This is a genomic window from Streptomyces sp. SS1-1 (genome assembly GCF_008973465.1).
Classification (GTDB): domain Bacteria; phylum Actinomycetota; class Actinomycetes; order Streptomycetales; family Streptomycetaceae; genus Streptomyces.
Genome location: NZ_WBXN01000004.1, coordinates 3962055 through 4075546, shown reverse-complemented (window position 1 = coordinate 4075546; position 113492 = coordinate 3962055). Strand labels below are relative to the sequence as shown.

103 protein-coding genes and 1 tRNA gene are annotated in these 113492 nt (G+C 72.5%); 36 read left to right on the top strand and 68 right to left on the bottom strand.

Annotation, left to right across the window (positions count from 1 at the left end; genetic code table 11):
* The first annotated feature begins 472 nt into the window (after positions 1-472).
* Complete coding sequence (gene trpS / locus F8R89_RS20065) at positions 473-1513, top strand: tryptophan--tRNA ligase (RefSeq protein WP_151785258.1); 1041 nt, start codon at positions 473-475, stop codon at positions 1511-1513.
* A gap of 32 nt (positions 1514-1545) precedes the next feature.
* On the opposite strand, the gene proC is transcribed toward trpS, so the two are convergent.
* The 6 genes from proC to F8R89_RS20035 form a co-directional block, all read right to left on the bottom strand.
* Positions 1546-2355 (bottom strand): pyrroline-5-carboxylate reductase, encoded by an 810-nt coding sequence (proC, locus tag F8R89_RS20060; protein WP_151785257.1) that lies wholly within the window; start codon positions 2353-2355, stop codon positions 1546-1548.
* A 107-nt stretch (positions 2356-2462) separates the two neighbouring features.
* Positions 2463-3230 (bottom strand): ABC transporter permease, encoded by a 768-nt coding sequence (locus tag F8R89_RS20055; protein WP_151785256.1) that lies wholly within the window; start codon positions 3228-3230, stop codon positions 2463-2465.
* Entirely contained in the window at positions 3227-4045 is an 819-nt protein-coding gene (locus F8R89_RS20050) for an ABC transporter ATP-binding protein (protein WP_151785255.1), read from the bottom strand. Before F8R89_RS20050 ends, F8R89_RS20055 begins: the two co-directional genes overlap by 4 nt.
* Positions 4046-4078: 33 nt before the next feature.
* Positions 4079-4882 carry a class I SAM-dependent methyltransferase gene (locus tag F8R89_RS20045; RefSeq protein ID WP_151785254.1) on the bottom strand — a complete coding sequence of 268 codons (804 nt, stop codon included), beginning with the start codon at positions 4880-4882 and terminating at the stop codon, positions 4079-4081.
* A 922-nt stretch (positions 4883-5804) separates the two neighbouring features.
* Positions 5805-6308, bottom strand: coding sequence for an EamA/RhaT family transporter (locus F8R89_RS20040; RefSeq protein WP_151785253.1), 504 nt, complete (start codon positions 6306-6308; stop codon positions 5805-5807).
* 216 nt (positions 6309-6524) lie between these two features.
* Positions 6525-6848 carry an SH3 domain-containing protein gene (locus F8R89_RS20035; protein ID WP_151785252.1) on the bottom strand — a complete coding sequence of 108 codons (324 nt, stop codon included), beginning with the start codon at positions 6846-6848 and terminating at the stop codon, positions 6525-6527.
* Between the two features lie 181 nt (positions 6849-7029).
* On the opposite strand from F8R89_RS20035, the gene F8R89_RS20030 reads away from it, so the two are divergent.
* Entirely contained in the window at positions 7030-9147 is a 2118-nt protein-coding gene (locus F8R89_RS20030) for a serine/threonine-protein kinase (protein ID WP_151785251.1), read from the top strand.
* Between the two features lie 135 nt (positions 9148-9282).
* On the opposite strand, the gene ilvD is transcribed toward F8R89_RS20030, so the two are convergent.
* From ilvD to F8R89_RS20010, 4 genes are all read right to left on the bottom strand, one after another.
* Positions 9283-11136, bottom strand: coding sequence for a dihydroxy-acid dehydratase (gene ilvD / locus F8R89_RS20025; RefSeq protein WP_151785250.1), 1854 nt, complete (start codon positions 11134-11136; stop codon positions 9283-9285).
* A 163-nt stretch (positions 11137-11299) separates the two neighbouring features.
* The gene (locus F8R89_RS20020; protein ID WP_151785249.1) at positions 11300-11926 is read right to left on the bottom strand and encodes a TetR/AcrR family transcriptional regulator; all 627 of its coding nucleotides are present in this window, start codon (positions 11924-11926) and stop codon (positions 11300-11302) included.
* Positions 11923-12747: a sugar phosphate isomerase/epimerase family protein gene (locus F8R89_RS20015; protein ID WP_151785248.1), complete on the bottom strand. Its 825-nt coding sequence runs from the start codon at positions 12745-12747 to the stop codon at positions 11923-11925. The genes F8R89_RS20020 and F8R89_RS20015 overlap by 4 nt, the downstream gene beginning before the upstream one ends.
* Positions 12748-13122: 375 nt before the next feature.
* The gene (locus tag F8R89_RS20010) at positions 13123-14052 is read right to left on the bottom strand and encodes a Ppx/GppA phosphatase family protein (RefSeq protein ID WP_151785247.1); all 930 of its coding nucleotides are present in this window, start codon (positions 14050-14052) and stop codon (positions 13123-13125) included.
* A 74-nt stretch (positions 14053-14126) separates the two neighbouring features.
* Between F8R89_RS20010 and F8R89_RS20005 the strand changes: the two genes are divergently transcribed.
* The gene (locus tag F8R89_RS20005; protein ID WP_151785246.1) at positions 14127-14984 is read left to right on the top strand and encodes a hypothetical protein; all 858 of its coding nucleotides are present in this window, start codon (positions 14127-14129) and stop codon (positions 14982-14984) included.
* 16 nt (positions 14985-15000) lie between these two features.
* Here the strand turns inward: F8R89_RS20005 and F8R89_RS20000 are convergent, their stop codons facing one another.
* Entirely contained in the window at positions 15001-16734 is a 1734-nt protein-coding gene (locus F8R89_RS20000) for a BACON domain-containing protein (RefSeq protein WP_151785245.1), read from the bottom strand.
* 238 nt (positions 16735-16972) lie between these two features.
* Here F8R89_RS20000 and radA point away from each other — a divergent pair, with 238 nt between their 5' ends.
* On the top strand, positions 16973-18382 hold the full coding sequence (gene radA / locus F8R89_RS19995; protein WP_151785244.1) for a DNA repair protein RadA: 1410 nt from the start codon (positions 16973-16975) through the stop codon (positions 18380-18382).
* Between the two features lie 81 nt (positions 18383-18463).
* Positions 18464-19588 (top strand): DNA integrity scanning diadenylate cyclase DisA, encoded by a 1125-nt coding sequence (disA, locus tag F8R89_RS19990; protein ID WP_062673508.1) that lies wholly within the window; start codon positions 18464-18466, stop codon positions 19586-19588.
* A gap of 102 nt (positions 19589-19690) precedes the next feature.
* Here the strand turns inward: disA and F8R89_RS19985 are convergent, their stop codons facing one another.
* On the bottom strand, positions 19691-20515 hold the full coding sequence (locus tag F8R89_RS19985; protein ID WP_151785243.1) for a hypothetical protein: 825 nt from the start codon (positions 20513-20515) through the stop codon (positions 19691-19693).
* A gap of 254 nt (positions 20516-20769) precedes the next feature.
* Between F8R89_RS19985 and F8R89_RS19980 the strand changes: the two genes are divergently transcribed.
* From F8R89_RS19980 to cseC, 5 genes are all read left to right on the top strand, one after another.
* Complete coding sequence (locus F8R89_RS19980; protein ID WP_151785242.1) at positions 20770-21705, top strand: A/G-specific adenine glycosylase; 936 nt, start codon at positions 20770-20772, stop codon at positions 21703-21705.
* 316 nt (positions 21706-22021) lie between these two features.
* Positions 22022-22561 (top strand): SigE family RNA polymerase sigma factor, encoded by a 540-nt coding sequence (locus tag F8R89_RS19975; RefSeq protein WP_151785241.1) that lies wholly within the window; start codon positions 22022-22024, stop codon positions 22559-22561.
* Positions 22549-23274 (top strand): hypothetical protein, encoded by a 726-nt coding sequence (locus F8R89_RS19970; RefSeq protein WP_151785240.1) that lies wholly within the window; start codon positions 22549-22551, stop codon positions 23272-23274. The genes F8R89_RS19975 and F8R89_RS19970 overlap by 13 nt, the downstream gene beginning before the upstream one ends.
* 103 nt (positions 23275-23377) lie before the next feature.
* On the top strand, positions 23378-24082 hold the full coding sequence (cseB, locus tag F8R89_RS19965; protein ID WP_151785239.1) for a two-component system response regulator CseB: 705 nt from the start codon (positions 23378-23380) through the stop codon (positions 24080-24082).
* A gap of 136 nt (positions 24083-24218) precedes the next feature.
* Complete coding sequence (gene cseC / locus F8R89_RS19960) at positions 24219-25562, top strand: two-component system sensor histidine kinase CseC (RefSeq protein WP_151785238.1); 1344 nt, start codon at positions 24219-24221, stop codon at positions 25560-25562.
* Between the two features lie 90 nt (positions 25563-25652).
* Here cseC and F8R89_RS19955 read toward each other — a convergent pair whose 3' ends face one another.
* Positions 25653-27224: an MDR family MFS transporter gene (locus F8R89_RS19955; RefSeq protein WP_151785237.1), complete on the bottom strand. Its 1572-nt coding sequence runs from the start codon at positions 27222-27224 to the stop codon at positions 25653-25655.
* A gap of 122 nt (positions 27225-27346) precedes the next feature.
* Between F8R89_RS19955 and F8R89_RS19950 the strand changes: the two genes are divergently transcribed.
* Positions 27347-27946: a TetR/AcrR family transcriptional regulator gene (locus F8R89_RS19950; RefSeq protein ID WP_151785236.1), complete on the top strand. Its 600-nt coding sequence runs from the start codon at positions 27347-27349 to the stop codon at positions 27944-27946.
* A 1-nt stretch (position 27947) separates the two neighbouring features.
* Here the strand turns inward: F8R89_RS19950 and F8R89_RS19945 are convergent, their stop codons facing one another.
* On the bottom strand, positions 27948-28562 hold the full coding sequence (locus F8R89_RS19945; protein ID WP_151785235.1) for a M23 family metallopeptidase: 615 nt from the start codon (positions 28560-28562) through the stop codon (positions 27948-27950).
* 505 nt (positions 28563-29067) lie between these two features.
* On the opposite strand from F8R89_RS19945, the gene F8R89_RS19940 reads away from it, so the two are divergent.
* Positions 29068-29703 carry an HAD family acid phosphatase gene (locus F8R89_RS19940; RefSeq protein WP_151785234.1) on the top strand — a complete coding sequence of 212 codons (636 nt, stop codon included), beginning with the start codon at positions 29068-29070 and terminating at the stop codon, positions 29701-29703.
* 68 nt (positions 29704-29771) lie between these two features.
* Here the strand turns inward: F8R89_RS19940 and F8R89_RS19935 are convergent, their stop codons facing one another.
* A complete protein-coding gene (locus F8R89_RS19935) occupies positions 29772-32297 on the bottom strand; it encodes an ATP-dependent Clp protease ATP-binding subunit (protein ID WP_062673522.1) in 2526 nt (841 codons plus the stop codon).
* A 429-nt stretch (positions 32298-32726) separates the two neighbouring features.
* Here F8R89_RS19935 and F8R89_RS19925 point away from each other — a divergent pair, with 429 nt between their 5' ends.
* A complete protein-coding gene (locus tag F8R89_RS19925) occupies positions 32727-33323 on the top strand; it encodes an SCO3374 family protein (protein ID WP_151785233.1) in 597 nt (198 codons plus the stop codon).
* Between the two features lies 1 nt (position 33324).
* Here the strand turns inward: F8R89_RS19925 and F8R89_RS19920 are convergent, their stop codons facing one another.
* The 10 genes from F8R89_RS19920 to F8R89_RS19875 all read right to left on the bottom strand — a co-directional run bounded on the left by F8R89_RS19920 (position 33325) and on the right by F8R89_RS19875 (position 41609).
* A complete protein-coding gene (locus tag F8R89_RS19920; RefSeq protein WP_055624684.1) occupies positions 33325-33663 on the bottom strand; it encodes a histone-like nucleoid-structuring protein Lsr2 in 339 nt (112 codons plus the stop codon).
* Positions 33664-33895: 232 nt separating this feature from the next.
* The gene (locus F8R89_RS19915) at positions 33896-34459 is read right to left on the bottom strand and encodes an amino-acid N-acetyltransferase (protein WP_151785232.1); all 564 of its coding nucleotides are present in this window, start codon (positions 34457-34459) and stop codon (positions 33896-33898) included.
* Between the two features lie 9 nt (positions 34460-34468).
* Positions 34469-34948, bottom strand: a complete 480-nt coding sequence (locus F8R89_RS19910; protein WP_413251295.1) for a BlaI/MecI/CopY family transcriptional regulator — start codon at positions 34946-34948, stop codon at positions 34469-34471.
* A gap of 182 nt (positions 34949-35130) precedes the next feature.
* A complete protein-coding gene (locus F8R89_RS19905) occupies positions 35131-35310 on the bottom strand; it encodes a hypothetical protein (protein ID WP_151785230.1) in 180 nt (59 codons plus the stop codon).
* A 48-nt stretch (positions 35311-35358) separates the two neighbouring features.
* Positions 35359-36033: a hypothetical protein gene (locus F8R89_RS19900; protein WP_151788214.1), complete on the bottom strand. Its 675-nt coding sequence runs from the start codon at positions 36031-36033 to the stop codon at positions 35359-35361.
* Positions 36034-36204: 171 nt separating this feature from the next.
* Positions 36205-37002 carry a type III pantothenate kinase gene (locus tag F8R89_RS19895; protein ID WP_055624689.1) on the bottom strand — a complete coding sequence of 266 codons (798 nt, stop codon included), beginning with the start codon at positions 37000-37002 and terminating at the stop codon, positions 36205-36207.
* Positions 37003-37010: 8 nt separating this feature from the next.
* Positions 37011-37982 carry a carboxylating nicotinate-nucleotide diphosphorylase gene (nadC, locus tag F8R89_RS19890; RefSeq protein WP_151788213.1) on the bottom strand — a complete coding sequence of 324 codons (972 nt, stop codon included), beginning with the start codon at positions 37980-37982 and terminating at the stop codon, positions 37011-37013.
* A 5-nt stretch (positions 37983-37987) separates the two neighbouring features.
* Complete coding sequence (locus F8R89_RS19885; protein ID WP_151785229.1) at positions 37988-39694, bottom strand: L-aspartate oxidase; 1707 nt, start codon at positions 39692-39694, stop codon at positions 37988-37990.
* Complete coding sequence (gene panC / locus F8R89_RS19880; RefSeq protein WP_151785228.1) at positions 39691-40683, bottom strand: pantoate--beta-alanine ligase; 993 nt, start codon at positions 40681-40683, stop codon at positions 39691-39693. Before panC ends, F8R89_RS19885 begins: the two co-directional genes overlap by 4 nt.
* A complete protein-coding gene (locus tag F8R89_RS19875; RefSeq protein WP_151785227.1) occupies positions 40680-41609 on the bottom strand; it encodes a Rossmann-like and DUF2520 domain-containing protein in 930 nt (309 codons plus the stop codon). Before F8R89_RS19875 ends, panC begins: the two co-directional genes overlap by 4 nt.
* 194 nt (positions 41610-41803) lie before the next feature.
* Here F8R89_RS19875 and F8R89_RS19870 point away from each other — a divergent pair, with 194 nt between their 5' ends.
* Positions 41804-43012 (top strand): threonine aldolase family protein, encoded by a 1209-nt coding sequence (locus F8R89_RS19870; protein ID WP_151785226.1) that lies wholly within the window; start codon positions 41804-41806, stop codon positions 43010-43012.
* A 15-nt stretch (positions 43013-43027) separates the two neighbouring features.
* Here F8R89_RS19870 and F8R89_RS19865 read toward each other — a convergent pair whose 3' ends face one another.
* Entirely contained in the window at positions 43028-43225 is a 198-nt protein-coding gene (locus tag F8R89_RS19865) for a hypothetical protein (RefSeq protein ID WP_151785225.1), read from the bottom strand.
* A 154-nt stretch (positions 43226-43379) separates the two neighbouring features.
* Between F8R89_RS19865 and F8R89_RS19855 the strand changes: the two genes are divergently transcribed.
* The gene (locus F8R89_RS19855) at positions 43380-44483 is read left to right on the top strand and encodes a DUF5937 family protein (RefSeq protein ID WP_151785224.1); all 1104 of its coding nucleotides are present in this window, start codon (positions 43380-43382) and stop codon (positions 44481-44483) included.
* Between the two features lie 26 nt (positions 44484-44509).
* Here the strand turns inward: F8R89_RS19855 and F8R89_RS19850 are convergent, their stop codons facing one another.
* The 3 genes from F8R89_RS19850 to F8R89_RS19840 all read right to left on the bottom strand — a co-directional run bounded on the left by F8R89_RS19850 (position 44510) and on the right by F8R89_RS19840 (position 47122).
* Complete coding sequence (locus F8R89_RS19850; protein ID WP_151785223.1) at positions 44510-45142, bottom strand: AAA family ATPase; 633 nt, start codon at positions 45140-45142, stop codon at positions 44510-44512.
* A gap of 24 nt (positions 45143-45166) precedes the next feature.
* Positions 45167-45838 (bottom strand): response regulator transcription factor, encoded by a 672-nt coding sequence (locus F8R89_RS19845; RefSeq protein WP_062673189.1) that lies wholly within the window; start codon positions 45836-45838, stop codon positions 45167-45169.
* Between the two features lie 66 nt (positions 45839-45904).
* Complete coding sequence (locus F8R89_RS19840) at positions 45905-47122, bottom strand: sensor histidine kinase (RefSeq protein ID WP_151785222.1); 1218 nt, start codon at positions 47120-47122, stop codon at positions 45905-45907.
* A gap of 187 nt (positions 47123-47309) precedes the next feature.
* On the opposite strand from F8R89_RS19840, the gene F8R89_RS19835 reads away from it, so the two are divergent.
* Complete coding sequence (locus F8R89_RS19835; RefSeq protein WP_151785221.1) at positions 47310-48308, top strand: SAM-dependent methyltransferase; 999 nt, start codon at positions 47310-47312, stop codon at positions 48306-48308.
* A 12-nt stretch (positions 48309-48320) separates the two neighbouring features.
* Here the strand turns inward: F8R89_RS19835 and F8R89_RS19830 are convergent, their stop codons facing one another.
* Positions 48321-49472, bottom strand: a complete 1152-nt coding sequence (locus F8R89_RS19830; protein ID WP_151785220.1) for an NADH-quinone oxidoreductase subunit D — start codon at positions 49470-49472, stop codon at positions 48321-48323.
* Positions 49473-49503: 31 nt separating this feature from the next.
* Here F8R89_RS19830 and F8R89_RS19825 point away from each other — a divergent pair, with 31 nt between their 5' ends.
* Both F8R89_RS19825 and F8R89_RS19820 read left to right on the top strand, forming a co-directional pair.
* Complete coding sequence (locus F8R89_RS19825) at positions 49504-50022, top strand: PH domain-containing protein (protein ID WP_151785219.1); 519 nt, start codon at positions 49504-49506, stop codon at positions 50020-50022.
* Positions 50019-51353 (top strand): PH domain-containing protein, encoded by a 1335-nt coding sequence (locus F8R89_RS19820; RefSeq protein WP_151785218.1) that lies wholly within the window; start codon positions 50019-50021, stop codon positions 51351-51353. Before F8R89_RS19825 ends, F8R89_RS19820 begins: the two co-directional genes overlap by 4 nt.
* Before the next feature lie 66 nt (positions 51354-51419).
* Here F8R89_RS19820 and F8R89_RS19815 read toward each other — a convergent pair whose 3' ends face one another.
* Positions 51420-52922, bottom strand: a complete 1503-nt coding sequence (locus tag F8R89_RS19815; RefSeq protein WP_151785217.1) for a hypothetical protein — start codon at positions 52920-52922, stop codon at positions 51420-51422.
* Positions 52923-53038: 116 nt separating this feature from the next.
* A complete protein-coding gene (locus F8R89_RS19810; RefSeq protein ID WP_151785216.1) occupies positions 53039-54184 on the bottom strand; it encodes an alpha/beta hydrolase in 1146 nt (381 codons plus the stop codon).
* A 180-nt stretch (positions 54185-54364) separates the two neighbouring features.
* On the opposite strand from F8R89_RS19810, the gene F8R89_RS19805 reads away from it, so the two are divergent.
* The 6 genes from F8R89_RS19805 to F8R89_RS19780 all read left to right on the top strand — a co-directional run bounded on the left by F8R89_RS19805 (position 54365) and on the right by F8R89_RS19780 (position 59421).
* Positions 54365-56191 (top strand): phosphatidylglycerol lysyltransferase domain-containing protein, encoded by a 1827-nt coding sequence (locus F8R89_RS19805; RefSeq protein WP_151785215.1) that lies wholly within the window; start codon positions 54365-54367, stop codon positions 56189-56191.
* A 67-nt stretch (positions 56192-56258) separates the two neighbouring features.
* Positions 56259-57149 (top strand): dihydropteroate synthase, encoded by an 891-nt coding sequence (gene folP / locus F8R89_RS19800; protein WP_151785214.1) that lies wholly within the window; start codon positions 56259-56261, stop codon positions 57147-57149.
* Positions 57146-57652 carry a nuclear transport factor 2 family protein gene (locus tag F8R89_RS19795; protein WP_151785213.1) on the top strand — a complete coding sequence of 169 codons (507 nt, stop codon included), beginning with the start codon at positions 57146-57148 and terminating at the stop codon, positions 57650-57652. Before folP ends, F8R89_RS19795 begins: the two co-directional genes overlap by 4 nt.
* Before the next feature lie 248 nt (positions 57653-57900).
* Positions 57901-58260, top strand: coding sequence for a dihydroneopterin aldolase (gene folB, locus F8R89_RS19790; protein ID WP_055624708.1), 360 nt, complete (start codon positions 57901-57903; stop codon positions 58258-58260).
* Positions 58257-58868: a 2-amino-4-hydroxy-6-hydroxymethyldihydropteridine diphosphokinase gene (gene folK, locus F8R89_RS19785; RefSeq protein WP_151785212.1), complete on the top strand. Its 612-nt coding sequence runs from the start codon at positions 58257-58259 to the stop codon at positions 58866-58868. Before folB ends, folK begins: the two co-directional genes overlap by 4 nt.
* Before the next feature lie 61 nt (positions 58869-58929).
* Entirely contained in the window at positions 58930-59421 is a 492-nt protein-coding gene (locus F8R89_RS19780; protein WP_151785211.1) for a DUF3180 domain-containing protein, read from the top strand.
* Positions 59422-59445: 24 nt separating this feature from the next.
* Here F8R89_RS19780 and folE read toward each other — a convergent pair whose 3' ends face one another.
* From folE to dacB, 6 genes are all read right to left on the bottom strand, one after another.
* On the bottom strand, positions 59446-60051 hold the full coding sequence (folE, locus tag F8R89_RS19775; RefSeq protein ID WP_151785210.1) for a GTP cyclohydrolase I FolE: 606 nt from the start codon (positions 60049-60051) through the stop codon (positions 59446-59448).
* Positions 60052-60190: 139 nt separating this feature from the next.
* A complete protein-coding gene (gene ftsH, locus F8R89_RS19770; protein ID WP_151788212.1) occupies positions 60191-62230 on the bottom strand; it encodes an ATP-dependent zinc metalloprotease FtsH in 2040 nt (679 codons plus the stop codon).
* Between the two features lie 174 nt (positions 62231-62404).
* The gene (gene hpt / locus F8R89_RS19765; protein WP_151788211.1) at positions 62405-62965 is read right to left on the bottom strand and encodes a hypoxanthine phosphoribosyltransferase; all 561 of its coding nucleotides are present in this window, start codon (positions 62963-62965) and stop codon (positions 62405-62407) included.
* Between the two features lie 113 nt (positions 62966-63078).
* Positions 63079-64242 carry a tRNA lysidine(34) synthetase TilS gene (gene tilS / locus F8R89_RS19760; protein ID WP_151785209.1) on the bottom strand — a complete coding sequence of 388 codons (1164 nt, stop codon included), beginning with the start codon at positions 64240-64242 and terminating at the stop codon, positions 63079-63081.
* A 223-nt stretch (positions 64243-64465) separates the two neighbouring features.
* Positions 64466-65599 carry a zinc-dependent metalloprotease gene (locus F8R89_RS19755; RefSeq protein WP_151785208.1) on the bottom strand — a complete coding sequence of 378 codons (1134 nt, stop codon included), beginning with the start codon at positions 65597-65599 and terminating at the stop codon, positions 64466-64468.
* 78 nt (positions 65600-65677) lie between these two features.
* Complete coding sequence (gene dacB, locus F8R89_RS19750) at positions 65678-67240, bottom strand: D-alanyl-D-alanine carboxypeptidase/D-alanyl-D-alanine-endopeptidase (protein ID WP_151785207.1); 1563 nt, start codon at positions 67238-67240, stop codon at positions 65678-65680.
* Between the two features lie 79 nt (positions 67241-67319).
* On the opposite strand from dacB, the gene F8R89_RS19745 reads away from it, so the two are divergent.
* Both F8R89_RS19745 and F8R89_RS19740 read left to right on the top strand, forming a co-directional pair.
* The gene (locus F8R89_RS19745; protein ID WP_031487466.1) at positions 67320-67811 is read left to right on the top strand and encodes an inorganic diphosphatase; all 492 of its coding nucleotides are present in this window, start codon (positions 67320-67322) and stop codon (positions 67809-67811) included.
* Positions 67812-67923: 112 nt separating this feature from the next.
* Entirely contained in the window at positions 67924-69555 is a 1632-nt protein-coding gene (locus F8R89_RS19740; protein ID WP_151785206.1) for a threonine/serine ThrE exporter family protein, read from the top strand.
* 58 nt (positions 69556-69613) lie between these two features.
* On the opposite strand, the gene F8R89_RS19735 is transcribed toward F8R89_RS19740, so the two are convergent.
* A complete protein-coding gene (locus tag F8R89_RS19735) occupies positions 69614-70555 on the bottom strand; it encodes a DedA family protein (RefSeq protein ID WP_151785205.1) in 942 nt (313 codons plus the stop codon).
* A gap of 138 nt (positions 70556-70693) precedes the next feature.
* Here F8R89_RS19735 and F8R89_RS19730 point away from each other — a divergent pair, with 138 nt between their 5' ends.
* The gene (locus tag F8R89_RS19730) at positions 70694-71062 is read left to right on the top strand and encodes a YbjQ family protein (protein WP_151785204.1); all 369 of its coding nucleotides are present in this window, start codon (positions 70694-70696) and stop codon (positions 71060-71062) included.
* 19 nt (positions 71063-71081) lie between these two features.
* Here F8R89_RS19730 and F8R89_RS19725 read toward each other — a convergent pair whose 3' ends face one another.
* Positions 71082-71843, bottom strand: coding sequence for a MerR family transcriptional regulator (locus F8R89_RS19725; RefSeq protein ID WP_151785203.1), 762 nt, complete (start codon positions 71841-71843; stop codon positions 71082-71084).
* A gap of 87 nt (positions 71844-71930) precedes the next feature.
* On the opposite strand from F8R89_RS19725, the gene F8R89_RS19720 reads away from it, so the two are divergent.
* Positions 71931-73358 (top strand): glutamate decarboxylase, encoded by a 1428-nt coding sequence (locus F8R89_RS19720; protein WP_151785202.1) that lies wholly within the window; start codon positions 71931-71933, stop codon positions 73356-73358.
* A gap of 129 nt (positions 73359-73487) precedes the next feature.
* On the opposite strand, the gene F8R89_RS19715 is transcribed toward F8R89_RS19720, so the two are convergent.
* The 4 genes from F8R89_RS19715 to F8R89_RS19700 all read right to left on the bottom strand — a co-directional run bounded on the left by F8R89_RS19715 (position 73488) and on the right by F8R89_RS19700 (position 77948).
* Entirely contained in the window at positions 73488-74723 is a 1236-nt protein-coding gene (locus tag F8R89_RS19715) for an IS701 family transposase (RefSeq protein WP_151785201.1), read from the bottom strand.
* A 232-nt stretch (positions 74724-74955) separates the two neighbouring features.
* The gene (locus tag F8R89_RS19710) at positions 74956-75561 is read right to left on the bottom strand and encodes a PadR family transcriptional regulator (protein ID WP_151785200.1); all 606 of its coding nucleotides are present in this window, start codon (positions 75559-75561) and stop codon (positions 74956-74958) included.
* A gap of 10 nt (positions 75562-75571) precedes the next feature.
* Positions 75572-77032 (bottom strand): aldehyde dehydrogenase family protein, encoded by a 1461-nt coding sequence (locus F8R89_RS19705; protein WP_151785199.1) that lies wholly within the window; start codon positions 77030-77032, stop codon positions 75572-75574.
* Between the two features lie 91 nt (positions 77033-77123).
* Positions 77124-77948 (bottom strand): helix-turn-helix domain-containing protein, encoded by an 825-nt coding sequence (locus F8R89_RS19700; protein ID WP_062673215.1) that lies wholly within the window; start codon positions 77946-77948, stop codon positions 77124-77126.
* A gap of 333 nt (positions 77949-78281) precedes the next feature.
* Here F8R89_RS19700 and F8R89_RS19695 point away from each other — a divergent pair, with 333 nt between their 5' ends.
* Positions 78282-78797: an ATP-binding protein gene (locus tag F8R89_RS19695; RefSeq protein WP_151785198.1), complete on the top strand. Its 516-nt coding sequence runs from the start codon at positions 78282-78284 to the stop codon at positions 78795-78797.
* Between the two features lie 89 nt (positions 78798-78886).
* Here F8R89_RS19695 and F8R89_RS19690 read toward each other — a convergent pair whose 3' ends face one another.
* The 4 genes from F8R89_RS19690 to F8R89_RS19675 all read right to left on the bottom strand — a co-directional run bounded on the left by F8R89_RS19690 (position 78887) and on the right by F8R89_RS19675 (position 80546).
* Positions 78887-79165, bottom strand: coding sequence for a DUF397 domain-containing protein (locus F8R89_RS19690; protein ID WP_055624727.1), 279 nt, complete (start codon positions 79163-79165; stop codon positions 78887-78889).
* 124 nt (positions 79166-79289) lie between these two features.
* A complete protein-coding gene (locus tag F8R89_RS19685) occupies positions 79290-79808 on the bottom strand; it encodes an SRPBCC family protein (RefSeq protein ID WP_151785197.1) in 519 nt (172 codons plus the stop codon).
* A complete protein-coding gene (locus F8R89_RS19680; RefSeq protein ID WP_151785196.1) occupies positions 79805-80158 on the bottom strand; it encodes an ArsR/SmtB family transcription factor in 354 nt (117 codons plus the stop codon). The genes F8R89_RS19685 and F8R89_RS19680 overlap by 4 nt, the downstream gene beginning before the upstream one ends.
* 16 nt (positions 80159-80174) lie before the next feature.
* A complete protein-coding gene (locus F8R89_RS19675; protein WP_151785195.1) occupies positions 80175-80546 on the bottom strand; it encodes a VOC family protein in 372 nt (123 codons plus the stop codon).
* A gap of 278 nt (positions 80547-80824) precedes the next feature.
* Here F8R89_RS19675 and F8R89_RS19670 point away from each other — a divergent pair, with 278 nt between their 5' ends.
* Together F8R89_RS19670 and F8R89_RS19665 are read left to right on the top strand one after the other, a co-directional pair.
* Positions 80825-81307, top strand: coding sequence for a hypothetical protein (locus F8R89_RS19670; protein ID WP_413251262.1), 483 nt, complete (start codon positions 80825-80827; stop codon positions 81305-81307).
* Positions 81308-81352: 45 nt separating this feature from the next.
* Positions 81353-81883: a DUF4232 domain-containing protein gene (locus tag F8R89_RS19665; protein WP_151785193.1), complete on the top strand. Its 531-nt coding sequence runs from the start codon at positions 81353-81355 to the stop codon at positions 81881-81883.
* Between the two features lie 333 nt (positions 81884-82216).
* Here F8R89_RS19665 and F8R89_RS19660 read toward each other — a convergent pair whose 3' ends face one another.
* Positions 82217-83335, bottom strand: a complete 1119-nt coding sequence (locus F8R89_RS19660; RefSeq protein ID WP_151785192.1) for a DUF2786 domain-containing protein — start codon at positions 83333-83335, stop codon at positions 82217-82219.
* An 81-nt stretch (positions 83336-83416) separates the two neighbouring features.
* On the opposite strand from F8R89_RS19660, the gene F8R89_RS19655 reads away from it, so the two are divergent.
* Together F8R89_RS19655 and F8R89_RS19650 are read left to right on the top strand one after the other, a co-directional pair.
* On the top strand, positions 83417-84187 hold the full coding sequence (locus F8R89_RS19655) for a Clp protease N-terminal domain-containing protein (RefSeq protein WP_151785191.1): 771 nt from the start codon (positions 83417-83419) through the stop codon (positions 84185-84187).
* Between the two features lie 34 nt (positions 84188-84221).
* A complete protein-coding gene (locus tag F8R89_RS19650) occupies positions 84222-85934 on the top strand; it encodes a bifunctional 3'-5' exonuclease/DNA polymerase (protein WP_151785190.1) in 1713 nt (570 codons plus the stop codon).
* Between the two features lie 28 nt (positions 85935-85962).
* Here F8R89_RS19650 and F8R89_RS19645 read toward each other — a convergent pair whose 3' ends face one another.
* The 3 genes from F8R89_RS19645 to F8R89_RS19635 form a co-directional block, all read right to left on the bottom strand.
* Positions 85963-86856, bottom strand: coding sequence for a glycosyltransferase family 2 protein (locus tag F8R89_RS19645; protein ID WP_151785189.1), 894 nt, complete (start codon positions 86854-86856; stop codon positions 85963-85965).
* Between the two features lie 110 nt (positions 86857-86966).
* On the bottom strand, positions 86967-88373 hold the full coding sequence (locus F8R89_RS19640) for a Tat pathway signal sequence domain protein (RefSeq protein ID WP_151785188.1): 1407 nt from the start codon (positions 88371-88373) through the stop codon (positions 86967-86969).
* A 135-nt stretch (positions 88374-88508) separates the two neighbouring features.
* The gene (locus F8R89_RS19635; protein ID WP_151785187.1) at positions 88509-88703 is read right to left on the bottom strand and encodes a hypothetical protein; all 195 of its coding nucleotides are present in this window, start codon (positions 88701-88703) and stop codon (positions 88509-88511) included.
* A gap of 190 nt (positions 88704-88893) precedes the next feature.
* Here F8R89_RS19635 and F8R89_RS19630 point away from each other — a divergent pair, with 190 nt between their 5' ends.
* A complete protein-coding gene (locus F8R89_RS19630) occupies positions 88894-89445 on the top strand; it encodes a hypothetical protein (RefSeq protein WP_151785186.1) in 552 nt (183 codons plus the stop codon).
* Positions 89446-89668: 223 nt separating this feature from the next.
* Here the strand turns inward: F8R89_RS19630 and F8R89_RS19625 are convergent, their stop codons facing one another.
* From F8R89_RS19625 to F8R89_RS19610, 4 genes are all read right to left on the bottom strand, one after another.
* Entirely contained in the window at positions 89669-90412 is a 744-nt protein-coding gene (locus F8R89_RS19625; RefSeq protein WP_151785185.1) for a hypothetical protein, read from the bottom strand.
* Positions 90409-91368: an ABC transporter ATP-binding protein gene (locus F8R89_RS19620; RefSeq protein ID WP_151785184.1), complete on the bottom strand. Its 960-nt coding sequence runs from the start codon at positions 91366-91368 to the stop codon at positions 90409-90411. Before F8R89_RS19620 ends, F8R89_RS19625 begins: the two co-directional genes overlap by 4 nt.
* Positions 91369-91384: 16 nt before the next feature.
* On the bottom strand, positions 91385-91684 hold the full coding sequence (locus F8R89_RS19615; protein ID WP_151785183.1) for a hypothetical protein: 300 nt from the start codon (positions 91682-91684) through the stop codon (positions 91385-91387).
* Positions 91685-91803: 119 nt separating this feature from the next.
* Positions 91804-92247: a hypothetical protein gene (locus F8R89_RS19610; protein WP_151785182.1), complete on the bottom strand. Its 444-nt coding sequence runs from the start codon at positions 92245-92247 to the stop codon at positions 91804-91806.
* Between the two features lie 434 nt (positions 92248-92681).
* Between F8R89_RS19610 and F8R89_RS19605 the strand changes: the two genes are divergently transcribed.
* Positions 92682-93359, top strand: a complete 678-nt coding sequence (locus F8R89_RS19605) for an AfsR/SARP family transcriptional regulator (protein WP_192806175.1) — start codon at positions 92682-92684, stop codon at positions 93357-93359.
* Positions 93360-93411: 52 nt separating this feature from the next.
* On the opposite strand, the gene F8R89_RS19600 is transcribed toward F8R89_RS19605, so the two are convergent.
* The 12 genes from F8R89_RS19600 to bldG form a co-directional block, all read right to left on the bottom strand.
* Positions 93412-94269 (bottom strand): serine hydrolase domain-containing protein, encoded by an 858-nt coding sequence (locus F8R89_RS19600; RefSeq protein ID WP_225994443.1) that lies wholly within the window; start codon positions 94267-94269, stop codon positions 93412-93414.
* Positions 94270-94525: 256 nt separating this feature from the next.
* Positions 94526-94602: transfer RNA gene (locus F8R89_RS19595), tRNA-Thr, on the bottom strand.
* 138 nt (positions 94603-94740) lie between these two features.
* Positions 94741-96369 (bottom strand): alpha/beta hydrolase, encoded by a 1629-nt coding sequence (locus F8R89_RS19590; protein WP_151785180.1) that lies wholly within the window; start codon positions 96367-96369, stop codon positions 94741-94743.
* A gap of 105 nt (positions 96370-96474) precedes the next feature.
* A complete protein-coding gene (locus F8R89_RS19585; RefSeq protein WP_151785179.1) occupies positions 96475-97680 on the bottom strand; it encodes a DNA polymerase III subunit delta' in 1206 nt (401 codons plus the stop codon).
* Between the two features lie 90 nt (positions 97681-97770).
* Positions 97771-101004, bottom strand: coding sequence for a dTMP kinase (gene tmk, locus F8R89_RS19580; protein ID WP_151785178.1), 3234 nt, complete (start codon positions 101002-101004; stop codon positions 97771-97773).
* 196 nt (positions 101005-101200) lie between these two features.
* Complete coding sequence (gene topA, locus F8R89_RS19575; protein ID WP_151785177.1) at positions 101201-104065, bottom strand: type I DNA topoisomerase; 2865 nt, start codon at positions 104063-104065, stop codon at positions 101201-101203.
* Between the two features lie 250 nt (positions 104066-104315).
* On the bottom strand, positions 104316-104513 hold the full coding sequence (locus F8R89_RS19570) for a hypothetical protein (protein ID WP_151785176.1): 198 nt from the start codon (positions 104511-104513) through the stop codon (positions 104316-104318).
* Positions 104514-104734: 221 nt separating this feature from the next.
* The gene (locus F8R89_RS19565) at positions 104735-106288 is read right to left on the bottom strand and encodes a methyltransferase (RefSeq protein WP_413251261.1); all 1554 of its coding nucleotides are present in this window, start codon (positions 106286-106288) and stop codon (positions 104735-104737) included.
* A gap of 35 nt (positions 106289-106323) precedes the next feature.
* Positions 106324-106905 (bottom strand): small secreted protein, encoded by a 582-nt coding sequence (locus F8R89_RS19560; protein ID WP_192806174.1) that lies wholly within the window; start codon positions 106903-106905, stop codon positions 106324-106326.
* A 215-nt stretch (positions 106906-107120) separates the two neighbouring features.
* Positions 107121-109526, bottom strand: coding sequence for a sodium-translocating pyrophosphatase (locus F8R89_RS19555; protein ID WP_151785174.1), 2406 nt, complete (start codon positions 109524-109526; stop codon positions 107121-107123).
* A gap of 316 nt (positions 109527-109842) precedes the next feature.
* Entirely contained in the window at positions 109843-110268 is a 426-nt protein-coding gene (locus tag F8R89_RS19550) for an ATP-binding protein (RefSeq protein ID WP_151785173.1), read from the bottom strand.
* A gap of 122 nt (positions 110269-110390) precedes the next feature.
* Positions 110391-110732, bottom strand: a complete 342-nt coding sequence (gene bldG, locus F8R89_RS19545; RefSeq protein ID WP_003975386.1) for an anti-sigma factor antagonist BldG — start codon at positions 110730-110732, stop codon at positions 110391-110393.
* An 83-nt stretch (positions 110733-110815) separates the two neighbouring features.
* On the opposite strand from bldG, the gene F8R89_RS19540 reads away from it, so the two are divergent.
* On the top strand, positions 110816-113449 hold the full coding sequence (locus F8R89_RS19540; RefSeq protein ID WP_225994442.1) for a DEAD/DEAH box helicase: 2634 nt from the start codon (positions 110816-110818) through the stop codon (positions 113447-113449).
* Positions 113450-113492 lie beyond the last annotated feature (43 nt).

Sequence of the window (113492 nt, the reverse complement as noted above, 5' to 3'; positions counted from 1 at the left end):
TCAGCGGGGGCTGTCTTCCCGGCTGTTGGGCCGTTCCGACGAGTGAGACTTTAGCGGATTCCTGGCTCCCGATCTAATCGGGGGCCGGCGTCCTTTCGAACGCGGATTCCTCATTCCGTAAATACGCGCGCCAATGACACGACGGCAGCCGAACGACTGTCGTCGGAGAGTGGTTGGTACTTGCGGAGTGGCTGTCCGGGGACCGACCGGGGTCGGCGCTCACGTCGGACAACTCGGAGAACACTACGGATGGGCCTGGGGCGTGTCAACTTCGCTGCGGTCGGCACCCTGGGGGCGTACCCTGAGCCGCATGACGACGCGCACGTACAGCCAGTTCTGGTGGGCCGCCTGACGGCGGCCGATGTCACGTGCGCACACACGGCCGCCGCCTCGGCGGCCGTTCTTGTCTCTCCCTCCTGAGGATCTGAGGGCCGGCCGGCCGGGACGGCGGCCTCGACCAGGAGGTGGAGAGATGACGCGGGTCTTCAGCGGGATCAAGCCGACCGGGCACCTGACGCTCGGGAACTACCTGGGCGCGATGCGGCGGTGGGCCGCCGTGGACCAGCACGAGTCCGACGCCCTGTTCTGCATCGTGGATCTGCACGCGCTGACCGTGGACCACGATCCGGCGCGGGTGCGCAGACTCAGCCGGCAGGCGGCGACGCTGTTGCTCGCGTCGGGGCTGGACCCCCGGTTGTGCACGGTCTTCGTGCAGAGCCACGTGGACGAGCACGCGCGGCTGTCGTACCTGCTGGAGTGCGTGGCCACGGACGGCGAGATGCGGCGGATGATCCAGTACAAGGAGAAGGCGGCGCGGGAACGGGTGCGCGGCGGGAGCGTACGGCTGTCCCTGCTGACGTATCCCGTGCTGATGGCGGCGGACATCCTGGCGTACGGGACCGACCAGGTGCCGGTCGGGGACGACCAGACGCAGCATGTGGAGCTGGCGCGGGACATCGCGGTGCGGTTCAACCAGCGGTACGGGCACACGTTCGTGGTGCCGCGGGCCACGCCGCCGCGGGTCGCGGCGCGGGTCATGAACCTCCAGGACCCGGTGTCGAAGATGGGCAAGAGCGATGACTCGGGACCGGGGATCGTCTATCTGCTCGACGAGCCGGACGTGGTGCGCAGGAAGATCATGCGGGCCGTCACCGACAGCGCCCGGGACGTCGTGTACGACCCGGAGGCGCGGCCGGGTCCGGCGAACCTGCTGGAGATCCTCGCGGCGTGCACGGGTGGGAACCCATCCGAGCTGAGCGGTGTATATGAAACGTACGGGGCTTTGAAGCGGGACACCGCGGACGCCGTGGTCGAGGTGCTGAGGCCCGTGCAGGAGAGGCACAGGGAGCTGTGCGCGGATCCTGGCTATGTGGAGGGGGTGCTGCGGGATGGTGCGGAGCGCGCGAGGGCGATGGCCCGGCCGACCGTGGATGCCGCGTATCGGGCGATCGGGCTGCTGCCGGCGGCAGCGGCGGACGGTGTGGCCGTCGCTGATATCGGGGTGACCGTGTAGTCGGGCCGCCCGGTGTCGGGCGGCCCGGGGCGTCAGCTGTTGCCGGAGGCCAGCTCGCGGCTGCGGTCGCGGGCGGCCTCGAGGGCGGCGATGAGGGCTGCGCGTACGCCGTGGTTCTCCAGTTCGCGGATGGCGTTGATGGTGGTGCCGGCGGGGGACGTCACGTTCTCGCGGAGCTTGACCGGGTGCTCGCCGCTGTCGCGGAGCATCGTCGCGGCGCCGATCGCGGACTGGACGATGAGGTCGTGGGCCTTGTCGCGGGGCAGGCCGAGCAGGATGCCGGCGTCCGTCATGGCTTCGACCAGGTAGAAGAAGTAGGCCGGGCCGGAGCCGGAGAGCGCGGTGCAGGCGTCCTGCTGGGACTCGGGCACGCGGAGCGTCTTGCCGACGGCGCCGAAGATCTCCTCGGCGTGGGCGAGGTGGGCCTCGTCGGCGTGGCTGCCCCCGGAGATGACGGACATGGCCTCGTCCACCAGGGCCGGGGTGTTCGTCATGACGCGGACCACGGGGGTACCGGCGGCCAGGCGGGACTCGAAGAAGGAGGTGGGGATGCCCGCCGCGCCACTGATGACGAGGCGGTCGGCGGGGACGTGCGGGGCGAGTTCGTCGAGGAGGGTGCCCATGTCCTGCGGCTTCACGGTGAGGATCAGGGTGTCGGCCGACTTGGCGGCTTCCGCGTTGCTGACCGGGGTGACTCCATGGCGGGAGCGGAGTTCCTCGGCGCGCTCCGGGCGGCGGGCCGTGACCAGGAGGTCGGCGGGGGTCCAGCCGCCGCGGATCATTCCGCTGAGCAGGGCTTCGCCGATCTTTCCGGTGCCGAGGACTGCGACTTTCTGGGTCATGGCTGGGGTGCCCTCCGGGGGTTGCGTCGTCCGGGTTCATCCTCGCACCGGAGGGCGGGGCGCGCGGTGGAGTGTCCGGTGGGCGGGACGCGTGGGGGCGCGGGCGGTCAGGCCGTCCGGCGGCGCAGGGTCGCCGCACCCAGGCCGAGGACGAGGAGGGCGCAGCCCGCGACGATCAGGGCGTCGCGGACGAAGGTGGCGGTCATGTCGGTGTGCTTGAGCACCTCGTTCATGCCGTCGACGGCATAGGACATCGGGAGGACGTCGGAGACGGCCTCGAGGGCGGGGTGCATGGCGTCTCGGGGAGTGAAGAGTCCGCAGAGGAGGAGCTGGGGGAAGATCACGGCCGGCATGAACTGGACGGCCTGGAACTCGGAGGCGGCGAACGCCGAGACGAAGAGGCCGAGGGCGGTGCCGAGGAGCGCGTCGAGCAGGGCGACGAGCAGGAGCAGCCAGGGGCTGCCGGTGACGTCGAGGTCGAGGAACCACAGGGCGAGTCCGGTGGCGAGCGCGGACTGGACGACCGCGAGGGCGCCGAACGCGAGGGCGTAACCGGCGATGAGGTCGCCTTTGCCCAGCGGGAGGGCGAGGAGGCGTTCGAGGGTGCCCGAGGTGCGTTCGCGCAGGGTGGCGATGGAGGTGACCAGGAACATCGTGATCAGCGGGAAGATCCCGAGGAGGGAGGCGCCGATGGTGTCGAAGGTGCGCGGGCTGCCGTCGAAGACGTAGCGCAGCAGGAAGAGCATCACGCAGGGGATGAGGAGCATCAGGGCGATGGTCCGCGGGTCGTGGCGGAGTTGGCGCAGGACGCGGGCCGCGGTGGCGAGCGTGCGGGCGGGGCTGAGCGGGGTGGGTGTGCTCGCGGTCGTGCTCATCGGGTGGTCTCCTTCGCGCGGGCGGCGGCGGCCGCCTCGTCGACCAGGTGCAGGAAGGCCGCTTCGACGGTCTCGGAGTCCGTGCGGGCGCGGAGGGCTTCGGGGGTGTCGTCGGCGAGGACGCGGCCCTCGCGCATGAGGAGGAGGCGGTGGCAGCGCTCGGCCTCGTCCATGACGTGGGAGGAGATGAGGAGGGTGGCGCCGCGGGAGGCGGCGATGTCGTGGAAGAGGGCCCAGAGGTCGCGGCGCAGGACGGGGTCGAGGCCGACGGTCGGTTCGTCCAGGACGAGGAGTTCGGGGGCGCCGAGGAGGGCGACGGCCAGGGAGACGCGGCTTCGCTGTCCGCCGGAGAGGGCACCGGCCAGGGCGTCGGCGTGGCTGGTGAGGTCGACGTCGGCGATGGCGCGGGTGACGTGCTCGGCGCGCCGGTCGGCGGCGGAGCGGCCGGGGTCGAGGATCGCCGCGAAGTAGTCGAGGTTCTGGCGGACCGTCAGGTCGTCGTAGACGGAGGGGGCTTGGGTGACGTAGCCGATGCGGGTGCGCAGGGAGGGGTGTCCGGCGGGGTGGCCGAGGACGTCCAGGGTGCCGGTGACCTTGGCCTGGGTGCCGACGACGGCCCGCATGAGGGTGGTCTTGCCGCAGCCGGAGGGGCCGAGCAGGCCGGTGATCTGCCCGCGCGGGACGGTGAAGGCGAGGTCCCGCAGGACCTGGCGGGTGCCGCGGACGACGGTGAGGGAATCGGCCCGGACGGCGGGCTCGTCCGGGGTGCCGTCGCCGTCGGGAGGGTCCGTGCGGACGGCGTCATAATTCATCATGTGATGAATAATGCTCGCGTCGGGAGGGGAGCGTCAAGGGCCGTGCGGGCTCTCGGGGGTGACGGCGACGATCAGGTCCACGTCGTAGGTCTCCTCGACGGTCCCGTCCGGGAAGGCGTCGAGGAGGTGGCGCCTCTCCTCGGCGAAGAAGGCGGTGCTCGCCTCGGTGCCGTGGACCAGGAAGACCGAGTGGCTGCCGAGGTTGGCGAGGTGGGTGTCGACGGGGACGCGCCGGCTCCAGCGAACCCTGCGGGAGGTGAAGGTGAGGCGGCCGCTGGGGTCGGCCTGGGCGGCCCGGTCACCCCGGCCCTGCAGGTCGGCGGCGGGGGCCGGATCGCCGGTGTGGAGGCCGAAGCGGCGCTCGATGCGGACCGCCTGCTCGACGTGCCAGGGGATGTCGAGCGGGGTGATGTTCCACCAGAGGGCCAGCGCGCCGCCCGGGCGCAGCACCCGCAGCGCCTCCGGCACCGAGCGGGCGGGGTCGGTCCAGTGCCAGGCCTGGGCGTAGGTGAGGAAGTCGGCGGAGGAGTCGGCCAGGGGAAGGGCGTCGCCGTTGCCCCGCACGAGCGGGATGCCGGGGTGACTGTGGCGGAACTGGGCCGCCATACCGTCGCCGGGCTCCACCGCGAGCACGTCTGCGCCGCGCTCGCGCAACAGGGCTGTGGCGATCCCGGTACCGGCACCCACGTCGACGACCCGTGCGCCGGTCAGTGACCGTCCGGCGAGTTCCTCGACCGCGTCGAAGAGGGCGGGCGGGTAGGAGGGCCGGTTCGCCGCGTACTGGGCGGCGGCGGAGTTGAAGGAGTGGGCACGGGCTGCGTGGGAGGGGGCCGTCATGGGGCCATGGTCCTCCGGGTGGCGGGGCGACGGCAGGGTGGCCGGAGGTTGGGGAGTGCGCTGGCGCGAGCGGTTGGGTGGGGGCGGCCGGCGCAGGCGGGCGCCTACGCCGGCAGGGCGGGCGGGGCGTGACATCGCAGGCAACCCCGGACGGGTCGGCCGCAACGGCGCCGGCTGGCCCCGGCAGGGCAGGCGCCCCGGGCGGGCCCTGGCATCGCAGCCGACCAGGCCAGCCGCGGCGCGGTCGGCCTCAGGTGCGGCGCTTGCGCTTGGACGGGTTACCGGTGCAGCGGGGCCCGGCGGCGCGGGCGACTGCGGCCGGTCGGACCGGGCGGGTCGTGACGGCACAGGTGCTTCCGGTCGGCCAGGCGGGCGGGCCTCGGCAGCCCTGGTGACCGGACGGGTCGACGGCCCGGGCAACCCCGAGGGGGTGGTGCGGGGCGTGGTGGCGCAGGCGCCCCCGCGTGGGCAGGCCCCGACAGCGCGGGCGACTGCGGGCGGCCGGGCGATCGGGGCCGTGACAGCGCACGCGACCCCGGGCGGCCGGAGAATCGGGCCCCACCGACGCTCGCGGGCCGTGCCGGCGCGGGCGGGCGGACGCGTTGGCTCCGGCAGCGCGCGCGACTACGGCCGGGCGATCGGGCCGTGACGGGGCAGGCGACCAGGCTGGCCATTACCACGCAGGCGACCGGACGGGCCGTGGCAGCGCAGGTAACCGAGCCAGCCCCGGCACTGCGGGCCCCCGGGCGGGCTGACTCCGGCTGCGCGAGCGACCCCGGGCGGCCGGTTCATCGGGGCGCAGCGGCGCCGGCGGGGCGTGTCGGCGCGGGCGAGCGGACGCGCTGCCCCGGCAGAGCGGACGACTTCGGGGTGGGGGCCGTGGCAGCGCAGCCGGCCGGGCTGGCTGGCGGCACGGTCGGCCTCAGGTGCGGCGTTTGCGCTTGGAGGGGTTGCCGGTGCGGCGGGTGGTGCGGGACTCGTGGCGTTTGCGGGCCGTCTCGTACTCCTGGCGGTGGAGTTTCTCGCCGGGGGCCTCGACGAGGGAGCGGAAGAAGTAGGCGAGGAGGGAGCCGACGAAGCCGATGGTGAGCAGGCCGCGCAGGCTTGCCTGGCGGTCCGGGTCGGGGCGCTTGGTGAAGCCGTCCCAGGTGTGGCGGAACGCGAGCGCGCTGCACACCGCGAACATCACCACGACCAGTACGGTCACGAAGCCGCCGCTGCCGGCGATCGCGATGCCCTCGTAGGCGAAGCGCAGCACGAGGCATGCGGCGGCCGCGGCGGCCAGGGAGCCGACGGCCACGCCGGCCCGGCGGAGCGCGTAGCCGTGGTCGTGGTCGACCCAGGTCGTGCCGAAGAAGCGCAGGGGCTCGGGGCAGGGGCCCGAGGAGCCCGCGGGGGTGGCCGGGGTGCCGTTCGTGTCGCTCACGCGTCGATTATCGCCCCGGCGCGTTCGCGGGCCGGCTGCCCGGTTCCCGCATCCCCGACCAGGCCGCCCTCGACTGACCAAGCCCTCCCCCGACCGGGCCGCCTCCGTCAGACCTGGCCCTCGCCCGACCGGGCCGCCTTCGCCACACCTGGGCCCTCAGCCGACCGGGCCTCACTCGCCCTGGCCCCCGCCCGAGGTCGCCCGAGCCGCGCCCCGCTACGAGCAGCGCGGGCGGATGTAGCCGTCGCTGCCCGTCTTGATGTACGCGTCCGAGACGTACTCGCCGTTGGCGATGTTGTCCCAGATGGACGAGGTGCCGTACGGGCCGGTCACGGTGGTGCCGGGCCGCTGGCAGTAGATCGAGACCCGCGCGCCCTCGGGCAGGACCTTGACGATCGGGTAGCTGGTGCCCGGTCCGCCGCGGACGTTGAGGCGGACGCCCGGCGCGACCGGGAAGGTGGCCGCGGCCGCGGTGGCCGCGAGCGTGGTGACGGCGTCGTCCTCGCCGCGGTCGGTCACGTCGGCACGGTCAACAGACATAGGTACTCCCCCCGTTGGAGCCCACGACGATCGTGGGGCCCCGTTGATTCCCCCAAATCACGCCACGAAACAGGCGTCCACACATCGAACGCGCACACTAGCAAGCCGCCTCTGTCTCGCACGCATCATCGACTAGGCTCCGTGCGTCGCGCGCGTGGACGAACAGCACGGGGGTGGTCCCATGGCGTCACGGCACAACTCCGGGACGGACGCGGAAGCGGAACTTCCCGAGTACGCCGGGCCCTACCGCCTGGAGTCGCACCTCGGCTCCGGAGGCATGGGTGTCGTCCACCTGGCCAGGAGCACGTCCGGCATGCAGGTCGCCGTCAAGGTCGTGCATGCCGAGTTCGCGAAGGACCCCGAGTTCAGGGGTCGATTCCGGCAGGAGGTCGGGGCGGCGCGCAAGGTCAGCGGGGCCTTCACGGCACCGGTGGTGGACGCCGATCCGGAGGCCGGACGGCCGTGGATGGCCACGCTGTTCATCCCCGGTCCGACGCTCTCCGAACAGGTGAAGCGGAACGGCCCGATGGCCCCCGCGCAGCTGCGGCGGCTGATGGCCGGACTGGCGGAGGCGCTGCGGGACATCCACCGGGTCGGCGTCGTGCACCGCGACCTCAAACCGAGCAACGTCCTGCTCGCCGACGACGGGCCGAAGGTCATCGACTTCGGCATCTCTCGGCCAAAGGACAGCGAACTGCGGACCGAGACGGGCAAGTTGATCGGCACGCCGCCGTTCATGGCCCCGGAGCAGTTCCGGCGGCCCCGGGAGGTCGGTCCGGCCGCGGACGTCTTCGCGCTCGGCTCGGTGCTGGTGCACGCGGCGACGGGACGGGGGCCGTTCGACTCGGACAGCCCGTACGTCGTCGCCTACCAGGTCGTCCATGACGAGCCGGATCTGACCGGGCTGCCGGAGGACCTGGCGCCGCTCGTGCTGCGCTGCCTCGCCAAGGAGCCCGAGGACCGGCCCACCCCGGACGAGCTCATGCGGGAACTGCGGTCCGTGGCGGCGTCGTACGACACACAGGCGTTCATACCGGCGCAGCGCACGAGCGAGGAGCAGGACCCGGGGCCCGGGCCGCGGCCGGAGCGGGGGGCGGCCGGGCCGCGGCGGCCCCGTACGACGAGGTGGGGGCGGGTGGCCCTGGTGACGGCGGCCGCCTTGGTGGCGCTGGGCGTCGCCGCGGGTGCGCTGCTGTGGCCGGGGGATGGGGAGAAACCGATGCAGAAGACAGGCGTGGGGAAGGCCGCCGCCGCGTCCGCGGTCCGGTCCTGGGCCGTGGAGCCGTCGCCGAAGGACGGTGGTCTGCCGCGCTGCGCGCAGGTGGACCGGCGGTTGCTGTGTGCCCAGTCGGGGCTGGTGAGCGCGCTCGACCCGGCGGACGGCCGGGTGCTGTGGCGGTACGAGCCGGCCGAGGGGGACATGGCGGGCCGTGCGCCCGAGATCTCGGGCGGGCTGGCGCACGTACTGACCCACGCGGGCCGGCGGCTGGAGGCGCTCGACCCCGTCTCCGGCGAGCGCCGGTGGGAGCTGGACGTGTCGGCGTACGGCGGATTCCGGTTCGCGGGCGACATGCTGGTGCTGATCTCGGTGGACGGCGGGGCGCGGGGTGTCGACAGCGCGACCGGCAGGACCCGCTGGGAGCGGCGGATACCGGGGCTGGGTGACGCGCAGGCCCTGTCGTTCCCGGGGAACCCCTGGCTGTTCACCGCGCGTACGTCGGCCGACGGCAGCCGTACACGCGTGCGGTCCATCGACCCGAAGGACGGCACGGTGCGCTGGGACGCGCCGTTCGACGGCACCGTGGTGCCCGTGGGCGCCACCGACGGCGAGGTCTTCCTCGTCGTGGGCGGCGGAGTCAGCGGCGAGGCGACGGCTGTCGTCCGCTACAGCCCGGCGTCCGGCGCGACGCGGCGCGTGCCCCTGTCGGAGTCGCTCGGCCAGGCGCAGGCCGGGGTGCGCGACGGGACCGTCTACCTGCTGGGGGCGGGCGGATCCCTGGTGGCCGTCGACCTGCGCGCGGGCCGGCAGCGGTGGTCGGTGCAGACCGGCGTCAGCCAGGGCTCGGCGCCGGTCTCGGACGGCCGGCATGTGTACCTGAGCGCGGCCGACGGACGGCTGCTCGCGGTGGACGCGGCCGAGGGGAGGCTCGCCGGCCAGACGGACCCCCGGCTGAACCCGGACGCGGCGGCGGCCACCGCCGACCTGCCCGCGCCCACGCTGGGCGGCGGCCGGGTCCACGCCACCGCCCCGGACGGCACGGTCTTCGCCGTGGACGCGCAAGGGCCCGGCACCTGGTGAGCGTCACCGCGGACACTGGACACCACCACGGGCACTCACCCGCCCCCCTCCCCCGCTGAGCCGTTCCGGGCCGCGTACGGCGAAGGGGCCGCCCCCGAGGAGACGGCCCCTTCGCCCGCGTCGTGACCGAGCGGGTCAGCCCAGCTTCGAGACGTCGCGCACGGCGCCCTTGTCGGCGCTGGTGGCCATCGCCGCGTAGGCGCGCAGGGCCGCCGAGACCTTGCGGTCGCGGTTCTTCGGCGCGTAGGCGCCGTTCAGCGCCTGCTCGCGGCGGTTGAGCTCCGCGTCGTCGACGAGGAGCTCGATCGTGCGGTTCGGGATGTCGATGCGGATGCGGTCGCCGTCCTCGACGAGGGCGATGGTGCCGCCGGACGCGGCCTCCGGGGAGGCGTGGCCGATGGACAGGCCCGAGGTGCCGCCGGAGAAACGGCCGTCGGTGATCAGCGCGCAGGTCTTGCCGAGGCCGCGGCCCTTGAGGAAGGACGTCGGGTACAGCATCTCCTGCATGCCGGGGCCGCCCTTGGGGCCCTCGTAGCGGATGACGACGACGTCCCCGTCGGTGACCTGCTTGTTGAGGATCTTCTCGACGGCCTCCTCCTGCGACTCGCAGACGACGGCCGGGCCCTCGAAGGTCCAGATGGACTCGTCCACGCCCGCGGTCTTCACGACACAGCCGTCGACGGCGAGGTTGCCCTTGAGGACCGCGAGGCCGCCGTCCTTGGAGTAGGCGTGCTCGACGCTGCGGATGCAGCCGCCCTCCGCGTCCTCGTCGAGGGCGGCCCAGCGCTCCGACTGGGAGAACGCCTCGGCCGAGCGGACGCAGCCGGGGGCCGCGTGCCACAGCTCGACGGCCTCCGGCGAGGGCGAGCCGCCGCGCACGTCCCAGGTCTTCAGCCAGTCGGACAGCGACGGGCTGTGGACGGCGTGGACGTCCTCGTTGAGCAGGCCGCCGCGGTGCAGCTCGCCCAGCAGGGCGGGGATGCCGCCGGCGCGGTGCACGTCCTCCATGTAGTACGTGCGGTCCTTGGCGACGTTCGGGGCGACCTTGGCCAGGCAGGGGACGCGGCGCGAGACGGCGTCGATCTCCTCCAGGCCGAACGGGACGCCCGCTTCCTGGGCGGCGGCCAGCAGGTGCAGGATCGTGTTGGTGGAGCCGCCCATGGCGATGTCGAGCGCCATGGCGTTCTCGAACGCCGCGAAGGTGGCGACGTTGCGCGGCAGGACCGTCTCGTCGTCCTGCTCGTAGTAGCGGCGGGTGATGTCCATGACGGTGCGGGCGGCGTCCTCGTACAGGCCCTTGCGGGCCGTGTGCGTGGCGAGGACCGAGCCGTTGCCCGGCAGGGAGAGGCCGATGGCCTCGGTGAGGCAGTTCATCGAGTTGGCGGTGAACATGCCGGAACAGGACCCGCAGGTCGGACAGGCGTTCTCCTCGATACGGAGGATGTCCTCGTCCGAGATCTTGTCGTTCACGGCGTCGGAGATCGCGTCGACCAGGTCGAGGGTGCGGACCGTGCCGTCGACGAGGGTGGCGCGGCCGGACTCCATGGGGCCGCCGGAGACGAAGACGGTCGGGATGTTGAGGCGCAGCGCGGCCATCAGCATGCCCGGGGTGATCTTGTCGCAGTTGGAGATGCAGATCAGGGCGTCGGCGCAGTGCGCCTCGACCATGTACTCCACGCTGTCCGCGATGAGGTCGCGGGAGGGCAGGGAGTAGAGCATGCCGCCGTGGCCCATGGCGATGCCGTCGTCGACGGCGATCGTGTTGAACTCGCGCGGGATGCCGCCGGCCTCGCGGATGGCGTCGGAGACGATCCGGCCGACGGGCTGCAGGTGCGTGTGGCCGGGCACGAACTCGGTGAAGGAGTTCGCCACCGCGATGATCGGCTTCCGGCCGATGTCCGCACCGGGTACACCGGAGGCGCGCATAAGGGCGCGGGCGCCCGCCATGTTGCGGCCGTGGGTGACTGTGCGGGACCTCAGCTCGGGCATCTCGCTCGCTCCTTCAGACAGATAGGGCTGTTAGTGAGCGTACGCCGCTCATCCAGTGGGCGGGACGAGGTGTCCGGATCGCGGGACGGATGTCTCGCGGACGGGGCGGCGACCGCCTCCGAGCAGCACGGGACGGGGCGGCGACCGCCTCCGGACGGCACATCTAGGGGCCGGTGAGGTGGGCTTGGACGACGGGGGCCACGCGCGCGACGATCCGCTCCAGGTCGGCCGAGGCGATCGGCTCGATCTTGATGACGTACCGCATCATCGCGATCCCGACGAGCTGCGCGGCGGCCAGCTCGGCGCGCAGCTCGGCGTCCGGCGCGTCGATCTCCCCGGCGATCCGGCGCAGCAGCTGGCTGGCGACGAGGCGGCGGAAGACGGTGGCCGCGACCTCGTTGGCGACCGCGGACCGGACGACCGCGAGCAGCGGCTTGCGGGTCGCCGGGTTCTCCCAGAGCCCGAACAGGAAGCGGGTCATCCGCTCGCCGACGTCGTCCAGCGGTGCCGCGAGGACGGCGTCGCGTGCCTTCAGGGCGGGGACGAGGGCGACCTCGACGGCGGCCTCGAAGACCTGCTCCTTGGTGCCGAAGTAGTGGTGGACGAGGGCCGAGTCGACCCCGGCGGCCTTGGCGATGCCACGCACGGACGTCTTCTCGTAGCCCCGCTCGGAGAACTCCTCGCGGGCCGCGTCCAGGATGCGCTCGCGGGTGCCGGCGGACTCGGTGCGCGGCGGGCGGCCCCGGCGTCGCGCGCCCGGCCCGCCGGGGGCGGGTCCCGCGCCGGTCACGGCCGGGGCACCTTCACCGCGGACGCCAGGTGGAGCCGGGTGAAGGCGAGGGCCTCGGCGAGGTCGGCCTCCCGTTCGGCGCCGGACATGGCGCGCCGCGTGTTGACCTCGATCACGACGTGCCCGTCGAAGCCGGTCTGGGCGAGGCGCTCCAGCACCTCGGCGCAGGGCTGGGTGCCGCGGCCGGGGACGAGGTGCTCGTCCTTCGCGGAGCCCCGGCCGTCGGCGAGGTGGACGTGCCCGAGCCGGTCGCCCATGCGGTCGACCATCTGGAGCGCGTCGCAACGGGCGGTCGCCGTGTGGCTGAGGTCGATCGTGAAGTGCCGGTAGTCGTCGCGGGTGACGTCCCAGTCGGGGGCGTACGCCAGCATCTCGCGGTCGCGGTAGCGCCAGGGGTACATGTTCTCGACGGCGAAGCGCACGTCCGTCTCGTTCGCCATGCGCCAGATGCCCTCGACGAAGTCCCGGGCGTACTGGCGCTGCCAGCGGAACGGCGGGTGCACGACGACCGTGCCGGCCCCCAGCTTCTCGGCGGCGGCCTGGGCGCGCTGGAGCTTGGTCCAGGGGTCGGTGGACCACACGCGCTGGGTGATCAGCAGGCAGGGGGCGTGGATGGCCAGGATGGGGATGCGGTGGTAGTCGCTGAGCCGGCGCAGGGCCTCCAGGTCCTGGCTGACCGGGTCGGTCCACACCATGACCTCGACACCGTCGTAGCCGAGGCGCGCGGCGATCTCGAAGGCCGTCGCCGTCGACTCCGGATAGACCGAGGCCGTCGACAGGGCGACCTTCGCATCCGGGATGCGCACCACTGGATCTGCCACGAGGGACAGCGTACGGGGACTCCCGCGGCCCGCGGGAACAGGATGACCATGTGCCCGGCGCCGCCGTACACAACCGGCCACCTGTGCGAACAGGGCATTTACGGCCCGGGAGGCGGCCCCGGGCTCCGGCCGGGGTGTGGTGGGCTTCACGCGGGTGGTGCGGTGGACCGCCGGGGCGCGTGGGGCGCAGCCGAGCGCCGTCGAGGCCCGCGCGGGGGCGGCAGCGGAGCGCCGCCGAGGGCCCCGCGCGTGGGCGGCGGCCGAACGCCGCCGAAGCCCCACCCGAAGCCCACAGCCGAACACCACCGAAGGCCCGCGCCAGAGGGGCCGTCACGGAGTAGGCCGTCACGGAGTAGGCCGTCACGGAGTAGGCCGTCACGGAGTCATGTGGTCCAGCTTGCGCAGGATGACGCCCTCGCGCAGGGCCCACGGGCAGATCTCCAGCGCCTCCACGCCGAACAGGTCCATCGCGCCCTCGGCGACCAGCGCCCCGGCGAGCAGCTGTTCCGCGCGGCCCTCGGAGACGCCGGGCAGTTCCGCGCGCTGGGCGGCGGTCATCCCGGCCAGCCGCGGCACCCACGCCTCCAGGGACTCCCGCTTCAGCTCGCGCTGCACGTACAGGCCCTCCGCGGAGCGGGCGGCACCGGCGATCCGGGCCAGCTGGCGGAACGTCTTGGACGTGGCGACGACATGGTCGGGCGCCCCGAACCGGCTGAACTCGCCGACCGTACGGGCGATCTCGGCCCGTGCGTGGCGCCGCAGCGCGCGTATGTCCTCCGGGTCCGGCGGGTCGCCCGGCAGCCAGCCCGCGGTGAGGCGGCCCGCGCCCAGCGGCAGGGACACCGCGGCGTCCGGCTCCTCGTCGATGCCGTACGCGATCTCCAGGGAGCCGCCGCCGATGTCCAGGACGAGCAGTTTCCCGGCCGACCAGCCGAACCAGCGCCGGGCGGCCAGGAAGGTCAGCCGGGCCTCGTCGTCCCCGGCCAGGACCTGGAGCTCGACCCCGGTCTCGGCCTTCACGCGCGCGAGGACCTCGTCGGCGTTCACGGCCTCGCGCACGGCGGACGTGGCGAAGGGCAGGACCTCCTCGACCCCCTTGTCCTCGGCGGCCTGGAGCGCCTCGTGGATCACGCCCACCAGGCGGTCGACGCCCTCGGTGCCGATGGCGCCCTTGTCGTCGAGGAGTTGGGCGAGGCGCAGTTCTTCCTTGTGCGAGTGCGCGGGCAGCGGGCGCGCGCCGGGATGCGCGTCCACCACCAGCAGATGCACCGTGTTGGAACCCACGTCGAGGACACCGAGTCTCATGTACGGCACGCTACTGCCAGCGGGGGGCCGCTCCGTCCTCGAAGCCGCAGGTGCGCACGCCGTACCCTGGACCCGTGCCAAAGACGAAAAAGGCGAAGGACGACAAGACGGCCAAATCAGCCAGGGTTTCTTCGCAGGCGAAGGCAGCCGCGGTGGCGAAGCGTCCCAGGGTGGCCCCGGAAGCGGACGAGAAGGGGCTCGACTTCGCACGCGCGTGGGTGGAGTTCCCTGATCCGGCGGACGACGAGCAGGTCTTCCGCTGCGATCTGACATGGCTGACCTCTCGCTGGAACTGCATCTTCGGCAGCGGCTGCCAGGGCATCCAGGCGGGCCGCGCGGACGACGGGTGCTGCACGCTGGGCGCGCACTTCTCCGACGAGGACGACGAGAAGCGCGTCGCGGAGCATGTGGCGCGCCTCACTCCGGACATCTGGCAGCACCACGACGAGGGCACGCGCAACGGCTGGGTGTCCGAGGACGAGGACGGCGACCGCCAGACACGCCCCTTCAACGGTTCGTGCATCTTCCAGAACCGCCCCGGCTTCCCCGGCGGCGCGGGCTGCTCGCTGCACATCCTCGCCCTGCGGGAGGGCCGCGAGCCGCTGGAGACCAAGCCGGACGTCTGCTGGCAGCTGCCGGTCCGGCGCACCTACGACTGGATCGACCGGCCCGACGACACGCGTGTGCTGCAGATCTCGATCGGTGAGTACGACCGCCGCGGCTGGGGCCCCGGCGGCCACGACCTGCACTGGTGGTGCACCTCGGCGACCTCGGCGCACGGCGCGGGCGAGCCGGTCTACGTGTCGTACCGGCCCGAGCTGATCGAGCTGATGGGCAAGGAGGGCTACGACCGCCTGGTCGAGCTGTGCGAGCAGCGGCTGGCCTCGCAGCTGCCACTGGTGGCCCCGCACCCGGCGGACCCGATCGCCTGATCGGCAGGACACCGCCCTACGAGTCCGACGGGCTCGGCTCGCCGCTCCCGTCGGACGGCGGGGTGGAGTCCGCCGGGCCGGACGGGTCCGTCGGGCCCGGCGTGGAGGGGTCCGTCGAGGGAGGCGGCTCGGTGCCGGGGTCGCCGGGCGTCGGGTCGGTCGGCGCCGGAGTGGTGGGCGTCGGGTCGGGACCGGACGACGACGGCGGCGGATCGCCGGGCGTCCCGGGGCCGGTCGGCCGGCCGGGGTCGGAGGGCGTCGGCGCGGTGCCGTAGCCCTGGATGGTGACGAGGGTCCCGGCGGGTGAGATCGCCAGGCGTCCGCTCCAGAAACCGGACGGCTCGCGCAGGTGGTCGACGAGGACCTTGACCGTGGCCGACTCGCCGGGCGCGAGCGTGCCCGACGACCGGCTCAGATAGAGCCAGGGCGCGGAGGTGCTCGCGGACCAGCGCACGGGGGTGCGGCCCGTCGCCCTGAGCGTGACCAGCGTGGTGTCGCCGCCGGTCGCCGCCGACACCTCCAGCCGGGCGGTGCTCTTCCCGCCGGTTCCGCCGACGCTGACGACCTCCACGGAGACGTCCGGATCGTCGTCGCGGCCGGCGAAGCGGTCGTCCTGGCGGGGGCTGGCGTTGCCGGCGTTCTCGTAGCCGCCGTCCGCGCCCTGCCCGTCGAGGGCGCCGGGGCCGTGCGCCGCGCTGGCCGCGTGCCCGTCGGACTCTCCGGTCGGTGTGCCCCGGTAGGCCGCCCACAGGGCGAGGACCGGGGCGGCGACGACGGTGGCGACGACGGTCGTGGTGACGGCACGCGCGCGGAGCCGGTCCCGGCGGGCGGCACGGTCCTTCGGGTCCATCGGGAAGCCGCGCCGGTCGAAGCGGGGCGACACGGCGCCCCGCGCGCGCGGGGAGTGCGCGAGCGCCATGTGCAGGGCCGCGCGCGGGGCGGGCAGGACGGGCAGCTCCGCGGGGGTGACGGCGGCGCCGGGCCACCGGCCGGGGACGGCGCGCTCGGCCGTGCGGCGGCAGCGCGGGCAGTCGTCGACGTGCCGGACGAGCTCGCGGCGCAGGGCGGTGCCGAGGACGAGCTGCTGGTCGCCGGTGAGCCGGGCGACGCCCGGGCAGGTGCCGGTCTCGACGACGGCGAGGGCCGCGCGGGTGCGTTCCACCTCGCAGGCGGCGGAGGCGAGCAGTTCGCGTGCGGCGGCGAGACCGAGGCCGAGGACGGCGGCGACCTCGTGGGCGGCGAGGTGGTGCCGCACGGCGAGTTCGAGGGCCTCGCGCTGCTCCGGCGTGGTGCCGGCGGCCTCCGGCCAGGCCAGCCGGGCGAGTTCGCGGCGCCGCTGCTCCTGGACCTCCTCGGGGACCGACGGGCCCGGCTCGGGTCCGGTCCCCCGGTGGGCGCCGTGCCGGCCCGCCGCGTGGCTGCCCTGACGTTTCTGCTTGGCCTCGGCCAGCTTGCGCAGGCACGCCCAGCGGGCCAGCGCGTACAGCCAGGGCCTGCGGTCGGCGGGGCCGGCGGGCATCCGCTGCCCGCGGCGCTCGGCGAGCGCGAGGACGTCGGCGAGGGCGGCGGTCGCGGCGTCGTGGTCGCACAGCACGGACAGGCAGTAGGTGAACAGCCCGTCCAGATACGGCTCGTAGCGCGCGGGCGGGTGCTGCGCCACCGTTCGCGCGGCCGCACGATCACGCGCTTCCCGATGCGCCCTGTGCGCGCCGGTGGTGCGGGTCGGGGTCTCCGGACTGCTGCTCGTCATTGGGGGACCGTAGGCGGCCGGCGCCGGCGCCTTCTCCCTGCTTGAGCACATTTAATCCTTACGGGTGAAACGATCCCTCAATGGGGTACAGGAGCCCCGGATTCCATGTCCTGTGCATGCCGAAAGCGGGCCGCTGCATGCCGAAAGCAGGCCGAACGCGTCACCGAACGCGTGCCGGGCCCCGTCGAGCCGGTCCGCGGCCGGGGCGCTGTCAGTGGCCTCGGCTACGGTTCATCGCATGGCTGCCCGTACCAAGTCCACCAAGGACCGCCCGTCCTACCGCTGCACCGAGTGCGGCTGGCAGACGGCCAAGTGGCTCGGCCGCTGCCCCGAGTGCCAGGCGTGGGGGACGGTCGAGGAGTACGGCGCGCCCGCGGTCCGGACCACGGCGCCCGGCCGGGTCACCAGCTCCGCGCTGCCGATCGGCCAGGTCGACGGCCGTACGGCGACCGCCCGCACCACCGGCGTGCCCGAGCTGGACCGCGTCCTCGGCGGCGGCCTGGTGCCCGGCGCGGTCGTCCTCCTCGCGGGCGAGCCCGGCGTCGGCAAGTCCACGCTGCTGCTGGACGTCGCCGCCAAGTCCGCGAGCGACGAGCACCGCACCCTGTATGTCACCGGCGAGGAGTCCGCGAGCCAGGTGCGGCTGCGCGCCGACCGCATCGGCGCCCTCGACGACCATCTGTACCTGGCGGCCGAGACCGATCTGGCGGCCGTCCTCGGGCACTTGGACGCGGTGAAGCCGTCCCTGCTCATCCTCGACTCCGTGCAGACGGTGGCCTCCCCGGAGATCGACGGCGCCCCGGGCGGCATGGCCCAGGTCCGCGAGGTGGCCGGGGCCCTGATCCGCGCGTCCAAGGAGCGCGGCATGTCCACGCTCCTCGTGGGACACGTCACCAAGGACGGCGCCATCGCCGGTCCCCGCCTCCTGGAGCACCTGGTCGACGTGGTGCTGCACTTCGAGGGCGACCGGCACGCGCGCCTGCGCCTCGTCCGGGGCGTGAAGAACCGCTACGGGGCGACGGACGAGGTCGGCTGCTTCGAGCTGCACGACGAGGGCATCACGGGCCTGACCGACCCGAGCGGCCTCTTCCTGACCCGCCGTGACGAGCCGGTTCCGGGCACCTGCCTGACGGTCACCCTCGAAGGCCGCCGCCCCCTGGTCGCCGAGGTCCAGGCGCTCACCGTCGACTCCCAGATCCCCTCCCCCCGGCGGACGACGTCCGGTCTGGAGACCTCGCGGGTGTCGATGATGCTGGCCGTGCTGGAGCAGCGCGGCCGGATCAGCGCGCTCGGCAAGCGGGACATCTACACGGCGACGGTCGGCGGGGTGAAGCTCTCGGAGCCCGCGGCCGATCTCGCGGTGGCCCTGGCGCTGGCCTCCGCCGCGAGTGACACACCTCTCCCCAAGAATCTCGTCGCGATCGGCGAAGTGGGCCTCGCGGGCGAGGTCAGACGGGTCACGGGTGTGCAGCGCAGACTGGCCGAGGCCCACCGTCTGGGCTTCACGCACGCCCTCGTCCCGGGTGACCCCGGAAAGGTCCCGTCGGGCATGAAGGTGCTGGAAGTGGCCGACATGGGGGACGCCCTCAGGGTCCTTCCGCGCTCGCGTCGGCGAGAGGCCCCACGGGACGACGAGGACCGCCGGTAGACTTTGCCCAGGTCTCGCCCGTCCGTACGAACCGAATGTGCGAAACGGGAGCGCCTTGGAACCTGCGACCGGAGGAGTGCAGTGGCAGCCAACGACCGGGCAGCAGCTCCCGGAAAGGCCGGCGGGAGCTCCGGTGCCGATGGCCTGATGCGCGCCTCACTGAGCGCCGTGGCACCGGGCACGGCGCTGCGCGACGGCCTGGAGCGGATCCTCCGCGGCAACACCGGCGGACTGATCGTCCTCGGCTCCGACAAGACCGTCGAGGCGATGTGCACGGGCGGATTCGTCCTGGACGTCGAGTTCACGGCCACGCGGCTGCGTGAGCTGTGCAAGCTCGACGGCGGCATCGTGCTCTCGTCCGACCTGTCGAAGATCCTGCGGGCCGGCGTCCAGCTGGTCCCGGACCCGACGATCCCCACGGAGGAGACGGGCACCCGGCACCGCACGGCGGACCGGGTCAGCAAGCAGGTCGGCTTCCCCGTCGTCTCGGTCTCCCAGTCGATGCGGCTGATCGCGCTGTACGTGGACGGTCAGCGCCGTGTCCTGGAGGACTCGGCGGCGATCCTGTCCCGCGCCAACCAGGCGCTGGCGACCCTGGAGCGCTACAAGCTCCGCCTGGACGAGGTCGCGGGCACGCTGTCGGCGCTGGAGATCGAGGACCTGGTGACGGTCCGGGACGTCTCGGCGGTCGCCCAGCGTCTGGAGATGGTCCGGCGCATCGCGACCGAGATCGCCGAGTACGTGGTGGAGCTGGGCACCGACGGGCGGCTCCTGGCGCTCCAGCTGGACGAGTTGATCGCCGGTGTGGAGCCCGAGCGCGAGCTCGTCGTCCGCGACTACGTCCCCGAGCCCACCGCCAAGCGCTCCCGCACGGTCGACGAGGCGCTCTACGAGCTGGACGCCCTGTCCCACGCGGAGCTGCTCGAAATGCCCACGGTCGCCAAGGCGTTGGGGTACACGGGCTCCCCGGAGGCGCTGGACTCGGGCGTCTCCCCGCGCGGCTTCCGGCTGCTGGCCAAGGTGCCGAGGCTGCCGGGCGCCATCATCGACCGGCTCGTGGAGCACTTCGGCGGCCTGCAGAAGCTGCTGGCCGCCAGCGTCGACGACCTCCAGACCGTGGACGGCGTCGGCGAGGCCCGCGCCCGCAGCGTCCGCGAGGGCCTGTCCCGCCTGGCGGAGAGCTCGATCCTGGAGCGGTACGTCTGAGGCCTCTCGTTCGGATCATGCCGTGCTCGCTGGGTCCGGCACCGCACCCTGATCCGGCCTGATCCAGACGAAATACCCCGGCGGACCCTCCCGATTCCGCCGTCAGTCCTTGTCCAGCACGAACGACGTCTGCACGACGCCGAAGCCCGGCGTCTTCGTCTCCACCAGGTAGGTCCCGGCCTTGGCCGCGCCGGCCTTCGGGGTCGCGCACTGCGGCGCGCTCGGCTTGCGGTCCCACTTCACGGTGTACGTGATGCTCGCCTTGGCCGGCACCCGGAACTGCAGATTGCCGGCGCCCTTGGGGCAGTCGGCGGAGGACCAGATGTCGTCGTCGGCCCCGGCCTGCGTGATGGTCGTCACCGCGTTCTTCGGGCCGAGGTCGATCTTGCAGTCGTAGCCGGAGGAGTTGGCCGCCGTCAGCCGCAAGGTCGGCTGCCGGCCGGGCGCGTAGGAGTTGCGCAGGCTGCGCAGCGTCAACTTTACCTGTCCCGCGACGCAGTTGGGCAGCGAGGACCCTTCGGCGACCGTGTCGCCCGCGCCGACCGCGGTGCCCGGACCGCCGCCCGCGGAGCCGCCGCCGGAGCCGGCCTCACCGCCGGAACTCCCCGCCTCACCGTCGTCGGAGCCCGATCCGGAGCCGTCGTCCGCGCCCGATCCGCCGGAGTCCGAGCCGCCCGGCGACTCGTCGCGTCCGCCCGGCGCCTGGCTGATGGCCGGGCCCGAACCCGTCGGCCCCGGAGTGATCGTCGAGGGCGAGGGGTTCTTGCCGTCGGACCCGCCGGCGCCGTTCTTGCCGCCGCCACCGCCCGAGGTGACCACCCAGGTGACCAGGAGGGCCAACAGGGCGACCACGGACAGCATGACGGCCCTCCGTCGCCAGTAGATGGAGGAGGGAAGCGGCCCGACCGGATTGCGCAGAGATCCCACGGCGCAAACTGTACGAGAGATCGGTGCCCGACCTGGCGTCACCCGCCGCCGAGACGACAACTTTTCCGGATCATCATCCCGGAGACGTTCCGGAACGCGCTTCCGCCGCCGAACTGGGCGGACCCGGGCGGCACTTCACGACGGCCGTCACGGTCGCCGCTCCGGCGCGGCCCACCGCCCGCCCCCGGCGGGAAACGCACCGACACCGCCGCCTCCCCTCCCCGCCGCCCCCGGCATGGCAGGATCGGAAGGCCATGACTGCGCCCACGAAACCCCCGCACAGCCACTCCGCCGCGCCCCGTTCCGACGGCCCCCTCGGTCAGCCGCTGCACGGCGCCGTCATCGACTGGTTCGAGGAGAACGCACGCGACCTGCCCTGGCGGCGCCCCGACGCCGGCCCCTGGGGCGTGATGGTCAGTGAGTTCATGCTCCAGCAGACCCCGGTCAGCCGTGTCCTGCCCGTCTACGAGCAGTGGCTGGCCCGCTGGCCCCGCCCCGCCGACCTCGCCAAGGACACCCCCGGCGAGGCGGTCCGCGCCTGGGGCCGGCTCGGCTACCCGCGCCGCGCGCTGCGGCTGCACGGTGCCGCCGTCGCCATAGCGGAACGGCACGGCGGCGACGTACCGACCGACCACGCCCAGCTGCTGGCGCTGCCCGGCATCGGCGAGTACACGGCGGCCGCGGTCGCCTCGTTCGCGTACGGCCAGCGGCACGCCGTCCTGGACACCAACGTCCGCCGGGTGCTCGCCCGGGCCGTGACCGGTGTGCAGTACCCGCCGAACGCCACGACGGCCGCCGAGCGCAAGCTCGCCCGCGCGCTGCTCCCCGAGGACGAGGGCACCGCCTCCCGGTGGGCGGCCGCGTCGATGGAGCTGGGCGCGCTGGTGTGCACGGCGAAGAACGAGGCGTGCCACCGCTGCCCGATCGCCGCGCAGTGCGCGTGGCAGCTGGCGGGCAAGCCGGAGCACGAGGGCCCGCCGCGCCGGGGGCAGACGTACGCCGGGACCGACCGGCAGGTGCGCGGCAAGCTGCTCGCCGTGCTGCGGGACGCGCACGCGCCCGTGCCGCAGGCCGCGCTCGACCGGGTGTGGCACGAGCCGGTGCAGCGGGCCCGCGCGCTGGACGGGCTGGTCGCGGACGGTCTGGTGGAGCCGCTGCCGGACGGGATGTACCGGCTGCCGGTGAGCTGACGGCCGGCGGGAGGACCGGTCCCTGTCACAGGAACCGGGCTCCCGCGCCCCGTACTTCACAGCCGTTCCTCAGCCCAGACCCGGACATACAGCCGCACAGCAGGTCCAACCACCCTGGTCGTTTCGCCCGTTTCCTGCTTCCGTTACACAACCGACGGACAGCCGAGCGTTCCCCGCAGGCTGCCTCGGACAGGCCCGTGACAACGCCTCCGTAGCTTCTTTCCCGTACCCGGCAGACGGGGACGACCACGAAGCACAGGCAGGAAGACCGACGGCGAACGGGCCGCCGGTGACGGGGAATCAGGAGGCGGTCGGCATGGCACAGGGAGAGGTGCTCGAGTTCGAGGAGTACGTCCGTACCCGGCAGGACGCGCTGCTGCGCAGCGCCCGCCGGCTGGTCCCGGACCCGGTCGACGCCCAGGACCTGCTGCAGACCGCGCTGGTGCGCACGTACCACCGCTGGGACGGCATCGCGGACAAGCGCCTCGCCGACGCCTACCTGCGCCGCGTGATGATCAACACCCGCACCGAGTGGTGGCGTGCCCGCAAGCTGGAGGAGGTGCCCACCGAGCAGCTGCCCGACGCCTCGGTCGACGACGCCACCGAGCAGCACGCGGACCGTGCCCTGCTGATGGACATCATGAAGGTTCTCGCTCCGAAGCAACGCAGTGTCGTGGTCCTGCGACACTGGGAGCAGATGTCCACGGAGGAGACGGCCGCCGCCCTCGGCATGTCGGCGGGAACGGTCAAGAGCACGCTGCACCGGGCGCTCGCCCGGCTCCGCGAGGAGCTGGAGAAACGCGATCTGGACGCACGCGCGCTGGAGCGTGAGGAGCGGGAGCGTTGCGCGGCCTAGGCACGACGACGGGCGGCACCGGGCGCTCGGACGACGGCGGTCCCGGCACCGAGCCGGACGCCGAGGACGACGAAGCGGCGGTCCGGGGGAACCTTCAGGCGGCGTTCACGGCGGTGGCCGTGGTCGTCGCCCTCGCCCTTTTCGCCTCCGCCTGCGCCACCGGCGGCACCGGCGCCCGCGACGAGGGTCCGGCGCGCGCGGAGAGCGTCGGCAGTTCCGCCTACACCTCCCCGGACCTCGCCTCGGCCTCCCCCACCCCGGTCCCGGACCGGGGCGCGGCCGTGCGGCTGGTGCTGGCGGACCCCGAGGTCTCCCGGCAGGTCAAGCGGGCGCTGAAGCCGTGCGTGTCCGACGAGTACCCGGTGGACGTGTCGTACGGTGACCTCACCGGAGGGCCGGCCGACGACATCGTGGTCAACGTCCTGTCCTGCGGGGACGCGGTCGGGGTCGCCTCGTACGTGTACCAGGAGCGCGACGGCGCGTACCGGAACGTCTTCAAGGCCGAGCAGCCTCCGGTCTACGCCGAGATCGACCGGGGCTACCTGATGGTGACCGAGCAGGTGTACGCGAAGGACGACGCGCTGTCGAACCCGTCGAGCGAGAACGTCGTGTCCTACCGGTTCAGGTCCGGCCGGTTCGTGCGCGAGTACAGCACGCACACCGACTACGGCACCCTGGACGACGGCCAGGACACGCCCGCGCCGGCCGGCTGAGTGGCGCCGCCCACGGCGGTGAACGCTTCGCCGGACCCACGCGTCTGTCAAGTGAGCACGTCCGCCGCACCCCTGACCGCACACGAGGACTGAGAGCACCTGGATGGCAGAGCAGACCCACGTCCTGTTCGTCGAGGACGACGACGTCATCCGTGAGGCCACCCAGCTCGCCCTGGAGCGGGACGGCTTCGCGGTCACGGCCATGCCCGACGGGCTGTCGGGGCTGGAGGCGTTCCGGGCCGACCGGCCCGACATCGCGCTCCTGGACGTCATGGTCCCGGGACTGGACGGCGTGAGCCTGTGCCGCCGCATCCGTGACGAGTCGACCGTGCCGGTGATCATGCTGTCGGCCCGCGCGGACTCCATCGACGTGGTGCTGGGCCTGGAGGCGGGCGCCGACGACTACGTGACCAAGCCGTTCGACGGTGCCGTGCTGGTCGCGCGCATCCGGGCCGTGCTGCGCCGCTTTGGGCACGCGAACGGAGGCGACCGGGCGGACGACGAGGGCGACGGGGCCGGCGGCGGGCTGCTGACCTTCGGGGACCTGGAGGTCGACACCGAGGGCATGGAGGTGCGCCGGGCCGGGCAGCCGGTGGCGCTCACGCCGACCGAGATGCGGCTGCTGCTGGAGTTCTCCTCCGCGCCCGGGACCGTGCTGTCCCGCGACAAGCTGCTGGAGCGCGTGTGGGACTACGGCTGGGGCGGGGACACCCGGGTCGTGGACGTCCATGTGCAGCGGTTGCGCCAGAAGATCGGCCAGGACCGGGTCGAGACGGTCCGTGGCTTCGGCTACAAGTTGAAGGCCTGAGCGGGGCGGCATGCGGGGGTTGTTCGGACGTACGGCCGCGTCGGGCGCGGGGAGCGCCGGGCTCGCCGGGCCGGCCACGGGCGGGGGCCCGGGCGCCGGCGGTGTCATGGACCTGGACCGGCCTGGGGGCGCGCTCATGACGGGACGGACGCGGGGGCGCCTCGCCGGGCTGCGGGGCCGGGTGGCGATCCGCACGGGCCTGCGCTGGAAGCTGAGCGCGGCGATCGCGCTGGTCGGCGCGCTCGTCGCGGTCGTCCTGAGCCTCGTCGTGCACAACCAGGCCCGGGTCTCGATGCTGGACAGCGCGCGGGACGTCGCGGACGAGCGGGTGCAGATCGCCCAGCGCAGCTTCGAGCAGTCCAAGCGGCTGAACTTCCCCAACGCCACGATCGACGACCCGGAGCTGCCCGCCGCGCTGCGCGACAAGGTCGAGGAGGGCCGGCGGGCGACCTACGTCACGGAGACCGCCGGGGGTGCGCCCGACATCTGGGCGGCCGTCCCGCTGAGCAACGGGCATGTGCTGTCGCTGCGGACCGGCTGGACCGACCGCAGCGAGCAGATCCTCAACCGGCTCGACCAGGCCATGATCATCGGCTGTATCGCGGTGGTGCTCGGCGGCAGCGCGCTCGGGGTGCTCATCGGCGGGCAGCTGTCGCGCCGGCTGCGCAAGGCGGCGGCCGCGGCCAACCGGGTCGCGAGCGGCGAGCCGGACGTCCGGGTGCGGGACGCCATCGGGGGCGTCGTACGGGACGAGACGGACGATCTCGCGAGCGCGGTGGACGCCATGGCGGACGCGCTGCAGCAGCGGCTGGAGGCGGAGCGCCGGGTCACCGCCGACATCGCGCACGAGCTGCGCACACCGGTGACCGGGCTGCTGACGGCGGCCGAGCTGCTGCCGCCCGGACGGCCCACGGAGCTGGTCCTGGACCGGGCGAAGGCCATGCGCACGCTGGTCGAGGACGTCCTGGAGGTGGCCCGGCTGGACAGCGCCTCGGAGCGGGCCGAGCTGCAGGACATCCTCCTGGGCGAGTTCGTCGCACGGCGGGTCGCCGTGAAGGACCCCGCCATCGAGGTGCGGGTCGTGCACGAGTCGGAGGTCACCACCGACCCGCGGCGCCTGGAGCGCGTGCTGTTCAACCTGCTGGCGAACGCCGCGCGGCACGGCAGGCCGCCCATCGAGGTCACCGTGGAGGGGCGGGTCGTCCGGGTGCGCGACCACGGCCCCGGCTTCCCCGAGGACCTGCTCGCCGACGGGCCCAGCCGCTTCCGCACGGGCAGCAGCGACCGCGCAGGGCACGGCCACGGGCTGGGGCTGACGATCGCGGCGGGCCAGGCCAGGGTGCTGGGCGCCCGGCTGACGTTCCGCAACATCCGCCCGGCGGGCTCGGCGGACCACGTCCCGGCCGAGGGCGCGGTCGCGGTCCTGTGGCTGCCGGAGCACGCGCCGACGAGCACGGGAAGCCATCCCCTGCTTCCCTGACGCTCCTCCTCCGACCTTGCTCGCCCGACCTGCGCGAAGGCCCCCGTACGGATCACCGTGCGGGGGCCTTCGCGTGGTCCTTCGACCTGCCTACTCCTTGACGGCCGCCTCGACGGCCGCCTCGGGTCCGGTCCCCTTGAGCGGGACCTCCTTCACGAACACGGCCGTCACCAGGGACAGCACGGCGACCACGGCGCCCAGCAGGAACGCGGAGTGCGTCCCGGACGACACCGCGTGCTGGTACGCCTCACGGGCCGCCGCCGGCAGCTTCGCGAGGCTGGCCGCGTCCAGCTGCGCCGACTGCTCGGTGATCTTCGCGCCGAGGGCACCGGCCCGCTCGGCCATGACGTCCTGCACGCGGTGGTTGAACAGCGCGCCCATGATCGCGACACCGAAGGAGGAGCCGAGCGTGCGGAACAGCGTGGTGGAGGAGGAGGCGACGCCCATGTCCTTCATCTCGACGCTGTTCTGCGCGACGAGCATGGTGATCTGCATCAGGCAGCCCATACCGAGGCCGACGACCGCCATGAACACGCCGGAGGTGAACCGGCTGGTCCCGGTGTCCATGGTCGACAGCAGGTAGAGGCCGACGACCATCAGCGCGCTGCCGACGACCGGGAAGAGCTTATAGCGCCCGGTGTTCGTGGTCACGCGGCCGGCGACCATCGAGGTGACGAGCATCGCCCCGAGCATCGGGAGCAGCAGCAGACCGGAGTTGGTGGCCGAGGCGCCCTGCACGGACTGCTGGTACAGCGGCAGGAACAGCGTGGCGCCGAACATCACGAAGCCGGTGATGAAGCCGATGAGGGACATCAGGGTGAAGTTCCGGCTGCGGAAGATGTGCAGCGGCACGACCGGCTCGGCGGCCTTGGTCTGCCAGAACACGAACCCGACGAGCGCGACCACGCCGATCGCGATGAGCTCCATGATCATCGCGGAGGTCCAGGCGTACTCGGTGCCGCCCCACGTGGTGACCAGCACGATCGCGGTGATGCCCACGGTCAGCAGCCCGGCGCCCAGATAGTCGATGCGCGCCTGGGCCCGCTTCTTCGGCAGGTGCAGCACGGCGCTGATCGCGGCGAGCGCCACGACACCGAGGGGCAGGTTGATGTAGAAGGCCCAGCGCCAGCCCCAGTGGTCGGTGATGGTGCCGCCGACGAGCGGGCCGCCGATCATCGCGAGCGCCATGACGCCGGCCATCATGCCCTGGTACTTGCCGCGCTCCCGGGGCGGGATCAGGTCGCCGATGATCGCCATGACGCCGACCATCAGACCGCCGGCGCCGAGGCCCTGCACGGCCCGGAAGCCGATGAGCTGGCCCATGTCCTGGGCCATGCCGCTGAGGGCGGAGCCGACGAGGAACAGCACGATCGACGACATGAAGACGCCCTTGCGCCCGTACATGTCGCCGAGCTTGCCCCACAGCGGCGTGGAGGCCGCGGTCGCCAGCGTGTACGCCGTCACGACCCACGACAGATGCTCCAGACCGCCGAGCTCGCCCACGATCGTCGGCATCGCGGTGCCGATGATCATGTTGTCGAGCATCGCCAGCATCATCGTGATCATCAGCGCGAGGAGGACGACGCGTACGCTCCTCGGCTGTTTGTCGGCCTGGTCCTCCTGACCCGCCGGTCCGGTGTCCACCGTCAGTGTCTCGGCCATGATCCCCACTCCCCCAGCTACTTACTTGCCGCCCGGCTAGTTGTTTACACTCAGGGAGCAAGGTAGAGAATCCACTAGCCGGGCGTCAAGTAAGTTTTCTCTGAGGGCCGAGGAGTACGAGGATGGGTGGCACCATGGACGGCACCAAACAGCGGCGCCGCGGGAACACCCGCCAGCGCATCCAGGACGTGGCCCTGGAACTCTTCGCCGAGCAGGGCTACGAGAAGACCTCGCTGCGGGAGATCGCCGAGCGTCTGGACGTCACCAAGGCCGCGCTCTACTACCACTTCAAGACCAAGGAAGAGATCATCGTCAGCCTCTTCGAGGATCTGACGAAGCCGATCGAGGAGCTCATCGACTGGGGCCGGCAGCAGCCGCACACCCTGGACACGAAGCAGGAGATCATCCGCCGCTACAGCCAGACCCTGACCGACGCGGCCCCGCTCTTCCGCTTCATGCAGGAGAACCAGGCGACGGTCCGCGAGCTGAGCATCGGCGAGATGTTCAAGTCCCGCATGCTCGGCATGCGGGACATCATCATCGACCCGGACTCCGAGCTGGTCGACCAGGTGCGCTGCGTCAGCGCGCTGTTCACGCTGCACGCCGGGATGTTCGTGCTCAGAGACCTCGAAGGCGACCCCGAGGACAAGCGGGAAGCCGTCCTCGAGGTCGCCATCGATCTGGTCACCCAGGCGCATCAGGGCGCCCGGACGTCGCGGTAGGTCAGATCTTCAGACCCTTGGCCTGCAGGAAGGCCACCGGGTTGATCGCGGAACCGTAGTTCGGGGTCTTGCGGATCTCGAAGTGCAGGTGGGGACCGCTGGAGTTGCCGGTGTTGCCGGACTTGGCTATCTCCTGGCCGGTCTTGACGACCTGGCCGATCTTCACCTCGATGCGCGACAGGTGGGCGTACTGGGAGTACGTGCCGTTGCCGTGCTTGATCACGATGGCGTTGCCGTACGCCGGACCGTCACCGGCGCCGTTGCCGCCGGCCTTCACGACGGTGCCGCCGTGCGCGGCCATGACCTTGGTGCCGGAGGGCACGGCGAAGTCCTGACCGCTGTGCTTGTGGGCCCAGCGGGCGCCGTTCTGCATGAACGAGGCGGACTTCGTGTACTTCTTCACCGGGGCCACCCAGGACACGGCCTTCTTGGCGGCGGCCTTCTTGGCGGCGGCGCTCTGCGCCGTGGCGGCGGCACCGGTGCCCGAGTTCATCTCGGCAGCGACCGCGCCTCCGGCGCCCAGCACGACCGAGGCCCCCAGGCCGGCGGCCAGCACAGCTGCACGGGTGCGGAACGCGGACGTACGGGGCGAACGGAGAGAAAAGCGCGGGGACATTCGAAACCTCACGGGGAAGACGACGGGGAAAGCCATTCGGCACTTGAGCCGCACCGGATGGCGCCATCCCTTGGTAACCCCTCTCCCGCCCCGCCCCAAAACCCCCTATCTACGGCCCTACCTAGTACATGCCTGTAAAAACCAATGAATCTTGGCAGAGCACTCAATACGGACGAACCAGGTCAGACGCCTTGACAGAGGGCCGCACAGCCCCTTCATGGACCGTAATGTCCGTTTTGCACATTAGGGCGAGGCCACTATTTCGCTTAGTACGTGACGTACCTCGCGTGCCCCATGTCACCGGCCACCCCCTCTCAGGAACCCCGGAATGTGACCCGCGCTACGCGAATGCACAGGCCTTTCGGTAACAAATTCGCGCCCGCCTATGTGAGCCACACCTCTCGGTCGGCTACCGTCCGGTAACCCGCGGGACTCCCGCGGGTCACCACGTTCCACGACCATGCACGCGACCATCCAGCGCACATAACGTGAGAGGACCCCCCAGATGACGCTTCGCCCCTGGGCGCGCCGTATCGCGGTCGGAGCCACCTCCGCCGCCGCTCTCGTGGCCTTCGCGGTCCCCGCCGAAGCGGCGGCCCCCGCGACGACGTCCGCAGCCGCCAGTACGGCCGTGACGGCCGCCGCGGACGTCGACTACGCGACCTGGCAGCGGGACTGCCAGGCGGTGATGGACCAGGCCCTGCCGTATCTGCGGCAGCGGATCGCCGGCGCCCGGCCCGGCGAGAAGCAGGCGATCGTCTTCGACATCGACAACACGACCCTGGAGACGGACTTCGGCTTCAGCTTCCCCCAGCCGGCCAACAGACCGGCCCTGCGGGTCGCGCAGTACGCCCAGGACCACGGCGTCGCGCTGTTCTTCGTGACGGCCCGTCCGGGCATCATCGCCGGGGTCACCGACTTCAACCTCGAGCACGTCGGCTACGAGGTCTCGGGCCTGTACGTGCGCGGGTTCCTCGACCTGTTCAAGAACGTCGCCGACTACAAGACGGCCCAGCGCGTCGACATCGAGAAGCGCGGTTACACGATCATCGCGAACATCGGCAACAGCGCCACCGACCTCTCCGGCGGCCACGCCGAGAAGACGTACAAGCTCCCCGACTACGACGGGCAGCTGTCGTAGCGGGGCGTCCGGGCATGCCGAAGGGGCCGGTGCTCGTCGCACCGGCCCCTTCGGGTGGGTCGTGAGGCTTACGCCTCCTTGCTCAGGTTCGGGCCCGTCCCACCGGCGGCCTGCTCGATCGGAGGGACGTCCGGCAGGGCCGACTTCTCCTCGCCGCGGAAGGTGAAGGTCTTGCTCTCACCCTCGCCCTCGGTGTCCACGACCACGATGTGGCCGGGACGCAGCTCGCCGAAGAGGATCTTCTCCGACAGGGAGTCCTCGATCTCGCGCTGGATGGTCCGGCGCAGCGGCCGGGCGCCCAGCACGGGGTCGTAGCCCTTCTTGGACAGCAGCTCCTTGGCGGACTGGGAGAGCTCGATGCCCATGTCCCGGTCCTTCAGGCGCTCGTCCACCTTGCCGATCATCAGGTCGACGATCCGCAGGATGTCCTCCTGCGTGAGCTGCGGGAAGACCACCACGTCGTCGACGCGGTTGAGGAACTCGGGGCGGAAGTGCTGCTTGAGCTCGTCCGACACCTTGTTCTTCATGCGCTCGTAGTTGGTCTTCGTGTCGCCCGAGGCCGCGAAGCCCAGGTTGAAGCCCTTGGAGATGTCCCGGGTGCCGAGGTTGGTCGTCATGATGATGACCGTGTTCTTGAAGTCCACGACCCGGCCCTGGGAGTCGGTCAGGCGACCGTCCTCCAGGATCTGCAGCAGCGAGTTGAAGATGTCCGGGTGGGCCTTCTCGACCTCGTCGAACAGGACCACGGAGAACGGCTTGCGGCGGACCTTCTCGGTCAGCTGGCCGCCCTCTTCGTAGCCCACGTATCCGGGCGGGGAACCGAAGAGCCGCGAGACCGTGTGCTTCTCGCTGAACTCCGACATGTCGAGGGAGATCAGCGCGTCCTCGTCGCCGAAGAGGAACTCGGCGAGCGCCTTGGACAGCTCGGTCTTACCGACACCGGACGGGCCGGCGAAGATGAACGAGCCACCGGGGCGCTTCGGGTCCTTCAGACCGGCACGCGTACGGCGGATCGCCTTCGACAGCGCCTTGACGGCGTCGTTCTGGCCGATGACCCGCTTGTGCAGCTCGTCCTCCATGCGGAGCAGACGGCTGGACTCCTCCTCGGTCAGCTTGAAGACCGGGATGCCGGTGGCGGTCGCGAGGACCTCGGCGATCAGCTCGCCGTCGACCTCGGCGACGACGTCCATGTCGCCGGCCTTCCACTCCTTCTCCCGCTTGGCCTTGGCGGCGAGGAGCTGCTTCTCCTTGTCGCGCAGGGAGGCGGCCTTCTCGAAGTCCTGCGAGTCGATCGCGGACTCCTTGTCCCGGCGGACACCGGCGATCTTCTCGTCGAACTCGCGCAGGTCCGGCGGCGCGGTCATCCGGCGGATGCGCATCCGGGAACCGGCCTCGTCGATCAGGTCGATCGCCTTGTCCGGCAGGAAGCGGTCCGAGATGTACCGGTCGGCCAGGGTGGCGGCCTGGACCAGCGCCTCGTCGGTGATGGAGACCCGGTGGTGGGCCTCGTACCGGTCGCGCAGACCCTTGAGGATCTCGATCGTGTGCGGCAGGGACGGCTCGGCGACCTGGATGGGCTGGAAGCGGCGCTCGAGGGCCGCGTCCTTCTCCAGGTGCTTGCGGTACTCGTCCAGGGTGGTCGCACCGATGGTCTGCAGCTCACCGCGCGCCAGCATCGGCTTCAGGATCGAAGCGGCGTCGATGGCGCCCTCGGCGGCACCCGCACCGACCAGCGTGTGGAGCTCGTCGATGAACAGGATGATGTCGCCGCGGGTGCGGATCTCCTTGAGCACCTTCTTCAGGCGCTCCTCGAAGTCACCGCGGTAGCGGGAGCCGGCGACCAGCGCGCCGAGGTCCAGGGTGTAGAGGTGCTTGTCCTTGAGGGTCTCGGGCACCTCGCCCTTGACGATGGCCTGCGCGAGGCCCTCGACGACGGCGGTCTTGCCGACGCCGGGCTCACCGATCAGGACCGGGTTGTTCTTGGTACGGCGGGACAGCACCTGCATGACCCGCTCGATCTCCTTCTCGCGCCCGATGACCGGGTCGAGCTTGGACTCACGAGCGGCCTGGGTGAGGTTCCGGCCGAACTGGTCGAGGACCAGGGACGTCGAGGGGGTGCCCTCGGCAGGCCCGCCGGCGGTGGCGGTCTCCTTGCCCTGGTAACCGGAGAGCAGCTGGATCACCTGCTGCCGCACCCGGTTCAGATCAGCGCCCAGCTTGACCAGGACCTGGGCGGCGACGCCCTCGCCCTCACGGATCAGGCCGAGCAGGATGTGCTCCGTGCCGATGTAGTTGTGGCCCAGCTGAAGGGCCTCGCGGAGCGACAGCTCCAGGACCTTCTTGGCACGGGGGGTGAAGGGGATGTGCCCGGACGGGGCCTGCTGGCCCTGGCCGATGATCTCCTCCACCTGCTGGCGGACCGCCTCGAGCGAAATCCCGAGGCTCTCAAGGGCCTTGGCGGCGACACCCTCACCCTCGTGGATCAGGCCCAGGAGGATGTGCTCGGTGCCGATGTAGTTGTGGTTGAGCATCCGGGCTTCTTCCTGAGCCAGGACGACAACCCGCCGCGCGCGGTCGGTGAACCTCTCGAACATCGTTAATCGCTCCTCAGAGCGGTCAGGCAGTGGGGGGAACTTCCCCTCCCTGTCCTTCCGCAGCTTAGTCCCGCAAGCGGGGACCGCTCATTCCAACTGCCGACACCGTCGATGGCCTCCTGACCCGTGACGCCGACATCTGCTCCAACCCGATGGTGCGAGACGATGTTCCCGCAGGCCAGGTGGTTACCCTCACCATCAGTACGCCGATGGCGAACGTGAGACCCACTGTCCTGCGTGTCGCCCCCTCCCACTAGGGATGTCTTACCCGCTGGGACTGACACTCCATGCCGTGGCCCCCGGTTCCCTCCGCTACGGGCGAACAACCTTGCGCCACCTCACGCCCCCGGGCGCTCCCCCGAGCGCCACGATGAGCGATCGTCACGGCACCCAACGTAACCGTTGGGGCGTCGCCGCGGTTCACCGGACATGGTCGGCCCCCGCCCCGCGGTCGCCGCGGAACCCGCCGTGATCCCCCCGCCCCGCCGGCCGCTCGATCCGCACACGCGGCTCCGCGGCTGGTACGGCGGCGTGCTCGGCTGGGCGGCGCTGCTCACCCCGCCCGGCCCCGCGCCGCGGCTGCGCCTGGGGGTGCGGTTCGACGTGCTGGACGTCCCGGCCGAGGCGGGCCGGGCCGCGCTGCGTCATCTCGCCCCCGGGTCGCCGGTGGCGGCCCTGGGCGGCCGGATGCGGCTGCTGGTGGCCGCGGGGAGCGCCCCGGAGGTGCCGGGGGTCCTGGACTGGCTGGAGTGGGGCGCGCTGCCGCTCGATCTGGCCGTGCTCGGCGCGGGTGCCCACATGGAGGCGCCCCTGCCGCCCGGGCAGGGGCTCGCCGTGCAGGGGGCCGCCGTGTGGCTGCGGCCCCCCGAGCCTGGGGGCGAGGTCGAGGCCTCGCTGCCGACGCTGTCGGCCCTGGGGGGCGGTGGGGGCGCCCCCGATCTGGTGCGGGTGCTGGACACGGTGGCGACGCACTGCCACCGCCTGCGGCTGCGGCACGGGTGCCCCCGGCCCGCCGTCAGACCGTAGCTCAGCCGTTGGCCTTCTCGTAGGCCTCGCGGATGCTCGCCGGCACACGCCCGCGGTCGTTGACCTCGTAACCGTTCTCCTTCGCCCACGCACGGATCTGCGCGGTGTCCTGGCTGCCGCCGCCGGACGCGGCACGCGCCTTTCCACGCCCACCCGAAGCACGGCCCCCGGTACGACGGCCGCCCTTCACGTAAGGCTCGAGAAGGCCACGGAGCTTGTCCGCATTGGCAGTCGTGAGATCGATCTCGTACGTCTTGCCGTCCAGCGCGAACGTCACGGTCTCGTCCGCCTCGCCGCCGTCGAGGTCATCGACAAGAAGGACCTGAACCTTCTGTGCCACCGGATTTCCTTTCATCGATAACGTGAGGGCCGGGGGTCGCGGCGTCCGCCGTTTCGCCGTCCCCTGTTATATGCAGTACTGCAGTACGTCGGAAAGCAAACCGCTTTTGCCGGAAAAACACAAACCCTCGGGAGAAGCTGGCTCCCACCCACGGCCCGGAAACATGCGCGTTTCGGACATAGGGCACCTGGGCATGCCCGGTCGGGCGGAATACGGCTTGCCGATGCGGCGATCACAGATGCAGAAGCATCCGGCTGTTGCCCAAGGTGTTCGGTTTCACTCGTTCGAGACCCAGGAACTCCGCGACGCCTTCGTCATAGGAACGCAGCAGCTCGGCGTAGACATCCGTGTCGACCGGGGTCTCGCCGATCTCGACGAAGCCGTGCTTGCCGAAGAAGTCCACTTCGAAGGTGAGACAGAAAACCCGGCGAACGCCGAGCCAGCGCGCGGTGTGCAGCAACTTCTCGAGCACCTGGTGCCCGACGCCGGCGCCGCGCAGGCCGGGCTTCACGGCGAGGGTGCGGACTTCCGCCAGGTCTTCCCACATGACGTGCAGGGCGCCGCAGCCGACGACCTCACCGTTGTCGTCACGTTCCGCGACCCAGAACTCCTGGATGTCCTCGTAAAGCGTGACCGTGGCTTTGTCGAGCAGGATGCGGCGCTGGACGTACGCGTCAAGGAGCCGGCGTACCGCCGGGACATCGCCGGTTCGCGCCCGCCGGACGGTGATGGCTTTTGCGGTGACTTCCGTGCTCTCCGCCGAGGCGCTTCCCCCGGAGTGGCTCTCTGCTGACATGAGCGGACGCTATCGCCCGCCGGGCCCCTCTGCCGAGCCGGGGTTCTCCCCCGCGGTATCGCCGGCCGTATCGGAGGCGGTATCGGCGCCGGACGTATAGGCGCCGCCGCTATCGCCCCCGGTAACGCCGCGTGTATCGGGCGGTTGCGGCGGCTCGGCCGTTTCCGGGCCCTGGACGATGCGTACGGCGTCCCGCAGGGCGGTGCGCTGTTCGTCGCTCATCATGCCGAAGAAGGCGACGAGAGCGGCGGCGGGGTTGTCGCTCTGCGACCAGGCGTCGTTCATCAGGGCCGCCGCGTAGGCGGCGCGAGTGGACACCGCCTCATATCGATAGGCCCGGCCTTCCGCTTCACGCCGGACCCAGCCCTTCTGATGGAGATTGTCCATAACGGTCATCACGGTCGTGTACGCGATGGACCGTTCCTGCTGGAGATCTTCCAGGACTTCTCGAACGGTCACCGGGCGGTTCCACTTCCACACCCGCGTCATGACCGCGTCTTCGAGTTCTCCCAAGGGGCGAGGCACAACTCAGAACAATAGTGGGAGAACTGATCGTTGGCGCCCCGACGTGCGCCTTCACCTGCAAACGTGAACAAAAAGGGCGTACGACCCGGAAAACGCACGCGGGGGCGTGCGCCGGCCGGAGTCGTACGCCGGAGAGGCCGGGCGGGTCAGGCGTCGGGCTGGGCGGAGGCCCCGCGGGAGCTCTCCACGCGCGCGAGGGCGGCGTCCACGGCCGCGTCCTCCTTGGCCTTGTTCGCCCCGCCCTGCGTCTTCACGATCACCCGGATCAGTCCGATGAAGAACACGGCCATCACGACCGGGGGGAGCAGTGCGGAGACGTAGTCCATGGGTCCCAGGGTAGCCACGGGGCGGGGCGATCTTCGCGCAGGGGCCGGTCAGCCCGCCGCCAGTTGCTGGGGCGGGGCGGTGGTGGGCGGGGCGGGCCTGCGGCGGGGGAAGACCTCGCCAGGGGTCGGGATGGGGCGGCCCGGCTTGGGGGCGGCGGGTTCCCGGGCGGGCGAGGGAGCCGGGGCGGCCGGCTTCTCGGCGGGCCGCTTGCGCGCCGGCTTCGCGGGCTCGTCCCCGGCGGCCTGGGCGGGCAGCGTGACGGCCGCGCCCTGGAGGCCGCCGGGAAGGGCCTGGAGGTGCGCACGGGACGCCGGGACGAGCGGCCCGGCGGGGACGGCCGGGGCGGCGGCGGGACGCGCCAGGAGGGCCACCACGTCCGTCGCGGCCCGCGGCGCGCAGCGCTCCAGCAGGGCGGCCGCGAGGCTGTTGCCGCGCAGCGCGCCGAGGGCGGCGAGGTCGTCGCGGGTGGGCCGGTGCCCGGCGTCCAGCGCCTCCGCCAGGAGGGCGAGGTAGCCCGTCGCGCTGCCGGGGAGGGCGGCACGGTAGCGGGCGAGGTCGTCCAGGAGGAAGGCGCGCTGCCGGGCGCCTTCGCGGATCGCCTCGTCGAGCGACCCGGCGAGGTGGAGACAGTCCTGGACGTCTTCGGCCGAGGCGGGGCCGGCGTGGAGGGCGAGGGCGAGGGCGCGGCGGAGCACACGCAGCTCCTCCGCGCCGAAGGCCATGCCGCCGAGGGATCCGTAGGGCGTGGGCATGCCGCGACGATACGCGCTAATCGGACAATCCCGGCATAGGGGGATGGGTGTCGCCGGTGAGACACCCGGCTGGGGGTGCGCCGGGAGGACCGGGCTCACCAGGGCCGATACCGCGATACCGGCCCTGGTGGCGGGCTCGGGTCAGCTCCGGGCGACGTTGCGTTCGTAGACCAGGCGGAGCCCGATCAGGGTCAGCCACGGCTCGTGCTCGTCGATGACGGTGCTCTCCCCGAGCACGGTCGGGGCCAGCCCGCCCGTGGCGATCACCGTCACGTCGTCGGGGTCGTCCGCGAGCTCGCGCGCCATCCGGGTGACGACCCCGTCGACCTGGCCCGCGAAGCCGTAGACGATGCCCGACTGCATCGCCGCGACCGTGTTCTTGCCGATCACGGTCCGGGGCCGGGCCACCTCGATCTTCCGCAGCTGCGCGGCCTTGACGCCGAGGGCCTCCACCGAGATCTCGATGCCGGGCGCGATCACGCCGCCGACGTACTCCCCGCGCGCGGAGACCGCGTCGAACGTGGTCGCCGTGCCGAAGTCGACGACGATCGCCGGGCCGCCGTACAGCTCGTTCGCCGCGACCGCGTTGATGATGCGGTCGGCGCCGACCTCCTTGGGGTTGTCGAACTGGATCGGCACACCGGTCTTCACGCCCGGCTCGACGAGGACGGCGGGGACGTCGCCGTAGTAGCGGCGGGTCACCTCGCGCAGCTCGTGCAGGACCGACGGGACGGTCGCGCAGATGGCGATGCCGTCGATCCCGTCACCCAGTTCGTCACCGAGGAGCGGGTGCATGCCCATCAGGCCCTGGAGCAGGACCGCGAGCTCGTCGGCGGTGCGGCGCGCGTCCGTGGAGATGCGCCAGTGCTCGACGATGTCCTCGCCGTCGAAGAGGCCGAGGACGGTGTGGGTGTTGCCTACGTCGATCGTGAGCAGCATGCCGGTACCTACTCCGCCGCTCGCAGGTCCAGGCCGATGTCCAGGATCGGCGAGGAGTGGGTGAGGGCGCCGACCGCGAGGTAGTCCACGCCGGTGTCCGCGTACGCCTTGGCGTTGTCCAGGGTCAGCCGGCCGGAGGCCTCCAGGGCGGCGCGGCCGTCGACGAGCGCCACGGCCTCCTCGCACTCGCCCGGCGTGAAGTTGTCCAGCAGGATCAGGTCGGCGCCCGCGTCCATGACCTCGCGGAGCTGGTGCAGCGTGTCGACCTCGACCTCGATCGGCACCTCCGGGAAGGCCTCGCGGACCGCCTTGAAGGCCTGCGCCACCCCGCCCGCCGCGACGACGTGGTTGTCCTTGACGAGGGCCGCGTCCGACAGGGACATGCGGTGGTTGACGCCGCCGCCGCAGCGCACGGCGTACTTCTCCAGCGCGCGCAGCCCCGGCGTCGTCTTGCGGGTGTCGCGGACCTTCGCCCGGGTGCCGTCCAGGGCGTCCGCCCACGCGCGCGTGGCCGTAGCGATGCCCGACAGGCGGCACAGGATGTTCAGCGCGCTGCGCTCGGCGGTCAGCAGGTCACGGGTGCGGGTGGTCACCGACAGGAGCTTCTGCCCCGCCGCGATCCGGTCGCCGTCCTCGACGTGCCGCTCGACCTCGAACTCGTCCTCGCAGACGATCGAGAGGACCGCCTCGGCGACCCTGAGGCCGGCCACGACGCCGTCCTCGCGGGCGACGAAGTCGGCGGTGGCGACGGCCTCCTCGGGGATGGTCGCGACCGTCGTCACGTCCACGCCGCCGGCGAGGTCCTCCTGGAGGGCCACGTTGGCGATGTCCTCGACCTCGACCGGGTCGAGGCCCGCGTCGGCGAGGAGCTGGGCGAGCGCGGGGTCGAGCCCGCACTCCAGGTACTCCTCGCCGGCGCCGCAGGCGCAGTCGTCGCCGCAGCCGCCGTTCGGGGCGAGGGGAAGGTCGGGGGTGGTCACTGCTGTCACTGCTCCTGGGGCCGGGTCGGGGGGAGGTCTGCGGTGTCGGTGGTGTGCACGGCCAGTGTGCGGTCGGGGTTCAGGCGTACGACGATGTGGCGCCGCCAGGCCGTGTCGTCGCGGTCGGGCCGGTCCTCGCGCCAATGGCAGCCGCGGGTCTCCTGGCGCAGCCGGGCGGCGGCCACCAGGGCGCGGGCCACGCACAGCAGGTTCGTGGCCTCCCAGGTGTCGACGCCGGGCTCGGCGGTCTTGCCGTTCTCCAGGAGGGCGTCGCGGGCCTCGGCGCGCAGCCGCTCGATCCGCTCGGCGGCCTCGGTGAGGGAGGCCTCGGAGCGGATCACACCGGCGCCCTCGGTCATGATCCGCTGGATCGCGAAACGGGCCTCGGGGGCGAGCAGGGGGTGCCCGGTCTCCGCGTGCGGCACCGGCTGCGGCACGCGCGCGGGGAGGCCGTCGGCCGCGCGGGCCCCGGCGATGTCGGCGGCGATGCGCTCGGCGTAGACGAGCCCTTCGAGGAGCGAGTTCGACGCGAGGCGGTTGGCGCCGTGCACCCCGGTGCAGGCCACCTCGCCGCACGCGTACAGGCCGGGGACGGTCGTCCGGCCCCGGGGGTCGGTGCGTACGCCGCCCGAGGCGTAGTGGGCGGCCGGGGCGACCGGGATCGGCGCGGTGACGGGGTCGATGCCGTGCGCCCGGCAGGCGGCGAGGATCGTCGGGAAGCGGTGCTCCCACATCTCGGCGCCGAAGTGCCGGGCGTCGAGGAACATGTGCTCCGCGCCCTGCTCCAGCATCCGCCGCGTGATGCCCTTGGCGACGATGTCCCGGGGCGCGAGCTCCGCCAGTTCGTGCTGTCCGACCATGAACCGCACGCCGTCGGCGTCGACCAGGTGGGCGCCCTCGCCGCGGACCGCCTCGGAGACCAGCGGCTGCTGGCCCTCCGCCTCCGGCCCGAGGAACAGGACGGTCGGGTGGAACTGCACGAACTCCAGGTCGCTGACCTCGGCGCCCGCGCGCAGCGCGAGGGCCACGCCGTCGCCGGTGGACACCGACGGGTTCGTCGTCGCCGAGAAGACCTGGCCCATGCCGCCGGTCGCCAGGACCACGGCGGGCGCGTGCACCGCGCCCACGCCGTCGTGCTGCCCCTCGCCCATGACGTGCAGGGTGACGCCCGCGGTGCGGCCCTCGGCGTCCGTGAGCAGGTCGAGCACCAGCGCGTTCTCGACGGTGCGCAGGCCCCGCGCGCGCACGGCCTCGACCAGGGCGCGGGAGATCTCCGCGCCGGTCGCGTCACCGCCCGCGTGGGCGATGCGGCGGCGGTGGTGGCCGCCCTCGCGGGTGAGTTCCAGCTCGCCCTCGGAGGACTCGTCGAAGTGGGCGCCGGTCTCGATCAGCCGGCGGACGGCGTCGGGGCCCTCGGTGACGAGGATGCGCACGGCCTCCTCGTCGCACAGCCCGGCGCCGGCCACCAGGGTGTCGTCCAGGTGCTGCTCGGGGGTGTCGCCCTCGCCGAGCGCGGCGGCGATGCCGCCCTGGGCCCAGCGGGTCGAGCCGTCGTCCAGGCGTGCCTTGGTGACGACGACGGTGGCGAGGCCGGCCGCCTCGCAGCGCAGGGCGGCCGTCAGGCCGGCCACGCCGGAGCCGACGACCACGACGTCCGCGGAGATGGCCCATCCTGGCGCGGGCGCGTGCAGTCGTATGCCTGTGCTGGTCACGAGGCGGCTCCGAAGGTGAGGGTGATGTTGTCGATCAGCCGGGTCGCGCCGACCCGGGCGGCGACGGCGAGGACGGCCTCGCCGGTGAAGTCGTCCCCGATCTCGGTGAAGTCGGACGGGTCGACGAGGGCGAGGTAGTCCAGTTCGAGCGGCGGCGTGAGCCGGGCGGCGTCGTCCAGGACCAGCCGGGCGGCGGCGCGGACGGCCGCGGCGGAGCCGGGCGTGGCCTTGGCGACGGCGTGCGCGTCGGCGGCGGCACGGGACTCGCCGAGGGCGCTGAGCGCCTCGGCACGCGCGCGCGTGGCCGGCACCTCGCGGGCCCGCGCGCGCAGCGCCTCCTGGGCCGCGTGCCGGTCGGCGCCGGCGAACAGGGCCTGCGACAGGGCGAGCGCGGTGCGCCGCTCCGCGGGCGAGAGGTAGCGGTTGCGGCTGGACAGCGCGAGGCCGTCCTCCTCGCGCACGGTGGGGACGCCGACGATCTCCACGGAGAAGTTCAGGTCGCGGACCATCCGGCGGATCAGCGCGAGCTGCTGGGCGTCCTTCTGCCCGTACAGGGCGACGTCCGGCCGGGTCAGATGCAGAAGCTTGGCGACGACGGTGAGCATGCCGTCGAAGTGGCCGGGGCGCGAGGCGCCCTCCAGCCGCTCCCCCATGGGCCCCGCGGTGACCCGGACCTGGGGCTCGCCGCCCGGGTAGACCTCGTCGACGGCCGGGGCGAACACGACGTCCGCGCCCGCCCGGCCGGCGACCTCGATGTCGGCGTCCAGGGTGCGCGGGTAGCGGTCGAGGTCCTCGCCCGCGCCGAACTGGAGGGGGTTCACGAAGACGGTGACAACGACCTCGCCGTCCGGCCCGGCGATCCGGCGGGCGGCGCGGATCAGGGTGGCGTGGCCCTCGTGGAGGGCGCCCATCGTCATCACGACGGCACGGCGGCCCGTACGCACGCGCGCGTGCAGCTCGGCAGCGGTGCGCAGCAGAGTGGGGGTCATCGGGCATCTCCCTCGGCGCCGTCGGTCCCGGTCGCGAGCACGCCGAGCAGGTCCTCGGCGAGTTCCGGCTTGAGCAGGCCGTGGGCCAGGGCGCGGTCGGCGGTGGCGCGGGCCATCGCCAGATAGCCGGCGACGGTCCCCGGCGCGTGCCGGCGCAGCTCGGTGACGTGCGCGGCGACGGTGCCCGCGTCGCCGCGCGCGACGGGGCCGGTCAGGGCGGCGTCGCCGGAGCGCAGGGCGTTGTCCAGGGCGGCGCCGAGCAGCGGGCCCAGCATCCGGTCGGGGGCGGCCACGCCCGCCTCGCGCAGCAGCTCCATGGACTGGGCGACCAGCGTGACCAGGTGGTTCGCGCCGAGGGCGAGGGCCGCGTGGTAGAGCGGGCGCCGCTCCTCGGCGATCCACTCGGGCTCGCCGCCCATCTCGATGACGAGGGCCTCGGCGGCCAGCCGCAGTTCCTCCGGGGCCGTGACGCCGAAGGAGCAGCCGGCCAGGCGCTGCACGTCGACGGGGGTGCCGGTGAAGGTCATCGCCGGGTGCAGGGCCAACGGCAGCGCGCCCGCGCGCAGGGCGGGGTCCAGGACCTTGGCGCCGTACCGCCCGGAGGTGTGCACGAGCAGCTGGCCGGGGCGGACCGCGCCGGTCTCGGCGAGCCCCTCGACCAGTCCGGGCAGCGCGTCGTCGGGCACGGTCAGCAGCACGAGCTCGGAGCGGGCCAGGACCTCGGCGGGCGGCACCAGCGGCACCCCGGGCAGCAGGTGCTCGGCGCGGCGCCGGGAGGCGTCGGAGACCCCCGAGACGGCGACCGGGCGGTGTCCGGCCAGTTGGAGGGACGCGGCGAGCGCGGGGCCCACGCGGCCGGCGCCGACGACACCGACGGTGAGCCGCGCGGGGCGGTCCCTGGGATCCGGCTGTTGGCTTGTACTCACTCGACGGTGGCCTTCCCGTTCCAGTCCGCTCGGGGTACCGGACGATTTCTCGTCATGTTAACGCGATCGGTCCGAGGGGGGCCCGGTCGTCCACAGGCTGTGGGCCATCGCACGGCCCCGCGTCCGGGGGCGGAGACGGCCGGTGCCGCGTAATCCGGATGCCCGCGCGCACCGCCGTACGGGATCATCCCCGGATGAGCGACACGGAGCCGCGGAGCGGCCACCAGCGGGACGAGACGTCGGACGAGGAACGCCGGGGGCGGTTGCGGGAGCGGCGCATCACCGCCCAGCGCACCGCATCGCGCGTGCTCGCGCGCCACGGCTTCCAGCAGACCCTCCGGGAACGCCTGGCCCTGCTGGACGCGGCCCAGGACGTGTACGACCTGGACGAGCCGTCGGACGTCTACGGCAACCGTGTCGTCGAGGCCCTGGAGGAGAAGGTCGCCGCGCTGCTCGGCATGGAGGCCGCCGCGTTCTTCCCGACCGGCACCATGGCCCAGCAGATCGCCCTGCGCTGCTGGGCGGGCCGCACCGGGAACCCGGCGGTCGCCCTGCACGCGCTGAGCCACCCCGTGGTGCACGAACGGGACGCGCTCAGCCAGGTCAGCGGTCTGCGCCCGGTGCGGGTGACGTCCGAGCCCCGGATGCCGACGGCCGCCGAGGTGCGCGACCTCGCGGAGCCCTTCGGGACGCTCATGCTCGAACTGCCCCTGCGCGAGCCGGGGTTCCTCCTGCCCACCTGGGAGGAGCTGACCGAGGTGGTCGAGGCGGCGCGCGAACGGGACGCCGTGGTGCACTTCGACGGCGCCCGGCTGTGGGAGTCCACGGTCCACCTCGGCCGCCCGCTGGAGGAGATCGCGGGCCTCGCGGACAGCGTGTACGTGTCGTTCTACAAGTCGCTCGAAGCCTTCGGGGGCGCCGCGCTGGCGGGCCCCGGCGCCTTGATCGAGGAGGCGAAAACCTGGCGGCACCGCTACGGCGGCCAGGTCTTCCAGCAGTTCCCCACCGCGCTGTCGGCGCTGGTGGGCCTGGAGACACGGCTGCCCCGGCTGCCCGAGTACGTCGCCCACGCGCGCGTGGTCGCCGCCGCCCTGCGCGAGGGGCTGGCGGCGGCCGGAGTGCCGTGGGCGCGGGTCCACCCCGAGCCGCCGCACACCCACCAGTTCCAGGTGTGGCTGCCGTACGACACCGACGTGCTCACGGAGGCCGCGGTCCGGCAGGCGGAGGAGACCGGGACGTTCCTGTTCGCCCGCACCTGGGAGGCCGCCGGCCCCGGGCTGGCCTTCACCGAGGTCGCCGTCGAGGCCGCCGGGCTCGACTGGTCGGCCGACGACGTACGGGAGGCCGTCGCCGGGTTCGCGGCCCGGCTGGAGGAGGAGGCCGGCCGCCGGAAGACCGCTTAGCCGCCGGAAGACCGCTCAGGCGTGCCGCCACCGGTCCAGGGCCCGCCGGACCGGACCGCGGGCCGGGCGGCCCGCCAGGACGGCCCGGAACTCCCGCAGCTCGCGGATCTCACGCAGGACCCGCCGGTCGTGGCTGCCCGGCGCCGGGGGTACGGCCTCCCCGAGCGACCGCGCCCGGTACGAGTCGAGGAGGTGGTCCTGGATGCTGCTCATGGCCGATCGCCCTCTCCCGGTCACGGGGCGACGGGCGGCTCCGCGGCCCCTTCGGACCTCCCAGACTGCTCCGGGTCCGGGGTGCTGTCGCGTCGATTGACGGCCGCCGTCAATCGACGGCCGCGTTGTCGGTGGCGGGGTGCACCATGAGGGCATGAGCGTGAGCATCGACATCGCGGGGCTGCGGCCGGAGAGGGTCGCCGTCGTGCCCTCCCCCCTCGCCGAGCTCGGCATGGCGCTGCACGCGCTGTCCGAGCCGGGGCACCACCCGGGCCTGCAGGGCTGGGTGACGGGCGTGACGGCCCGGCTCGACCCGCATCTGGCCGACCGGATGTGCGAGGCCGACTTCCTGTGGCGGACGACGTTCTCCGACCTGTTCCTGCCCTATGCGGGCGTTCCGGGCGGTGCCCTGCCCGGCGCGACCCTCGCCGAGGAGCTGGACCTGCTGGACAAGCTCTCCGACGAGCAGTTCGTGGACGCGGCCCTGGAGTTCACCTGCGCCCTGCCCTACGGCACCCCGAGCCCGAGCGTGCTGGCCGACGCCGAGCTGCGCCGCCGCTCCCTGGAGCTGGCCGCCGCGCGCGGGCCGCAGCAGCTGCGTTTCACCGGACGGCTGCTCGACGAGCCGGCGCTGATCCGGGCCTGGCTGCGGCAGTTCCTGGAGGACTGCGACGAGGCGTTCTTCGCCGACGCCTGGTCCCGGCTGCGCCACCAGCTCACGGCGGACGCCCGCCGCAGGACCGACCTCCTGCGGCACAAAGGGCTCACCGAGGCGCTGACCTCGGTCTCCGCCGCGGTGCGGCTCGACGAGGCCGCCGGACGCATCACCATCGACAAGCTCCGCCAGGGCCACAGCCTGATCAAGGACGGCGGCCTGCTGCTCGTGCCGACGAGCCTCGGCTGGCCGCACCTCACGGTGCTGCACCGGTACGGCTGGCAGCCCGTCCTGCACTACCCGGTCGGCTCCCCGGAGATCGCGGCACCGCCGTCGGTCGGGCAGCTGACCCTGCGCATGACCGCGCTGTCCCACCCGGTGCGCATGCAGCTGTGCCGCAACCTCGCCCGCAGCACGTACACGACGAGCGAGCTCGTCCAGATCCACGGCATGTCCGCCCCGGAGATATCCCGGCACCTGAGCGTCCTCAAGAAGGCGGGCCTGATCACCACGCGCCGCCGGGGGCGCTACGTCCTTTACCAGCTGGACGTGACCGCGGTGGCGCGGCTCGGCAGCGACTTCCTCGAGGCGCTGCTGCGCTGAGGGCCGTACGGGACCCCGCCCCGCCGTCAGTCGAGGCGGATGTGCCGGACCCCGACCGCCGCCTGCCGCAGCCGTGTGCGGACCGCGCCCTCGTCGTTGGGCCGGAGCTCCAGCCCGGCGAGGACGGCGATCCGGTCCGCCGTCCTCGGCACGCTCGTGCGGTCGGTCCACAGATGCTCGGCGAACTCCGGCTCGCGCAGCCGCTCCAGGCAGTGGTCGAGCCGGGACACCGCCCAGCTCTCGCGGCGCAGCCCGCCGCCCTTCCCGCCGGCGACCTGCGCCAGCCGCCCGAAGCCGCGCTCACGCAGCCGCCGCAGGACGGTCTCCCGTTCCGCGAGGAGCGTGAAGTGCCGGACGTCGTGGCCCAGTTCGCCGAGCCGGCCCACGGTCTCGGCGAAGTAGCCGGGGTCCGTGACGGTCATCGGCGCGATGACCACGCCGTCGTGCCGGGTGAGGGCCAGGTCGAGGACCTCGACGACGCCCTGCCGCCAGGCGGCCAGGTCCTGGAAGTCCCCGCGCAGCTCGGGCGGGAGCATGCGGTGCAGGCCGAACCCGGCGTGCTCGGGGTCGCAGACGACGCTGCCGGGCAGCCGGCGCCGGATCTCGTGTGCGGTCTGTGTCTTGCCGCCCCCGAAGGGGCCGTTGATCCACAGGAGCATGCGCAGACCTTAGTGGGAACCGCGTCAGCCGTGCCCGCCCGCGCGGACGAGACCCGTCTCGTAGGCCAGGACGACCACCTGCACGCGGTCGCGCAGGCCGAGCTTGGTCAGGATGCGGCCGACGTGGGTCTTCACGGTGGCCTCGGACAGCACCAGCCGGGCCGCGATCTCGCCGTTGGACAGGCCCTGCGCGACCAGCACCATGACCTCGCGCTCCCGGTCGGTGAGCCGCTCCAGCTCCTTGTGCTTCGGCTCCCCTCCGGTGGAGGGCAGCATGGGCGCGAACCGGTCCAGCAGCCGCCGGGTCGTCGACGGGGCGACCACGGCGTCGCCGCTGTGCACCGCGCGGATCGCGCCGAGCAGTTCGGCGGGCGGCACGTCCTTGAGCATGAAACCGGAGGCACCGGCCTTCAGCCCGGAGAACGCGTACTCGTCCAGGTCGAAGGTGGTCAGGATCAGCACCTTGGGCGGCTCGGGCTCCGAGCAGATGCGGCGGGTGGTCTCCACGCCGTCCAGCTTCGGCATGCGGACGTCCATGAGGACGACGTCGACGGCGGTGGAGCGCAGCACCTGGAGGGCCTCGACGCCGTCCCCCGCCTCCGCGACGACCTCCATGTCCGGCTGGGCGGCGAGCACCATCCGGAACCCGGTGCGCAGCAGCACCTGGTCGTCGACGAGCATCACGCGGATCGCCATCGGGTCCTCTTCCGTGTCTTCGGGCGCCCGGTTCCTCCGGGTCCCTACGAGTGTGCCGGGGCCGTGTCAGTGGGCCGGTTTCAGCGGCAGCAGGGCGCTGATGCGGAATCCTCCGCCCGGCCGCGGCCCGGCGTCCAGGGTTCCGCCGACCATGCCGACCCGTTCGCGCATGCCGATCAGGCCGTGCCCCTTGCCGTCGGCGCCGCCGTCCTCGTACAGCTCGTGCGGGGCGCCCTTGCCGTCGTCCTCGACGAGCAGCCCGAGGCCGTCGTCGAAGTAGACCAGGCGCACGCTCGCCCCGGCGTTCGGGCCGCCGTGCTTGCGGGTGTTGGTGAGCGCCTCCTGCACGATGCGGTACGCCGTGAGCTCGACGCCGCTGGGCAGCGGGCGCGGGGTGCCCTCGACCTTGAAGTCGACGGGCAGCCCGGAGCTGCGGCACTGCTCGACGAGGTCGTCGATCTGCTCGACGTCGGGCTGCGGGACGTACTCGCCGGTCTCCTGGTGCTCGCCGGTGCGCAGCACGCCGAGCAGGCGGCGCATCTCGGCGAGGGCCTGCCGGCCCGTCGAGGAGATCGTCTCCAGGGCCTTCTTGGCCTGGTCGGGGGCGGCGTCGAGGACGTAGGCGGCGCCGTCGGCCTGCACCACCATCACGGAGACGTTGTGCGCGACGACGTCGTGCAGCTCGCGCGCGATCCGGGCGCGTTCGGCGGCGACCGCGACCTTCGCCTGGGCCTCGCGCTCCTTCTCCAGCCGGGTCGCGCGCTCCTCCAACTGCTCGTAGTAGGCGCGGCGGGTGCGGATGGAGTCGCCGAGCACCCAGGCGAGCGCGAAGGGCACGGTGAGGAAGATGATCAGGGCTATGTTGCTCAGGACGGTGGCGTCCTGCTCCGGCCACCGCAGCTGGGACAGGGGCGCCGCGCACAGGCCCACGCCCAGCGCGAGCCGGGAGGCCCAGCGGGCGCCGGTCGCGGCGACGGTGTAGGTGATCACCAGGAACGCGAAGTTCGACGGCGTGGTCGCCACGTCCAGCACGAGCTGCAGCACCCCGACCGCGATGGCCAGCAGCAGCATCTTCTCCGGCATCCGCCGGCGCAGCGCGATGACCAGGGACAGCAGCAGGAGGATCGGGACGACGAGGGCCGCGGACCCGGTGCCCTGGCCGCCCGCCTGCCCGCCCTCCGGCTGGACGGCCACACTCACCGCGGAGATCCCGAACAGGAGGACGGCCCAGAAGGTGTCGACCCCGGTCGGGTGCCTGCGGAGGAAGTCATAGAGGCGCTGCACGTAACCCAGCGTAGGGACACCAGATGCGTGCAAGGGTCAACCGGAGGGCCGATCCGCACCCCGCGCGCGTACTCCGCAAGGTGGAGGGCCCGTTCTCCTGTGCGCACGGGAACGGCCCGCGCGGACACGACCTAGCTGTCGTCGCACGCCCGCCGGGAATCACGGGACAGCCCTTTAGCCTGGGCCGGTGGCAGCGGAGGCGACAGGCGGATGGCAGGGCTGGCGGGCGGCGGCGGAATCCGCCCTGTACGGGCCGGAGGGCTTCTACCGCCGCCCGGAGGGACCGGCCGGGCACTTCCGGACGTCCGTGCACGCCTCGCCGCTCTACGCGGCCGCCGTGGCCCGGCTGCTGTGCCGGGTGGACGAGGCGCTGGGGCATCCCGGGACGCTGGACCTGGTCGACATGGCGGCGGGCCGGGGCGAGCTGGTGACCGGGGTGCTGGCCGCGCTCCCCGCCGGGGTGGCGGCCCGCACGCGCGCGTACGCCGTCGAGATCGCCGCCCGCCCGCCGGGACTGGACCCCCGGGTGACCTGGCTGCGCGAGCCGCCGCGGTCGGTCACGGGACTGCTGTTCGCCAACGAGTGGCTGGACAACGTCCCGGTGGAGGTCGCCGAGGTGGACTCCGCCGGAGTGCCGCGCCGGGTGCTGGTCCGGCGGGACGGCACCGAACGCCTCGGCGGCCCGGTGACCGAGGCGGAGGCGCGCTGGCTCGCCCGCTGGTGGCCGCTGCCCGAGGAAGGCGGCGAAGGGCTGCGCGCCGAGATCGGGCTGCCCCGGGACGAGGCGTGGGCCGCCGTGGCCGGGACGCTGAAGCGGGGCCTGGCGGTCGCCGTGGACTACGCGCACACGCGCGGGTCACGGCCGCCCTTCGGCACGCTGACGGGCTTCCGGGACGGGCGGGAAACGGCTCCCGTGCCGGACGGCTCGTGCGATCTCACCGCGCATGTGGCCCTGGACGCCTGCGCACTGCCCGGCGCCCGTCTGCTGACCCAGCGCGAGGCGCTGCGCGCCCTCGGCATCACCGGCGCACGCCCCTCACTGGAACTCGCCTCCACCCGCCCCGCCGAGTACCTGCGCGCCCTCGCGGGCGCCGGTGAGGCCGCCGAGCTGACGGCGACGGGCGGCCTCGGCGACTTCGGCTGGCTGCTCCAGCCGGCCGGCGTCCCGGACCCGCTGGCCGCCTGACCTCGCCCCGGCCTACTTGTCGATGTCCCCGACCACGAAGAACATCGACCCCAGGATCGCCACCATGTCCGCGATCAGCGTCCCCGGCAGCAGCTCCACCAGCGCCTGGATGTTGTTGTACGAGGCCGAGCGCAGCTTCAGCCGGTACGGCGTCTTCTCGCCCTTGCTGACCAGGTAGTAGCCGTTGATGCCGAGGGGGTTCTCGGTCCACGCGTACGTGTGGCCCTCGGGCGCCTTCAGCACCTTGGGCAGCCGCTGGTTGATCGGCCCCGGCGGCAGCCCGGCGATCCGGTCGAGGCAGGCGTCCGCGAGGTCCAGGGAGTTGTGCGTCTGCTCCAGCAGGCACTCGAACCGGGCGAGGCAGTCTCCCTCCTCGCGGGTCACCACCTTCAGGACGTCCCCGAGGTCGCCGTAGGCCAGGTACGGCTCGTCCCGGCGCAGGTCGAGGTCGACGCCCGAGGCGCGCGCGATCGGCCCGCTCACGCCGTACGCGTGCACGGCCTCCGGCGCGAGGACGCCCACGCCCCGCGTGCGCCCCCGGAAGATCTCGTTGCCGAGGACCAGGTCGTCGAACCGGTCCATACGGGAGCGCACGTCGGCGACGGCGGCACGCGCGCGCGTGGTCCACCCGGCCGGGAGGTCCTCCTTGAGGCCGCCCACCCGGTTGAACATGTAGTGCATGCGCCCGCCGGAGACCTCCTCCATGACGTGCTGCAGTTCCTCGCGCTCGCTGAAGGCGTAGAAGATCGGCGTGATCCCGCCCAGCTCCAGCGGGTACGAGCCGAGGAACATCAGGTGGTTGAGGACGCGGTTCAGCTCGGCCAGCAGCGTCCGCGTCCACACGGCGCGCTCCGGCACCTCCATGCCGAGCATGCGCTCCACGGCGAGGACGACGCCCAGCTCGTTCGAGAAGGCCGACAGCCAGTCGTGCCGGTTGGCGAGCATGATGATCTGGCGGTAGTCACGGGCCTCGAAGAGCTTCTCCGCGCCCCGGTGCATATAGCCGATCACGGGCTCGGCGCTCGTGATGCGCTCGCCGTCCAGGACGAGCTTGAGGCGCAGCACACCGTGCGTCGAGGGGTGCTGGGGGCCGATGTTGAGCACCATGTCGGTGCTCTCCGCGGCGCCGCCGATACCGACCATGGTCTCCGTCGTAGGAGTCATGGCCCCAGTCTCCCCTACGTACGCTGGCCCCATGGAGACGGGGAGCCCGAAGGACACGGGAATCACGCGGGACGCGCGCGCGGGGGACGAACCGGTGTGGACCGCCCTGCCGCCGGGGCTGCTGCGGATGCGCCGGCTGCTGCTGGTGGTGTGGCTGGGGCTGCTGACGGCCGGCCTGGGTGTGCTGCTCGGCTGGCTCGCCGGACCCGGCTGGGCGGCGTTCGCCCTGCTGCCGCTGGCCCTCATGGGGTGGGGCTGGGTGATGCTCGGACGCAACTGGCGTTCCTGGCGATACGCCGAGCGCGCCGACGACCTGCTGATCAGCCGGGGCGTGCTGTGGCGCGAGGAGACGGTCGTGCCGTACGGCCGCATGCAACTGGTGGAGGTCACCTCCGGGCCGGTGGAACGTCACTTCGGGCTGGCCAGCGTGCAGCTGCACACGGCCGCCGCCGCGACCGACGCCACCATCCCCGGCCTCGACCCGGCCGAGGCGGAACGGCTGCGGGACCGGCTCACCGAGCTGGGCGAGGCCCGATCGGCGGGCCTGTGACGGCCCCGGGCGTCGAGGGCGCCCTGCGCGAGGCGCGGGCCGTGCCGGAGCGCCGGCTGCACCCCGTGACGCCGCTCAGGCGCGCGTGGGCGCCCGTCGCCGTGCTCATCGGGTGGGCGGTGCACGACCCCGACCAGGCGCAGCGCCAGCTGACCCGGCTGACGACCACGACCCTGCTGATCGCGCTCGCCGTGCTGGTCCCGGCGGCCGCCCTGTACGGCTTCCTCACCTGGTGGTACACGCACTTCGCCGTCACCGACTCCGAACTGCGCATCCGTACGGGCCTGGTGTTCCGGCGCACCGCGCACATCCGTCTCGAACGCATCCAGGCCATCGACGTCACCCAGCCGCTCCTCGCGCGCGTGGCGGGTGTCGCCAAGCTGAAGCTGGACGTCGTCGGCGCGGACAAGAAGGACGAGCTCGCCTTCCTCGGGGCGGAGGAGGCGCGCGCCCTGCGCGCGGAACTCCTCGCGCGCGCCGCCGGGTTCGCGCCGGAGACCGCGCACGAGGTGGGCGAGGCCCCCTCCCGGGAGCTGCTGCGGGTGCCCCCGCGCGTCCTCGCCGTCTCCCTCGTGCTGACCGGCGCGACCTGGGGCGCGCTGGCCGCCGCGCTTATCGTGCCGACCGTGCTGTGGCTGGTCACTCAGAGCGCGTGGACGGTCCTCGCCACCGCCGTCCCGCTGGTCGGCGCGGCGGGCGCGGCCAGCGTCGGGCGGTTCGTCACCGAGTACGACTGGACGGTGGGCGAGTCGCCGGACGGACTGCGCCTCGACCACGGCCTGCTCGACCGCGCCCACGAGACGGTCCCGCCGGGCCGGGTGCAGACCGTACGGCTGGTGGAGCCGCTGCTGTGGCGGCGGCGCGGCTGGGTGCGGGTGGAGCTGGACGTGGCGGGCTCGTCGAACTCGGTGCTGCTGCCGGTCGCCCCGCGCGAGATCGCCGAGTCGGTCGTCGCCCGGGTGCTGCCCGGGGTGACCGTCCCGCCGCGGGAGGCCCTGACGCGTCCGCCCCGGCGCGCGGGCCGGTGCCTGCCGCTGTGGTGGCGCGGGCACGGACTGGCCGTGACGGACACGGTGTTCGCGGCCCGCTCGGGCCTGCTCAGCCGCGGTCTCGCCCTGGTCCCGCACGCCAAGGTGCAGAGCGTACGGCTCACCCAGGGGCCCTGGGAGCGGCGCTGGGACGTCGCCGACGTGCACGTGGACACCGGAGCCGGGAAGACCGTCACCGCACGGCTCAGGGACGCCGGCGAGGCCGCGGAACTGCTGCGCACACAGGCCGAGCGGTCCCGCACCGGACGCCGGGACGCGCGGCCGGACCGCTGGATGGCTTGAGAGAGGGCGGCGCGGGAAACACGAAGGGGCGCCGGGATGTTCGTCCCCGGCGCCCCTTCGGACGGGTCAGGAGACCGCGCTGCGCAGTCCCTGCACGTCGATGTGCTCGGTCTCGTCGTGGGCCGTCAGGTCGATGACCTGGCCGACGCCCCGGGACCGGTCGTCGGCGGGCTTGAACTCCGCCTCCGCCTCGGCCTTGTGCAGGGCGAGCGCCTCCTCGCCGACCACGTCGGCCAGGTCCTCGTTCTGCACGGACTCCAGCGCGGCGGGCCCGCTCTCCTTCTGGGTGCCGAAGAAGTCGAAGCCGCCCTCGACCGTGGGACGCCGTACGGGTGTCCCCGGGACGACGGCCACCGCGGTCGGCGCGATGAAGTGGCCCGAGGGGCGCCGGGCCGGCGGCAGCGCGGGCTGGGCCGGGGCGGACGCGCCGGCCGGGGTGGTGGCGGCCGCGTGCTCGTGCCCGTCGGCCGCCCCGGACTTCCCCTGCGGGTCGTCCTCCGGCGCGCGCTCCGTCTCGGACGCCGCGGTGCGCGCCGTCTCGGGCGCGCCCGCGCCGGTCTTCACGCTCCTGCGGCCCGAGGGGCCCTGCGGCGGGACGTGGTGCGGGGGCTCGTCCTTCGGGGAGGTCCCGTCGGCGTCCTCGGCGGAGGCGGCGCCGGTGCTCCCGGTCTCCTGGGGCGCGGAGTCGTCCGCAGGTTCGACCGCCGGTTCGTCAGCCGCGTCCTCGGCGGCCTGCGTGGCGTCGGTGGCTTCCGGAGCGTCGGCGGCTTCCGCGTCCGCGCTCCCGTCCGCCTCGCCGTCCGGGGCGTCCCGCGTGTCCCGCGCGTCCCGGTCGTCCTTGCCGTCCCGGTCGTCCTTGACGTCCTCGTCGAACCGCGACAGCGCCGCCTGCGCCCGCAGGAACAGGTGGGAGCCCTCGGGGGAGAACACCGCCGGGGCCTCCTCGCCGGACTCCGTCTCGTCCGCCACGGCCTCGTCCGGCTCCACGGCCCCGGCCTCGTCCAGCGCCTCCGCGTCCGCCCGCGCCTCGGCCGCCGCGGTGTCCTCGCCGGCCGGGGCGGCCACAGCCCCGTCGGCGGAGGGGGCGCCCGGCGGCAGGGCACGCGCGGGCGTGGTCGCCTCTATCTCCAGGACCCGGCGTTCCTCCAGGACGCTCGCCCGCTCCGTCTCGGCGGTGGCGTAGCGGCGCAGCAGGGCCGCGTGCTCGTTGCGCAGCTTCGCGAGTTCGGCCCGCTTGGCGCGCAGCCGCTGCTCCAGCTTCTGGCGCAGCTCGCGGGACTCGTCGAGGTCGGTCTCCAGTTCGGCGACCCGTTCCTCGTGCCGCCACTCGTCGCTCGCCCGCGCGCGCGTGAGGTCGGCGACCTGTTTGCCCGCCTGGGCGTCCCAGCGGCGCATGACGACCGCGCCGACGACCGCGGTGGCCGCGGCGGCCGCGGCCAGGCCGCGCAGCACGACGGGTTCGGTGAACACCCAGGGCGCCAGTGCCCAGACGACGGACACGCCTGCGATCGCCGACGGGGGCAGCACCCTGTGCAAGGGCGGGGAATGACGGTGACGTCCACGTGGCATGGCCAGAAACTTACCGCGCGTAGGCGATTCTTGGAGCCCCGCCCCGTAAAAACACGGCCATCCCGTGCCGTTCACAGGGCATCAGGAATCACATTCACCGTGGAATTGACCAGGAATCAAGATCCGGGCGGCTCTTCGGCCCTCTCCGGGGCGCTCAGCCGCTCCCCCATCCACTCCAGCGTCGCCGGAATCTCACGCCGCCAGGTGTTGAAGTTGTGCCCGCCGCTTTCGAGGATGATCGAGGAGATCCGCGTCCGCTTCGTCGCCTTCACACGCTCGATGAACTTCAGGGTGTCCTTGTAGTTCGTCTCGCCGACCTTGCTGCTGCTGACGAGGAGCGAGGTGTCCGGCGCGGGCAGGTGCTCCAGGCACCACCGCAGGTCGGCGCGGTCGCGCAGGGCGGTGTCGCCGTGGAAGAGGTCGCCGGTCGTCGCGTCGACGGGCGCCTTGTAGTAGGCGGAGAGACCGGCCCCCGCGCCGAACACCGCGGGGTGGTGCATCGCGAGCTTCAACGCGCAGTACCCACCTGTGGAATCACCGATCACGCCCCAGCCGCCGGGTCCTGATCCCACCCGGTAGTGGCCGCCGACCGCGTCGGGCAGATCCTCCGCGAAGAAGCTCTCGGTCTGCGGCCCGCCGGGGATGTCCACGCATTCCGTGTCCCGGGGCGGTGCCACCGTCGGACGCATCATCACCAGCACCATCGGCGGCATACGGCCCTGACCGGCGAGCCGCGCCGCCGTCTGCGGATAGTCGAGCTTGTCCACCAGCGCCTGGGCCGTCCCCGGATAGCCGGTCAGGACGACGGCCGCGGGAAACGCCCGGGTGTGAAATCCCGGCCGGAAATACTCCGGTGGCAGATAGACGTACGCGGGCGTGGCGATACGGGTCGTGCGGCCCACGATCTCGACCTTCTGGATCTGCCCGCCGACCGAGGGGTCCGAGCTCGCCGATCCCGGCACCCGCCGCGTCTCGACGACACGCAGCGGACCGTCCGCCGGCGTGTGGTCGACCACCACCCCCATGCCCTTCTCCCGCCCCAACAGGTCGTCCCAGCCCGCGTAGAAGCCGAACGCCTGGTTGGCGGCGAGCCCGGCCGACGCGAACAGCGCCACCTGCGTGCCCAGCAGCAGCCCGACCCGCCCGGTCACGGCCCGTACGCTCCGCCGTGCCAGCCGCGGCCACAGCCACACCGTGCCCGTGAACAGCCCCACGGCCGCCAGGACCGCCAGCGCCAGCACCTTGTCGCTCGTAAGACCCATCGATGGTTACCCGTCCGCACTTTCCTTGGCCTTTGAACACGCTTTTGCGGAGCCGAGTGAACCTCTCCCCGCATGACACCGTCCTAGAGGGCGCAATGTCGCCGGATGCCCGGATCGGGACCGGATCCAAAACTCTCGCAGAACTCATGGGATGCGATGTCTGTCAGGACAGATGTGGATATGTCGGGCGGGGTTCCGCAACGGGTGAGCCGGATACGGCATCTGTCGGGCCGGCTGCGGCCGCTTCTGCTGGGCCCGCGCCCCGAGTCCGTCCCCCTGCTGGTCGGACGGGCCTGCGCGCTGGTCGGGCTGCTGGACGTCGCCGCGGGCGTCTTCCCGCGCTTCCGGCACAGCCGGATGCACGCCCTCGCCGAGGTACTGCCGGGCGCCTTCGGCCCGTTCGCGGCCGCGCTGTCGCTCAGCGCCGGTGTGCTGTTGCTGCTGCTCGCCCACGGGCTCAGGCGCGGCAAGCGGCGGGCGTGGCGCGCGGCCGTCGTCCTGCTGCCCGCCGGGGCGGTGGCCCAGTTCGCGTACCGCCACTCCGTCATCGGCGTCTTCATCTCCGTCTGGCTCCTCGTCACCCTGGTGCGCCACCGCGACCAGTTCACGGCTCTGCCCGACCCGCGCAGCCGCTGGCGGGCGCTGGCCAACTTCGTTCTGATGGGCGCCGGTTCGCTCGCCCTCGGACTCGTCATCGTCAGCGCCCACCCGGGGGCGCTCCTCGGCGACCCGAGCCTGGCCGACCGCATCAGCCACGTCCTGTACGGCATGGCCGGCTTCGAGGGCCCGGTCGACTACCGGGGCAGCACGTCCTGGACCGTCGCCTTCTCGCTCGGCGCCCTCGGCTGGATCACCGCCGTCACCACCATCTACCTCGCGTTCCGGCCCGAACACCCGGCCGCGCACCTCACCGAGGACGACGAGACACGCCTGCGCGCACTGCTCGCCCGGCACGGCGGCCGCGACTCCCTCGGCCACTTCGCGCTGCGCCGCGACAAGGCCGTCGTCTTCTCTCCCAGCGGCAAGGCAGCGGTGACCTACCGCGTCGTCTCCGGCGTGATGCTCGCGAGCGGCGACCCCATCGGCGACGTCGAGGCGTGGCCCGGCGCCATCGAACGGTTCATGGACGAGGCCAAGGCCCACTCCTGGACCCCGGCCGTGATGGGCTGCTCCGAGACGGGCGCCGAGGTGTGGACCCGCGAGACCGGGCTCGACGCCCTCGAACTGGGCGACGAGGCGGTGGTGGACGTCCCGGATTTCTCGCTCGCCGGCCGCGCGATGCGCAACGTACGCCAGATGGTCAAGCGCATCGAGCGCGCCGGTTACGAGACCCGGGTACGCCGCGTCCGTGACCTCGGCCCCACCGAACTGGAGCGCGTCCGCCGCGCCGCCGAGGACTGGCGGGGCACCGACACCGAGCGCGGCTTCTCCATGGCCCTCGGCCGGGTCGGCGACCCCGCCGACGGCGACTGCCTCATCGCCACCGCCCACAAGAGCGACGCCGAACCCGGCCCCTACGGCGACCTGAAGGCCATCCTGCACTTCGTGCCCTGGGGCACCGACGGCGTCTCCCTGGACCTGATGCGCCGCGACCGCTCCGCCGACCCCGGCATGAACGAACTGCTGATCGTGGCCGCCCTCCAGGCCGCCCCGAAGTTCGGCATCGCGCGCGTGTCGCTGAACTTCGCCATGTTCCGCTCGGCCCTCGCGCGCGGCGAGAAGATCGGCGCGGGACCCGTCCTGCGGGCCTGGCGCGGTCTGCTGGTCTTCCTGTCGCGCTGGTTCCAGATCGAGTCGCTGTACAAGTTCAACGCGAAGTTCCAGCCCCGCTGGGAGCCCCGCTTCGTCGTCTACCGCGCCTCCGCGGACCTCCCCCGCCTCGGGATCGCCGCCATGCAGGCGGAGGGCTTCGTGAACCTGGCCCTGCCGCGCTTCCTGCGCCGCCGCGGCGCCGCCCCGCGCCCCTGCCCGCACCGCGTCCCGGAGAGCGGCGTCAGGGCGGCCTGAGGCCCCCCACCAGGGCGGGGCGGGGCCACGGCACGTCACCGCCCCGGCTTGGGCCTACGCTGAACGTATGAGCAAGCAGAGCGGACGCGGGCGGGTCGCGGGCCTTCCGCAGTGGGACCGGTGCGCGGTCATGGGAGTCGTCAACGTGACCCCGGACTCCTTCTCCGACGGCGGCCGCTGGTTCGACACCACGTCCGCCGTCAAACACGGCCTCGCCCTGGTCGAGGAGGGCGCCGACCTCGTCGACGTCGGCGGCGAGTCCACCCGCCCCGGCGCCACCCGGGTCGACGAGGACGAGGAGCTGCGCCGCGTCATACCCGTCGTCCGCGGCCTCGCCGCGGAGGGCGTCACGATCTCCGTCGACACCATGCGCGCCTCCGTCGCCGAGCAGGCCCTCGCCGCCGGCGCCGCCCTCGTCAACGACGTCAGCGGCGGCCAGGCCGACCCCGCGATGATCCCGGTCGTCGCCGCCGCGGGCGCCCCCTTCGTCGTCATGCACTGGCGCGGCTTCCTCGAGGGCGGCAACGTCCGGGGCGTGTACGCCGACGTCGTCTCCGAGGTCGTCGACGAGATCCACGCGCGGGTGGACGCCGTCCTGGCCGGCGGCATCGCCCCCGACCGCATCGTCGTCGACCCCGGCCTGGGCTTCTCCAAGGACGCCGAGCACGACCTCGTCCTGCTCGCCCACCTCGACCGGCTGCGCGCCCTCGGGCACCCGGTCCTGGTCGCCGCCTCCCGCAAGCGGTTCCTCGGCCGCGTCCTCGCCGGGCCCGAGGGCGAGCCGCCGCCCGCGCGGGAACGCGACGCCGCGACCGCCGCCGTCTCGGCGCTCGCCGCGCACGCCGGCGCCTGGGCCGTCCGCGTCCACGAGGTGCGCGCCTCCGCCGACGCCGTACGCGTCGTGCACGCCGTCGAGGAGGCGCGCGGCGGCGCGGCGGGCCGCGAAGGAGCCCGGTGAGCGCCCCCCACACCGACGTCGAACAGGTGGAGGCCGCCAACACCGCCTTCTACGAGGCGCTCGAGCGCGGCGACTTCGAGACGCTGTCCTCGCTCTGGCTCACCCCGTCCGACCTCGGCGTCGACGAGAGCTACCACGACCCCGCCGACTCCGGCGTGGTCTCCTGCGTGCACCCCGGCTGGCCGGTGCTGACCGGGCGCGGCGAGGTCCTGCGGTCGTACGCGCTGATCATGGCGAACACCGACTACATCCAGTTCTTCCTCACCGACGTGCACACCTCGGTGACCGGGGACACCGCGATCGTCACCTGCACCGAGAACATCCTCAGCGGCGGCCCCGCCCCCGAGGGACACGACGACGAGCTGGGGCCCCTGGTCGGACAGCTCGTCGTCGCCACGAACGTGTTCCGGCGCACACCCGACGGCTGGAAGATGTGGACCCACCACGCCTCCCCCGTCCTCGCCGAGAACGACCGGGAAGAGGGCGACGAGCCCCCCGGCTGAGTGGGTACGCGGGCCACAGGGACCAAGAGGTGGTTGGAATCACGCACCCGCGGGTAGGGGCGGCTACCGACCCGTGAGCCGCCGCGATCCCCAGGGACACCAGGCGTCGCGCCCCCTGGGGCGACGGATCGGGCCGCTCCCCCGCGGCCCGGCCCTGTCGGTGCCCGCGGGTAGATTCGGTCGAGGCCGGTGTGCCGCCCGCACACGGCACCGACCGGCCGTCACCGACGACTGCAGGAGTGATTCGCGTGGATCGTGTCGCGCTGCGCGGCCTGAGGGCCCGCGGGTACCACGGGGTGTTCCCCGAGGAACGCAGAGAGGGCCAGACCTTCGTCGTGGACCTCGTCCTCGGCCTGGACACCCGGCCCGCCGCCGCCGACGACGACCTGGCGAAGACCGTGCACTACGGCATCGTGGCGGAGGAGGTCGTGGCCGTGGTCCAGGGCGAGCCGGTCAACCTCATCGAGACGCTCGCCGAGCGCGTCGCCCAGGCCTGTCTGAAGCACGAAGGAGTCCAGGAGGTCGAGGTCACCGTCCACAAACCGGACGCGCCGATCACCGTGCCCTTCGACGACGTGACCGTCACCATCACCCGGAGCCGAGTATGACCGCACCGTTCATCAAGGGCCCCAGCGACCCGACCGTCCAGCCGGTACCCGCGTCCGTCGTCGACAAGGTCGACGCCGCCGACACCACCCTCCACAACCCCAAATGGGCCGTGGTCTCCCTCGGCTCCAACCTGGGCAACCGCCTGGAGACCCTCCAGGGCGCCGTGGACGCCCTCGCGGACACCCCGGGCCTGCGCGTCAAGGGCGTCTCCCCCGTCTACGAGACGGAGCCCTGGGGCGTCGAGCCCGGCAGCCAGCCGTCGTACTTCAACGCGGTCGTCGTCCTGAAGACCACCCTGCCGCCGTCCTCGCTGCTGGAGCGGGCCCACGCCGTCGAGGAGGCCTTCCACCGCGTCCGGGACGAGCGCTGGGGCGCCCGCACCCTCGACGTCGACATCGTCGCCTACGCCGACGTCGTCTCCGACGATCCGGTGCTCACCCTCCCCCACCCGCGCGCCCACGAGCGGGCCTTCGTCCTCGCGCCCTGGCTCGACCTGGACCCGGAGGCCGCGCTGCCCGGCCGCGGCGCGGTCGCCGACCTGCTCGGCACCGTCACCCGCCAGGGCGTCGTCCCCCGCCAGGACCTGGAACTCCGGCTGCCCGAGTAGTCGTTAAGGTCAAGAGCCGGCCTCCACTCCGTGGGGCCCCGGGGGGAGCTGAAGGGACACCGTGAGAGAGCTGCGCATCAGGTTGCTGGTCGGCGTGTTCGTGGTCGCCGGAGTCCTGTCCTGGGCGGGCGCCCGTCTGTGGAACGCGGTGGGGACCCTGCCCAGCGTCCCCCTGGCCGCCCCGATCGTGCTGGCGATCATCGCCGTGATCCTGCTGTCCACGGCGCTGTCCATCCGCTCCCGGCTCAGGGCGCAGCGCGAGCGCGACCCCGAGGCCAAGGGCGTCGACCCCCTGATGGCGGCCCGCGCCGTCGTCTTCGGCCAGGCCAGCGCTCTGGTGGCCGCCCTGGTCGCCGGCATGTACGGCGGCACCTGCGTCTTCCTGCTGGAGCTCCTGGACGTCCCCGCCCGCCGGGACCAGGCGATCTACGCCGGTTTCTCGGTCGTGGCCGCCGTCGGCGTCATAGCGGCCGCCCTGTTCCTGGAGCGCGTCTGCAAGCTCCCGGACGACGAGGACGACCACAACGGCACCGGGGCGGCCCCGACCACCTAGGCCTTTCGTTCGGATCAGGCCGGATCAGCGGGCCAGGATCAGGCTCATCGCCTCGGCGCGGGTCGTGGCGTCGCGGAGTTGGCCGCGCACCGCCGACGTCGTCGTCTTGGCGCCGGGCTTGCGGATGCCGCGCACCGACATGCACATGTGCTCGGCCTCGACGACCACGATCACGCCCCGGGCCTCCAGGATCCGCATCAGGGAGTCGGCGACCTGCGTGGTGAGACGTTCCTGCACCTGGAGCCGGCGGGCGAACACCTCGACCAGCCGGGCGAGCTTCGACAGACCGGTGATCTTGCCGCTCTCGGCCGGGATGTACCCCACGTGCGCCACACCGTGGAACGGCAGCATGTGGTGCTCGCAGAGGCTGACGATCTCGATGTCCTTCACGAGCACCATCTCGTCGTGCCCGAGGTCGAACGTCGTCGTCAGCACGTCCTCGGCGTCCTGACGCAGCCCCGCCAGCAGCTCCCGGTACGCCCGCGCCACCCGGGCCGGCGTCTCCTTGAGGCCCTCGCGGTCGGGGTCCTCGCCCACCGCGATCAGCAGCTCCCGTACGGCGGCCTCGGCGCGCTTCTCGTCGAACTCGCCGATGCGGCCTTCGCCGTCCAGCGTCACCGGGTCGGTCATCTGGGTGCCTCGTTCCTTCGCGGGTGCGCGTATGGGTCACGCGTCTGATCTGCGGTCATACGAAATGCCGCGCCCCCCAGGCTAGAACCAGGGGGGCACGGCATCCATTCCGGGCCCGGTCACCGACCGGGTGGGGGCGTCAGCTCTCGGGACGCTCCTCGGGGGCCTGCTCGGTCGCGGGGGCGGGCTCCGACACCGTCGACTTCGCGGTGCTGATCGCCGGGGTCGTGCCGTTGGCACCGTTCGTCAGTGCGAGCTCCTTGGGGGAGAGCACCGGCGGGCGGGTCGACGGCGTACGGCGGGAGGAGCCGGTCCAGGCGGGCCGCGGCGGGCGCTTGACGATGGGGGCGAAGATCTCGGCGATCTCCTCCTTGCCCAGCGTCTCCTTCTCCAGCAGGGCCAGGACGAGGTTGTCGAGGACGTCGCGGTTCTCCACCAGGATTTCCCAGGCTTCGTTGTGCGCGTTCTCGATGAGCTTCTTGACCTCCTCGTCCACCAGCGCGGCGACCTCTTCCGAGTAGTCGCGCTGGTGAGCCATCTCACGTCCGAGGAACGGCTCGGTGTTGTCGCCGCCGAACTTGATGGCGCCGAGACGCTCGGTCATGCCGTACTGCGTGACCATCGCGCGAGCCGTGGTCGTGGCCTTCTCGATGTCGTTCGCGGCGCCCGTGGTCGGGTCGTGGAAGACCAGCTCCTCGGCCGCGCGACCGCCCAGCATGTAGGCCAGCTGGTCCAGCATCTCGTTGCGGGTGGTCGAGTACTTGTCCTCGTCCGGGAGCACCATCGTGTAACCGAGGGCCCGGCCTCTCGACAGGATCGTGATCTTGTGGACCGGGTCGGAGTTCGGGGAGGCCGCCGCGACCAGGGCGTGTCCGCCCTCGTGGTACGCGGTGATCTTCTTCTCCTTGTCCGACATGATCCGGGTCCGCTTCTGCGGGCCCGCCACGACGCGGTCGATGGCCTCGTCCAGCATGTGGTTGTCGATCAGCTTCTTGTCGGAGCGGGCCGTGAGCAGCGCGGCCTCGTTGAGGACGTTGCTCAGGTCGGCACCGGTGAAGCCCGGCGTACGGCGGGCGACCGCCGACAGGTCGACGTCCGGGGCGACCGGCTTGCCCTTCTGGTGGACCTTGAGGATCTCCAGACGGCCCTGCATGTCGGGGCGGTCGACGGCGATCTGCCGGTCGAAGCGGCCCGGGCGCAGAAGGGCCGGGTCGAGGATGTCGGGCCGGTTCGTCGCGGCGATGAGGATCACGCCGCCCTTGACGTCGAAGCCGTCCATCTCGACGAGCAGCTGGTTCAGCGTCTGCTCGCGCTCGTCGTGCCCGCCGCCGAGGCCGGCGCCGCGGTGGCGGCCGACCGCGTCGATCTCGTCGACGAAGACGATCGCCGGGGCGTTCGCCTTGGCCTGCTCGAACAGGTCGCGGACCCGGGAGGCACCGACACCGACGAACATCTCGACGAAGTCGGAACCGGAGATCGAGTAGAAGGGCACGCCCGCCTCGCCGGCGACGGCGCGCGCGAGGAGCGTCTTACCGGTGCCGGGAGGGCCGTAGAGCAGGACGCCCTTGGGGATCTTCGCGCCGACGGCCTGGAACTTGGCGGGCTCCTGGAGGAACTCCTTGATCTCCTGGAGCTCCTCGACGGCCTCATCCGAGCCGGCGACGTCGGAGAACGTCGTCTTCGGGGTGTCCTTGGTGATGAGCTTCGCCTTCGACTTCCCGAAGTTCATGACCCGGGAGCCGCCGCCCTGCATCTGGTTCATCAGGAACAGGAAGACGACGACGATGAGGACGAAGGGCAGCAGGGAGAGCAGGATGCCGACGAACGGGTTCTGCTTGGACGGCGAGACCGTGTAGCCGTCGGGGATCTGCTTCTGCTGGTACTTGTTCTGCAGGGTGTTGGCGATGTCCACGCCCTGGTCGCCGATGTAGCTGGCCTGGATCTTGGTGGATCCCTCGACCTTCACACCGTCCTTGAGCTGGACCTTGATGTTCTGCTCGTCGCCGGTGGTGATCTTGGCCGACTCGACCTTGTTCTCATTGATCGCCTGGACGACCTGGCCGGTGTCCACCGTCTTGTAGCCGCCGGACGAGCCGACGACCTGCATCAACACGACCACGGCAAGGACGGCCAGCACGATCCACATGACCGGCCCACGGAAGTATCGCTTCACGTCCATCCATACGGAGCGGTGCCGCCCCGTCCCTCCTGCCATAGTGAGTTTGATAAGACAGTTCTTCTGACGGTACCCCAGCTTCGACGCCCGTAGCCGCACGGGACGGCTGTCAAGCCCGTCTGCTTGCTCCAACGGCGCGATGCCCGCCGGGGTTCCCGATCTTCCTACGGAACGGGGTCAGCCGCCGTAGACGTGGGGCGCGAGGGTACCGACGAACGGGAGGTTCCGGTACTTCTCGGCATAGTCGAGGCCGTAGCCCACGACGAACTCGTTGGGGATGTCGAAGCCGACCCACTCGACGTCGATGGCCACCTTGGCCGCGTCGGGCTTGCGCAGCAGCGTGCACACCTTGAGCGTCTCCGGCTCGCGGGAGCCGAGGTTCGACAGCAGCCACGACAGGGTCAGGCCGGAGTCGATGATGTCCTCGACGATCAGGACGTGCCGGCCCTTGATGTCGGTGTCGAGGTCCTTGAGGATCCGCACGACCCCGGAGGACTGGGTGCCGGCGCCGTACGAGGAGACGGCCATCCAGTCCATGGTGACGGGGGTGGACAGCGCCCGCGCCAGGTCGGCCATGACCATCACCGCGCCCTTGAGCACGCCGACGATGAGCAGGTCCTTGCCCGCGTACTCAGCGTCGATCTTCGCGGCCAGCTCGGCCAGCTTCGCGTCGATCTCTTCCTTGGTGATGAGCACCTTCTTGAGGTCGGCACCCATGTCTTTCGCGTCCACCCGCATCACTTTCGGTCGGTCGTCCCGCTTCTGCACGGCTCACGGCCCTACGGCTGACGTCCCCCGCGGGAGTCCGGGGCCCTCCGGTCCGGAGGCCCGGTCTCTCCCTGGGGTCTTTTTCAGCCTTGCCGAATCACCAGTCTGCCACCCTGGCGACGGGCGACGACTTTGCCGGGGAGGTTGATGGCCCCCTGGCCGCGCCAGCCGGTGATCAGGCGGTCCACTTCCTCGACGTGCCGGGCGAAGAGCGAACCGGCGGGCGCGCCCGCCTCGATGGCGGCCCGGCGCAGGATCCGGCGGCGCACCGCGGGCGGCAGCGTGTAGAGCTTGGCGCAGTCGAGGTGTCCGGCGGCGTCACGGACGGCGGTCTCGGCCTGGCCGGCCCACGCGTCGAGGGCGTCGGCGTCGTCGCGGGAGAGCTGGGCGGTACGGGCGAGGGCTTCGACGACGCCTTTGCCGAGCGCCTTCTCGAGGGCGGGCAGGCCCTCCTGGCGCAGCCGGGAGCGGGTGTAGGCGGGGTCGGAGTTGTGCGGGTCGTCCCAGACGGGCAGGGCCTGGACCATGCAGGCCTTGCGGGCGGTCTGCCGGTCGAGGCCGAGGAACGGGCGGCGGTAACGGCCGCCGTCCCCCGAGACCGCGGCCATCCCGGACAGGGAGCGGATGCCGGAGCCGCGGGCGAGGCCGAGCAGGACGGTCTCGGCCTGGTCGTCGCGGGTGTGGCCGAGCAGGACGGCGGCGGCGCCGTGGCGTTCGGCGGCGGCGTCGAGGGCGGCGTAGCGGGCGTCGCGGGCGGCGGCCTCGGGCCCGCCGCCGCGGCCGACGGTGACGGCGATCGACTCGGCCGGGTCGAGGCCGAGTTCGCGCAGGCGCAGGACGACTTCGTCGGCGCGCAGGTCGGAGCCGGGCTGCAGACCGTGGTCGACGGTGATGCCACCGGCGCGGATGCCGAGTTTGGGGGCCTCGAAGGCGAGGGCGGAGGCGAGGGCCATGGAGTCGGCGCCGCCGGAGCAGGCCACGAGGACGAGCGGGGAGGGGGTTCGCTCGTGCGGGGTGGCGCGCCGGGGGGTGCGCTGGGCCGGGCCGGGGAGGTCGTACGCCGTCTCACGCGCGGTGTCGCGGGCGACGCGCGCGGCGGCGACCGGCGTCACGGCCGGTGCCTGCGGCCGGGGGGCGCGGCTGCCGGGGGCGGGGACGTCGGTGGTGCGGTTGTGTTCGGTGAGGAGGTCGTGGAGTACGCGGCGAACCGCCAGGCGTATCGCCGCGACCGCAGGATGGGGACCCATGTCCGGTTCCCTTCATGAAGTTGTCCGGGGATGTGGCCGAGCTCGGTCACTCAGAGTGTGTAGATGGTGACAGAAGCGGGCCGTTCCCCGAGCATTGCACGCCTACCCATGGCTCACGGTCCCTCGGACGGGTGATTGGAGGGGCGTTCCCCTGCCGTCGGCCGGTTTCGGTTCACGACCGTCGTATGAGATGCGCGGTGCGCGGCGCGGCGGGCCGGGGGTGTCATCCGTCGGCCTTGCGGTGCACACGGGAGATCCAGTCCGCCGGGGCGGCGATCTCCGCCTTGGTGGGCAGGGTGTTCGGGGACGTCCAGACGCGGTTGAAGCCGTCCATGCCGACCTCGTCGACGACGGCCCGGACGAAGCGCTCGCCGTCGCGGTACTGGCGGAGCTTGGCGTCGAGGCCGAGCAGCTTGCGCAGGGCGGTGTCGAGCCGGGAGGCGCCCTTGGCGCGCCGCTGCTGGAACTTCTCGCGGATCTCGGCGACGGAGGGCACGACCGCGGGGCCGACGCCGTCCATGACGAAGTCGGCGTGGCCCTCCAGGAGGGACATCACGGCGGTGAGGCGGCCGAGGATCTCCCGCTGGGCGGGGGTCTGGACGAGTTCGACGAAGGAGCGCCCGCCGTCGTCCTCCTCGGCCTCGGGCCGGCCGCCGGCCAGGGACTGGGCGGCCTCGCGGACCCGCTCCAGGACGGTCATGGGGTCGACGTCGGTCTCGCCGAGGAAAGACTGGATTTCGCCCTCGAGGTGGTCCCGCAGCCAGGGCACGGCGCTGAACTGCGTGCGGTGGGTCTCCTCGTGGAGGCACACCCACAGCCGGAAGTCGTGCGGGTGGACGTCGAGTTCGCGTTCGACGTGGACGATGTTCGGGGCGACGAGGAGCAGCCGGCCGCCGCCGTGCTCCCCGGCGGGGAGGTCACGGGTGGCGGGGGCGAAGGTCTCGTACTGGCCGAGGACGCGGGAGGCCAGGAACGACAGCAGCATCCCGAGCTCGACGCCGGTGACCTTGCCGCCGACCGCGCCGAGGACGGCCTGGCCGGTGCCGCTGCCCCGGCGCTCCTGCATCTTCTCCAGCAGGGGCTTGAGGATCTCGCGGAACCCGGCGATGTTGGCCCGGATCCAGCCGGGCCGGTCGACGACGAGGACCGGGGTGTCGTGGATCTCCTCGGTGCCCATGCGGGTGAACCCGCGGACGTGTTCCTCGGAGGACTTCGCGTGCCGGCGCAGTTCCGCGACGACGGCCCTGGCCTCGTCGCGGCTGACCTCGGGGCCCGGCCGTACGAACCGGGTCGCGGTCGCCACCGCGAGGTTCCAGTCGACCATCTGAGAAGAAGCAGCACCACCGATGCTCGTCATGCGTCAACCGTACGTGAGCGTTCCCGGTCGGGGCAGGGCGTGCGAGCGGACGTCCCCCGGGCCGGTGCCGGGGGCCGGTCACCGGCAGCCGCAGGAGGCGAGGGCCGTGGCGGCCCGGTCGAGGGCGGACTGGGCCGCGTCCCGGTCGGTGGTGTCGGAGGCGAGGAAGGCGAAGGCGAGCAGGCGTCCGTCCTGGTCGACGACGGTGCCGGCCAGGGTGTTGACGCCGGTGAGGGTGCCGGTCTTGGCGCGGACGACGCCCGCGGCCCCGTCCGCGTAGCGGCTGGTGAGGGTGCCGGTGAAGCCCGCGACGGGCAGGCCGGTGAGGGCGGCGCGCAGTTCGGGGTGGGCGGGGTCGGCGGCGTGGGCGAGCAGGGCGGTGAGGAGGTCGGCGGTGAGGGCGTCGCGCCGGTCGAGGCCGCTGCCGTCCCGGAACGTGACGCCGGAGACGGGCAGTCCGAGCTTGCCGAGCCGGGCCGCGATGGCCTTGCCGCCGCCCGCGAAGTCGGGGCGCTCGCCGCTCGCGAGGGCGGTGTGGCGGGCCAGGGCCTCGGCGATGTCGTTGTCGCTGTTGGTCAGCATGCGTTCGACCAGGGCGGTGAGCGGGGGCGAGGTGACCTGGGCGAGGGACTCGGCGCGGTTGGTGGCCTTGGAGGGGCCGGGGGCGCCGGCGCGCACGCCGTGGTCGGCGAGGAGGCCGGCGAACCGTTCCGCCGTGTCCTTGGCGGGGTCGTCGCTGCGGTCCGCGGTGCCGCTGCTCGAGTCGTCGAGGCGGCCCTCGTCGGCCATCAGGGCGCTGACGGGGGCGAGGTTGCTGTTCTTGCCGATGACGTGTCGTTCGGAGCCGGCGTAGAGCGTGGTGTCGTAGGAGAGCGTGACCTTGCGCAGGCCGCGCTGCTTCAGGGCGCCGGCGGTCCGCGCGGCGAGGTCGCGCAGTCCGGCCCAGCCGCCGGTCTTCTCGCGGGCGGTGAGGGTGGGGTCGCCGCCGCCGACGAGGACCAGTTCCTTCGTGTCGGGTTCCAGGACGGTGCGGGTGGTGAGGCGGTGGTCGGGGCCCATCGCGGTGAGGGCGGCGACCGCGGTGGCGATCTTGGTGGTGGAGGCGGGCGTGAGGGCCTCGGAGGCGCCCTCGCCGTACAGGCGCCGGCCGGTGGCCACGTCCACGACGGCGGCGCCGGTGCGGCGGCCGAGCCCGGGGGCGTCGAGGAGGGGGCCCAGGACGGTCGCGAGGGCCTTGCCGTCGGGCACGGACCCGGCGTGGCCGGCACCGGCGCCCAGGGCGGTGAGGACGGCGCCCGCGCTGGGCGCGGGGCGCGGGCCCTTGTCCCGCGCGCCGGGGGGCGCGGCGTCCCGGCCGTGATCTGTGCCACCCGTGCGCTCCCGGGCGGCCGCCCGGTCCCGCTCGGCCGTACGCTGACCCGTGGAGTCCCAGGGGCCCACGGCGGTCACCACCGTGGCGGCCAGCGCCAGTCCGGCGGTGGCGGCACAGGCGGTGTACTGCCAGGTCTTCGGCCTCGTGGCGCGTGCGAGACGTGGCCGCAGGGCGTCCGCGGCCCGCGTCAGTCGCGGTCGCACGGCGTTCGCGAGCCGCGTCACCCGCGGTCCCGCGGCTCGCCAAGGCCTCAGCTCTGGCACGACCACCAGCCCCTTTCGCGATCACACACCTGCGTGAGGGACACTTAATCACCAGAACTATGTGTTGATCATGGAGGAGCCACCGGTGGAGTTCGACGTCACGATCGAGATTCCGAAGGGTTCGCGGAACAAGTACGAGGTGGACCACGAGACCGGTCGGATCCGCCTGGACCGTCGACTCTTCACCTCGACCGCCTACCCGACCGACTACGGCTTCGTCGAGAACACCCTCGGCGAGGACGGCGACCCGCTGGACGCGCTGGTCATCCTGGACGAGCCGACGTTCCCGGGCTGCCTCATCAAGTGCCGCGCCATCGGCATGTTCCGGATGACGGACGAGGCCGGCGGCGACGACAAGCTGCTGTGCGTCCCGGCGACCGACCCGCGCGTGGAGCACCTGCGCGACATCCACCACGTGTCGGAGTTCGACCGCCTGGAGATCCAGCACTTCTTCGAGGTCTACAAGGACCTGGAGCCGGGCAAGTCCGTCGAGGGCGCCGACTGGGTCGGCCGTACCGAGGCCGAGGCCGAGATCGAGCGGTCCTACAAGCGCTTCAAGGACCAGGGCGGCCACTGAGCCTCATCGAAGCCGTTCCACGGACGGGCCGCACGCAGGGCGTGCGGCCCGTCCGTGTGTCTGTGCGCATACTGAGAGCGGCGGAAGGTGTCGTTCAAGGAGAGCTGCGTACGTGACGGACGCGGAGGACCGCAAGCCGCAGTCGGACGAGGCGAGGATGGCGTTCACGCCGCCCGCCGGGGTGGAGGTCGGGGACAGCGAGTCGGAGACCACGTCGGAGTTCGCGCTCCCCAAGGGTCTCGACGTCCCGCAGGCGCCTCCCCAGGAACAGGAGAGGTCGGCCTTCAGCGCGCCGAGAGGATACAGCGCCGAGGACACCCTGCCCGGCTTCACGCCCCCCGGCGGCATACCGCAGGTCAGCCTGACCAAGGACGTGCCCTGGCAGGACCGGATGCGCACGATGCTGCGGATGCCGGTGGCCGAGCGGCCGGCGCCGGAACGGATGCCGAAGACCGAGGAGGAGGGCCCGGCCGTCCCGCGCGTGCTGGACCTGACCCTGCGTATCGGTGAGCTGCTGCTGGCGGGCGGCGAGGGCGCCGAGGACGTGGAGGCCGCGATGTTCGCGGTGTGCCGGTCCTACGGCCTCGACCGCTGCGAGCCGAGCGTCACCTTCACCCTGCTGTCGATCTCGTACCAGCCGTCGCTGGTGGACGACCCGGTGTCGGCGGCGCGCACGGTGCGCCGGCGCGGCACCGACTACACGCGGCTGGCGGCCGTGTACCAGCTGGTCGACGACCTCAGCGACGCCGAGAGCCACATCTCCCTGGAGGAGGCCTACCGGCGGCTCGCGGAGATCCGGCGCAACCGGCACCCCTACCCGACCTGGGTCCTGACGACGGCCAGCGGGCTGCTCGCCGGCGCGGCGTCCGTGCTGGTCGGCGGCGGGCTGCTGGTGTTCGTCGCGGCGGCCGTCGGCGCGATGGCCGGCGACCGGCTGGCGTGGCTGGCCGCGGGGCGCGGGCTGCCGGAGTTCTACCAGTTCACGGTCGCCGCGATGCCGCCGGCCGCGGTCGGGGTCGCGCTGACGCTGACGCACGTCGACGTGAAGGCGTCCGCGGTCATCACCGGTGGGCTGTTCGCGCTGCTGCCCGGGCGGGCCCTGGTGGCGGGCGTGCAGGACGGGCTGACCGGCTTCTACATCACCGCGTCGGCGCGGCTGCTGGAGGTCATGTACTTCTTCGTCGGCATCGTGACCGGCGTGCTGGTGGTCCTGTACTTCGGCGTCAACCTGGGCGCCAAGCTCAACCCGGACGCGGCGCTGCACACCTCCGAGCGGCCCTACTTGCAGATCGCCGCGTCGATGCTGCTGTCGCTGACCTTCGCGGTGCTGCTCCAGCAGGAACGGACCACCGTGCTCGCCGTGACCCTGAACGGGGGTGTCGCCTGGGTGGTGTACGGGGCGATGCGCTACGCGGGCGAGCTGTCGCCGGTCGCCTCGACGGCGGTCGCCGCGGGTCTGGTCGGTCTGTTCGGGCAGCTGATGGCCCGCTACCGGTTCGCGTCCGCGCTGCCCTACACGACTGCCGCGATCGGGCCGCTGCTGCCCGGTTCGGCCACGTACTTCGGGCTGCTGTCGATCGCGCAGAACGAGGTGGACGCGGGGCTGGTGTCGCTGGCCACGGCGGCGTCCCTGGCCCTGGCCATCGCGATCGGCGTGAACCTCGGGTCCGAGATCTCCCGGCTCTTCCTGCGGATCAGCTCGCCGGAGAAGCGGCGCTCCGCCAAGCGGACGCGCGGCTTCTGAGACGGCGACGGACGCCCCCCGGGGAGGGCGTCCGTGACGAGCGGTCCGGCCGGAGGCCTCAGTAGCCCTGGTCCGGCGGGTACTGCCGGTCCTGCCGGCCGTAGCCCTGCGGATACTGCTGCGCGTACGGCTGCTGAGGCTGCTGCTGCGGGTGCTGCTGCCCGTAGTACTGCTGGTCGTAGCCCTGCTGCTGTCCGCCGTGGTCCTGCTGCTGCCCGTAGCCGTACCCCTGGTCCTGCCCGGGGCCGCCCTGGCCGCCGTACGGCTGCTGGTGCTGGTCGTGGGACGGGATGCGGCGCAGCTGCGTCGTCGCGTCGTCCATCGGCTGGTAGCCCTGGTGCCGCTGCCCGTCCTGGGCGGCCGGGGCCTCGGCGGCGGCGCGCTTCTTCTTGCCGCGCTCCCGCAGGTACTCGATGAGGATCGGCACCACGGAGACGACGACGATCAGGACCAGGATCGCCTCGACGTTGCTCTTGATGAACGAGATCTGCCCGAGCCAGTAGCCCGCGAGGGTGACACCGGTGCCCCAGGCGACGCCGCCGATGACGTTGTACGTCAGGAAGGTGCGGTACTTCATCCGGCCGGCCCCCGCCACGATGGGGGCGAAGGTCCGCACGATCGGCACGAAGCGTGCCAGCACGATCGCCTTGGGGCCGTACTTCTCCATGAACTCGTGCGCCTTGTCCAGGTTCTCCTGTTTGAAGAGCTTGGAGTTGGGGCGGCTGAAGAGCCTCGGGCCGAAGAACTTGCCGATCATGTAGCCGACCTGGTCGCCGAGGACGGCGGCCGCGACGATCAGCGCGCAGACCAGCCACAGCGGCTGGCTGATGAAGGTCCCCTCGGCGACGAACAGGCCCGCCGTGAACAGCAGGGAGTCCCCGGGCAGGAACGCGAAGAGGCCGGACTCCGCGAAGACGATCAGCAGGATGCCGGGAAGGCTGAACGTCTCGATGAGGTAGTCCGGGCTGAGCCACTCGGGGCCGAGCGCAAGGGTGGTCACGGGATTGTGGCTCCTGCGGGGGAAGGGGCGGACGATCGGTCACGAGCGAGTCAAAAATATCAACGCGCGACCGGTGTCCCAGGTTCCATGGACCCGTTCAGGATGCACTGTGCGACCCCGGCGACAAAGCTGTGGGGCATGGGCATCGATGAGTACGGCGGCGGGCAGGGGCCCAGCCCCGACGTTCTTGTAGTGACCACGAACGACGTCCCCGGGCACCGCGTGACGCGGGTCGTCGGGGAGGTCTTCGGGCTGACCGTGCGCTCCCGGCACGTCGGCAGCCAGATCGGCGCCGGGCTGAAGTCGCTGGTCGGCGGCGAACTGAAGGGCCTCACCAAGACGCTGGTGGAGACCCGCAACCAGGCGATGGAACGCCTCGTGGAGCAGGCACGCGCGCGGGGCGCCAACGGGGTGCTGGCCTTCCGCTTCGACGTGACGGAGGCGGCCGACGTGGGCACCGAGGTGTGCGCCTACGGGACCGCGGTGGTCCTGGCCCGGGAGGAGTAGCGGCCCCGGGCCGGGACCCTCAGGCGGAGTGCCGGTCCGCGTTGGCGAGGATCGCCTGCCTGAGGTGCTCGGCGAGACCGGGCCGCAGGGAGTCGTAGTACGCCTTGAAGCGCTCGTCGGAGACGTACATCTCGGCGAAGCACCTGTGCATCTCGTAGGGCACCTCGAAGTACCACTTGCCGATGTGCCGGCGGTGCTCCTCGGCCAGGTCCATGGCTGTCTCGCCGGACGGCTGCCCTCCGGCGGCCATCAGGGCCGTGTACCGCTCCTGCCAGTCGTCGACCTCGGCCTGGACGCGCTTCCAGTCCTCCTTGGTGTAGCGCGCCGCGCGGCGCTGCGACTCGGCGTACGCCTCGGTGCCGCCCCAGCGTTCCTCCGCCTCCGCGGCGTACTGCTCGGGGTCCTTGTCCCCGAACACCTCGAACCTCTCCTCGGGCGTCAGATCGATTCCCATCGTGCGTGCCTCCATGGCCTGTTCCACGGCCGCCGCCATCTTCCGCAGCTTCTCGATCCGGGCGGTCAGCAGCTCGTGCTGCCGGCGCAGGTGCGCGCGCGGGTCCGCGTCCGGGTCGTCGAGCAGGGCGGCGACCTCGTCGAGGGGGAAGCCGAGCTCGCGGTAGAACAGGATCTGCTGCAGCCGGTCGAGGTCGGCGTCGCTGTAGCGCCGGTGGCCCGCGTGGCTGCGCTCGCTGGGCACGAGCAGACCGATGCCGTCGTAGTGGTGCAGGGTGCGCACCGTCACCCCGGCGAACCCGGCGACCTGTCCCACGGAGTAGCCCACTTCCGCTCCCTTCTCGGTACGCGCACCACGGTGCGCCCTCACGCCGCGTGAGGTGCAAGCCCCCAGGTCTGGGCCTACCGTCGATGCATGGCACTGCACCGCGGGAACAGCGCATCACCGGACCGACGCGGCGGCGGACACAGGCTGTCCGTCAACCCGTTCTACGGCGAGACGAACCCGGCCGCCGGCATGACCGAGGCCCCGCCCACCCATCGCCTCCCGGACTCCCCCATGGCGCCGTCGACGGCGTACCAGCTGGTGCACGACGAGCTGATGCTGGACGGCAACTCGCGGCTGAACCTCGCCACCTTCGTCACCACCTGGATGGAGCCGGAGGCGTCGGTGCTGATGGCGGAGTGCCGCGACAAGAACATGATCGACAAGGACGAGTATCCGCGCACCGCCGAGCTGGAGCGGCGCTGTGTGTCGATGCTCGCCGACCTGTGGAACGCGCCCGATCCGTCGGCGGCCGTGGGCTGTTCGACCACGGGCTCCAGCGAGGCGTGCATGCTCGCGGGCCTGGCGCTGAAGCGGCGCTGGACGAGCCGCAACGCCGACCGGTACCCGTCCCCGGATGCCCGCCCCAACCTGGTCATGGGCGTCAACGTCCAGGTCTGCTGGGAGAAGTTCTGCAACTTCTGGGAGGTCGAGGCCCGGCTGGTCCCGATGGAGGGCGAGCGCTTCCACCTCGATCCGCAGGCGGCGGCCGAGCTGTGCGACGAGAACACCATCGGCGTCGTCGGCATCCTCGGCTCCACCTTCGACGGGTCCTACGAGCCGATCGCGGACCTGTGCGCAGCGCTGGACGCCCTCCAGGAGCGCACGGGTCTGGACGTCCCGGTGCACGTGGACGGCGCGTCCGGCGCGATGGTGGCGCCCTTCCTCGACGAGGACCTGGTGTGGGACTTCCGGCTGCCGAGGGTCGCCTCGATCAACACCTCGGGGCACAAGTACGGGCTGGTGTACCCGGGCGTCGGCTGGGCGCTGTGGCGGGACAAGGAGGCGCTGCCGGAGGAGCTGGTGTTCCGGGTGAACTACCTGGGCGGCGACATGCCGACGTTCGCGCTGAACTTCTCGCGGCCGGGCGCGCAGGTGGTGGCGCAGTACTACTCGCTGCTGCGGCTGGGCCGGGACGGGTACCGGGCGGTGCAGCAGGCGGCGCGGGACGTGGCCGGCCGGGTCGCGGAGGCCGTGGAGGAGCTGGGCGACTTCCGGCTGCTGACCCGGGGCGACCAGCTGCCGGTGTTCGCGTTCACGACGGCGCCGGACGTGACCCGGTTCGACGTGTTCGACGTGTCCCGGCGGCTGCGGGAGGCGGGCTGGCTGGTGCCCGCGTACACGTTCCCGCCGAACCGCGAGGACCTGTCCGTGCTGCGGGTGGTGTGCCGCAACGGCTTCTCGGAGGACCTCGCGGACCTGTTCGTGGACGACCTGCGCCGCTCCCTGGAGGACCTGCGCCGACAGCCGCACCCGCTGACGCACGACCGGGGCGCGGCGACCGGGTTCCATCACTAGTAGTGCTTCGTTAGGTTGAGGGCTGTCTGCGGCTGCTCCGGGGGCGGGGCAGGGGGCGTCCGCAGGTGGTGCAGGTACCGGTCCAGCACCTCAGCAGGTCCTGAAGAACGTCGAGGACCTGGTAGAGAGTCAGGCCGGTGTGTGGACTTTTGGGTCGAGCCGCCGGAGAGTGAGGAATGCCTGGACAGCGGTGACGAGGGTGACGTGGTGGTGCCAGCCGCGCCAGGTGCGGCCCTCGAAGTGGTCCAGCCCGAGGCCATGCTTGAGTTCGCGGTAGTCGTGCTCGATCCGCCAGCGCATCTTCGCCCACCGCACCAGGTCAGCGACCGGGGTGGTGACGGGCAGGTTCGATATCCAGTAGTCCGTCGGAGTGTCCTGGCCGTCCGGCCATTCGACGAGGAGTGTCTGGACGGGCAGGACGCCGTCCCAACGGTTGCGGCCGCCGCCGGTCTTCTGGGCTGCGGCCAGGGACTGCTTGCCCGCAGTCCGCACTGGCAGCACCGCGAACCGTGAGGTCATCACGCCTTTGCTGCCCTGCCTCCAGGTCACCTCAGTGAACCGCTCCGCACCCGCCTGCGCTGCCAGGACGCAGACGGCTCGCGGTGGGGTGCGGTAGCGGGGAAGGGTGGGCGGTCCTAGCCCGCCGTAAACCGGCTGGTGCGGCTCGACGTCCCCCGGGTGGGCGACTTCTTTCCCGTTCAGGGCCAGGACATAGAACAGTCCTCGTTCTTGGAGACCGAGCCGGAACGGGGTGCTGACGCCGTAGCCGGCGTCGGCGACCACGACCGGCGCCTTCAGCTGCCACTCGGCGAGTGTGTCCAGCAGGCCGAGCGCGAGACGCCACTTCTCCTGGTGCACCACGTCGTCGGGGACTCCCGCCCTGCGGCATCGGTCCGGCTCGTCGGTCCACTCACGCGGCAGATACAACTGCCACTGCAGTGGGCACGAGGCGGTATCGGTGGCGGCATGGACACTGACCGCGACCTGGCAGTTCGCCCGTTTGCCGACCGCTCCGCAGTACTGGCGGGCCACCCCGGCCGACGCCTTGCCGCACTTGGGGAACGACACATCGTCGATCACCCACACCTCAGGAGTGATCACCTCGGACAGCCGCCCCGCGATCCGCTGCCTGACCGGCAGCGGATCCCACGGCGACTGGTTCACGAACTGCTGCAGGGCCTGCATGTTCCCGTCCGGCAGCCGCTCGGACATCGGCTGGATCGACTTGCGCCGGCCGTCGAGCATCAGGCCCCGCAGATAACACTCGCCCCAACGCCGCTGATCCCGACGCGGCAACGACCCGAATACATCGGCAACGAACTCCGCTAACTCGCCCCGGAGTCGTTCCACTTCCCCCAGCCTCATGCCAAGAAGATGCCCAACACCAAGCGAGGTCACCCGACGTAACGAAGCACTACTAGGGGGTGTCTTGTCGATCAGGCCGGGTCAGCTCCCGGTGTCTGGTGCTGTGCATCGCAAGGCGGAGGAGGGAGTCGATGCGGCGCATCGGCGACCGACGACAACGCGGCGAGGCGCGGTGCCAGGCGCCGGGAGCCCGGCCTGATCGGCAAGACACCCCCTGCAGGCCGTGTCCGACCTAGCCCGGCTGACTGTCGTCGGCCAGGAGGCCGGCGAACGGCTCGCCCTCGTCGGCGAAGGTGTAGGCGCCGCCCTCGACGCGGGCGATGAGGCCGCGGGTCCACTCGGTCTCGGAGTCGGCGGTGTGGACCCACATGTTCATGATCTCGCCGATGTGGCCGAGCTGTTCGGGGCCCTCCTCGGGCACGTAGTGCTCGAGGACCTCCGTCCGCCACTCCTCGATCCGCCGGACGCGCTCGCGCAGCAGTTCCACGGCCTCCGCGCGCGGCAGGTCGACCAGGAAGCCCACGGCGGCCGTCTTCATGTCGCCGCGCTGGTCGTAGGTGACCAGCGCCTCGCGCAGCAGCCGGAAGTACTCCTCGGTGCCCTCGCCGGTCACCTCGTACTCGGTGCGCGGCGGACCGCCCGCCGTGGACGGGGCGATCTCGTGCGCGTGCAGCAGTCCCTGCTTCGCCATCTGCTTCAGCGCGTGGTAGATCGAGCCCGGTTTGGCGTGGGACCACTCGTGCGCGCCCCAGAACTCCAGGTCGTTGCGGACCTGGTAGCCGTGGGCGCGGCCGTGCATACGGACCGCGCCCAGGACGAGGAGGCGGATGGCTGACATGCCGTCCAGGTTAGAACGGGAACCCGCTGCGGCCGTGCTGCACGGAGATCCACTTCATGGTGGTGAAGGCGTCCAGCATGGTCTCGCCGTTCAGCCGTCCGACACCGGAGGCCTTCTCGCCGCCGAAGGGGACGATCGGCTCGTCGTGGACCGTGCCGTCGTTCACATGGAACATGCCGGAGTCGATCCGCTTGGCGAAGGCGACACCGCGCTCGACGTCGGCCGTGTGCACGGCGCCGCTCAGACCGTACGGGGTGTCGTTGACCAGGCGGACGGCCTCCTCCTCGCCGTCGAACGGGACGAGGAAGACGACCGGGCCGAAGACCTCCTGCCGCAGCAGCGCGGAGTCCTCCGGGAGGCCGGTCAGGACGGACGGCTCGACCAGGTTGTCCGTGGCCGTGCCGTGCACGAGGGCCGTCGCGCCCTCGGCGAGGGCCTGCGCGACCGTGCCGGTGAGCGCCTCGGCCTGCGAGGAGTTGATGACCGGGCCGATGACGGTCTCGGGGTCGCTCGGGTCGCCCACCTTGAGCGACTTCACCTTGGCGACGAACTTCTCGGTGAACGCGTCGGCGACCGTACGGTCCACGAGGACGCGGTTCGCCGCCATGCAGACCTGGCCCTGGTGGACGAACCGGCTGAAGACGGCCGCGTCGACGGCGTAGTCCAGGTCGGCGTCGTCCAGGACCACCAGCGCGCTGTTGCCGCCGAGTTCGAGCACGGAGCGCTTGAAGTGCGAGGCGCACACGGTGGCGACGTGCCGGCCGACCTTGTCGGAGCCGGTGAAGGAGATGACCTTGGGGACCGGGTGCTCGATGAAGGCGTCGCCGATCTCGGCGATGTCGGTGATGACGACGTTGAGCAGACCGGCCGGGAGCCCCGCCTCCTCGAAGATCTTCGCGACCAGGGAGCCGCCGACGATCGGGGTGTTCTGGTGCGGCTTGAGGACCACGCCGTTGCCGAGCGCGAGGGCCGGGGCGACCGACTTCAGGGAGAGCAGGAAGGGGAAGTTGAACGGGCTGATGACCCCGACGACACCGACCGGAACCCGGTAGACGCGGTTCTCCTTGCCGTCCACCGGCGAAGGGATGATCCGTCCCTCGGGGCGCAGCGCCAGATGCACCGCCTCGCGCAGGAACTCCTTGGCCAGGTGCAGTTCGAACGCGGCCTTCAGCCGGGTGCCGCCGAGCTCGGCGACGATCACCTCGCTGATCTCCTGCTCGCGCTCCTCGACCACGCGCAGCGCCTTCTCGAAGACGGCGCGGCGGGCGTAGGGGTTGGTCGCGGCCCACTGCTCCTGGGCGCGGGCCGCCGCCCGGTACGCCTCGTCCACCTCGTCGACCGTGGCTATCGTGATCGACGCCAGCTTCTCGCCGTCGTACGGGTTGAAGTCGATGATGTCCCAGGAGCCTGTGCCCGGGCGCCACTCACCGTCGATGTACTGCTGAGCCAGGTCGGTGAAATAGGACGACATGTGATCCCTCAATCCCTCGCAGACATCCGATCGGCGCGGTCGCCATCGTGATCGTCCTCACGGTCTGATCACACGTCATCGTACGTGTGTTTCAAGAGAGTTGGAGGAGTCCCCGGAGAAGATCCCGGCTCTCGTCGGGCCCCGGACTGTCCTGCTGGAGCTCCTTGAGGGCGAGCTCGTACTGGGCGACGTCCTCGCGCTTGTCGAGGTAGAGCGCGCTCGTGAGCTGCTCCAGGTAGACGACGTCCGAGAGGTCGGACTCGGGGAAGCTGAGAATGGTGAAGGCGCCGGACTCGCCGGAGTGCCCACCGAACCCGAACGGCATGATCTGCAGCCGCACGTTGGGCCGCTCGGAGATCTCGATGAGGTGCTGGAGCTGGCCGCGCATCACCTCGCGGTCGCCGTACGGCCGGCGCAGGGCGGCCTCGTCGAGGACGATGTGGAACTCGGGGGCGTTCTCCGCGACGAGGTACTTCTGGCGCTCCAGGCGCAGCGCGACGCGCTTGTCGACGTCGGACGCGCTCGCGCCCTTCATGCCGCGCTTCACGACCGCGTGGGCGTACGCCTCGGTCTGCAGCAGGCCGTGCACGAACTGCACCTCGTAGGCGCGGATCGAGCTGGCCGCGCCCTCCAGGCCGACGTAGGTGGGGAACCAGCTGGGCAGGACGTCCGAGTAGCTGTGCCACCAGCCGGCGACGTTGGCCTCGCGGGCCAGGGAGAGCAGGGAGGCGCGCTCCTGCTCGTCGGTGATGCCGTACAGCGTCAACAGGTCTTCCACGTCACGTGTCTTGAAGCTCACCCGGCCCAGCTCCATCCGGCTGATCTTCGACTCGGACGCGCGGATCGAGTATCCAGCCGCCTCACGGGTGATTCCGCGCGCTTCCCGCAGTCGCCTCAGTTGCGAGCCGAGCAGCATGCGCCGCACCACCGATCCGGGCTCTCCCGCGCTCACGTTCGCCAGCCTCCCCAACCGTCTTCCCGGCCCGCAGTCTGCCACTAAATCACTTCGAGCTGTACTCGCCCGATTACAGAGACGGAAAGAAGCCAAGGATTCCACTCGTGAAGCGGTCGACGGAAGGCAAGAAGAGGGGGTGAAGTTGGCGGAAAAAATGGCCAACAAGCGGTACGGGAACGTCCAATTCGGTCACGTGCACGTGCATCTGCCCTTGCATCTGCCCTTGGCTTCCGAAACCATGGTCCCGCGCAACCGCTGCATCGCCACGACCGCGAACTCCCGGGAGTGCCTCGCATGGGGACGAATGGATCGACCATGCTCGAGCCGTTACGGCAGGGCCTTCCGCCACTGGACCCCGCGGCCGTCTCCAACGCAGCCTCCTGCGCCCTGCCGGCCCGGTACGAGGCCGTCCGGGAAGCCCGCGGCTTCACGCGCCGCACCCTGGACCAGTGGGAACTGGGCGACCGTTTCGACGACGTCTGCCTCGTGGTCTCCGAACTGGTGACCAACGCCCTGCGGCACGCCCTGCCCTCGAACGCCCCCCGCGTCTGCGAGCAGCCCCCGCCGGTGCGGCTGCATCTGATGCGGTGGACCGAGCGGCTGGTGTGCGCGGTGCGCGACCCCAGTCACGACAGTCCGGTCGCGCGTGACTCCGAGGACTTCTCGGCGGAGTCCGGCCGGGGGCTGTTCCTCGTGGAGTCCTTCAGCGACGGCTGGGGCTGGCACCCGATGGCCGGCACGCTGAGCGGCAAGGTGGTCTGGGCGCTGTTCCGCCTCCAGCCCGGCACCTGCGCCGGCCCCGCGGACTGACACGGCGCCGCCTGCCGTGACGTGCGGGTTCTACGCGCGTCATCACGGCCGGGGCGGCGCCGCCCGTATCCACGGGGCGGCGGAAGGCGTCAGCCCGCGACCAGGTGGTCGAACTCGCCGTCCTTGACCCCGAGGAGCATCGCCTCGATCTCGGCCCGGGTGTAGACGAGGGCCGGGCCGTCGGGGAAACGCGAGTTGCGCACGGCGACGTCGCCGCCGGGCAGCCGCGCGAACTCCACGCAGGAGCCCTGGGAGTTGCTGTGCCTGCTCTTCTGCCAGGCCACCCCGTCCAGCTCCGTGGCCGCCATGCCGTTGTACACGTCGTGGTCCACAGGTCGCTCCCCGATGGTGCGGTGGCTCTTCGCCATGAGGCATGAGGTGATGCAGTGGTGATGCAGTGGTGCGTGTGCCGGACAACTGCTTTCGGATCATAGCCCCTGCTCACGTGCACCTGCACGAGCAGATGCACGTGCACGCGGGGTGTTCCCGCGGTTACTCCTGGGACGTACGTGGGTGGTCCATACGTTCCAGCGCGTGCCCCAGGGATCGCATCACATGAGTGCGCCAGCCCCCGCCCATGATCTTCCGCGCCATGAGCTGAACGGGGTCGTCCGGATCGAACCCCTCGTGCACTAGAAAAAGACGTGTTCCTCGCCCTTCTTGTTCCAAACGCCAAGTAACCGTCCAGTCAGCGGAGTTGGCCGAGGATGCGTCGCGCCAGCGGACGCTCAGCATCCGTTCGGGGGCGTAGGCGAGGACCTCCGCCTCGACCGTGCCGGAGAAGTCGGTGTTCGGTCGCGGCACGGACGTCATCGTGTACCGGTGCCCGACCTCCAGCCGGAACGCCTCGGCCCCCTGCATCTGCCACTGCACGAGCAGCTCGGGCTCGGTCAGGGCGCGCCAGACCTTGGCGGGCGGGTGCGGGAAGAACTGGTCCACGCGGATGACGGTGAGGTCGTCCTCGAGCGGTTCGGGGACCGGATCGGGGCCGTGGCCCGGGTCTGTGCTCATGTCGGGTCATCGTCGGGCATGCGGTCGAGCAGATCGCCGAGGTCCTTCAGACGCTCGCGCCAGAACCGCTCGTACGGATGGAGCCAGTCCCGCACATCGGCGAGCGGGGCCGCCTCCAGCCGGTAGATGCGCTGCCGGCCGGACCGCCGCTCGGAGACCAGCCCGGCCTCGCGGAGCACCCGCAGATGCTCCGACAGGCTGGGCCTGCGCATGGCGAAGTGCGCGGCCAGGTCCTGTACGGCCTGGGGCCCGCCGTCTCGGAGCAGCCGCAGCACCTCGCGGCGGGTGCCGTTGGCCAGCGCGGCGAAGACGCGGTCCTGGGGCGTCTCCTGGACCCCGGTCGTGGTCATGCCCGTCCCTCTCCGGTCAGTGAGCGGCCTCCGTCAGCAGCATCAGCCCGTTGCCGTCGGGGTCCTGGAAGCCTGCCATGCGCCCCCAGGGCACGTCGTCCGGGCCCTGTACGGCGACCCCGGCCTCCGCGAGCCGCGCGCAGTCCGCGTCGACGTCGGTGGTGACCAGCATGATCCCCCGTGCCGTGCCCGGCTCGAAGCCGCCCATCCCGGGACCGGAGAGCGTGAAGACCGTCTGCGCGCCCTCGGGCGCGACCTGGAGCCATCGGCCCTGGGGGGTGGCGAGATCGGCGGCGACCCGGAAGCCGAGGACGTCGGTGTAGAAGCGCAGGGCACGGTCCTGGTCGGCGACGGGGAGCGTGACGAAGGAGGCGTGGGTGATGGTCATGGCACGACAGTAGGTAGGCGTTTCCCTACGCGTCAACCGTAGGAGATCTCCTACCTGTCAGCCGTGCCGCGCCGTCCGGCACCCCGCACAGAAGTCCCTTCCTTCCCGCGGTCTTTCCGGCGACCGTGAACCGACTCCCTGGTAACTTGCTGCGGACGTTTCGGCCACGCCCGGCCGATCCGGCCATGCCGACCGCTACAGCTTGGGGGCTCCCAGTGACCTCGGCGACTTTCCCGCGTACGCGCACCCTGCCGGGCCGGTGGACGAGGAGCGCGGCCGTGGCCGCCTCCCTCGTGGGCGTGCTCGCGCTCACCGCGTGCAGCGGAGGCGGCGACTCGGACGGCGACTCCACCCCCAGCGGCGCCCCGACCAGCGCCGACGCCGGCACCGGTGGCACGGGCGGCGACTCGGGGGGCGGTTCGGGAGGCGGTTCGGGCTCGGCCGCGGGCGAGCTGGAGGGCAGTTGGCTGGCGACCACCGACGGCAAGGCCGTCGCCCTCGTGGTCACCGGCGACAAGGCCGGGCTCTTCGCGACCGGCGGGTCCGTGTGCAGCGGAACGGCCAGCGAGCAGGGCGGCAAGCGCACCATCCGGCTGCAGTGCACGGACGGCAGCAAGGACCGGGCGGCCGGGACCGTCGACTCCGTCGGCAAGGGCGAGCTGAAGGTGACCTGGGAGGGCGGCCTCGGCGTGGAGACGTACACCAAGGCCGAGGGTGGCAAACTGCCCACGGGCCTGCCCACGGCCGGTCTGGGATCGTGATGTCCGATCGGTGACCGGCTCACCGACGCGACTCCCGAGGACTCCATGCGCACCATCTCCGTCACCGCCACCGTCGCCGCCCTCGCCGCGGCGCTCCTGCTGACCTCCTGCGACAGCGCCGGGGACGACAAGGACACCCAGGACAAGGCGGGCGGCGCCGGCTGCGTCGCCGATCTCGCCGTGCGCTTCGGGCCCGCCAACGCCGCGCCCGCCGCCGGGGACACGGGCAACGTGCCGGTGACCGTCACCAACCGCGGGGACGCCCCGTGCACCGTGGAGGGCCTGCCCGGCGTGGACCTGGTCGCCGGGGACACGACCGCCGCGGTCCCGGCCGCGGACGCCGCCTCGGCCGGGAAGGCGACCTTCGCGAAGGGCGCCTCGCTGGCGTTCACGCTCACCTACGTCCGCGGCGAGGAGGGCGGCGACGGCTCCCTCGCGGCACGGTCGGCGACGGTGCGGCTGCCCGGTGCCGACAGGAGCGAGAGCTTCGAGTGGGCGTACGGCGCTGTGGCCCTGAAGGACGACGGGCGCACGCCGGACGCCTCGGTGACCGGCTTCCAGCAGTCGACCGACTGACGACGGACGTACGGCTGCCGGCAGGCGACCGGCTGACGACGGGAGACCGACCGACGACGGACGACCGGCAGACGACGGTCGACCGACTGACGACGGACGTACGGCTGACAGCAGCCGACCGGCTGGCGAGACGGACGACCGACCGACGGCAGCCGACCGACCGACGACAGACGACCGAGACGGCAGACGACCGGCCGACGCCAGGCCACCGGCAGACGACGGACGTACGGCTGCCGGCAGCCGACCGGCTGGCGAGACGGACGACCGACCGACGCCAGACGACCGACCGACGCCAGACGACCGGCCGACGACCAGGCCAACGGCAGACGGCGCTCAGGTCAGTGGCCGGCGCGGGTCCACCCGGGCCCGGTCGGCCGCCTCCGACCCCTCGGTCCAGCCCGCGTCGTCGCTGACCCCGCGCAGCCGCGTCGTCGTGGTCCGCGGGAACATGCGGTCCAGCCGGCCGGTGACCGCCAGCTCGCGGGAGGCCAGGACCGGCAGCAGGTCGTCGGTCACCTGCGTCCGGGCGGCGGCGTTGAGACGGGTGCTCACCCGATGGGCGTAGGCCGCCAGGAACGACTGCCGGAACGTCTTGGTGCGCTTGCGGCCGCCCGCCCGCTGGGCCGCCTCCGCCTTGGTCATCGCGGTCTGCGCCTGCACCAGCAGCGAGGTGTACAGCAGCTCCACCACCTCCAGGTCCGCCTCGAACCCGACGACGGTGGAGAAGCCGAACGGCTCGTTCCACACGGCCCGGCAGTGGTTGGCCCGCGCCACCGCGTCCAGCAGCACGGCCTTGGCCTGCTCGTACGGCGGCTCCACGCCGATCCGGCAGGCGCCCGGCGCGTCGGCGGCCCCGGCGGGCGCACGGGAGGCGACCAGCGCCTCGTCGATGCTGTGCCGGGCCATCAGCTCCTGCGCCTTGGCGGTCAGCGCCTCGGCCTCCTGCGGGAACCCGGTCGCCTCGGCCTTCGCGAGCAGCGCCCGGACCCGGGTCAGCATGCGGGACTCCGGGCGGGCGGCGGCGCCGGACGGGGCGGCCGTCTCCTCCAGGGGCTCGAGCGCGGGCAGCCGCAGCAGCAGGCGGTACAGCTCCAGGACGGCGGTGGCGTACGAGAAGCGGTCGGTGCGGGTCGGCGCCTCGCCGGGCAGGGCGTCGAGCTGGGCCCGCCAGCGGGGGCCGCGCGCCCGGTCCCGGGGGGCCTGCGCCCGCACCAGCACTGCCAGAAGGCGCACGTGCACGTCGTCCAGGTCGCGCCGCACCAGCCGTACGACGTCGGCGGGCTGCCAGCCCCTGCGCCAGGCCGCCGCCACGAACTCCTCGCCGCGCCGGGCCAGTTCGGCGTCGGACGCGGGGTCTGCGGCGAGCAGCGAGGCGCCCGTGTCGAGCGTCGCGTGCCCGGTGTCGTAGAGGGCGGCCTCGAGGGCGCGGTCGACGGTGCTGGGCGTGCTCACCAGGCGATCGTAAGTCTGTTCCCGGCACCCCACTGTCAACTACGGGTTGACGCCCCGCGACTGTCAACCTACGGTTGACACATGTCGACGAACCCCAGCATCACGTCATCCGTGCGTCTCGACGAACTCATCGCGGCCATCAAGAAGGTCCACGAGGAGCCCCTGGACCAGCTCCAGGACGCCGTGATCGCCGCCGACCACCTCGGTGAGGTGGCGGACCATCTGATCGGCCACTTCGTGGACCAGGCGCGCCGCTCCGGTGCCTCCTGGACCGACATCGGCCGCAGCATGGGCGTCACCCGGCAGGCCGCGCAGAAGCGGTTCGTGCCCAAGGAGGGCAACGACCTCGACCCCCAGCAGGGCTTCGGCCGCTACACCCCGCGCGCCCGCAGCGTCGTGATGGCCGCCCACAACGAGGCCATCGCGGCCCGCAACCCCGAGGGGCGCCCCGAGCACCTGGTCCTCGGCCTGCTGGCCGAGCCGGACGGCATCGCCGCGAAGGCCATCCTCGACCGGGGCGTCCTCCTGGACTCCGTGCGCCAGGCCGCCACCGCCGCCCTGCCGCCCGCCGCCGACGAGGTCCCCGAGCTCATCCCGTACGGCTCCGACGCCAAGAAGGTCCTGGAGCTCACCTTCCGCGAGGCCCTGCGCCTCGGCCACAACTACATCGGCACCGAGCACATCCTGCTGGCCCTGCTGGAGTTCGAGAACGGCACCGGCGTCCTGTCCGGCCTCGGCATCACCAAGCAGGACGCCGAGGCGTTCACCGCCGCGGCGCTCTCGCAGTACCTCGGCGCCGGTGAGCGGACCGCCCGGGAGGCGGCCGGCGAGGACGGCACGCCCCAGGGCTGAGGCCGATGTCAGACCCGGGTGCCACACTCGCGGCATGACCGACCGGTGGGCGCTCGCCCCGGCCGAGGACGGCGGCGCCGAGATCGCCCCCCTCGGCCGGGACGGGCTGCTCGCCGCGCCGCCGCTGCGCGCCCCCGACCTCGCCGAGGCGGTGCGCGCCCGGCCCGGGGTGGCCCGCTGGGTGTGGTGCTCCACCTCCGAGGTCTATCCGCGCCTGCTCGCGGCGGGCGTCCGCGTCGAGCGGTGCTACGACATCGAGGACGCCGAGACCCTCCTCCTCGGCCACGAGGGACGGCACGGCGCGCCCCGGTCGGCCGCCGCCGCCCTCGCCCGGCTGCGCGGTGGCCCCGTACCGCCCGACCCGCCGCAGCGCGCCGCCGAGCCCGGCGCCCAGTCCTCCCTGTTCGACCCGCAGACGGCCCCCGTGCCGCTCGCCGACCTGGCCGAGGTGTACGCCGACCAGCAGCGGCGGCACGACCTCACCGCCCACCCCGACCGCATGCGGCTGCTGACCGCCGCCGAGTCCGCGGGCATGCTCGTCGCCGCCGAGATGAACCGCGCCGGGCTGCCCTGGAGCGCCGGCGTGCACCGCCAGGTGCTCACCGACCTGCTCGGCGAGCGGTACGCGGGCGGCGGGGAGCCGCGCCGGCTCGCCGAGCTGGCGGACGAGGTGTCGGCCGCGTTCGGGCGCCGGGTGCGGCCCGATCTGCCCGCCGACGTGATCAAGGCGTTCGCCCAGGCCGGCGTCAAGGTCAAGTCGACCCGGCGCTGGGAGATCCAGTCCGTCGACCATCCGGCGGTGAAGCCCCTCATCGAGTACAAGAAGCTGTACCGGATCTGGGTCGCGCACGGCTGGTCCTGGCTCCAGGACTGGGTGCGCGACGGGCGGTTCCGGCCCGAGTTCCTCGCGGGCGGCACCGTCACCGGACGCTGGGTCACCAACGGCGGAGGCGCCCTGCAGATCCCCAAGGTGATCCGGCGCGCGGTCGTCGCCGACCCCGGCTGGCGGCTCGTCGTCGCCGACGCCGACCAGATGGAGCCCCGCGTGCTCGCCGCGATCTCCCGGGACCCCGGGCTGATGGAGGTCGCCTCCCGGGAGACCGACCTCTACCAGGCCGTCTCCGACCGCGCCTTCTCCGGTGACCGCGCCCAGGCCAAGCTCGCCGTGCTGGGCGCCGTCTACGGCCAGACGTCCGGCGACGGGCTGAAGAACCTCGCCGCGCTCCGCCGCCGCTTCCCCCGCGCGGTCGCGTACGTCGACGACGCGGCGCGGGCCGGCGAGGAGGGGCGGCTCGTGCGGACCTGGCTGGGACGGACCTCGCCCCCGGCCGCCGGGGCGTCGGAGGAGGCCGCCGAGGAGGCGGGCATCCCCGTCCCGGACACGCCCTCGGGGCCCGACGGACCGGCCGGCGGGTCCGCGCCCCAGGACTGGGTTCCCGGCTACGCCTCCACCGACGCCCGCGCCCGCGGCCGCTTCGCCCGCAACTTCGTCGTCCAGGGCAGCGCCGCCGACTGGGCCCTGCTGCTGCTCGCCGCGCTGCGCCGGTCCTGCGCGGACATGGCGGCCGAGCTGGTCTTCTTCCAGCACGACGAGGTGATCGTGCACTGTCCCGAGGAGGAGGCCGAGGCCGTCGTGGCCGCGATCCGCGAGGCGTCCGCGCTCGCCGGACGGCTCACGTTCGGGGAGACGCCGGTGCGGTTCCCGTTCACCACGGCGGTCGTGGAGTGCTACGCGGACGCGAAGTGAGGGACGGGCCGGTCCCTCTGCCCCGACCTCAGAGGACGGGCGGCCGGCCCAGCCGGGTCAGCCGCACCACCGTGCGCCAGCGCATGGGCCGCCGCTCGCCCGCGGACTCCCTGACGCCCTCCAGGAAGCCGCCGAACCAGGCCCGCAGACCGGCCGCCGACCGGGTGCGGGCGAGCGTGAGCAGCACCCAGATCCCGAGGTGGACCGGGATGAGCGGGAGCGGCAGCCGGCGCCGGGTCAGCCAGACCCGGTTGCGGGCGTTCACCCGGTAGTAGATGGCGTGCCGCGCGGGCGAGGTCTTCGGGTGCTGGAGGAGGAGTTCGGGCGCGTAGAGGATGCGCCAGCCGGCGTCGATCGCCCGCCACGCCAGATCCGTCTCCTCGTGCGCGAAGAAGAACTGCGCGGGCCAGTCACCGGTCTCGGCCAGCATCGCCATGCTCAGCGCGTGCCCGCCGCCGAGGAAGCCCGTGACCTCACCGCCGCGCATCGGATCGGACTTGCCGACCCTCGGCACGTGCCGCTGCTGGGTCTCGCCGTTCTCGTCGGCGATCCGGAACCCGACGATGCCGAGACGGTCGTCGGCGGCGTACAGGTCCCGCACCCGGCGCAGCACATCGGCGTCGACGAGCAGCCCGTCGTCGTCCAGCTCGACCACGACGTCGACGTCCCCGAACGCGCGCAGCCGCTCCAGGGCGACGTTGCGCCCGCCGGGGCAGCCCAGGTTCTCGTCGAGCTCGATCCCGGTGAACTCCCCCGGCAGGGACAGGCGTTCGGCGAACTCGGGCAGCGGGCAGCCGTTGCCGACGACCACGACGCGGTGCGGGGCGAGGTCCTGCTTGGCGACGGACTCCAGCAGCGCGTCGACCTCCGCGGGCCGGTTGCCCATGGTCACCACGGCCACGGCGATCCTCGGTTCCGTCATGCCCGTCCCTCGTCCGTCCTGTCCGGCTCGTCCGGCTCCCGCTCCCACGCTCACCGGCGTGATGCTAGTGGTTCACCGGGACGCCGTCCCCCGTTCGCCCCCCGCCCGCGTCAGGCCCGCAGCGGGTTGAAGCGCTCGGCGGCCATCACGTACCAGGCCGTCGCCCCCAGATGCCGGTACGGGTAGTACCCGAACCCGAACCCGGTGTCGATCGGGCTGCTGGCCGACACCACCCCGGCCCGCGCGGGCAGGGCGCGCCCGCCGGCCGTCTGTCCGCCGCCGAGCCGGTCCTGGGCCCGCTCGATCGAGTCCAGCAGCCGCCGCGCCCTGGCCTCGTCGCCCCGGCCGTGCCGGTCGCGCAGGCAGAGCGCGAGATGGGCGGTGCCCTCGAACCACACGCCGTTGCGGTCGGGTCTGGGCTGCCCGTCGGCGATCGGGGCGCCCTCGTCGGCGAGCAGACTGGCCGAGCTGAAGGTGACCCCCTCGTACGACTGCCCCGCCGGGACCGTGCTGTTGGGGCGGCCGGCGTGGTCGAGGACGGCGAGCCGGCGCGCGGCCCAGTCCAGGGAGCGGGCCCGGGATCGATCGTCGAGGGCGAGGTAGGTCCAGGTCTGGGTGTCCTCGGGGACCGGCGAACGGTTGACGGTCACGCCGTCGTTGGTGCCGGTGTAGAAGAAGCCGCCGTCCGGCTCCCACATCCGCTCCACGAACGCCCGGGCGTGCGCGCGCCGCTCGCGCCAGACGCGGTCCCCCGTGAGCCGGGCGAGCCGGCCGAAGAGGCCGACGAGGTCGGTGTTGTGCTCGGTGGAGGAGAACGGCAGCTTGGCCCCGGCCCCGTCTACGCCGAACTTGTAGCCGCCGAGGGGTTCGTCGTCCGTACGCCCGTTGCGCTCGATCCACTCCGCGATCCGCACGGCACCGTCGCGGAAGCGGCGCTTCCCGGTCCGCCCGGCGAGCGCGGCCAGCGCGATCCCGGCCCAGGCCATGTCGCCGACGGCCGTCCCCGTGAACCCGAACTGCGTCCCCACGTTGGCCGTGCCGTCCGCCCGCACGAACCCGTCGGGCTGGAGCGAGCCGTCGTAGAAGGTGTACGGCCCCACGTTGTACGCCTGCCGCAGCCGCCCGTCGTCGTGCTCGGGGTCGTGCGCCTGCGCGTACAGCAGCGCGTCCCCGAGCGCGACCGCGCGGGCGTGCGCGTCCGGCGTACGGGCGGCGAGCAGAGCGAGGACCGCGAGCCCGTTGTCGTAGGTGAAGGCGGTGCTGAAGAGGCCGGCCTGGTCGGTGTAGCTCTGGGCGAGCCGGATACGCCCCTGCTCGGGGTAGGCGTCCATCGCGGCGGCGAGGAAGGCCACGGCCCGCCGCCCGGCCGGCCCGCCACCGGCACCGCTCCCGCCGGAGGGGCCGCCCGCGTGCGCGGTGCCCACGCCGGCCGCGGTGAGCACGGCGGCGCCGATACCGGCCCCGAGCAGCCCGCGGCGGCTGAGCGCCGGGCCCTGTCTGTCGCTGAAGTCGGTCATGGATCTCCCTCGGCCGGAGCGGGCACGCCTGTTTGAGAGCGCTCTCAAGAACGCGCGCTCATTCTGCTGGCGGCCGGGAGCCGGGTCAACGCTCGTGCAGCCTCGGGGACTTGACGGGCGGACGACCCGCCTCGGCTACCGCACGACCTTGGCGAGCAGCGCGGCCAGGTCGGCGAGGAACTGCAGCCAGGGCCGGGCACGCTCCGCCCGCCGCCCCAACCGCCTCCCCCAGCCCACCGGCCGACGGCTCTCCCGGCGGCTGAGCACCTTGTCCCGCACCCGCTGTAAGTCCCTGACACGCCGCGCGCCAATCCGTGTACGTCGTCTCATACGGGGACGCTAGCGACGGCCGGCACGGCGCCACAGGGCGGCGGACCGCCAAAGGGCGGTGCGGGTTATTGGCGGTAACCGTCAGACCGTCACACGACGGCCCCGTTCTGCACCGAACTCCCTTTCCCATCCCACCAGTTGCCCCGCGACCCCGTGCACCGTCACGCATACTGTCTGTCGTGGTCGCCAGGTGGCGGTCGTCACCGACGCCTGGCGCGACGGCGGCCGCGTCGAGGTGTGGGACGTCCGGCGCGGCACCCGGGTCGCCCGCCTGGAGGGCACGCCCCTGGACTACGACGGCGACCGCTGGGTGACGTTCACCCCCGACGGCGACCGGCTCGCCGTGCTCGACGAGGACCGGCGGGTGGTGTGGTGGCGGGTGGACGCCGAACGCCGGGACGGCCTGACCCGCTCCATCGCCGACGCGACGGGCCTGCTGGGCGTGGCGCCCGACGGCACCCTCGTCGTCAACCTCGTGGGCGACGTCGGCCTGTTCTCCCCGGACGACGCCGAACCGCTGGGCCGCCTCCGCCAGACCTCGGGCGACAGCCTGCGCACCGCCCGGCTCCGGGGCGATCGCCTGCGCCTCCTCTCGGACAAGGACGACCGCACCCTCGCCCTCTCCCCCACGACCTGGCACACAAGACTGTGCGCGGCCCTGCCGGGCCCCAACAGCCGCGCCCAACGCGAACGCCCGGCCCTGGAGATGGCCCGTCAACCGGACCCGTGCCCGTCGGACTGACCGCGGCTGCACGCCGCGCTCCGGAGACCCGCGGACGCCCCGCCCTGCCCGAAGGCGGGGGCGGGGCCCGGGGGACGTACCGCTCCGCGTGCACGGGGGTGGTACGGCGGAGCCGTGCGGTGCCGATAACCGGTCGGCGCCTCGTCCCCTCACCGGGAAGGCGGGCCTCCTGCCGGGGGAGCGTCGGCTGCTTCCCGGAGTCCGAACGGTGCGGAGCGCCGGCTCACGGCTCCCGGCGGCCCTGCACCTTGATCGCGGCGGCCAGCAGCGCCGCCGTCACGGCCGCCACGTAGACGCAGGCCAGGTAGGGGCCGCCGGGGAACGAGACCCCACCGGACTGCCCCTGGAAGTCGCTCAGCGCCAGGAACGGCATCCACGGGCCGATGTCGACCCCCGCCAGCCAGTCCCCCGTGGCGGACAGTGACGGTTCTACGACCAGCGCCCACACCAGCAGGACGGTGATGGTCGCGCCACCGCTCTTCAGGAGGAGGCCGACGGCCAGGCTCAGCACGGCCACGAGGGCGAGGGCGACGGGAACGGTGAGGAGCTGACGCCACTCGAGCCCGCCGGAGGGAAGGACGTCCGCGTCGGGCGCCACGACCGAGGCGACGGCCACGCCTCCCGCCCCCAGCACGACCCCCGTCAGGGCCGCGAGGGCCGCGACCACCCCGGCCTTCGCCAGCAGCAGCCGGGTCCAGGACGGTACGGCGAGACGGGACTGCCAGATCGTGCCCGTCCGGAACTCCATCGTGGCGCTGCGGGACGCGAACACCATGATCAGGAACTGTGCGAAGGCGGGACCGACCAGAACCTCGGAGAGCCCGGGCTCGTCCCCCTCCACGGGCGACCGTACGGCGAGACCGCTGAGGGTGAGCGACACCAGCGCCGTGGCCCCCAGCAGCCACGGTGTGGAGCTGAGCGAGCGCAGCTTGTACGCCTCGGCCTTCAGCACGGCGGTACTGGTCATACGGCCCTCTCCTCCGCCGGGCGCACCGAGCCCCGGTACTCCACCGAACTGCCCGTGAGCTGGAGGTAGGCGTCCTCCACCGTCCCCCGGCGCGGTGTCAGTTCGAACAGCACGAGGCCCGCCCCGGCCACGGCCCGGCCGATGTCCTCGCAGCTCATGCCGGTGACCAGCAGAGGCGGAGCGGCCGGATCGGGCCCCGGCACGCCGTCGGTCACGGTGGCTCCCGCATGGGTGAGCAGCTCCCGCAGCCGGCCCGGTTCGGGACCGCGGACGAGCACCTCGCCCGCGGAGGAGGCGTCGACCGTGGTGAGTTCCGCGATGGAGCACTGCTTGATGAGGCGCCCGCGGCCGATCACCACCACCTCGTCGGCCAACTGCGCCATCTCGGCGAGCAGATGGCTGGACACCAGCACGCTGCGCCCTTCGGCGGCGAGCTGCCTGAGGAGCCCGCGCATCCACGCGATGCCCTCGGGGTCGAGGCCGTTCGCGGGCTCGTCCAGGATCAGGACCCCGGGATCGCCCAGCAACGCCCCGGCCAGTCCCAGCCGTTGGGACATGCCCAACGAGAAGCCGCCGACCTGCCGGCCCGCCACCTCCGTGAGCCCGACCCTGGCCAGCACCTCGTCCACCCGGCCGACGCCGATCCGGTTGCTGTGCGCGAGCCAGGTCAGATGCGCCCGCGCACTGCGCTTGGGGTGCGCCCAGCGCGCGTCCAGCAACGCCCCGACGACACGCAGGGGTTCGGCGTGCTCGTGGTAGCCGCGCCCCTGGATGCGGGCCGTCCCCCGGTCGGGCCGGGTCAGGCCCAGCGCCATGCGCAGGGTCGTGCTCTTGCCGGCACCGTTCGGCCCCAGGAATCCGGTGACGGACCCCGGGCGCACGGTGAACGACAGGCCGTCGACGACGCGCTTCCTGCCGTACGCCTTGGTCAGGTCGTCGATCTCGATCGTGGACATACCCTGCCCCCGCCCGTCAGGCCGTCGCGAGCTGGTGGACCACGGCGAACACGCCGGCCAGCAGCAGGAGGAGCACCCAGACCACCCTGCCGACGGGGGTGCCGCGCCGCACCGCCCGCACGCACTCGGCCACGGCGATCACCGCCGCCAGCAGCCCTATGCCGCCGATCACCGCACCCAGGACGTACGCCCAGGTGTGGTTGCCCAGAGTGCGCAGCAGCCCGGCGGCCAGGCCGAGCGGCAGCACCGGCCAGGCGTCGCCACTGACGGAGGACGGAGCCTCGTTCGGCGTCACGGAGGGGCTTTCGTTGCTCATGTCTTCCTTGAGTCGTCGAAGGGAGATCCGGTGGGGCGCGGTGGGGCGGGCGGTGCGGCGCGCGGGCCCCGGAACGACGAGGTCCCGGGGTCCGCGCACGCCGCGCCCGTGTCCGGCTGTCAGAGACCGAGGACGTCCCGGACGGCCGAGTAGACCTCGTGCACCGTCGCGCCGACCTCGATCGCCTTGCGGACGAGCCACGGCACGTAGCGCTCGTACGCCCGCTTGAAGGCGTCGTAGCCCGCGCGGGCCGCGTCCTTCAGCTTGTTCCAGGCGCCGGAACCGAGGCCCTTGAGCTTGTTGATGATCCAGGTCCACCGACCGCGCTCCCCGGCCCGGTCGCTCTGGACGTCCTTCGAGGCGGTGTCCGCCTTGCCGGCCGTCGAAGCCGACGGGGCCGGCTTCACCTCGGCGGCCGAGGACACCGCGCGGTGGGTGTCGGCGGCCTGCACCTGAGTGACGTCGGCGGGGCGGGCCTGCGGCATCGCGGAGGCGGCCGGAGCACCGACGCCGATGAGCGCGCCGACGAGCACCGTGCTCGCGATGATGCGGTTCTTGTTCAAGGAATCCTCCGTGAATCGACTGCCGAGCCGCCGTGGTCGGTCGACCAACGGCTCGAGCAGGCTCACGAGGCCCTCTCTTCGCGATCGCTTCGTTGCGACTCCCCGTTGCCTCAGGCATGTGGGAAGCATGCCCGTGAGGTGTCTTCACCGTGTCTCCGGTGCGCCCCTTGTCCTGGTCAGCCGACGGGATCGCGTCAATTCGTCGCACTCGTGAAAATCTTTTCGCGGCGTACTCGGGCCCGTCATACCGGACTACAAGGCGCTTGCGATCCGTGATCAGCTCTTGTTATTGCTAAGGCAGGTGATGCGCGTCGCTGACCACTTCGCGCCTCCACGGCAGGCCTATCCGGCCTTCCAGACAAACGGGGACAGGGGGACTTATGTCCAGATCGATGACCGGTGCCACCAGAGATCCTGGTTCCGTTCAACTCCGGTTGCTGGGCCATGACGGCGTCCACCTCGCCGACGACGAGGCCTACCGGCTGCCGCCGCAGACCGCGGAGCTGCTGGCCTACCTCGAACTGCGCGAAGGGCGGACCGCGCGCCGCCCCGCGATCATCAGGTCCCTGTGGCCGGACAAGGCGGAGCGCGTCGGGCGGCGCCGGCTGAGCCGGCTGCTGTGGCGGGTCAACCAGGCGGTGTCCAGGGAACTGGTGATCGCCGAGGGCGAGACCGTACGCGTCTCGGACGCCCTCACCAGCGACTGGCAGCAGGCGCACGACGCCCTCGCCCACCCGGACTGGCCGCACACGCCGTCCCTCACGGCCGACCTCGAACTGTTGCAGCTCCCGCTGCTGGTCGACGTGGACTCGCCCTGGGTCGAGGAACACCAACGGACGTGGGATCAACGGCGGTTCTACGCCCTGCGGGAAGCGGGGGAGATCCTGCTGGCCGACAAAAGGCTGAGAGAAGCCGTCGAGATCGCGGAATCCCTCGTCACCTGGGAACCGCTGGACGAGCCCAGTCATCTTCTTCTGATCAGCGCCCATATGAAACTCGGCGCCGCCGGCAGATCCACGGAGCTCTACCAGGAATTCCGGCGCCGCCTGCGGAAGGAACTGGGAGTCGAGCCGGCTTTCGAACTCGCCCAGGTGACGGCCCTGGCCGGCTGACCCCGCCACGGAGAAATGCTCCCCGGCGCACGTGCCGCCGGTGCCCTCCCCCTCACTCCGGCCGCACGCGGGCGGCGCGCAACTCGTCCACGCCGAGGCCGTCCGTCTCGTCGTAAGCGGTGCACAGCCTGTGGACCACCGTCCACCGGCCGTCGGGCAGGGCACCGGCGAACATGGAGGCCGTACCGGTCCCCCCGTTGTGCCAGATCAGGGGCAGCGGCCCCGTCCGCTGCCAGCCGAGAGCGGGCTCGCCCAGGGACCGGTCGACGACGAGACCGGTCAGCACGCGGGCCATCGTCCGCGGACTCGCCCACAGACCGCCCGCGGGCAGGATCGCCCCCGACATGGTCCACGGTTTCGCGCTACGACCGAACAGCCCCGTCGGCAACGACCGGTTGTGCGCCGGCGGCACGACGACCATCGCGTCGTCCGGCAACCCGAGGGGCGCCAGCAGATGCACGGCGACGAGCTCCCTGTACGGCCGCCCGGCCGCCGCGGTCAGGGCGGCCCCGAGCACCGCGTAGCCGAGGTTGGAGTACTCCTCCCGCTCCCCGGGAGGGCCGACGACGAGACGGTCGAGCCCCGCGAGCAGCATGCGCAGCCGGTCCTCGGTGAACGCCCGGTACGGATCGAACCGCGCGAGACCGGGCGGCGCCCGAGGCAGCCCCGACGTGTGCCCCGCGAGATGACGCAGGGTGATCCCGGTCCCGGCCGGAACGCCGAGCCACCGCTCGACGGGATCATCGAGCGCGACCACTTCCTGCTCGGACAGCCGCTGCAGCACGGTGGCGGTGACAACCTTGCTGAACGACCCCATCTCCGCGTACCGGTCCGGATCATGCCCGCCGATGACGACCGGCTCGTCATGGGAACTACCGAGAACACAGGTGGGGACGGGGCGGGAGCGCACGTGCGGAAGATCCTCGGGGTCGGCGCGGAGAAGACACACCAACCCTCTCGCGCAACGGCGTCGGACACATCCCCCTGCGAGACGGCCCACCCTCCGCCCCTGGACGGACACCGAAGCGATGGTCTGCTGCAGCCGACCCTGGTCATCCGTCGCGACGGCCGGATCGACACGATCATGGCCCTCCGGGGTGGGGGCGACGGCACTGGGCCGCTGACGCGAAAAGCCCAGCTCAGGAAGTTCTGAGCTGGGCTTCGGATGGAGCCGCCTTCGGGATTCGAACCCGAGACCTACGCATTACGAGTGCGTTGCTCTGGCCATCTGAGCTAAGGCGGCGCGCTGCCCGCACTATGGTGCGATCAGCAACGTCGGTAAGTCTACACAGTTTCTGTGGTGCTCCGAACCAGCCCCGACCCGGCCCCTGCCCAGCCGCGAGGCGGGCGCGAGGCCGGGCGCGAGGCCCGCCGTGAGGTGTCAGCAGCGCTTGTCCTGGGCCGGGGCCTTCCCCCGGACGAGGTACGTGTTGATCGTGCGGTCGACGCATGTGCTGCCCCGCCCGTACGCCGTGTGCCCGTCGCCGTCGTAGGTGAGGAGGCGGGCCGAGGAGAGCTGGCTGGAGAGAGCGCGGGACCAGCGGTACGGGGTCGCCGGGTCGCGGGTCGTGCCGACCACGAGGATCGGGGCGGCGCCCCGCGCCTCGATGCGCTGCGGCTGCCCGGTGGGCGCGACCGGCCAGTACGCGCAGTTCAGGGTGGCCCAGGCCAGGCCCTCGCCGAAGACCGGGGACGCCTTCTCGAAGGCCGGCAGGGCCTTGCGGACCTCGTCCGGCGTGGAGAAGGCCGAGGGCAGGTCCAGGCAGTTCACGGCGGCGTTGGCGAACATCAGGTTCGTGTAGCGGCCGTCGGCGTCCCGCTCGTAGTAGCTGTCGGACAGGGCGAGCAGTCCGGAGCCGTCGTTCTCCCGCATCGCCGAGTTCAGCGCGTCCCGCAGGGTCGGCCAGGCGCCCTCGTCGTACATCGCCGCGATCACGCCCGTGGTGGCCAGGGACTCGCCGAGCTTGCGGCCGTCCGCGTCCCCGGTGGGGACCGGCCGTGCGTCGAGCTTCTTGAAGAATTTCTTCAGGTTGCCGCCCACGTTCTTCGCCTCGTCGCCGAGCGGGCAGTCCTCGCGCCGGACGCAGTCCTGGGCGAACGCCCGGAACGCCGTCTCGAAGCCCGCCGTCTGGTCGAGGTTCATCCGCCGGGCCGGCAGGGACGGGTCGATCGCGCCGTCCAGGACCATGCGCCCCACCCGGTCCGGGAACAGACCGGCGTACGTCGCCCCCAGGAAGGTGCCGTACGACGCCCCCACATAGGCCAGCTTCTCGTCGCCGAGCACCGCGCGCAGGAGGTCCATGTCGCGCGCCGCCTCGGTGGTCGAGACATGGCGCAGCAGACCGGGGGCGTCCGCCCCGCAGCCCTCCGCGAACCTCTTGTACGCGTCGACCAGCTCACCGACCTCCTTCTCGTCGTCCGGCGTGAAGTCGGTCTGCGTGTAGCGGTCCATCTGCCGTCCGTCGAGGCATTCGACGGGCTCGCTGCGGGCGACCCCGCGCGGGTCGACGGCCACCATGTCGTAGCGGGCCCGCACGTCCACCGGGTAGCCGATCCCCGCGTACTGCTGGAGGTAGGCGATGGCCGAGCCGCCCGGTCCGCCCGGGTTCACCAGGAGGGAGCCCAGCCGTTCGCCGGGGCCGGTCGCCTTCTTGCGGGCCACGGCGAGCCGGGTCTGCCCGGCGTCCGGTTCGGCGTAGTCGAGCGGCGCCCTCAGCGTGGCGCACTGGAATCCGGGCACGCCGCACGCCCGCCAGGTCAGCTTCTGCTCGTAGTACGGCGTGAGCGCCGCCGGTGTCGACCGCGGCAGCGCGGCCAGGGCCGCCCCGGCCGCCGGGTTCCCGGCCGGCTTCGCGGATCCGCCGGAGGAGCAGGCCGAGACGAGCAGGGCGGCGACGCCGAGCAGGGCGCCAAGGGTGCCCGCCCGCCGGGAGCGGCGACGGCGGTCGCGTGCGCCCGACGTGCTCGGGGCCGGGCCGGGGTGAGCTGAGGTGCTGCGCCAGGTGTGCATCTGGCGAGGGTAACTCTATGGAGTCGGGCAGACGCTCTGCGTGCGGGTCTCCGCTCGTACGTGTTACCCGCAGGGTCACCCCAGGGTCGGAGACGCGCCCCGGTGTCAGCCCGCTCTGAGCGCCATCGTCATCGCCTCCACCGCCAGCAGCGGCGCCACATTGCTGTCCAGGGCGGTCCGGCAGGCGGCGATCGCCTCGATCCGGCGGAGCGTGGACTCCGGTGAGCTCTCCCGGGCCAGGCGCTCCAGGGCGTCCTCGACGTCGGTGTTGGCGAGGGCCACCCGGGAGCCGAGCTGGAGGGCGAGGACGTCCCGGTAGAACGCCGTGAGGTCGGTCAGCGCGAGGTCCAGGCTGTCGCGCTGCGTCCTGGTGCGGCGGCGCTTCTGCTTGTCCTCCAGGTCCTTCATGACCCCGGCGGTGCCGCGCGGCATCCGGCCGCCCTGGGCCGCGCCCAGCGCCGCCTTCAGCTCGTCGGTCTCCTTGGCGTCGGTCTCCTCCGCGAGCTGCTTGGCGTCCTCGGCGGCGGCGTCCACCAGCTCCTGAGCGGCCTTCAGGCAGGCGCCGATCTCGCCCAGCCGCAGGGGCAGCTTGAGGACGGCGGCCCGGCGCTGCCGCGCGGCCGGGTCCGTGGCCAGCCGGCGGGCCCGGTCGACGTGCCCCTGCGTGGCGCGGGCAGCGGCGGCGGCGACCTCCGGCTCGACGCCCTCGCGCCGGACGAGCATGTCGGCGATGGCGTCGACCGAGGGCGTGCTCAGGTTCAGATGGCGGCAGCGGGAGCGGATCGTGGGCAGGACGTCCTCGATGGAGGGCGCGCACAGCAGCCACACGGTCCGGGGGGCGGGCTCCTCGACGGCCTTGAGCACGGCGTTGGCGGACTTCTCGTTCAGCCGCTCGGCGTCCTCGACGAGGATCACCTGCCAGCGGCCGTTCGCCGGTGAGGTGAAGGACTTGCGGACGGTGTCCCGCATGTCGTCGGCGAGGATCTGCGTGCCCACGGCGGCGACGGTGGTCACGTCGGCGTGTGTGCCCAGCAGGGCCGTGTGGCAGCCGTCGCAGAAGCCGCAGCCGGGCGAACCGCCCAGGGCACGGTCGGGGCTGACGCACTGGAGGGCGGCGGCGAAGGCCCGGGCCGCCTGGTTCCGGCCCGCGCCGGGCGGGCCGGTGAACAGCCAGGCGTGCGTCATCTTGGACGCCTCGGGCGGCGGGGCGTCCGTGGCCGCGGCCGTGACGAGGGCGTCGGCGTCCCTGGCGGCGGCGTCCAGCTGCGCGCTGATCCGCTCCTGCCCCACCAGGTCGTCCCACACGGTCATGGGCGCCGCCCGCCTTTCGTCACACTTCGGGTCACCGCGTCCATTGTGCGGGGCGGCACTGACAACCCGGCCGGCCAGGACCGGCGGAGGTCAGCGCCGTCGGCCCCGGCCCCTGCCCCGGCCGCCGCCGTCCTCGTCGTCGTACGCGTCCTCGTGCGGGCCGAGCAGCTCGTCCGCCAGCGACGGCAGGTCGTCCAGCGGGGTCTCCTCGGCCCAGTCGGAGCGGGACCGGCGGCGCGGTGCGCCCGTCTCGTCGACCTGGGGCATCTCGCGCGTGCGCTCCTCCTCGCGGAAGTACCCCGGCGGGACACGGTCGTCGGAGCCGTCCGCCGGCACCGGCGGGAGGACAGCCGTCTCATCGGCGGCACCCGGCGGAACCGGAGGCAACACGGCCGTCTCATCCGCCGCACCCGGCGGCACAGGCGGCAGTACGGCCGTCTCGTCCGCCGCGCCCGGCGGGACCGGAGGCAGCACGGCCGTCTCGTCGGTGGCGCCGGACGGCGGCGACACCCGGGGCAGCTTCGAGGTGGACTCCGCGGCGGACTCCTCGTCCCGCGCGGGCTTCACCTCGCGCACCGGGCGCAGGACCGTCGTCTCGTCGGCCGCCCTGCCCGCCGCCGCCGCCTGCTCCGGGGTCACCACGGGCGTCGGGACGGTCATCGCGTCGTCCGGGGCGGCCGGGGCCGCGGGAGCCGTCGGACGGGGGCCGGCCTGTGCGGCGGCCGCGGCCTGCTCGGCGAGCCGCCGGGCCTCCTCGGCCCGCAGCAGGGCCTCCTCCGCCGCGCGCTGCTTCTCCAGGCGCCGCGCCTCGGCCTCGGCGCGGATGCGCGCCTCCTCCTCCGCCTGCTTGCGGCGGGCCTCCTCCTCGGCCTTGCGGCGCGCCTCCTCCTCGGCGCGCGCCTTCTCCTCCGCGAGGAGCCGCTTGCGCTCCTCCTCGGCGCGGCGCTGCGCCTCCTCGGCCCGCAGGCGGGCCTCCTCGGCCTGCCGTTCGGCCTCGCGGCGCTGCACCTCCTCCAGCTCGCGCCGCTTGCGCTCCTCCTCCTCGGCGCGCAGCCGGGCGAGCTGCTCCTGGCGCTCGCGCTCCAGGCGCTCCTCCTCGGCCTTGCGGGCGGCCTCTTCCTCGGCCTTGCGGCGGGCCTCTTCCTCGGCCTTGCGGCGCGCTTCCTCGCGGGCCTGGATCTCGGCCTCGGAGAGCGGGAGCATCTGGTCGAGCCGGTGCCGGATCACCGTGGTGACGGCCTCGGGCTCCTGGGCGCCGTCCACCACCAGGTAGCGGCCGGGGTCGGCGGCGGCCAGCGTCAGGAACCCGGAGCGCACGCGCGCGTGGAACTCCGCCGGCTCCGACTCCAGCCGGTCCGGCGCCTCGGTGAACCGCTCGCGCGCGGTCTCCGGCGCCACGTCCAGCAGCACGGTCAGATGAGGGGCCAGGCCGTTGGTCGCCCAGCGGTTGATGCGGGCGATCTCCGTCGGCGACAGGTCGCGGCCGGCGCCCTGGTAGGCGACCGAGGAGTCGACGTACCGGTCGGAGATCACGACGGCGCCGCGCTCCAGCGCGGGCCGGACGACGGTGTCGACGTGCTCGGCGCGGTCCGCCGCGTACAGCAGCGCCTCCGCGCGGTGCGAGAGCCCGGCGCTCGACACGTCCAGCAGGATCGAGCGCAGCCGCTTGCCGACGGGCGTCGCCCCGGGCTCGCGGGTGACGACGACCTCGTGGCCCTTGCCCCGGATCCACTCGGCCAGCGCCTCGGCCTGGGTGGACTTCCCGGCGCCGTCGCCGCCCTCCAGGGCGATGAAGAAGCCGGCGGCGGCCGGGACCTGATCGGGGTCGTGCCCACCGAGGACGGCGTCCCGCAGGTCCTTGCGCAGCGGCACCCCGGACCGGTCGTCGACCTTGGCCAGGACCAGCACGGCGACGGGCAGCAGCAGCGCGCCGACCAGCATCAGCGTGAAGGCGGCGCCGCCGTGCGCGAAGACGAACTTGCCGCTCTCCAGCCGGTGCGGCCCGATGAGCGCGGCCACCAGCGGGGCGAGCACGGCGCCGAGCGCGACGCACAGCCGTACGACCGCGTGCAGGTGCTCCGTGGTGCGGGGGCGGCGGAATTCCTCGGCCTCCTGGTCGAGCAGCGCGTGCCCGGTGTTGGCGGAGACGCCCGCGCCGTATCCGGCCAGGGCGAGGATCAGCAGCACGGTCGTGACGTCCGGGACCAGGCCCGCGGCGAGCAGGGCGACGCCGGTGACCGCGACGGCGAGCGCCAGCAGGCGGCGCCGCGACAGGGCCGGCAGCACGGAGGGCGCCGTACGGATGCCGGCGACCACGCCGCCGGTCAGGGCGAGCACCATCAGGCCGTACAGGACGGGACCGCCGCCCAGGTCCTTGGCGTGCAGGACGGCCACGGCGACGGCGGCGGCCACCGCGGCGGCGACGGCCGCGCACGCCGTCACGAGCAGGGCGATCGCGCCGGTCCGGCCCTTGTCGGCGCCGGTGCCGGTCTTGGGACGGCGCAGCCCCTCGAGCGGCGACCGCGCGCGCGGGGTGCGCGTGTCGGGCAGTTCCAGGAAGGTGACGACGGACAGCGAGGCGGCGAACAGTCCGGCGGCGACGTACGAGCCGAGCGCCGCCTGGTGCTGGGCGAACCAGTCGAGCCCGGCGCCGAGCAGGTTGTTCAGCAGGGACGCGGCGATCAGGGTGGCGGCGGCCAGCGGGACGGCCACGAAGGCGGTGCGCAGCGACAGCCGGCGCAGCGCGTCGAGGTGGTCCGGCAGCGGCCGTACGGTGGCGCCCTCCGGGGGCGGGGGCGGCAGCAGGGCGGGGGCCGCGCTCTCGCGGGCCACCGTCCAGAACCGCTCGGCGACGCCGCTCACGAAGACGGTGACCAGCAGCAGCGCCAGCGCGTTGTCCGGGGTCCAGTCGATCCAGAGCGGGGCGACGATCAGCAGGGCGGCGCGCAGCCCGTCGGCGCCGACCATGGTCCAGCGCCGGTCGAGCGGGCCGTCCTGGCCGGTCAGCGAGGTCAGTGGGCCGAGGAGCACGGCGCCGAAGAGGAGCGTCGCCAGGAGGCGCACACCGAAGACCGTCGCCACTGCGAACGCCGCGCCGCGGTAGCCGCTGCCGAACGACCCTTCGGCGATCGCCGCCTGAAGGGCCAACAGGACCAGCACGAGCAGCGCGAGGAAGTCGCCGACACCGCCGACGAGCTGCGCGCTCCACAGCCGCCTCAGCTGCGGTCGGCGCAGCAGGGCGCGGATGGCACGCTCTCGGGAGTCCGCGACCAGCGCGTCGTCGGGGGCTTCGGGGTGGGCCGTTGGCTGCTCGGCTCGCGTCATGCGTTCAGCCTATCGGGACGCACCGACAGCCCGGCGCGCCCGCCCGAACGGACGCCCGCCCCGACACCAAACTGATGCCGAGGCGTTCGTTTCGCGAACCCGAAACGCGGTACGGGCCCTCAACGCCGGGCCCGGAGCGCCGGATTCGGGCCGATATCGACCCGCGCCCTCTTCCCGTCCAGGCCGTCGCCCGGACTCAGTCGTCGTCGGACGAGTCCGGCGTGTCGGAGGCGCCCGCCCCGTTCGCGGCGGTGGCCTTCGCGGCGGTCTTCTTCGCCGCCGTCTTCTTGGCCGTCGTCGTCTTCTTCGCCGCGGTCTTCTTGGCGGCCGTCTTCTTGGCCGGGGCGGCCTTCTTGGCGGTCGTCTTCTTGGCGGCGCTCTTCTTCGCCGTCTTCTTCGCGGGGCCCTTGGCGCGCTTCTCGGCGAGCAGCTCGAAGCCGCGCTCCGGGGTGATCGTCTCGACGCTGTCGCCGGAGCGCAGGGTGGCGTTCGTCTCGCCGTCCGTCACATACGGGCCGAAGCGGCCGTCCTTGACGACCACGGGCTTCTCGCTCACCGGGTCGGTGCCGAGCTCCTTCAGCGGCGGCTTGGCGGCCGCGCGACCGCGCTGCTTGGGCTGGGCGTAGATCGCCAGCGCCTCGTCCAGCGTGATCGTGAAGAGCTGCTCCTCGGACTGCAGCGACCGCGAGTCCGTGCCCTTCTTCAGATACGGGCCGTAGCGGCCGTTCTGCGCGGTGATCTCCTGGCCCTCGGCGTCCTTGCCGACGACACGCGGCAGCGACATCAGCTTCAGGGCGTCGTCCAGCGTCACCGTGTCGAGCGACATCGACTTGAAGAGGGAGGCGGTGCGCGGCTTGACCGCGTTCTTGCCGGTCTTCGGGGTGCCCTCGGGGAGCACCTCGGTGACGTACGGGCCGTAGCGGCCGTCCTTGGCGACGATGGTGTGGCCGGTGGCCGGGTCGGTGCCCAGCTCGAAGTCGCCGCTGGGCTTGGCCAGCAGCTCCTCGGCGAGCTCGACGGACAGCTCGTCGGGCGCCAGGTCCTCCGGGATGTCGGCCCGCTGGTGCTCCTCGGTGTCCTTCTCGCCGCGCTCGATGTACGGGCCGTAGCGGCCGACGCGCAGCACGATGCCGTTGCCGACGGGGAACGAGGAGACCTCGCGGGCGTCGATCGCGCCCAGGTCGGTCACCAGCTCCTTGAGGCCGCCGAGGTGGTCCCCGTCGCCGTTGCCCGCCTCGGCCGCGCCGCCGATGCCCGGGCCGTCGCCCTCACCGAAGTAGAAGCGCTTCAGCCACGGCACGGACTGGGCCTCGCCGCGGGCGATGCGGTCGAGGTCGTCCTCCATCTTGGCGGTGAAGTCGTAGTCGACGAGCCGCCCGAAGTGCTTCTCCAGCAGGTTGACCACGGCGAAGGACAGGAAGGACGGGACGAGTGCCGTGCCCTTCTTGAACACGTAGCCGCGGTCGAGGATCGTGCCGATGATCGACGCGTACGTCGACGGGCGGCCGATCTCGCGCTCCTCGAGCTCCTTGACCAGGGACGCCTCGGTGTAGCGGGCCGGGGGCTTGGTGGCGTGCCCGTCGACCGTGATCTGCTCGGCGGTCAGCCGGTCGCCCTCGCCGACCTGCGGCAGCCGGCGCTCGCGGTCGTCGAGCTCGGCGTTCGGGTCGTCGGCGCCTTCGACGTACGCCTTGAGGAAGCCGTGGAAGGTGATCGTCTTGCCGGACGCGCTGAACTCGACGTCCCGGCCGTCGGCCGCGGTGCCGCCGATCTTGACGGTCACGCTGTTGCCGGTCGCGTCCTTCATCTGGGAGGCGACGGTCCGCTTCCAGATCAGCTCGTACAGCTTGAACTGGTCGCCGGTCAGGCCGGTCTCGGCGGGCGTGCGGAAGCGGTCGCCGGAGGGGCGGATCGCCTCGTGCGCCTCCTGCGCGTTCTTGACCTTGCCCGCGTAGGTGCGGGGCTGCGGGGGCAGGTAGTCGGCGCCGTACAGCTGCGTGACCTGGGCGCGGGCGGCCGCGATCGCGGTGTCGCTCAGCGTCGTCGAGTCGGTACGCATGTACGTGATGTAGCCGTTCTCGTACAGCTTCTGCGCGACCTGCATGGTGGCCTTCGCGCCGAAGCCGAGCTTGCGGCTCGCCTCCTGCTGCAGCGTCGTCGTACGGAACGGGGCGTACGGCGAGCGGCGGTACGGCTTGGACTCGACGGAGCGGACGGCGAACTGCGTCTGCTCGAGGCCGGCGGCCAGCGCGCGGGCGTTGGCCTCGTCGAGGTGGAGGGTGTTCGCGCTCTTGAGTTGTCCCAGGGAGTCGAAGTCGCGGCCCTGCGCGATCCGCCTGCCGTCGACGGTCTGGAGGCGGGCGACCAGCGTCGACGGGTCCGAGGGGTCCCCCGCGCGGCCGGTCGCGAAGGTGCCCGTCAGGTCCCAGTACTCGGCAGAACGAAAGGCGATGCGCTCGCGTTCCCGCTCCACGACGAGACGCGTGGCGACGGACTGGACACGGCCGGCCGACAGACGCGGCATGACCTTCTTCCACAGGACCGGCGAGACCTCGTAGCCGTAGAGGCGGTCGAGGATGCGGCGGGTCTCCTGGGCGTCGACCAGCTTCTGGTTCAGCTCGCGGGGATTGGCGACGGCGGCCTGGATCGCGGCCTTGGTGATCTCGTGGAAGACCATCCGCTTGACCGGGACCTTCGGCTTCAGCACCTCCTGGAGGTGCCAGGCGATGGCCTCGCCCTCGCGGTCCTCATCGGTGGCGAGGAAGAGCTCGTCGGATTCCTTCAGCAGGTCCTTGAGCTTCTTGACCTGAGCCTTCTTATCGGCGTTGACCACATAGATCGGCTCAAAGTCGTGTTCGACGTCCACGCCGAGACGGCGGACCTCACCCGTGTACTTCTCCGGCACCTCGGCGGCGCCGTTGGGAAGGTCGCGGATGTGCCCGACGCTCGCCTCGACTACGTAGCCGGGGCCGAGATAGCTCTTGATCGTCTTCGCCTTGGCAGGCGACTCGACGATGACGAGTCGGCGGCCGCCCTGTGCGGTCTCGCTGGTCGGGGACAACTTCGCTCTTCTCTCCGGTCGACGCTGGGCCTCCCCAGGATCGGTGGCGCCCGGGGTCGGGTGGTGGTGCTGACGCTGCGGAGTGTGACGGTACATCCCGCCCCGTTGTCAAACGGGAAAAGCCCGCAACGGCCACTCGAACGGTAACCCGACTTCCGCCATTCCTGCCGCCCGGAGTGGCCACCGGCCTTTTCGAGCCTTTCCGGAAGATCGGCCCCCAATTATCGGCCGCGCAGCTCACGAGCCGTTCTCAGAGACGGGAGAAGCCCCAGATGCCGGTGATCAGCGCGAGCACCGAGACCAGCCCCGCGAGCGCCGCCGATGCGACGGGGTTCACACCGTGGGCGACGGGCCGGCCCTGCCGCACCCGCACTACGGTCCATACCGAGAGGCCCCCGCCGAACAGGGCGAACACGACGCCTGTGAAGATCGCCGGCCCGGTTTCCATGGTCCCGCCCGCCCCTCTTTCCCGCCCCTCTTTCCCGCCGCGCGTCCCCACACGCGCGTGCCTCGGCCCGGCGAGGCTGTCAGGCGCGGGGGACGGGCGGGCGAACCCGGGGTGAACGGGAGTCGGCGCGGGGCGCCGGGCGCGCGGTCGTTCCGGGAGGTTGGCCGGTTCCAGGAAGGTTGGCCTGTTTCGCCCGCCTCCCGGCCGCGCCCGGCGTCCCGTCAGCGAGTCGGTTCGAGGAACCCCTGCTCCACCAGCAGCCGGATCTGCGCGGGCGTACGGTCGCGCAGCACCACCGGGTCCTCGCTCATCAGCTGGGCGATGGCGTCCAGGATCCGGCCCGCGGTCAGCGAGCCGTCGCACACGCCGGCGAAGCCCGCGCCGACCGTGTCGACCTGGGTGGCCCGCCGCATGCCCCGGTGCTGCCGCAGCACCACGTGCTCGGGGTCCTCGGCGCCCGGCAGTCCGATCTGCTCCTGCACGACCTCGGCCACCAGCCGGAAGCGGTCCTCCAGCAGCGCGGCGTCGTCCCGGCCGCGCAGATAGTCGAGGCGCTCGAAGTGCGCGCGTACGGTGTCCCCGAGCGGCTGTTCGACGGGGTGCGGCCACTCCTCGACCGTGATCGACGGCTCGGCGGCCGCCGTCCGGCGCAGGGTGATCCAGCCGAACCCGACGGCCTTCACCTTGCGCGCCTCGAACTCGTCCAGCCACGCGTCGTACCGCGCCTGGTACGCGGCCGTGTCCCCGCGGTGGTCACCGGCGTCCCGCAGCCACAGCTCGGCGTACTGCGTGACGTCCTGCACCTCGCGCTGCACGATCCACGCGTCGCAGCCGCGCGGCACCCACGCGCGGACGCGGTCCTGCCAGTCCTCGCCCTCCACGTGCTGCCAGTTGGCGAGGAACTGCGCGTACCCGCCCTCGTTCAGGCGGTCGCCCGCCCCCTGGACGACCGAACGGCACAGGTCGTCGCCGCCCATCCCGCCGTCGCGGTACGTCAGCCGGGCGCCCGGCGAGATCACGAACGGCGGGTTGGAGACGATCAGGTCGTACGTCTCCCCGTCCTCCAGCGGCTCGAACAGCGACCCCTGCCGCAAGTCCGCCGCCGGGGCGCCGGAGAGCGCCAGGGTGAGCGCGGTGATGTGCAGCGCGCGCGGGTTGAGGTCGGTCGCCGTCACGCGCGTGGCGTGCTGCGCGGCGTGCAGGGCCTGGATGCCGGAGCCGGTGCCGAGGTCGAGCGCGGAGGCGACCGGCGTGCGCACGGTGATCCCGGCGAGGGTCGTGGAGGCGCCGCCGACGCCGAGGACGACCTCCTCGGCCGTGTTCCCGATGCCGCCGGCCCCGCCGACCGCACAGCCCAGGTCGGACACGATGAACCAGTCCTCGCCCCCGGGCCCGCCGTAGGGCCGTACGTCGACCGTGGCCCGGACGTCGTCGCCGCCGGACCGGGCCAGCCAGCCGCTCTCCAGGCACGCGTCGAGGGGCAGGACGTCCGCCACGCGCGCGTACGGCACCGGCTGCTGGAGCAGGAACAGCCGTACGAGCGCCTCCAGCGGGGTGTCCCCGCGCGTGGCCCGGAGCGCGGGCACCGTCTCGCTGCGGGCGAGCGCCGCGTACGCGGGCGCGCCGAGCAGCTCGAGCAGCCCGTCGGCGGTGAAGGAGGCCCCGAGGAGGGCCTCCCGCAGACGGGCTGCGACATCCGGCTGCCCGGTGCCGGGCAGTGCGGGGAGGTCGGGCAGGACGGTCGGGGCGGGCTGGGGCCGGCTGGAGTCGCTCACGCCCTCATTGTGACCCGTGCCGCCTCACGGGGCGGTCAGCCGGCGGAGCCGGACTCGACGGCCTGCTTGCAGCCCTCCTGGGAGGTGAGGGCCGTCTTCACGTCACCCGACTCGAGCTTCTTCAGCGAGGCGATGGCGCTCTGACGCTGCGTCTCGACCTGCTTCATCTCGGCGGACACGTCCTTCAGGCCGGACGCGAACTTCCCCTGGTCCTTGGTGTTCAGCCCGTCGACCTGCTTCTTCAGGTCGCCGTAGGCCGTGGAGAGTTCGGTCAGCCGCTTGACGACGTCCTGCTGGTTCTTCGCGCCGTCCTCGACGCCGGGGGGCGCACCGGCGTCACGGATGAGCGTGGCGCGCGCCTTGTAGCCCTCGGCGAGGTCCTGGAAGGCCTTGGAGTCGGCGGCCTGCAGTTCCTTGGGCGTGCTGGAGGTGTCCTTGGCGGCCTTCGTGATCGCGACGTAGGCGGCCGAGATCTTGGCGTTCTGGGCCGGCACCTGGTCGCAGACCTTCTTGGCCCAGGCGTCGAGCTCCTTGTTGCCCTCGTCGCTCGTGCAGCCCGTCAGCGCCAGTATCAGTACCGCACCGCCGGACAGCGAGGCAGCGAGCTTCTTGTTCACCGGTCTGGTCCCTTCGTGGCTCTCGGCCACGGGACCCTACACGGCGGGCAGATGATGACACCGTGCTATTTGCGGCTTTTACTACCTCTTCGCGCCGTTTACACCATGTGAGACAAGCGTCACGGCGTAGGGCCTGAACAAGCGCGGAGCGGGCGGCCGGCACGTCGATGCGCGCCGGGCCGCCCGCCCATGGAGCCGTGCTGCCGTAAGACCGCCTACGAAACCACCGCGGGATCCGCCGGGTTGGACACCCTCTCGGCATTGCCGTCGTCGCCCATCGCGATGCCACGGCGCTTGGAGACGTAGACCGAGCCGACGATCACCAGCAGCGAGGCGATGGCGATCAGCACACGCACGGCGACGTTCTTGTCGTCGCCGTAGCTGAACTGGATGACCGCGGGCGCGATGAGCAGCGCGACCAGGTTCATCACCTTCAGCAGCGGGTTGATCGCCGGTCCGGCGGTGTCCTTGAAGGGGTCGCCGACCGTGTCACCGATCACCGTCGCGGCGTGGGCCTCGCTGCCCTTGCCGCCGTGGTGGCCGTCCTCGACGAGCTTCTTGGCGTTGTCCCAGGCCCCTCCGGAGTTGGCGAGGAAGACCGCCATCAGCGTGCCGCAGCCGATGGCGCCCGCCAGGAAGGCGCCCAGGGCGCCGACTCCGAGGGTGAACCCGATGAAGATGGGTGCCATCACGGCGAGCAGACCGGGCGTGGCGAGCTCGCGCAGGGCGTCCCGGGTACAGATGTCCACGACCTTGCCGTACTCCGGCTTCTCCGTGTAGTCCATGATCCCGGGCCGCTCACGGAACTGCCGCCGCACCTCGTAGACCACGGCACCCGCCGACCGGGACACGGCGTTGATGGCGAGTCCGGAGAAGAGGAACACGACGGCCGCGCCCGCGATGAGGCCGACCAGGTTGTTGGGCTGCGAGATGTCCATCATCAGGTTCATCGGCGCGCCCTCGCCGGTGAGCTTCTCGCCGACGTCCCGCGCTCCGGTGGTGATGGCGTCGCGGTACGACCCGAAGAGCGCCGCCGCCGCCAGGACGGCGGTGGCGATGGCGATGCCCTTGGTGATGGCCTTGGTGGTGTTGCCGACCGCGTCCAGGTTGGTGAGGACCTGGGCGCCCGCGCCCTCGACGTCACCGGACATCTCGGCGATGCCCTGCGCGTTGTCGGAGACCGGACCGAAGGTGTCCATGGCGACGATCACACCGACCGTGGTGAGCAGGCCGGTGCCGGCCAGCGCCACCGCGAACAGCGCCAGCATGATCGACGTGCCGCCGAGCAGGAACGCCCCGTACACGCCGAGGCCGATCAGCAGGGCGGTGTAGACGGCGGACTCCAGGCCGACGGAGATGCCGGCGAGGACGACGGTCGCGGGACCGGTCAGCGAGGTCTTGCCGATGTCCCGCACGGGGCGCCGGTTGGTCTCGGTGAAGTACCCGGTCAGCTGCTGGATGACGGCCGCGAGCAGGATGCCGATGCCGACGGCGACGAGCGCCAGGATCCGCGGGTCGCCGTCCTTGCCCGCGATGGCGGCGTCGGTGACGCCGTCGAGGTCCGCGTAGGACGACGGCAGGTAGGCGAACACGGCGATCGCGACGAGCACGATCGAGATGACCGCGGAGATGAAGAACCCGCGGTTGATCGCGGTCATGCCGCTGCGGTCGGAGCGGCGCGGGGCCACCGCGAAGATGCCGATCATCGCGGTGATCACGCCGATCGCGGGCACGATCAGCGGGAACGCGAGCCCCAGGTCGCCGAACGCGGCCGACCCGAGGATCAGGGCGGCGACCAGCGTCACCGCGTACGACTCGAAGAGGTCGGCCGCCATTCCGGCGCAGTCGCCGACGTTGTCGCCCACGTTGTCGGCGATGGTCGCGGCATTGCGCGGGTCGTCCTCCGGAATGCCCTGTTCGACCTTTCCGACCAGGTCGGCGCCGACGTCGGCGGCCTTGGTGAAGATGCCGCCGCCGACACGCATGAACATCGCGATCAGCGCGGCACCGAGACCGAATCCTTCGAGCACCTTCGGCGCGTCGGCCGCGTAGACGAGCACCACACAGGAGGCGCCCAGCAGACCGAGCCCCACCGTGAACATGCCGACGACGCCGCCCGTGCGGAAAGCGATCTTCATGGCTTTGTGCGATACGGCGGTGAGATCCTTTTCCGGTTCACCTTCCGCGGGGGTCGCTTCCCGTGCCGCCGCGGCGACGCGCACATTGCTGCGCACGGCGAGCCACATTCCGATATAGCCGGTGGCCGCCGAGAACGCGGCGCCGATCAGGAAGAAGACCGATCGGCCGATGCGCTGATTCCAGTCGTCCGCGGGCAGCAGCATGAGCAGGAAGAACACGACGACGGCGAATACGCCGAGCGTGCGCAGCTGCCGGGCCAGATAGGCGTTGGCGCCTTCCTGGACCGCGGCGGCGATCTTCTTCATGCTGTCGGTGCCCTCGCCCGCGGCGAGCACCTGACGCACCAGGACGCCGGCGACGACGAGCGCCGCCAGGGCGACCACGCCGATCACCGAGATGATCACCCGGTTGTCATCCGTCAGTACGGCCGCTGCGAGAGTAGTGGGATGGTCAAGCTGATGAGGGGTAGAAAGCCCCGCCATTCGTCCTCCTTGACGCTTGGGCTGAGCTCAAGATGTGGACGGATTCTAGGTACCGGAACCTGATCAAAACAGATGGCGGTAAGCGGAATTGGCCTTCACATGCCGTTCAGCAAATGATCGACATCCGGCCACGCAACCCGAAAGCGCTAATGCCCCAAAACCATTGACGCCCTGATTGCCCCTTGATCCGATGATCGCGACCTTGATCAATGATCGGACAATAGATCGTGAATTCCTTCACGAATTCGCCGCCGCCATACGATAAAACACGAAGGGGCCCTGCTCAGCAGGGCCCCTTCGGAAGTACGGGGAGGGGTCAGGGCAGCACCACGGTCTGCGGCGCGGTCGGCCACGTCATACGGATCAGGCCGCCGTGCTCGCCCGCCGAGACCTCGACGTCGTCGACGAGCCCGCTGATGACCGCGAGACCCATCTCGTCCTCCTCGGCGTCGGCCTCATCGGCGCCGACGACCCGCTCACCCGGAACGGTGTGCGGGGCCTCGTCGCCGACCTCGATGGAGAACTGTTTCTCCTCCTCGATCAGCGCCACCTTCACCGGTGCCGTGATGCCGACGCTCTGATGCAGTCCGACGGCACGGCTGCACGCCTCGCCCACGGCGAGCCTGACCTCGTCCAGGACGGCCTCGTCCACTCCGGCCCTGCGCGCCACCGCTGCCGCCACCAGACGGGCGGTCCTGACGTGCTCGGGCAGCGCGCTGAAGCGGAGTTCAACGGTGGCCATGCATCCCCCTCGGAACTTCGGGCGTGCTGTCAGGGGGACCGGGCCGCCGAAAGCCCAGTCCCCCGTCTCCTACCACTTCCCAGCCCGGGCACACGTCACCGCGCCCCCGGGTGTGCGGTGACTCAGTCGGTCGCCGCCACCGCTTCCTCGACCGAGGTGTGGATCGGGAACACCTTGGTCAGGCCGGTGATACGGAAAATCTTGAGAATGCGCTCCTGGTTGCAGACCAGGCGCAGTGAGCCCTCATGGGCACGCACACGCTTCAGGCCGCCGACCAGCACGCCGAGCCCGGTGGAGTCGAGGAAGTCCACGCCCTCCATGTCGACGACGAGGTGGAAACTCCCGTCGTTCACCAGCTCGACCAGCTGCTCGCGCAGCTTGGGCGCGGTATATACGTCGATTTCGCCACCGACCTCGACGACCGTACGATCGCCGACGGTACGGGTCGACAGGGACAGGTCCACGGATCCTCCAGCACCTTGCTATCGAGCGGTCGCCCCTCGGGACACCTCGGCTTGCAACCCCAAGGACGAGTTCGCCAGCCGCGATGGCATTCAATCACTTACCGGCAGGCGTGCACGACGCCTTGGTCCCATTGTCCGTCACGCCAGTGACACACTCGGTGCCGATGGCCGAGAATCTCCGATCCGATCGATCCCCGACGGGCCCCGTCTCCCGGGTGGACCCGGGAGCGGTGCTGGGCCGACTCGCCTCGGGGCCGAGTCGGGCTTCGCGCATCACTCATACGGAGCATGTGCCCCCGCGAGCGGGCCGCCATGCCGTCTGGCCCGACCGGATCCGCGCCGAGGTCATCGCCGCCGTGCAGCGCGCCGGGATCGAACATCCCTGGGCCCACCAGGCACGCGCCGCCGAGCACGCCCTGGACGGCGAGTCCGTGGTCGTCGCCACGGGCACCGCCTCCGGCAAGTCCCTCGCGTACCTCGTGCCGGTCCTCTCGACGCTCCTGGACGGCTCCGAGGCCCCGAACGGACGCGGCGCCACCACGCTGTACCTGTCGCCGACGAAGGCCCTCGCGGCGGACCAGTGCCGCTCCGTGAAGGAACTTTCACATCCACTGGGCAATGCGGTCCGCCCGGCCGTGTACGACGGCGATACTCCGTTCGAGGAACGCGAGTGGATCCGCCAGTACGCGAACTACGTCCTCACCAACCCCGACATGCTCCACCGGGGCATACTCCCGTCGCACCCGCGCTGGTCCTCCTTCCTCAAGGCGCTGAAGTACGTCGTCATCGACGAGTGCCACACCTACCGCGGTGTCTTCGGATCCCACGTCGCCCAGGTGCTGCGGCGTCTGCGCCGCCTGTGCGCCCGCTACGGCTCCTCCCCCGTCTTCCTGCTGGCCTCCGCCACCGCCGCCGAGCCCGCCGTCGCGGCGCGGCGCCTGACCGGGCTGCCCGTGGTGGAGATCGCCGACGACGCCTCCCCGCGCGGCGAACTCGTCTTCGCCCTCTGGGAACCGCCGCTCACCGAGCTCCAGGGCGAGAAAGGCGCACCCGTCCGGCGTACCGCCACCGCGGAGACGGCGGACCTCCTGACCGACCTCGCGGTGCAGGGCATCCGCTCGGTCGCCTTCGTCCGCTCCCGGCGCGGCGCCGAGCTCATCTCGGTCATCGCGCAGGAACGGCTGGCCGAAATCGATCGTTCGCTCGCCGGGCGTGTCGCGGCCTACCGGGGCGGCTACCTCCCCGAGGAGCGCCGCGCCCTGGAACAGGCCCTGCACTCCGGGGAACTGCTCGGCTTGTCCGCCACCACCGCCCTGGAACTCGGCATCGACGTCTCCGGCCTGGACGCCGTCCTGATCTCCGGCTACCCCGGCACCCGCGCCTCCCTGTGGCAGCAGGCGGGACGGGCCGGCCGCTCCGGGCAGGGCGCCCTGGCCGTCCTCGTCGCCCGCGACGACCCGCTGGACACCTACCTCGTCCACCACCCCGAGGCCCTCTTCGACCGCCCGGTGGAGTCGACGGTCCTCGACCCCGACAACCCGTACGTCCTCGCGCCCCACCTGTGCGCGGCGGCCGCCGAGATCCCCCTCACCGAGGAGGACCTGGCCCTCTTCGGCCCCGAGGCCGAGGGGCTGCTGCCCCAGCTGGAGGCCGCGAAGCTGCTGCGCCGCCGCACCCGGGCCTGGCACTGGACCCGCCGGGAACGGGCCGCCGACCTCACCGACATCCGCGGCGAGGGCGGACGCCCGGTCCAGGTCGTCGAGGCCGGCACGGGCCGCCTGCTCGGCACCGTCGACGCGGGCGCCGCGCACACGAGCGTGCACGAGGGCGCGGTCCATCTGCACCAGGGCCGCACCTACCTCGTCCGCTCCCTCGACCTCGAGGACTCGGTCGCCCTGGTGGAGCAGGCGTCCCCGTCGTACTCCACGGTCGCCCGGGACACGACGGCCATCTCCGTCCTCGAGACCGAGACCGAGATCCCGTGGGGCGACGGCCGCCTCTGCTACGGCTCCGTCGAAGTCACCAACCAGGTGGTCTCCTTCCTCCGGCGCCGGCTGATCACCGGCGAAGTGCTGGGCGAGACGAAACTCGACCTCCCTCCTCGGACGCTGCGCACCCGCGCGGTGTGGTGGACGGTCACCGAGGACCAGCTCGACGAGGCCCGGATCAACCCGGAGATCCTCGGCGGCGCCCTCCACGCCGCCGAACACGCCTCGATCGGCCTGCTGCCCCTCTTCGCGACCTGCGACCGCTGGGACATCGGCGGCGTGTCGATCCCGCTGCACCCCGACACGCTGCTCCCGACGGTCTTCGTCTACGACGGCCATCCCGGCGGCGCCGGCTTCGCGGAGCGCGCCTTCCACACGGCCCGCGCCTGGCTGACGGCCACCCGTGAGGCCATCGCCTCCTGCGAGTGCGAGGCCGGCTGCCCGTCCTGCATCCAGTCCCCCAAGTGCGGCAACGGCAACGACCCACTGCACAAGCGGGGAGCGGTACGACTGCTGACGGTGCTGTTGCGGGGGGCTCCGGAGGCCGAAGTGGGGGCGGCGCAGGCCGAAGCGGGGGTGCAGGCCAAAGCGGGGGCGGAGGCGGAGGGCGCCGACGGGGAGGCAGCAGCTTCGACTGGAGGGACCTCCTCCGCTCCGGGCGAGGGCGCTTCTCCGGCTCCGGGCAAGGGGGACTCTCCGGCTCCGGACGAGGAGGAGGCGCGGGCGTAGGCGGTGGGGGGCGGGCGGTGGGTGGCGGCTTCAACACCCGCGC

Coding starts and splice junctions, on each gene's coding strand:
- F8R89_RS20000 (WP_151785245.1), bottom strand. CDS start 16,734: ATGACGAGCAGCAGTCCGGAGACCCCGACCCGCACCACCGGCGCGCAC.
- F8R89_RS19730 (WP_151785204.1), top strand. CDS start 70,694: ATGGGCATCGATGAGTACGGCGGCGGGCAGGGGCCCAGCCCCGACGTT.
- F8R89_RS19590 (WP_151785180.1), bottom strand. CDS start 96,369: ATGCACACCTGGCGCAGCACCTCAGCTCACCCCGGCCCGGCCCCGAGC.
- F8R89_RS19650 (WP_151785190.1), top strand. CDS start 84,222: ATGACCGACCGGTGGGCGCTCGCCCCGGCCGAGGACGGCGGCGCCGAG.
- F8R89_RS19700 (WP_062673215.1), bottom strand. CDS start 77,948: ATGCTGCTCGGCTCGCAACTGAGGCGACTGCGGGAAGCGCGCGGAATC.
- F8R89_RS19830 (WP_151785220.1), bottom strand. CDS start 49,472: ATGACTCCTACGACGGAGACCATGGTCGGTATCGGCGGCGCCGCGGAG.
- F8R89_RS19935 (WP_062673522.1), bottom strand. CDS start 32,297: ATGTTCGAGAGGTTCACCGACCGCGCGCGGCGGGTTGTCGTCCTGGCT.
- proC (WP_151785257.1), bottom strand. CDS start 2,355: ATGACCCAGAAAGTCGCAGTCCTCGGCACCGGAAAGATCGGCGAAGCC.
- F8R89_RS20045 (WP_151785254.1), bottom strand. CDS start 4,882: ATGACGGCCCCCTCCCACGCAGCCCGTGCCCACTCCTTCAACTCCGCC.
- F8R89_RS19755 (WP_151785208.1), bottom strand. CDS start 65,599: ATGACGAGCATCGGTGGTGCTGCTTCTTCTCAGATGGTCGACTGGAAC.
- F8R89_RS19620 (WP_151785184.1), bottom strand. CDS start 91,368: ATGTCCACGATCGAGATCGACGACCTGACCAAGGCGTACGGCAGGAAG.
- F8R89_RS20035 (WP_151785252.1), bottom strand. CDS start 6,848: ATGTCTGTTGACCGTGCCGACGTGACCGACCGCGGCGAGGACGACGCC.
- panC (WP_151785228.1), bottom strand. CDS start 40,683: ATGACCCCCACTCTGCTGCGCACCGCTGCCGAGCTGCACGCGCGCGTG.
- F8R89_RS19615 (WP_151785183.1), bottom strand. CDS start 91,684: ATGAGCAACGAAAGCCCCTCCGTGACGCCGAACGAGGCTCCGTCCTCC.
- F8R89_RS19945 (WP_151785235.1), bottom strand. CDS start 28,562: ATGTCCCCGCGCTTTTCTCTCCGTTCGCCCCGTACGTCCGCGTTCCGC.
- F8R89_RS19550 (WP_151785173.1), bottom strand. CDS start 110,268: ATGGCCACCGTTGAACTCCGCTTCAGCGCGCTGCCCGAGCACGTCAGG.
- F8R89_RS19540 (WP_225994442.1), top strand. CDS start 110,816: ATGGCATTCAATCACTTACCGGCAGGCGTGCACGACGCCTTGGTCCCA.
- F8R89_RS19690 (WP_055624727.1), bottom strand. CDS start 79,165: ATGGCGAAGAGCCACCGCACCATCGGGGAGCGACCTGTGGACCACGAC.
- F8R89_RS19940 (WP_151785234.1), top strand. CDS start 29,068: ATGACGCTTCGCCCCTGGGCGCGCCGTATCGCGGTCGGAGCCACCTCC.
- F8R89_RS19555 (WP_151785174.1), bottom strand. CDS start 109,526: ATGGCGGGGCTTTCTACCCCTCATCAGCTTGACCATCCCACTACTCTC.
- F8R89_RS19855 (WP_151785224.1), top strand. CDS start 43,380: ATGAGCGTGAGCATCGACATCGCGGGGCTGCGGCCGGAGAGGGTCGCC.
- hpt (WP_151788211.1), bottom strand. CDS start 62,965: ATGCGGGTGGACGCGAAAGACATGGGTGCCGACCTCAAGAAGGTGCTC.
- F8R89_RS19870 (WP_151785226.1), top strand. CDS start 41,804: ATGAGCGACACGGAGCCGCGGAGCGGCCACCAGCGGGACGAGACGTCG.
- F8R89_RS19715 (WP_151785201.1), bottom strand. CDS start 74,723: ATGAGGCTGGGGGAAGTGGAACGACTCCGGGGCGAGTTAGCGGAGTTC.
- F8R89_RS19810 (WP_151785216.1), bottom strand. CDS start 54,184: ATGGGTCTTACGAGCGACAAGGTGCTGGCGCTGGCGGTCCTGGCGGCC.
- radA (WP_151785244.1), top strand. CDS start 16,973: ATGGCTGCCCGTACCAAGTCCACCAAGGACCGCCCGTCCTACCGCTGC.
- F8R89_RS19980 (WP_151785242.1), top strand. CDS start 20,770: ATGACTGCGCCCACGAAACCCCCGCACAGCCACTCCGCCGCGCCCCGT.
- F8R89_RS19910 (WP_413251295.1), bottom strand. CDS start 34,948: ATGACGCGGGTGTGGAAGTGGAACCGCCCGGTGACCGTTCGAGAAGTC.
- F8R89_RS19900 (WP_151788214.1), bottom strand. CDS start 36,033: ATGGCCTTCGGCGCGGAGGAGCTGCGTGTGCTCCGCCGCGCCCTCGCC.
- F8R89_RS19675 (WP_151785195.1), bottom strand. CDS start 80,546: ATGACCATCACCCACGCCTCCTTCGTCACGCTCCCCGTCGCCGACCAG.
- cseB (WP_151785239.1), top strand. CDS start 23,378: ATGGCAGAGCAGACCCACGTCCTGTTCGTCGAGGACGACGACGTCATC.
- F8R89_RS19710 (WP_151785200.1), bottom strand. CDS start 75,561: ATGTCAGCCATCCGCCTCCTCGTCCTGGGCGCGGTCCGTATGCACGGC.
- F8R89_RS19865 (WP_151785225.1), bottom strand. CDS start 43,225: ATGAGCAGCATCCAGGACCACCTCCTCGACTCGTACCGGGCGCGGTCG.
- folE (WP_151785210.1), bottom strand. CDS start 60,051: ATGACCGACCCGGTGACGCTGGACGGCGAAGGCCGCATCGGCGAGTTC.
- F8R89_RS19815 (WP_151785217.1), bottom strand. CDS start 52,922: ATGCCACGTGGACGTCACCGTCATTCCCCGCCCTTGCACAGGGTGCTG.
- F8R89_RS19680 (WP_151785196.1), bottom strand. CDS start 80,158: ATGACCACGACCGGGGTCCAGGAGACGCCCCAGGACCGCGTCTTCGCC.
- F8R89_RS19645 (WP_151785189.1), bottom strand. CDS start 86,856: ATGACGGAACCGAGGATCGCCGTGGCCGTGGTGACCATGGGCAACCGG.
- F8R89_RS19845 (WP_062673189.1), bottom strand. CDS start 45,838: ATGGCGATCCGCGTGATGCTCGTCGACGACCAGGTGCTGCTGCGCACC.
- folP (WP_151785214.1), top strand. CDS start 56,259: ATGAGCAAGCAGAGCGGACGCGGGCGGGTCGCGGGCCTTCCGCAGTGG.
- F8R89_RS19685 (WP_151785197.1), bottom strand. CDS start 79,808: ATGAGCACAGACCCGGGCCACGGCCCCGATCCGGTCCCCGAACCGCTC.
- trpS (WP_151785258.1), top strand. CDS start 473: ATGACGCGGGTCTTCAGCGGGATCAAGCCGACCGGGCACCTGACGCTC.
- F8R89_RS19625 (WP_151785185.1), bottom strand. CDS start 90,412: ATGACCAGTACCGCCGTGCTGAAGGCCGAGGCGTACAAGCTGCGCTCG.
- ilvD (WP_151785250.1), bottom strand. CDS start 11,136: ATGCCCGAGCTGAGGTCCCGCACAGTCACCCACGGCCGCAACATGGCG.
- cseC (WP_151785238.1), top strand. CDS start 24,219: ATGACGGGACGGACGCGGGGGCGCCTCGCCGGGCTGCGGGGCCGGGTG.
- F8R89_RS19585 (WP_151785179.1), bottom strand. CDS start 97,680: ATGACCGTGTGGGACGACCTGGTGGGGCAGGAGCGGATCAGCGCGCAG.
- F8R89_RS19825 (WP_151785219.1), top strand. CDS start 49,504: ATGGAGACGGGGAGCCCGAAGGACACGGGAATCACGCGGGACGCGCGC.
- F8R89_RS19895 (WP_055624689.1), bottom strand. CDS start 37,002: ATGCTGCTCACGATCGACGTAGGCAACACCCACACCGTCCTCGGCCTC.
- F8R89_RS19635 (WP_151785187.1), bottom strand. CDS start 88,703: ATGAGACGACGTACACGGATTGGCGCGCGGCGTGTCAGGGACTTACAG.
- tilS (WP_151785209.1), bottom strand. CDS start 64,242: ATGGGTCCCCATCCTGCGGTCGCGGCGATACGCCTGGCGGTTCGCCGC.
- folK (WP_151785212.1), top strand. CDS start 58,257: ATGACCGCACCGTTCATCAAGGGCCCCAGCGACCCGACCGTCCAGCCG.
- F8R89_RS19655 (WP_151785191.1), top strand. CDS start 83,417: ATGTCGACGAACCCCAGCATCACGTCATCCGTGCGTCTCGACGAACTC.
- F8R89_RS19975 (WP_151785241.1), top strand. CDS start 22,022: ATGGCACAGGGAGAGGTGCTCGAGTTCGAGGAGTACGTCCGTACCCGG.
- F8R89_RS20050 (WP_151785255.1), bottom strand. CDS start 4,045: ATGATGAATTATGACGCCGTCCGCACGGACCCTCCCGACGGCGACGGC.
- F8R89_RS20010 (WP_151785247.1), bottom strand. CDS start 14,052: ATGAGACTCGGTGTCCTCGACGTGGGTTCCAACACGGTGCATCTGCTG.
- F8R89_RS19955 (WP_151785237.1), bottom strand. CDS start 27,224: ATGGCCGAGACACTGACGGTGGACACCGGACCGGCGGGTCAGGAGGAC.
- F8R89_RS19695 (WP_151785198.1), top strand. CDS start 78,282: ATGGGGACGAATGGATCGACCATGCTCGAGCCGTTACGGCAGGGCCTT.
- ftsH (WP_151788212.1), bottom strand. CDS start 62,230: ATGGACGTGAAGCGATACTTCCGTGGGCCGGTCATGTGGATCGTGCTG.
- F8R89_RS19570 (WP_151785176.1), bottom strand. CDS start 104,513: ATGGAAACCGGGCCGGCGATCTTCACAGGCGTCGTGTTCGCCCTGTTC.
- F8R89_RS19905 (WP_151785230.1), bottom strand. CDS start 35,310: ATGGACTACGTCTCCGCACTGCTCCCCCCGGTCGTGATGGCCGTGTTC.
- tmk (WP_151785178.1), bottom strand. CDS start 101,004: ATGACGCGAGCCGAGCAGCCAACGGCCCACCCCGAAGCCCCCGACGAC.
- F8R89_RS19915 (WP_151785232.1), bottom strand. CDS start 34,459: ATGTCAGCAGAGAGCCACTCCGGGGGAAGCGCCTCGGCGGAGAGCACG.
- F8R89_RS20030 (WP_151785251.1), top strand. CDS start 7,030: ATGGCGTCACGGCACAACTCCGGGACGGACGCGGAAGCGGAACTTCCC.
- F8R89_RS19665 (WP_151785193.1), top strand. CDS start 81,353: ATGCGCACCATCTCCGTCACCGCCACCGTCGCCGCCCTCGCCGCGGCG.
- F8R89_RS19805 (WP_151785215.1), top strand. CDS start 54,365: ATGTCGGGCGGGGTTCCGCAACGGGTGAGCCGGATACGGCATCTGTCG.
- F8R89_RS19640 (WP_151785188.1), bottom strand. CDS start 88,373: ATGACCGACTTCAGCGACAGACAGGGCCCGGCGCTCAGCCGCCGCGGG.
- F8R89_RS19950 (WP_151785236.1), top strand. CDS start 27,347: ATGGGTGGCACCATGGACGGCACCAAACAGCGGCGCCGCGGGAACACC.
- F8R89_RS20055 (WP_151785256.1), bottom strand. CDS start 3,230: ATGAGCACGACCGCGAGCACACCCACCCCGCTCAGCCCCGCCCGCACG.
- F8R89_RS19850 (WP_151785223.1), bottom strand. CDS start 45,142: ATGCTCCTGTGGATCAACGGCCCCTTCGGGGGCGGCAAGACACAGACC.
- F8R89_RS19925 (WP_151785233.1), top strand. CDS start 32,727: ATGGTCGGCCCCCGCCCCGCGGTCGCCGCGGAACCCGCCGTGATCCCC.
- F8R89_RS19705 (WP_151785199.1), bottom strand. CDS start 77,032: ATGTCGTCCTATTTCACCGACCTGGCTCAGCAGTACATCGACGGTGAG.
- F8R89_RS19720 (WP_151785202.1), top strand. CDS start 71,931: ATGGCACTGCACCGCGGGAACAGCGCATCACCGGACCGACGCGGCGGC.